109 protein-coding genes, 1 tRNA gene and 2 pseudogenes (1 of these 112 cut by a window edge) are annotated in these 112,042 nt (G+C 64.4%); 52 read left to right on the top strand and 60 right to left on the bottom strand.

All coding sequences use genetic code 11. The features are described 5' to 3' along the window. Positions 1 to 428: 428 nt before the first annotated feature. Positions 429 to 2,408 carry a M23 family metallopeptidase gene (locus FJW07_RS20490; RefSeq protein WP_140858510.1) on the top strand — a complete coding sequence of 660 codons (1,980 nt, stop codon included), beginning with the start codon at positions 429 to 431 and terminating at the stop codon, positions 2,406 to 2,408. On the opposite strand, the pseudogene FJW07_RS20495 reads toward FJW07_RS20490, so the two are convergent. The 5 genes and pseudogenes from FJW07_RS20495 to FJW07_RS20515 form a co-directional block, all read right to left on the bottom strand. Next, positions 2,405 to 2,804: pseudogene (locus tag FJW07_RS20495) on the bottom strand (IS5 family transposase); the annotation flags it as partial. The gene FJW07_RS20490 and the pseudogene FJW07_RS20495 sit on opposite strands and share 4 nt — an antisense overlap. A gap of 4 nt (positions 2,805 to 2,808) precedes the next feature. Beyond that, positions 2,809 to 3,336 (bottom strand): hypothetical protein, encoded by a 528-nt coding sequence (locus FJW07_RS20500; protein WP_140658897.1) that lies wholly within the window; start codon positions 3,334 to 3,336, stop codon positions 2,809 to 2,811. Between the two features lie 70 nt (positions 3,337 to 3,406). Next, positions 3,407 to 3,904: a DUF302 domain-containing protein gene (locus FJW07_RS20505; RefSeq protein WP_140858512.1), complete on the bottom strand. Its 498-nt coding sequence runs from the start codon at positions 3,902 to 3,904 to the stop codon at positions 3,407 to 3,409. A 63-nt stretch (positions 3,905 to 3,967) separates the two neighbouring features. Continuing rightward, a complete protein-coding gene (locus FJW07_RS20510; protein ID WP_140858514.1) occupies positions 3,968 to 4,843 on the bottom strand; it encodes an alpha/beta hydrolase in 876 nt (291 codons plus the stop codon). Positions 4,844 to 5,026: 183 nt separating this feature from the next. Further along, positions 5,027 to 5,794, bottom strand: coding sequence for an alpha/beta hydrolase (locus tag FJW07_RS20515; protein ID WP_140858667.1), 768 nt, complete (start codon positions 5,792 to 5,794; stop codon positions 5,027 to 5,029). 215 nt (positions 5,795 to 6,009) lie between these two features. Between FJW07_RS20515 and FJW07_RS20520 the strand changes: the two genes are divergently transcribed. Beyond that, positions 6,010 to 6,966, top strand: coding sequence for an AraC family transcriptional regulator (locus FJW07_RS20520; protein WP_181166935.1), 957 nt, complete (start codon positions 6,010 to 6,012; stop codon positions 6,964 to 6,966). A 353-nt stretch (positions 6,967 to 7,319) separates the two neighbouring features. Here the strand turns inward: FJW07_RS20520 and FJW07_RS20525 are convergent, their stop codons facing one another. Continuing rightward, positions 7,320 to 8,864, bottom strand: a complete 1,545-nt coding sequence (locus FJW07_RS20525; protein WP_140858517.1) for an MFS transporter — start codon at positions 8,862 to 8,864, stop codon at positions 7,320 to 7,322. Positions 8,865 to 9,033: 169 nt separating this feature from the next. Between FJW07_RS20525 and FJW07_RS20530 the strand changes: the two genes are divergently transcribed. After that, positions 9,034 to 9,666: a TMEM175 family protein gene (locus FJW07_RS20530; RefSeq protein ID WP_140858518.1), complete on the top strand. Its 633-nt coding sequence runs from the start codon at positions 9,034 to 9,036 to the stop codon at positions 9,664 to 9,666. On the opposite strand, the gene FJW07_RS20535 is transcribed toward FJW07_RS20530, so the two are convergent. The 8 genes from FJW07_RS20535 to FJW07_RS20570 all read right to left on the bottom strand — a co-directional run bounded on the left by FJW07_RS20535 (position 9,640) and on the right by FJW07_RS20570 (position 21,908). Continuing rightward, positions 9,640 to 11,151: a L,D-transpeptidase family protein gene (locus tag FJW07_RS20535; RefSeq protein ID WP_140858520.1), complete on the bottom strand. Its 1,512-nt coding sequence runs from the start codon at positions 11,149 to 11,151 to the stop codon at positions 9,640 to 9,642. The two genes, FJW07_RS20530 and FJW07_RS20535, sit on opposite strands and share 27 nt — an antisense overlap. Before the next feature lie 238 nt (positions 11,152 to 11,389). Next, a complete protein-coding gene (locus FJW07_RS20540) occupies positions 11,390 to 11,755 on the bottom strand; it encodes an MmcQ/YjbR family DNA-binding protein (RefSeq protein ID WP_140858522.1) in 366 nt (121 codons plus the stop codon). A 114-nt stretch (positions 11,756 to 11,869) separates the two neighbouring features. Then, on the bottom strand, positions 11,870 to 14,476 hold the full coding sequence (gene clpB / locus FJW07_RS20545; RefSeq protein WP_140858524.1) for an ATP-dependent chaperone ClpB: 2,607 nt from the start codon (positions 14,474 to 14,476) through the stop codon (positions 11,870 to 11,872). 326 nt (positions 14,477 to 14,802) lie between these two features. Next, on the bottom strand, positions 14,803 to 15,810 hold the full coding sequence (locus FJW07_RS20550; protein WP_140858525.1) for a DUF4167 domain-containing protein: 1,008 nt from the start codon (positions 15,808 to 15,810) through the stop codon (positions 14,803 to 14,805). A gap of 340 nt (positions 15,811 to 16,150) precedes the next feature. After that, a complete protein-coding gene (prmC, locus tag FJW07_RS20555) occupies positions 16,151 to 17,020 on the bottom strand; it encodes a peptide chain release factor N(5)-glutamine methyltransferase (RefSeq protein ID WP_140858527.1) in 870 nt (289 codons plus the stop codon). Then, on the bottom strand, positions 17,013 to 18,092 hold the full coding sequence (prfA, locus tag FJW07_RS20560; RefSeq protein WP_140711002.1) for a peptide chain release factor 1: 1,080 nt from the start codon (positions 18,090 to 18,092) through the stop codon (positions 17,013 to 17,015). Before prfA ends, prmC begins: the two co-directional genes overlap by 8 nt. Before the next feature lie 208 nt (positions 18,093 to 18,300). Beyond that, positions 18,301 to 20,571, bottom strand: a complete 2,271-nt coding sequence (gene ptsP / locus FJW07_RS20565) for a phosphoenolpyruvate--protein phosphotransferase (protein ID WP_140645253.1) — start codon at positions 20,569 to 20,571, stop codon at positions 18,301 to 18,303. An 83-nt stretch (positions 20,572 to 20,654) separates the two neighbouring features. Continuing rightward, entirely contained in the window at positions 20,655 to 21,908 is a 1,254-nt protein-coding gene (locus FJW07_RS20570; protein WP_140858529.1) for an aspartate kinase, read from the bottom strand. A gap of 361 nt (positions 21,909 to 22,269) precedes the next feature. Between FJW07_RS20570 and FJW07_RS31785 the strand changes: the two genes are divergently transcribed. Then, a complete protein-coding gene (locus FJW07_RS31785; protein WP_181182688.1) occupies positions 22,270 to 22,419 on the top strand; it encodes a hypothetical protein in 150 nt (49 codons plus the stop codon). Positions 22,420 to 22,520: 101 nt separating this feature from the next. Here the strand turns inward: FJW07_RS31785 and FJW07_RS20575 are convergent, their stop codons facing one another. Beyond that, the gene (locus FJW07_RS20575) at positions 22,521 to 23,102 is read right to left on the bottom strand and encodes a putative glycolipid-binding domain-containing protein (RefSeq protein ID WP_140858531.1); all 582 of its coding nucleotides are present in this window, start codon (positions 23,100 to 23,102) and stop codon (positions 22,521 to 22,523) included. Positions 23,103 to 23,375: 273 nt separating this feature from the next. On the opposite strand from FJW07_RS20575, the gene ubiG reads away from it, so the two are divergent. Further along, a complete protein-coding gene (gene ubiG, locus FJW07_RS20580) occupies positions 23,376 to 24,125 on the top strand; it encodes a bifunctional 2-polyprenyl-6-hydroxyphenol methylase/3-demethylubiquinol 3-O-methyltransferase UbiG (RefSeq protein WP_140645249.1) in 750 nt (249 codons plus the stop codon). Positions 24,126 to 24,136: 11 nt separating this feature from the next. On the opposite strand, the gene FJW07_RS20585 is transcribed toward ubiG, so the two are convergent. Next, complete coding sequence (locus FJW07_RS20585; RefSeq protein WP_140858533.1) at positions 24,137 to 24,658, bottom strand: flavin reductase family protein; 522 nt, start codon at positions 24,656 to 24,658, stop codon at positions 24,137 to 24,139. Positions 24,659 to 24,672: 14 nt separating this feature from the next. Next, positions 24,673 to 25,797 carry an LLM class flavin-dependent oxidoreductase gene (locus tag FJW07_RS20590; protein WP_140858534.1) on the bottom strand — a complete coding sequence of 375 codons (1,125 nt, stop codon included), beginning with the start codon at positions 25,795 to 25,797 and terminating at the stop codon, positions 24,673 to 24,675. 111 nt (positions 25,798 to 25,908) lie between these two features. On the opposite strand from FJW07_RS20590, the gene FJW07_RS20595 reads away from it, so the two are divergent. Beyond that, the gene (locus FJW07_RS20595) at positions 25,909 to 26,490 is read left to right on the top strand and encodes a winged helix DNA-binding protein (RefSeq protein WP_140858536.1); all 582 of its coding nucleotides are present in this window, start codon (positions 25,909 to 25,911) and stop codon (positions 26,488 to 26,490) included. Here FJW07_RS20595 and FJW07_RS20600 read toward each other — a convergent pair. After that, complete coding sequence (locus FJW07_RS20600; protein WP_140858537.1) at positions 26,487 to 27,419, bottom strand: DMT family transporter; 933 nt, start codon at positions 27,417 to 27,419, stop codon at positions 26,487 to 26,489. The genes FJW07_RS20595 and FJW07_RS20600 overlap by 4 nt on opposite strands. Positions 27,420 to 27,518: 99 nt before the next feature. On the opposite strand from FJW07_RS20600, the gene FJW07_RS20605 reads away from it, so the two are divergent. After that, positions 27,519 to 28,004, top strand: a complete 486-nt coding sequence (locus FJW07_RS20605; RefSeq protein WP_140858669.1) for a MarR family transcriptional regulator — start codon at positions 27,519 to 27,521, stop codon at positions 28,002 to 28,004. Positions 28,005 to 28,059: 55 nt separating this feature from the next. Here the strand turns inward: FJW07_RS20605 and FJW07_RS20610 are convergent, their stop codons facing one another. From FJW07_RS20610 to FJW07_RS20630, 5 genes are all read right to left on the bottom strand, one after another. Beyond that, a complete protein-coding gene (locus FJW07_RS20610; RefSeq protein ID WP_181182689.1) occupies positions 28,060 to 28,704 on the bottom strand; it encodes a hypothetical protein in 645 nt (214 codons plus the stop codon). Positions 28,705 to 28,748: 44 nt separating this feature from the next. After that, a complete protein-coding gene (locus FJW07_RS20615; protein ID WP_140858541.1) occupies positions 28,749 to 29,174 on the bottom strand; it encodes a DUF1178 family protein in 426 nt (141 codons plus the stop codon). Then, positions 29,171 to 30,037: a carbon-nitrogen hydrolase family protein gene (locus tag FJW07_RS20620; protein ID WP_140783974.1), complete on the bottom strand. Its 867-nt coding sequence runs from the start codon at positions 30,035 to 30,037 to the stop codon at positions 29,171 to 29,173. Before FJW07_RS20620 ends, FJW07_RS20615 begins: the two co-directional genes overlap by 4 nt. A 2-nt stretch (positions 30,038 to 30,039) precedes the next feature. Beyond that, positions 30,040 to 30,303 (bottom strand): glutaredoxin 3, encoded by a 264-nt coding sequence (gene grxC, locus FJW07_RS20625; protein ID WP_140645242.1) that lies wholly within the window; start codon positions 30,301 to 30,303, stop codon positions 30,040 to 30,042. Between the two features lie 71 nt (positions 30,304 to 30,374). Then, positions 30,375 to 31,175, bottom strand: a complete 801-nt coding sequence (locus tag FJW07_RS20630; protein WP_140858543.1) for a ComF family protein — start codon at positions 31,173 to 31,175, stop codon at positions 30,375 to 30,377. A 63-nt stretch (positions 31,176 to 31,238) separates the two neighbouring features. On the opposite strand from FJW07_RS20630, the gene FJW07_RS20635 reads away from it, so the two are divergent. After that, positions 31,239 to 32,111 (top strand): methyltransferase domain-containing protein, encoded by an 873-nt coding sequence (locus FJW07_RS20635; RefSeq protein ID WP_140858544.1) that lies wholly within the window; start codon positions 31,239 to 31,241, stop codon positions 32,109 to 32,111. 12 nt (positions 32,112 to 32,123) lie between these two features. On the opposite strand, the gene FJW07_RS20640 is transcribed toward FJW07_RS20635, so the two are convergent. The 5 genes from FJW07_RS20640 to argJ all read right to left on the bottom strand — a co-directional run bounded on the left by FJW07_RS20640 (position 32,124) and on the right by argJ (position 35,344). Further along, entirely contained in the window at positions 32,124 to 32,303 is a 180-nt protein-coding gene (locus FJW07_RS20640; protein ID WP_140543577.1) for a Flp family type IVb pilin, read from the bottom strand. A 111-nt stretch (positions 32,304 to 32,414) separates the two neighbouring features. Continuing rightward, positions 32,415 to 32,735 carry a hypothetical protein gene (locus FJW07_RS20645; RefSeq protein WP_140645239.1) on the bottom strand — a complete coding sequence of 107 codons (321 nt, stop codon included), beginning with the start codon at positions 32,733 to 32,735 and terminating at the stop codon, positions 32,415 to 32,417. Between the two features lie 169 nt (positions 32,736 to 32,904). After that, positions 32,905 to 33,327 (bottom strand): (deoxy)nucleoside triphosphate pyrophosphohydrolase, encoded by a 423-nt coding sequence (locus tag FJW07_RS20650; protein WP_140645238.1) that lies wholly within the window; start codon positions 33,325 to 33,327, stop codon positions 32,905 to 32,907. Further along, positions 33,324 to 34,103 (bottom strand): GNAT family N-acetyltransferase, encoded by a 780-nt coding sequence (locus FJW07_RS20655; RefSeq protein WP_181182690.1) that lies wholly within the window; start codon positions 34,101 to 34,103, stop codon positions 33,324 to 33,326. The genes FJW07_RS20650 and FJW07_RS20655 overlap by 4 nt, the downstream gene beginning before the upstream one ends. Further along, a complete protein-coding gene (gene argJ, locus FJW07_RS20660) occupies positions 34,103 to 35,344 on the bottom strand; it encodes a bifunctional glutamate N-acetyltransferase/amino-acid acetyltransferase ArgJ (RefSeq protein ID WP_140858546.1) in 1,242 nt (413 codons plus the stop codon). The genes FJW07_RS20655 and argJ overlap by 1 nt, the downstream gene beginning before the upstream one ends. 188 nt (positions 35,345 to 35,532) lie before the next feature. On the opposite strand from argJ, the gene FJW07_RS20665 reads away from it, so the two are divergent. Both FJW07_RS20665 and FJW07_RS20670 read left to right on the top strand, forming a co-directional pair. Then, positions 35,533 to 36,126, top strand: coding sequence for a TetR/AcrR family transcriptional regulator (locus FJW07_RS20665; protein WP_140710988.1), 594 nt, complete (start codon positions 35,533 to 35,535; stop codon positions 36,124 to 36,126). 87 nt (positions 36,127 to 36,213) lie between these two features. Next, on the top strand, positions 36,214 to 37,584 hold the full coding sequence (locus tag FJW07_RS20670) for an IS1182 family transposase (protein WP_140858548.1): 1,371 nt from the start codon (positions 36,214 to 36,216) through the stop codon (positions 37,582 to 37,584). Positions 37,585 to 37,735: 151 nt separating this feature from the next. Here the strand turns inward: FJW07_RS20670 and FJW07_RS20675 are convergent, their stop codons facing one another. Continuing rightward, positions 37,736 to 38,650 (bottom strand): peptidylprolyl isomerase, encoded by a 915-nt coding sequence (locus tag FJW07_RS20675; protein WP_140645235.1) that lies wholly within the window; start codon positions 38,648 to 38,650, stop codon positions 37,736 to 37,738. Between the two features lie 262 nt (positions 38,651 to 38,912). On the opposite strand from FJW07_RS20675, the gene secA reads away from it, so the two are divergent. After that, on the top strand, positions 38,913 to 41,645 hold the full coding sequence (gene secA, locus FJW07_RS20680) for a preprotein translocase subunit SecA (RefSeq protein ID WP_140858549.1): 2,733 nt from the start codon (positions 38,913 to 38,915) through the stop codon (positions 41,643 to 41,645). 216 nt (positions 41,646 to 41,861) lie between these two features. Here secA and FJW07_RS20685 read toward each other — a convergent pair whose 3' ends face one another. Together FJW07_RS20685 and FJW07_RS20690 are read right to left on the bottom strand one after the other, a co-directional pair. Further along, positions 41,862 to 42,965 (bottom strand): malate/lactate/ureidoglycolate dehydrogenase, encoded by a 1,104-nt coding sequence (locus FJW07_RS20685; protein WP_246680825.1) that lies wholly within the window; start codon positions 42,963 to 42,965, stop codon positions 41,862 to 41,864. A gap of 23 nt (positions 42,966 to 42,988) precedes the next feature. Further along, positions 42,989 to 45,574 carry an AAA family ATPase gene (locus FJW07_RS20690; protein WP_140858553.1) on the bottom strand — a complete coding sequence of 862 codons (2,586 nt, stop codon included), beginning with the start codon at positions 45,572 to 45,574 and terminating at the stop codon, positions 42,989 to 42,991. A 238-nt stretch (positions 45,575 to 45,812) separates the two neighbouring features. On the opposite strand from FJW07_RS20690, the gene FJW07_RS20695 reads away from it, so the two are divergent. The 12 genes and pseudogenes from FJW07_RS20695 to FJW07_RS20750 all read left to right on the top strand — a co-directional run bounded on the left by FJW07_RS20695 (position 45,813) and on the right by FJW07_RS20750 (position 57,201). Continuing rightward, positions 45,813 to 46,085 carry a DUF4242 domain-containing protein gene (locus FJW07_RS20695; protein ID WP_140658868.1) on the top strand — a complete coding sequence of 91 codons (273 nt, stop codon included), beginning with the start codon at positions 45,813 to 45,815 and terminating at the stop codon, positions 46,083 to 46,085. A gap of 457 nt (positions 46,086 to 46,542) precedes the next feature. Further along, complete coding sequence (locus FJW07_RS20700; RefSeq protein WP_226892223.1) at positions 46,543 to 46,992, top strand: hypothetical protein; 450 nt, start codon at positions 46,543 to 46,545, stop codon at positions 46,990 to 46,992. Positions 46,993 to 47,443: 451 nt separating this feature from the next. After that, positions 47,444 to 48,847 carry a lipopolysaccharide biosynthesis protein gene (locus FJW07_RS20705; protein WP_140858555.1) on the top strand — a complete coding sequence of 468 codons (1,404 nt, stop codon included), beginning with the start codon at positions 47,444 to 47,446 and terminating at the stop codon, positions 48,845 to 48,847. Then, on the top strand, positions 48,847 to 50,127 hold the full coding sequence (locus tag FJW07_RS20710) for a GNAT family N-acetyltransferase (RefSeq protein ID WP_140858557.1): 1,281 nt from the start codon (positions 48,847 to 48,849) through the stop codon (positions 50,125 to 50,127). Before FJW07_RS20705 ends, FJW07_RS20710 begins: the two co-directional genes overlap by 1 nt. Before the next feature lie 69 nt (positions 50,128 to 50,196). Continuing rightward, the gene (locus tag FJW07_RS20715; RefSeq protein ID WP_140858559.1) at positions 50,197 to 51,357 is read left to right on the top strand and encodes a YncE family protein; all 1,161 of its coding nucleotides are present in this window, start codon (positions 50,197 to 50,199) and stop codon (positions 51,355 to 51,357) included. A 331-nt stretch (positions 51,358 to 51,688) separates the two neighbouring features. Further along, on the top strand, positions 51,689 to 52,369 hold the full coding sequence (locus tag FJW07_RS20720) for a hypothetical protein (protein WP_140858561.1): 681 nt from the start codon (positions 51,689 to 51,691) through the stop codon (positions 52,367 to 52,369). Positions 52,370 to 52,690: 321 nt separating this feature from the next. Continuing rightward, positions 52,691 to 53,023 carry a helix-turn-helix transcriptional regulator gene (locus FJW07_RS20725; protein ID WP_140645227.1) on the top strand — a complete coding sequence of 111 codons (333 nt, stop codon included), beginning with the start codon at positions 52,691 to 52,693 and terminating at the stop codon, positions 53,021 to 53,023. Between the two features lie 24 nt (positions 53,024 to 53,047). Beyond that, positions 53,048 to 53,737 carry an MIP/aquaporin family protein gene (locus FJW07_RS20730; protein WP_140858563.1) on the top strand — a complete coding sequence of 230 codons (690 nt, stop codon included), beginning with the start codon at positions 53,048 to 53,050 and terminating at the stop codon, positions 53,735 to 53,737. Further along, positions 53,734 to 54,156: an arsenate reductase (glutaredoxin) gene (arsC, locus tag FJW07_RS20735; protein ID WP_140645225.1), complete on the top strand. Its 423-nt coding sequence runs from the start codon at positions 53,734 to 53,736 to the stop codon at positions 54,154 to 54,156. The genes FJW07_RS20730 and arsC overlap by 4 nt, the downstream gene beginning before the upstream one ends. A gap of 65 nt (positions 54,157 to 54,221) precedes the next feature. After that, entirely contained in the window at positions 54,222 to 54,542 is a 321-nt protein-coding gene (locus FJW07_RS20740; protein ID WP_140858565.1) for a metalloregulator ArsR/SmtB family transcription factor, read from the top strand. Positions 54,543 to 54,597: 55 nt separating this feature from the next. After that, positions 54,598 to 55,987: pseudogene (locus FJW07_RS20745) on the top strand (FAD-dependent oxidoreductase). Positions 55,988 to 56,001: 14 nt separating this feature from the next. Continuing rightward, positions 56,002 to 57,201, top strand: coding sequence for an MFS transporter (locus tag FJW07_RS20750; protein ID WP_140858671.1), 1,200 nt, complete (start codon positions 56,002 to 56,004; stop codon positions 57,199 to 57,201). Between the two features lie 244 nt (positions 57,202 to 57,445). Here the strand turns inward: FJW07_RS20750 and FJW07_RS20755 are convergent. Continuing rightward, positions 57,446 to 57,530: transfer RNA gene (locus FJW07_RS20755), tRNA-Leu, on the bottom strand. 272 nt (positions 57,531 to 57,802) lie between these two features. On the opposite strand from FJW07_RS20755, the gene FJW07_RS20760 reads away from it, so the two are divergent. Next, complete coding sequence (locus tag FJW07_RS20760) at positions 57,803 to 58,390, top strand: YqaA family protein (protein WP_140658858.1); 588 nt, start codon at positions 57,803 to 57,805, stop codon at positions 58,388 to 58,390. 24 nt (positions 58,391 to 58,414) lie between these two features. Then, a complete protein-coding gene (locus FJW07_RS20765; protein ID WP_140645221.1) occupies positions 58,415 to 58,933 on the top strand; it encodes a disulfide bond formation protein B in 519 nt (172 codons plus the stop codon). Between the two features lie 385 nt (positions 58,934 to 59,318). Here FJW07_RS20765 and FJW07_RS20775 read toward each other — a convergent pair whose 3' ends face one another. Next, entirely contained in the window at positions 59,319 to 59,876 is a 558-nt protein-coding gene (locus FJW07_RS20775) for an HNH endonuclease (protein ID WP_027167440.1), read from the bottom strand. A gap of 110 nt (positions 59,877 to 59,986) precedes the next feature. After that, positions 59,987 to 60,646, bottom strand: a complete 660-nt coding sequence (locus tag FJW07_RS20780; protein ID WP_140858672.1) for a DNA-3-methyladenine glycosylase — start codon at positions 60,644 to 60,646, stop codon at positions 59,987 to 59,989. A gap of 91 nt (positions 60,647 to 60,737) precedes the next feature. On the opposite strand from FJW07_RS20780, the gene gluQRS reads away from it, so the two are divergent. Then, positions 60,738 to 61,610, top strand: coding sequence for a tRNA glutamyl-Q(34) synthetase GluQRS (gluQRS, locus tag FJW07_RS20785; RefSeq protein ID WP_140858567.1), 873 nt, complete (start codon positions 60,738 to 60,740; stop codon positions 61,608 to 61,610). On the opposite strand, the gene FJW07_RS20790 is transcribed toward gluQRS, so the two are convergent. Further along, positions 61,607 to 61,894, bottom strand: a complete 288-nt coding sequence (locus FJW07_RS20790) for a hypothetical protein (protein ID WP_140658855.1) — start codon at positions 61,892 to 61,894, stop codon at positions 61,607 to 61,609. The two genes, gluQRS and FJW07_RS20790, sit on opposite strands and share 4 nt — an antisense overlap. Before the next feature lie 153 nt (positions 61,895 to 62,047). Between FJW07_RS20790 and FJW07_RS20795 the strand changes: the two genes are divergently transcribed. After that, the gene (locus FJW07_RS20795) at positions 62,048 to 62,935 is read left to right on the top strand and encodes a DMT family transporter (protein WP_140783993.1); all 888 of its coding nucleotides are present in this window, start codon (positions 62,048 to 62,050) and stop codon (positions 62,933 to 62,935) included. 25 nt (positions 62,936 to 62,960) lie between these two features. Here the strand turns inward: FJW07_RS20795 and FJW07_RS20800 are convergent, their stop codons facing one another. Beyond that, entirely contained in the window at positions 62,961 to 63,812 is an 852-nt protein-coding gene (locus tag FJW07_RS20800; RefSeq protein ID WP_140645216.1) for a YihY/virulence factor BrkB family protein, read from the bottom strand. A gap of 58 nt (positions 63,813 to 63,870) precedes the next feature. On the opposite strand from FJW07_RS20800, the gene FJW07_RS20805 reads away from it, so the two are divergent. The 7 genes from FJW07_RS20805 to FJW07_RS20835 all read left to right on the top strand — a co-directional run bounded on the left by FJW07_RS20805 (position 63,871) and on the right by FJW07_RS20835 (position 69,325). Then, entirely contained in the window at positions 63,871 to 64,737 is an 867-nt protein-coding gene (locus FJW07_RS20805; RefSeq protein ID WP_140858569.1) for an SDR family oxidoreductase, read from the top strand. 25 nt (positions 64,738 to 64,762) lie between these two features. Further along, complete coding sequence (locus tag FJW07_RS20810) at positions 64,763 to 64,954, top strand: twin transmembrane helix small protein (protein ID WP_140645214.1); 192 nt, start codon at positions 64,763 to 64,765, stop codon at positions 64,952 to 64,954. A 19-nt stretch (positions 64,955 to 64,973) separates the two neighbouring features. Continuing rightward, complete coding sequence (locus tag FJW07_RS20815; RefSeq protein ID WP_140858571.1) at positions 64,974 to 65,555, top strand: cob(I)yrinic acid a,c-diamide adenosyltransferase; 582 nt, start codon at positions 64,974 to 64,976, stop codon at positions 65,553 to 65,555. 21 nt (positions 65,556 to 65,576) lie between these two features. Beyond that, positions 65,577 to 66,380 carry a rhomboid family intramembrane serine protease gene (locus FJW07_RS20820; protein ID WP_140858572.1) on the top strand — a complete coding sequence of 268 codons (804 nt, stop codon included), beginning with the start codon at positions 65,577 to 65,579 and terminating at the stop codon, positions 66,378 to 66,380. A gap of 162 nt (positions 66,381 to 66,542) precedes the next feature. Beyond that, complete coding sequence (locus tag FJW07_RS20825; RefSeq protein WP_140858574.1) at positions 66,543 to 67,292, top strand: electron transfer flavoprotein subunit beta/FixA family protein; 750 nt, start codon at positions 66,543 to 66,545, stop codon at positions 67,290 to 67,292. A 23-nt stretch (positions 67,293 to 67,315) separates the two neighbouring features. Then, a complete protein-coding gene (locus FJW07_RS20830; protein WP_140658798.1) occupies positions 67,316 to 68,245 on the top strand; it encodes an electron transfer flavoprotein subunit alpha/FixB family protein in 930 nt (309 codons plus the stop codon). A gap of 201 nt (positions 68,246 to 68,446) precedes the next feature. Further along, a complete protein-coding gene (locus FJW07_RS20835) occupies positions 68,447 to 69,325 on the top strand; it encodes a 3-hydroxybutyryl-CoA dehydrogenase (RefSeq protein WP_140658797.1) in 879 nt (292 codons plus the stop codon). A gap of 30 nt (positions 69,326 to 69,355) precedes the next feature. Here the strand turns inward: FJW07_RS20835 and FJW07_RS20840 are convergent, their stop codons facing one another. The 3 genes from FJW07_RS20840 to FJW07_RS20850 all read right to left on the bottom strand — a co-directional run bounded on the left by FJW07_RS20840 (position 69,356) and on the right by FJW07_RS20850 (position 72,677). Next, positions 69,356 to 71,329: a PAS domain S-box protein gene (locus FJW07_RS20840; protein ID WP_246680829.1), complete on the bottom strand. Its 1,974-nt coding sequence runs from the start codon at positions 71,327 to 71,329 to the stop codon at positions 69,356 to 69,358. Positions 71,330 to 71,500: 171 nt separating this feature from the next. Next, positions 71,501 to 72,139 (bottom strand): NrsF family protein, encoded by a 639-nt coding sequence (locus FJW07_RS20845; RefSeq protein ID WP_140704925.1) that lies wholly within the window; start codon positions 72,137 to 72,139, stop codon positions 71,501 to 71,503. Between the two features lies 1 nt (position 72,140). Then, positions 72,141 to 72,677 (bottom strand): sigma-70 family RNA polymerase sigma factor, encoded by a 537-nt coding sequence (locus FJW07_RS20850; protein ID WP_140858576.1) that lies wholly within the window; start codon positions 72,675 to 72,677, stop codon positions 72,141 to 72,143. A gap of 205 nt (positions 72,678 to 72,882) precedes the next feature. Here FJW07_RS20850 and FJW07_RS20855 point away from each other — a divergent pair, with 205 nt between their 5' ends. The 3 genes from FJW07_RS20855 to FJW07_RS20865 all read left to right on the top strand — a co-directional run bounded on the left by FJW07_RS20855 (position 72,883) and on the right by FJW07_RS20865 (position 76,713). Then, on the top strand, positions 72,883 to 73,884 hold the full coding sequence (locus FJW07_RS20855) for an iron ABC transporter substrate-binding protein (protein ID WP_140858578.1): 1,002 nt from the start codon (positions 72,883 to 72,885) through the stop codon (positions 73,882 to 73,884). A gap of 193 nt (positions 73,885 to 74,077) precedes the next feature. Continuing rightward, a complete protein-coding gene (locus tag FJW07_RS20860) occupies positions 74,078 to 75,634 on the top strand; it encodes an iron ABC transporter permease (protein ID WP_246680833.1) in 1,557 nt (518 codons plus the stop codon). Continuing rightward, entirely contained in the window at positions 75,631 to 76,713 is a 1,083-nt protein-coding gene (locus tag FJW07_RS20865) for an ABC transporter ATP-binding protein (RefSeq protein WP_140858580.1), read from the top strand. The genes FJW07_RS20860 and FJW07_RS20865 overlap by 4 nt, the downstream gene beginning before the upstream one ends. A 151-nt stretch (positions 76,714 to 76,864) precedes the next feature. On the opposite strand, the gene FJW07_RS20870 is transcribed toward FJW07_RS20865, so the two are convergent. The 5 genes from FJW07_RS20870 to FJW07_RS20890 form a co-directional block, all read right to left on the bottom strand. Then, complete coding sequence (locus tag FJW07_RS20870) at positions 76,865 to 77,662, bottom strand: phosphodiesterase (protein ID WP_140858582.1); 798 nt, start codon at positions 77,660 to 77,662, stop codon at positions 76,865 to 76,867. 22 nt (positions 77,663 to 77,684) lie between these two features. Then, complete coding sequence (gene ugpC, locus FJW07_RS20875) at positions 77,685 to 78,794, bottom strand: sn-glycerol-3-phosphate ABC transporter ATP-binding protein UgpC (protein WP_140858584.1); 1,110 nt, start codon at positions 78,792 to 78,794, stop codon at positions 77,685 to 77,687. A gap of 10 nt (positions 78,795 to 78,804) precedes the next feature. After that, a complete protein-coding gene (locus tag FJW07_RS20880) occupies positions 78,805 to 79,719 on the bottom strand; it encodes an ABC transporter permease subunit (RefSeq protein ID WP_140858586.1) in 915 nt (304 codons plus the stop codon). Positions 79,720 to 79,726: 7 nt separating this feature from the next. Continuing rightward, complete coding sequence (locus FJW07_RS20885; protein WP_140658787.1) at positions 79,727 to 80,611, bottom strand: ABC transporter permease subunit; 885 nt, start codon at positions 80,609 to 80,611, stop codon at positions 79,727 to 79,729. 166 nt (positions 80,612 to 80,777) lie between these two features. Then, positions 80,778 to 82,130, bottom strand: coding sequence for an extracellular solute-binding protein (locus tag FJW07_RS20890; RefSeq protein ID WP_140858588.1), 1,353 nt, complete (start codon positions 82,128 to 82,130; stop codon positions 80,778 to 80,780). Between the two features lie 254 nt (positions 82,131 to 82,384). On the opposite strand from FJW07_RS20890, the gene FJW07_RS20895 reads away from it, so the two are divergent. Both FJW07_RS20895 and FJW07_RS20900 read left to right on the top strand, forming a co-directional pair. Continuing rightward, positions 82,385 to 83,425, top strand: a complete 1,041-nt coding sequence (locus FJW07_RS20895; RefSeq protein WP_140858590.1) for an endonuclease/exonuclease/phosphatase family protein — start codon at positions 82,385 to 82,387, stop codon at positions 83,423 to 83,425. Positions 83,426 to 83,586: 161 nt separating this feature from the next. Then, the gene (locus FJW07_RS20900) at positions 83,587 to 86,028 is read left to right on the top strand and encodes an EAL domain-containing protein (RefSeq protein WP_140858592.1); all 2,442 of its coding nucleotides are present in this window, start codon (positions 83,587 to 83,589) and stop codon (positions 86,026 to 86,028) included. Positions 86,029 to 86,033: 5 nt separating this feature from the next. Here the strand turns inward: FJW07_RS20900 and FJW07_RS20905 are convergent, their stop codons facing one another. Next, positions 86,034 to 86,717: a TlpA disulfide reductase family protein gene (locus tag FJW07_RS20905; RefSeq protein ID WP_140858593.1), complete on the bottom strand. Its 684-nt coding sequence runs from the start codon at positions 86,715 to 86,717 to the stop codon at positions 86,034 to 86,036. A 33-nt stretch (positions 86,718 to 86,750) separates the two neighbouring features. Between FJW07_RS20905 and argH the strand changes: the two genes are divergently transcribed. From argH to FJW07_RS20930, 5 genes are all read left to right on the top strand, one after another. Further along, positions 86,751 to 88,151 carry an argininosuccinate lyase gene (argH, locus tag FJW07_RS20910; RefSeq protein WP_140858595.1) on the top strand — a complete coding sequence of 467 codons (1,401 nt, stop codon included), beginning with the start codon at positions 86,751 to 86,753 and terminating at the stop codon, positions 88,149 to 88,151. Positions 88,152 to 88,280: 129 nt separating this feature from the next. Beyond that, positions 88,281 to 88,487 (top strand): lipoprotein, encoded by a 207-nt coding sequence (locus FJW07_RS20915; RefSeq protein WP_127253283.1) that lies wholly within the window; start codon positions 88,281 to 88,283, stop codon positions 88,485 to 88,487. Positions 88,488 to 88,542: 55 nt separating this feature from the next. Continuing rightward, positions 88,543 to 89,811, top strand: coding sequence for a diaminopimelate decarboxylase (gene lysA, locus FJW07_RS20920; RefSeq protein WP_140858597.1), 1,269 nt, complete (start codon positions 88,543 to 88,545; stop codon positions 89,809 to 89,811). A gap of 28 nt (positions 89,812 to 89,839) precedes the next feature. After that, a complete protein-coding gene (locus tag FJW07_RS20925) occupies positions 89,840 to 90,781 on the top strand; it encodes a threonine/serine dehydratase (protein ID WP_140858599.1) in 942 nt (313 codons plus the stop codon). 114 nt (positions 90,782 to 90,895) lie between these two features. Further along, entirely contained in the window at positions 90,896 to 93,526 is a 2,631-nt protein-coding gene (locus FJW07_RS20930; RefSeq protein WP_140858600.1) for a TIGR02302 family protein, read from the top strand. A gap of 136 nt (positions 93,527 to 93,662) precedes the next feature. Here FJW07_RS20930 and FJW07_RS20935 read toward each other — a convergent pair whose 3' ends face one another. Then, complete coding sequence (locus tag FJW07_RS20935) at positions 93,663 to 94,541, bottom strand: LysR family transcriptional regulator (RefSeq protein ID WP_140645189.1); 879 nt, start codon at positions 94,539 to 94,541, stop codon at positions 93,663 to 93,665. Positions 94,542 to 94,910: 369 nt separating this feature from the next. On the opposite strand from FJW07_RS20935, the gene FJW07_RS20940 reads away from it, so the two are divergent. After that, entirely contained in the window at positions 94,911 to 95,864 is a 954-nt protein-coding gene (locus FJW07_RS20940) for a DMT family transporter (RefSeq protein WP_140858602.1), read from the top strand. Here the strand turns inward: FJW07_RS20940 and FJW07_RS20945 are convergent. From FJW07_RS20945 to FJW07_RS20955, 3 genes are all read right to left on the bottom strand, one after another. Then, positions 95,847 to 96,218, bottom strand: a complete 372-nt coding sequence (locus FJW07_RS20945; protein ID WP_140704891.1) for a response regulator — start codon at positions 96,216 to 96,218, stop codon at positions 95,847 to 95,849. The two genes, FJW07_RS20940 and FJW07_RS20945, sit on opposite strands and share 18 nt — an antisense overlap. Positions 96,219 to 96,301: 83 nt before the next feature. Next, the gene (gene hpt / locus FJW07_RS20950) at positions 96,302 to 96,844 is read right to left on the bottom strand and encodes a hypoxanthine phosphoribosyltransferase (protein WP_027167478.1); all 543 of its coding nucleotides are present in this window, start codon (positions 96,842 to 96,844) and stop codon (positions 96,302 to 96,304) included. 259 nt (positions 96,845 to 97,103) lie between these two features. Then, positions 97,104 to 97,733, bottom strand: coding sequence for a hypothetical protein (locus tag FJW07_RS20955; RefSeq protein WP_140858604.1), 630 nt, complete (start codon positions 97,731 to 97,733; stop codon positions 97,104 to 97,106). Between the two features lie 180 nt (positions 97,734 to 97,913). On the opposite strand from FJW07_RS20955, the gene ftsE reads away from it, so the two are divergent. The 3 genes from ftsE to FJW07_RS20970 all read left to right on the top strand — a co-directional run bounded on the left by ftsE (position 97,914) and on the right by FJW07_RS20970 (position 100,444). Beyond that, positions 97,914 to 98,573 carry a cell division ATP-binding protein FtsE gene (ftsE, locus tag FJW07_RS20960; protein ID WP_027167480.1) on the top strand — a complete coding sequence of 220 codons (660 nt, stop codon included), beginning with the start codon at positions 97,914 to 97,916 and terminating at the stop codon, positions 98,571 to 98,573. Beyond that, on the top strand, positions 98,566 to 99,558 hold the full coding sequence (locus FJW07_RS20965; RefSeq protein ID WP_140858606.1) for an ABC transporter permease: 993 nt from the start codon (positions 98,566 to 98,568) through the stop codon (positions 99,556 to 99,558). Before ftsE ends, FJW07_RS20965 begins: the two co-directional genes overlap by 8 nt. Positions 99,559 to 99,754: 196 nt before the next feature. After that, positions 99,755 to 100,444 carry a YdcF family protein gene (locus tag FJW07_RS20970; protein ID WP_246680834.1) on the top strand — a complete coding sequence of 230 codons (690 nt, stop codon included), beginning with the start codon at positions 99,755 to 99,757 and terminating at the stop codon, positions 100,442 to 100,444. Here the strand turns inward: FJW07_RS20970 and FJW07_RS20975 are convergent. Further along, positions 100,441 to 101,061: a pyridoxamine 5'-phosphate oxidase family protein gene (locus FJW07_RS20975; protein ID WP_140858610.1), complete on the bottom strand. Its 621-nt coding sequence runs from the start codon at positions 101,059 to 101,061 to the stop codon at positions 100,441 to 100,443. The genes FJW07_RS20970 and FJW07_RS20975 overlap by 4 nt on opposite strands. Positions 101,062 to 101,162: 101 nt before the next feature. Between FJW07_RS20975 and FJW07_RS20980 the strand changes: the two genes are divergently transcribed. Next, positions 101,163 to 102,065: a LysR family transcriptional regulator gene (locus FJW07_RS20980; RefSeq protein WP_140858611.1), complete on the top strand. Its 903-nt coding sequence runs from the start codon at positions 101,163 to 101,165 to the stop codon at positions 102,063 to 102,065. A gap of 81 nt (positions 102,066 to 102,146) precedes the next feature. Next, entirely contained in the window at positions 102,147 to 102,941 is a 795-nt protein-coding gene (locus FJW07_RS20985; protein WP_140784021.1) for a 1-acyl-sn-glycerol-3-phosphate acyltransferase, read from the top strand. A gap of 4 nt (positions 102,942 to 102,945) precedes the next feature. Here the strand turns inward: FJW07_RS20985 and FJW07_RS20990 are convergent, their stop codons facing one another. The 4 genes from FJW07_RS20990 to FJW07_RS21000 form a co-directional block, all read right to left on the bottom strand. After that, positions 102,946 to 103,551 (bottom strand): LysE family translocator, encoded by a 606-nt coding sequence (locus FJW07_RS20990; protein WP_246680830.1) that lies wholly within the window; start codon positions 103,549 to 103,551, stop codon positions 102,946 to 102,948. A gap of 79 nt (positions 103,552 to 103,630) precedes the next feature. Next, positions 103,631 to 104,578, bottom strand: a complete 948-nt coding sequence (locus FJW07_RS20995) for an aldo/keto reductase (protein WP_140858613.1) — start codon at positions 104,576 to 104,578, stop codon at positions 103,631 to 103,633. 79 nt (positions 104,579 to 104,657) lie between these two features. Continuing rightward, positions 104,658 to 104,822, bottom strand: a complete 165-nt coding sequence (locus tag FJW07_RS31790) for a hypothetical protein (protein WP_181182169.1) — start codon at positions 104,820 to 104,822, stop codon at positions 104,658 to 104,660. Then, a complete protein-coding gene (locus tag FJW07_RS21000) occupies positions 104,819 to 105,340 on the bottom strand; it encodes a gamma-glutamylcyclotransferase (RefSeq protein ID WP_140784054.1) in 522 nt (173 codons plus the stop codon). The genes FJW07_RS31790 and FJW07_RS21000 overlap by 4 nt, the downstream gene beginning before the upstream one ends. A gap of 125 nt (positions 105,341 to 105,465) precedes the next feature. Between FJW07_RS21000 and FJW07_RS21005 the strand changes: the two genes are divergently transcribed. Beyond that, a complete protein-coding gene (locus FJW07_RS21005) occupies positions 105,466 to 106,464 on the top strand; it encodes a DUF2125 domain-containing protein (protein WP_140858615.1) in 999 nt (332 codons plus the stop codon). 7 nt (positions 106,465 to 106,471) lie between these two features. Further along, the gene (locus FJW07_RS21010) at positions 106,472 to 107,416 is read left to right on the top strand and encodes a sugar kinase (protein WP_140858617.1); all 945 of its coding nucleotides are present in this window, start codon (positions 106,472 to 106,474) and stop codon (positions 107,414 to 107,416) included. A gap of 120 nt (positions 107,417 to 107,536) precedes the next feature. Here the strand turns inward: FJW07_RS21010 and FJW07_RS21015 are convergent, their stop codons facing one another. From FJW07_RS21015 to FJW07_RS21040, 6 genes are all read right to left on the bottom strand, one after another. After that, on the bottom strand, positions 107,537 to 108,472 hold the full coding sequence (locus FJW07_RS21015) for a prephenate/arogenate dehydrogenase family protein (RefSeq protein WP_181182691.1): 936 nt from the start codon (positions 108,470 to 108,472) through the stop codon (positions 107,537 to 107,539). Positions 108,473 to 108,478: 6 nt separating this feature from the next. Beyond that, positions 108,479 to 109,582 carry a histidinol-phosphate transaminase gene (hisC, locus tag FJW07_RS21020; protein ID WP_140658765.1) on the bottom strand — a complete coding sequence of 368 codons (1,104 nt, stop codon included), beginning with the start codon at positions 109,580 to 109,582 and terminating at the stop codon, positions 108,479 to 108,481. A 140-nt stretch (positions 109,583 to 109,722) separates the two neighbouring features. Beyond that, positions 109,723 to 110,553, bottom strand: coding sequence for a 3-methyl-2-oxobutanoate hydroxymethyltransferase (locus FJW07_RS21025; protein WP_140858621.1), 831 nt, complete (start codon positions 110,551 to 110,553; stop codon positions 109,723 to 109,725). A gap of 2 nt (positions 110,554 to 110,555) precedes the next feature. Further along, on the bottom strand, positions 110,556 to 111,017 hold the full coding sequence (gene rbsD / locus FJW07_RS21030; protein WP_140858623.1) for a D-ribose pyranase: 462 nt from the start codon (positions 111,015 to 111,017) through the stop codon (positions 110,556 to 110,558). Further along, positions 111,014 to 111,964 (bottom strand): ribokinase, encoded by a 951-nt coding sequence (locus FJW07_RS21035; RefSeq protein WP_246680831.1) that lies wholly within the window; start codon positions 111,962 to 111,964, stop codon positions 111,014 to 111,016. The genes rbsD and FJW07_RS21035 overlap by 4 nt, the downstream gene beginning before the upstream one ends. Before the next feature lie 13 nt (positions 111,965 to 111,977). Next, positions 111,978 to 112,042, bottom strand: partial view of a sugar ABC transporter ATP-binding protein gene (locus FJW07_RS21040; RefSeq protein ID WP_140858625.1) — the 3' portion only. It continues 1,453 nt past the right edge of the window; only the last 65 of its 1,518 coding nucleotides appear in the window; its start codon lies beyond the right edge, outside the window — the gene reads right to left on this strand; it ends in the stop codon at positions 111,978 to 111,980.

The raw sequence follows: 112,042 nt of genomic DNA on the forward strand, positions 1-112,042 counted from the left end.
CAAAGAGGGCAGACTTAGAAGCAAACTTCTTCGTCGCCAGCGGCGCACCGCCCTCGTTCGTGGGCCGTATATAGTCGGACCTCCCTCGACGCGTCAACACCGATTTCGAACTTTTTTGAATTTTTTGCGACGAATTTTCCGGCCGCCATTTTCGATAGCCGACTGCCCTTGCGGCAGCCTTGGGTCATCCACAACGAGGCCCTATTGCCGCCGCATTGAGGCGTGAAACCAGCCCATATGAGGAAGGCGCGCGCGTATGTGTGAGGCGCCGCCACGACAGACGACAAGAGCGCCGTGCGCAGAACGCATGATTGGGGATATCGGCCCCGGCATGCCGTTTCGTTGACTTCAACCGCCGTGACAGGCAAATGTCATGGCCGCAACGATAGCGACAAGCCGTTCGCCCGGGGAAGAAGCAGCCTTTCTGGATGCCAGACACGGAAGATGTCATAGCCGAACTCGGCAACGAGCCGCCGCTGATCGCGGACGGCCGCAGCGGTCCGCCGGACCGCCGCGAGGTCTCGGCACGCTGGCTGTCGGGCACGTTCCTTACCGGCGTTACATCGAGCGTTCTGATGGGCGTGGCGTTGTTCGCCGCCCTTGACGGGCGCCAGCAATTGGCGACCCCGCCGGAAATCGCCGAACTCATCGGTCTTGCCAGCGGCGGCGATGATTCCGGCGAGCAGGCAAAGACGGCCAGGCTGGTCGCGCCGCGCCAGATCGCCCGCGCAAAGGACCGGCGGCGCATGGAAGTGTCGATGGTCACCAAGGTCGGTGACCGCGACGTTATCCACACCATGCCCTTCGTGCAGATCAAGATGGCTTTGGCCGCCGGCCACACCACCAACCGCCCCTACCCGCCGTTCGACCCGATGCAGGTGTTCGGCGACGACAGCGACGACAATGCGCAGCCGGCAACGGCCACCGCGGTCGCCGGGCAGATCTACGGCGCCAAGGTCGAAAGCGAGATGAGCCTGAAGACGGTCGATTTCCCGATCGAGACGGCTTCCTTCGACGAAAAGAGCGATCTTTCCGCCGACGAGGTTGAAAAGGTGGTGCGGGACGCCGGCAACGGCTTGAGCGACGGCGCCGTCCAGGTGGCCGCGCTGCACTATATCGATCCGCAGCGATTCGGCGATGCATTCGCCGAATCGATGGCCGGCTCCTATGACGTGAAGATCACGCAGGAAAATGTTTCGGTGGCGCCGCGCGCCACGCCCGACGATCAGACGCCGGCCTTCGCCGAGGAAATCATACCCTTCACCAAGGATACCGATATCGCCGAGGCCTATGCCGATTCGGGCTACACCGGCGACGACGCCATCGGCATGGCGGAGGCGATCGGCAAGCTCTTGAACGCCCCGGCGCTGAAGGCCGGAACGGTGCTGCGCGTTGGCCTCGAGGTGCGCGGCGACATAGCCAAGGTCGTGCGCACCAGCGTCTACGACAAGACGACGCACATCGTCACCATAGCGCTCGACGACCGTGGCCAGTATGTGCCGGCGCAGGAGCCGGAGGCCAATCCCGAGCTTTTGACGGCGTTCGACGATTCGCAGCCCATTGTGGTGCGCGGCAACCTGCCAAATGTCTATGACGGCATCTACCGCGCCGCCTATTCCTACGGCATGTCGAAAGCGATGACGCAGAAGCTGATCAAGCTTCTCGCCTCCGACGTCGACTTCCAGTCGCGGATTTCACCGGCCGACCGCCTCGAGGTCCTGTTCTCGCAGCCTGATGGCGACGACCAGACCTCCGACGATTCCGAGCTTCTTTATGTATCGGCGACCTTCGGCGGCCAGACGCGCAATTTCTACCGCTTCCAGATGCAGGACGGCGGCACCGACTATTTCGACGAAAATGGTTCGAGCGCCGAGCAGTTCCTGCTGCGCAATCCGCTGCCCGCCGGCAAATTCCGTTCCGGCTTCGGCGCGCGCCGGCACCCGATTCTGGGCTATGTGCGCATGCATACCGGCGTCGACTGGGCAGCGCCCATCGGCACGCCGATCATCGCCGCCGGCAACGGCGTCGTCGAAAAGGTCGGTTGGGCCGGCGGCTACGGCAAGCAGATCATCATCCGCCACGCCAATGGCTACGAGACCTCCTACAATCACCAGAGCGCTTTCGCCAAAGGCATCGAGCCGGGAGTGCGCGTGCGCCAGGGCCAGACGATCGGCTATCTCGGCCAGACCGGCCTCGCCACCGGCCCGCATCTTCACTACGAGCTGATCGTCAACGGCACCAAGGTCGACCCGATGCGTGTGCGTCTGCCGGTCGGCAAGGTGCTGAAGGGCGACGATCTCGTTGCCTTCAAGCGCGAGCGCGAGCGCATCGACGATCTCCTGAAGCAGGAAGACGGCAACTCGCTGAAGGTTGCCAGCGCCAAGACTGATTCGCAGCTTCCGAACTAGGGCGTGGACTCATAAGCGCGTCGCCAAATGGCGCGTAGCCAAATCCGAATGGCTGCGAGGCTTGATGAACGCAACGCAGTTGGCCGCGAGTTTGTCATATCGCGTGGCGACCCGCCGACATTGCTTGATCCGGTTGAAGAACCGCTCGACCAGATTGCGTGCCCGGTAAAGATAGGGGCCAAAGCAGATGGGGTTCTTTGCGGTTGCGTTTTGGTGGAATGTTGGCCATGCCCCGCGCTCCCCGGCAAATTCTCTGATCCAATCTGCATCGTCTCCACGATCAGCGAGCAACAGAGCCCCTGATTTCAGATCAGATAGCAGCTCGGTGACGAGCCGGTTATCATGAGCCTCACCGGTCGTCGGTTCGAGGCGAACGGGCAATCCGCTAGTATCGACGCACTTAGCCCTTTGTGGCGGGTACAGGCGGCACCGGCAGAATGATTTCGGAGGCAACCTTCCAGTCCTTCCCGACGCGAAGCCAATTGATGATCATTAGAAACGGTCTGGCTGTTCCGTCCTGCCCCGCATAAGAGACCGCGATGTTCATCGGCACATAGGACTCTGCGACGTCGCGCGTCAGGCCGACAACCTTGAGCTTCGAATAGTCCGGCTCGAGCACGACCGGACCGGAGCTACCGATATCATGCAGCTTTTGATCAACCGCCTCGTTGCCCCAAAAGCCGGCCCAGTTTCCCTCGGACTGGATCGCGCTCTTAGCCACCAATAAAGTCGAGGGCGATTGCCAGAACATCCCATGCAGAGCCTTGAAATCGTGGTTGTTGGCCAATTCCATCAGCCTGCCAAACCTCGATTTTATCGCACTGAGGGTCGCAGCATCCAGCGGCTCTTTCCTGACGGCGGGAGCTGCTGCGACGGCTCCGATAGAAAAAGCTGAGGCAGCGAGGGCGACAAGAAGTGTCTTGTACATGCGGGAATTTCCCTTCCAACGTCTGGCTCGCGTCATGATAACGCCCTTCGCGTTCCGCGATTGATATGACTTACCCGCTCGCGCATTCGCGCAGCAAGGCTATGATTTTCGCATCGAGAGCTCGAGCGACGGCAAGAGCTTCCGAACTGCCATAATGCAGCAGATAACCCTCCATTTTGTCATAAGAGACGTGCACCCCGTCGGTACGCTCATCGATAAGCACCGTGACTGGAGCGTAGGATCCAGCCTCGGGCACGTGCTTGACCATTTCTTTCATGATGAGTGGATTGCCGACCACAAACCGCATGATGTTAGGCGTCTTGGATTCGGTTTCGCGACGCAGAATATCGCCCAGGTCGAATTGCGCGAAGAGCATAAGGTCCGTTCGGCCGAGGCTGCGTTGTACAACGCGCTCCAAATCCGGGAAGGAATTGGTCGCTCTCGTCTCTTTGAAAAATTCGACTATGTCAGGCTGTCCGACCGCGGACTTGAAGGCGGCCACAACAACGTCGAATGGTTTTGAGCTCGTGAGGCTGAAACGTTCCACCTCGACTTTGGCGATTGTCATTTTATCCTCTGTAACAACTCTCATTGATAAGGCTGCGTCTGATGGCGTCTGAACCCGCCTGGATCATGCAGTCGCGGGCTGCGCTTCTAGGAAGGTCCGGACGTGGCTGACGAACATCCCGTGGTGCTGAAACAGGGAGCCGTGCCCTGAATCGGGATAGAGGATTAGCTGAGCGTTGCTGAGTTGCTTGAACATTGCGTAGGCGTTGCTCGCGGGCAGCATGGTGTCGCGGCTGCCGCTGACCACAAGAGTGGGCTGGCGGATGGCGCGCAGAACGGCGTGCCCGGGATCAGGCGTGGCGCACCAGGTGATCAGAGCCTTGGCCTGCGGATCGGTGACCGCGCTGCCGTTATCGGTGTCCCGATCGTCCTGACGCACCTTCGTCCTCTTCAGAAAAGCCAAGCCGGAGGACTGGCTGGCGGGTGAGTTCGTGAAGAACAGCGGCAGACGGGGGTCCGGCGCATCGGTTTGGGAAAACGCGTCCTGCAGAACCGCTAACAGGTGTTCCTCTCCGCCTTTCGGCGCAGTACCGACGAGTATGAGCTTGCGGACCAGTTGTCCGTGCTCGGCGGCGATCTGCTGAGCGACGCAGCCGCCGAGAGAAAAGCCGAGCAGGTCCACTTCGAAGAGACCGAGCAAGTCGATGAAATCGACAGCGTCTCGCGCCATCGCCGCGACGTTGTCGGGCGTTTGACCGGTCGAGCGGCCGACCCCTGCATTGTCAAACGCGATCACGGGGCGATCGGCGGCCAGAGCGTTGACGACGGCGGGATCCCACGCATCGATGTTGCCCGAGAAGTGCTGCAGAAGAATCAGCGGAGTTCCGGTCGCGGGGCCGAGACGGCGATAAGCGAAGCGGATTCCGTTGCCTTCGATGTAACGGGTCGGCGCCGTTTCGAGTGTGGCGGCGTCCTGGCCTGTGATGTCGAGTTGAGTCATGTCATCCTCCGGATGCTTGGCATAAAATGATCGAGTGAGGGATCGTCGTAGCGCAGCGACCGAGGCCTTCTCCAGGATGTCGCCGGCGCTTCGCCGCGTTTGCGCCATCGCGGTCCGAGGCGTTCCAGATTCCTCTGAGCGAGCGTGCACGCTCCCGGCGCGGAAGCGCCGGGAGCGGTATCGTCACTTCGCGAGCGTTGCCTTTGCGATGACCTCGGCGACTTCCTTCGCATGGACGACGAGCGAGGCATGGCTGCCGGCGACTTCCGTCATCTGAGCCTTCATCCTGGCTGCGAACGACTTCTGAGCCTCGGGCGCGATGACCTTGTCCTTCGTCGTGATGACATCGAACGTCGGCTTGTCACGCCAGGCTGCAATGGTCACGGGAGCCTCGAACGCAGCGAGACTCAATGGTATCTGCGCGTTGGCCAGGTGCTCGGCGATCTCGGGCGGAAGATCAGCCGCGACCGCCGATGGAAACACCTTCGGGTCAATGTACAAATTGCCCTTCGCGTCGGGATGGATCGCGTTGCCGCCTTCAGTCGGCGGGCCGGCTTTTGACAGCGATGCCAGGGATTCGCCGACATCGGGCGCGAAGGCGGAGACGTAGACCAGCGCCGAAATCTTGGGATCGTCGCCGGCTTGCGTGATCACCACGCCGCCCCAGGAGTGGCCGACCAGAACGGTCTTGCCGGCCTGCTTCGCGAGCGCCTGTTTGGTGGCATCGACGTCGGCGTTGAGCGAGGTGAGCGGATTTTCGACAAGCGTGACGTTGTAGCCTTTTTTCGTGAGGATATCGGCGACGGGCTGCCAGCTCGTCTGGTCCACGAAAGCACCGTGCACGAGCACGATGTTGTGGGCTGCTCCCTTGGGCAGTTCGGCAGAATTGGCTGAGCCGACCAATGTCGATCCGGCCAGGAGTGCGGCGGCTGAGAAGAGGATATTTCGCATTGAATGGTCCTTTGCGTATCGGACGGAATGAGGTCCGTAGGGGAATGGGCAGGCGTTTCCACAAGGTCGCGGTTCTTCCATCTGCCGTTGGCGAGATGGTTGCCGCACGTGACGTCGGCCCGCCGCGGCATGAAGTAATCTGCAGGCATTCCGGACGGTAGGGATCAATCGTCCGCATGTTGTGTCCGATCGTCCACCGGTCTAATCTGGGCGGCATGGATATCCTCGCCCAGGTGCTCGATCGTGTTCGTCTCGGCGGGACGCTGCTGTATCACTTCGAGCTGGGCCATCCCTGGAATCTGGAGCTGCCGGCGCGCCCTTACGCGTTGTTTCACTATCTCAGCCGGGGCTCGGCGACGCTTGCGCTCGAACAGGGAGAGGAAATCCAGATGACCGAGGGCGATTTCGTCGTCATCACACGCGGCGAGCCCCATGTGTTCTATTCGGATCGCCGGGCCGAGCCTTTGCGGATCGTGGATATCGATCGAGCGTCGTCGCGGTTTGGCGTCATTCGTCACGGCAGCCGCGCAAAGCCGCTCTCGACCATGATCTGCGGTAATTTCACGGTATCCCGGCCGATGTTCGGCAGCGTGCTGGAGCTGCTTCCGCCTGTGCTCCTGCTGAAGCCGACGGCGGACGGTGGCTGGCTCGAAGCCATCCTGCGCCGCATGGTCAGCGAATCCGCGCTCGAGCGTCCCGGCCAACGCGTCGCGCTTTCACGACTGACGGAAGTGCTCTTTGTCGAGGCGCTCCGAAGCTGGATCGCGTCCCTCGGTCCCGGACAAGGCGGCTGGCTCGGGGCTATATCTGATCGGCATATCGGACCGGCGCTCAAACTGATTCACGAAAGCCCGGAGCGGCCCTGGACCCTGAGCGACCTGGGCCGTCGCGTCGGGCTCGGCCGCTCGGCATTTGCGGCGCGTTTTACGAAGCTCGTCGGCCAGTCCATGCAACGTTATGTGATCGAACGCCGGATGGCGGAGGCGGCGTTCCTACTAGAAACCAGCGATGAGTCCATCGCACGGATTGCGAACCGGGTCGGCTACGAGACAGCGGCGGCGTTTTCGAAGCTGTTTCATCGATATAACGAACAGTCTCCAGGCCGTTACCGGGCCGCTCGACGCGCCCACGGAGGCCGCGCGCGGTCGGACGAAGTACAAGTATCCGATTGACCTCGAACAAGCGCCTTCGCCATGTCTGCAACTTGCCGATATTGTTGCAAAAGTCGAAAATTGAACGACCCTGAAAATCTCGCGAAAGTCGATTGTTGGACCTGCCCGCTGCTGCATCGCTTTTCAAGGCTACGACGAAGATCCGTGAGCGATTTTAGGTGAAACGATACGGTCCCCCATATCGTCGCGCCCAAAAGGCATCAGCGGCTCTGGGATTTTTCCTTCGCCACCAAAAAGACTTTTGCAACAATATCTGCCCTTAGCGGCTCTTCGTCTCAGATGCTGTGATGACAGTCGGATAGCGGATATGGGTCAAGCCGCGCTCGCGAGCCTCGATTTTATGAGTACACACCCTAATCCGCTGCCTGCTGGGGCCAGGGCGATGCCTGCCCGGATGCGGTGAACCAGGCGATGACCGACGACAAAAGGCAAAGCAGCGCGGTGACCGCGGCGACCACTGCAAAAGCCCAATCGCTTGCCGCAATCCTCGCCGCATCGACATTGGCAGCGAGCCCGGACGCCGGCGGTTCGCCAAAGCCGGGAATTCCGGAGGCGCCGCCGGTCATCCGCGCATAGACGATTGCAGCCAGCGATCCCATCGCCGCCACCGCGATCAGGCCGCCAACGCGAGAGACGGCATTGTTGATGCCGGACGCCGCACCCGTGTCCTTGTCCTCGACCGATGTCATGACTGCCGTCGACAGCGGCGACACGACCAGCGCCATGCCGAGCCCCATCAGCCCCATCAGCGGAAAGATGCCGGTCCAGAAATTATGGATCCCGGCATAGGTGAGCAGCGCGAGGCCGCCAAAGCCGATGGCCACGACAAGGCTGCCGCCGGCGATCGGCAGGCGCGGCCCGATCCGGTCCGACCATTGCCCGACCGGTCCTGACAGCAACGCGATCAATACCGATAGCGGCAGGAAGATGAAACCGGCCTCGGCCGAACTCAGCCCCCAGCCGGCGATCAGCAGCATCGGCAGGTAGAACAGATTGGCCGACAGCGCGAAATAAAGGAAGAACGTCGCCAGATTGGCGCCGGCGAAAGCCTTGATGCCAAACAGGCTGAGATCGATCATCGGCTCGCGCTGCCAGCGCTCATAAAGGACGAAGACGACAAGCAGGACCGCCCCGGCGACGATCGCCGGGACCGGTATCAGTCCGCCACCCTCGGCGTTCATCGCCGTCAGCCCGTAGGCCAGCGCTCCGAAAGCGAGCGTCGCCAGCCCGGCGCCGCCGAGATCGAGGCTGCGCTTTTCGGTCGGCTGGTCGGCCGGGACCTTGGCCAAAAGCAGATAGATGGAAACCAGCCCGAGCGGCAGGTTGATGGCGAAGATCGCACGCCAGATGCCGTTGCCGAAGGCCGACAGCACAAAGCCGCCCAGCACCGGGCCAAGCGCCGTCGTCAGCGCCGAGGCCGCCGCCCAGATGCCGATCGCCCGGCCGCGCTCCTTTTTCGGATAGGATTTGGCGATGATGGCAAGGCTGCCCGGCACCATGATCGCCGCACCGATGCCCTGGATGGCGCGGAAGGCGATCAGCACGGTGGGATTGGGCGCCAGGGCGCAGGCAAGCGACGCGGCGACGAACAGCGCGATCCCAGTCACGAAGGCACGCCGCAGACCAAACCGGTCGCCGGCGGCGCCTCCCGCCAGAATCAGCGCCGAAAGCGTCAGCGCATAGGCGTTGGAGATCCACTGCGCCTGCGCCAGGCTGGCGCCGAGATCGACGCGTAACGCGGGCATTGCAATCGCCAGGACCGAACCGTCGATGAAGCCGAGCGCCGAAGCCAGGATCGCCGCGATCAGCACATACCGACGCCGAGATTGCGGACAGAACGTGCCGTTCTGAGCGGATCCGGTCAGCGGGATAGCGGCAGCTTCGCCTGGAGATTTCATGACAGTCTGCTTAAACCTCCAATGCTTCCGCAACAACCGGCCAGCACCTTGCAGTGTTTGAACCCAGTTTCGAGCTGGCCGGATGGGCAGGGTGACATCTGCCCGGATGCAAACGGCACATGGCATGTTAACGTTCCGCAGAGAGCCGCCAGGCAAAGGGGACGCCCGCATGAAACGACCGCTTGAACCGTCGGCCGAATCGCGCGGACGCATCGTCGGCATCACCGACGGCGTCTTCGCCATCGCGCTTACGCTCATCGTGCTGGAGATCAGGGTGCCATCGCATGAGGCGGTCCATTCCGAAGGCGAATTGCTTTCGGCAATCCTGGCGCTGGCGCCGCGCTTCCTGACCTACGCGCTGAGCTTTTTGACGCTGACCATCTTCTGGTTCGGCCAGCAGGCGCAGCATGGGCTGATCGCAAAGTCGGACCGGCGGCTGGCGACGCTGAACCTCTGCTTTCTAGCCTTCATCGCGCTATTGCCGTTCTCCACCGACCTTCTGGCCGATTTCCTCGAATTCAGGCTTGCGGTGCTTGTCTACTGGCTGAACCTGCTGATGCTCGGCCTCACCTTGCTTGCCAGCTGGCGTTACGCCGAGAAAAACGGCTTCCTGGCCGAAGGCGTCGATGCGCAAACGACGCGTACTGTCTACCTGCGCATCGTCAAGGCGCAGATCCTATGGGCGATCAGCGCGGCGCTCTGTCTCATCAGCCCGCTGCTCAGCGTCGGCTTCATCCTGGTTGTGCAGCTCGTCTACGCCACCGCGCCACGCAGCTCACTGCTGCGCCACATAGTCGGCTGAAGAGCCGCCGACGAATTCGACGGTCACACCAGGCGACACCAATTTGGCAAGCTCTCGCGCATCCCAATTGGTCAGGCGCACGCAGCCATGGCTCTCGGTCTTGCCGATCTTGGAGGGATCGGGCGTGCCGTGGATGCCGTAGGTCGGCTTGTCGAGCGCGATCCACACCGAGCCGACCGGACCGTTCGGCCCCGGCGGGATCGTGAGAATCTTGTCGTTCTGGCCCTGCTTGAAATTGATGTTCGGGTTGTAGGTGTAGTTCGGATCGAGCGCGACGCGCGAGACGGCGTGAATGCCGGTCGGCGAGGGCGTATCGGCCGAGCCGATGGTCGCCGGATAGGCCGCGACCAGCTTGCCGCCCGCATCATAGGCGTAGACTTCCTTCTTGGTCTTGTCGGCGACAATGCGCGCCACCGGCGTCGACACCAGCTTGCCGAAATTGGCGACCTTGATCATCGTGCCGGGGCGATTGAAGTCGACCCCTTTGTTGATCGACTTCAGATAGGTCTCGTCCATGTGGAAGCGCTCGGCCAGCGCCTCGGTGACCGAGGTGTAGCACATGCAGTCGAGCCTGGCCTTCTGGCTGTAGTCCTCGGGGATCGAGGCGAGATAGTGGCCGGCCGCATCCTCCGGCGTGATCGTGTAGGAGGCAAAGGCGTCGCCGCCGGACTGGGCAAGCGCCGCCTGGATGCCGACTTCATCGGTCGATTTCAAACTGGTGCCGTTGATCTCGTTGTAGGCGGCCAGTGCCTTGTCGACATTCGAGCCGAAGCGCCCGTCGATCACGCCCGGCGAGGCGCCGCCGCGGTCGAGCAGCACCTGCAGCGCGGCGACGTCTTGGCGCACCCCGAGCGACAGCGATGGATCGACGGTGGCCTTGCCGCCGGTGTCCGGCGACGGCTGGGCGTCGGGATTGGTCTGCAGCACTTCGCCCTGGCCCGGCTGCTCCGGGTCGATCGACGCCTCGTTCAGCGGCTGGCGCTTGATGGTGTTGGACTTCGGCGCCTCCGGATAGGTGGTCGCATAGCCTTCATCGTTGTTGGGCGCCGGCGGATAGGCATCGACGGAATTGTCGTCGTTGGGGTCGTACTCATCGACCGGTGGCGGGATGACGCGGCCGTTCTCCTCCAGCTGCCGGCGGCGGAAGCGGGCCATGTCCTCGGGATTGTCGAGATAGTAGCGGTCGTCCTCCTCGGCCGGCGCGCGGCCGAGTTCCTGCATGCGCATCTGCCGGCGAAGCGCTCGGCGATCGAGCCTGCTGCCTGGCGGCTGGATGGCGATGACCTTGCCGGTATCTGCATCGACCAGGACGCGGTTGCCCCTGGCGTCGTAGTAGATGTCGATATTGCCTTCCTGAGCCAGCATCAGCGCGCCGCGCTCGGTCGGGCGCGCGCTCTGCGCGCCATCCACGCTCGGCGTGGCGAACGCACTGGAAGACACCAGCCCGGCCGCGAGTGCCGAAAGGGAAAAGATCAAGCGCAGCATGCGGGTCAAGCTCTCCGGTCGACTGGGCTTCTGGCGGGCGAACCCTTCGCCAGCAAACCAGTTACCCAAGTTAAGGTTCCAACATGAACCGGGCATGAAGATGGCGGTTTTCCGGTGCCTTGAGGAATATCAGCTTATGCGTGTCGCGCAAAAGTGTGCAGCGGTTTTGCGATAACGACATGCATGAAAACAAAGCCTTAAAAGCGCGTCGCCTGAATCCGCTTCAGCGCGACGCGCTTTAGCCTTTGGCAAGCCCCAATTCGTTACGTGCCTGTTTGGTCAGCTTGAGGACGACCAGGCGATGGCTCTCGCGCAGATAGTCCTCGAGCGCCGCATCATCCATGCTTTGGCTTGTCTGACGCTGGATCCATTTCATGCCGCGCGAGGCAAGGTAAGGCGCCGGCCGGCAGCCCGGCTGATCCTTCAGCACGTCATAGGCCATCTCGGAACATTTGAAGGTGACGAAAAGCTGGCCGCCCTCGTTCCAGCCGCCAATGGCAAACACCTTGCCGCCGACCTTCCAGACATGGGCCCCGCCCCACTGGACCACATGCGTCGCAGCGGGCAGCGAGGCGCAGAAGCCGTTATAGTCGTCGAGCTTCATCAAGTTCTTCCCAGCCATTCGAATCGGCAGCCGATTATGCGCGGTCGCCGGGAATAACAAAGCGCGCCGCACCAGTCCGATGCGACGCGCCCTTTCGTTTCAACTTGCCCGGGGTCAGGCGGCGGCTTCCGTCGCCACCACCGTCGGCTTCGAGCGGAAGTTCAACCGGTCGGAACCCGCGGTGACCTTGACGGTCGAACCGTCGAGGATCTCGCCGAGCAGGATCTTCTCCGCCAGCGGGTCCTGCAGCTCCTTCTGCATCACCCGCTTCAGCGGCCTGGCGCCATATGCCGGATCGTAGCCCTTCGAGGCCAGCCACTCGATCGCGTCGTGATCGAGCGACAGCACGATCTTGCGGTCGACGAGCAGGTTCTCCAGCCGCTTGAGCTGGATCTCGACGATGCAGTCCATGTCCTGCCGGCGCAGGCGGTGGAACAGGATCACCTCGTCGACGCGGTTGAGGAACTCCGGCCTGAACGAGGCCTTCACCACGGCCATCACCTCGTCGCGCACGGCATCGACATCCTGGTCGTCGCTGAGATTGACCAGATATTCGGCGCCGAGGTTGGACGTCATGATGATCAGCGTGTTGCGGAAGTCGACCGTGCGGCCCTGGCCATCGGTCAGCCTTCCGTCGTCGAGCACCTGCAGCAGCACGTTGAACACGTCCGGATGCGCCTTCTCGATCTCATCGAACAGCACGACCTGATACGGCCGGCGCCGCACCGCTTCGGTCAGCGCGCCGCCTTCCTCATAGCCGACATAGCCGGGAGGCGCGCCGATCAGCCGGGCGACGGAGTGCTTTTCCATGAACTCCGACATGTCGATGCGCACCAGCGCCGTCTCGTCGTCGAACAGGAAGCTGGCCAGCGCCTTGGTGAGCTCGGTCTTGCCGACACCGGTCGGTCCGAGGAACATGAACGAGCCGATCGGCCGGTTCGGATCCTGCAGCCCGGCGCGGGCGCGGCGCACGGCCTTGGACACCGCCTGCACGGCTTCGCCCTGGCCCACGACGCGCTTGCCGATCTCGTCTTCCATGCGCAAGAGCTTCTCGCGCTGCCCTTCCAGCATCTTGTCGACCGGAATGCCGGTCCAGCGCGACACGACATGCGCGACATGGTCGGGTGTGACCACCTCTTCCACCATGCCGGTCTTGCCGTCCTGCGACTCGGCTTCCTTGAGCTTCTTCTCGAGCTCCGGGATCTTGCCATAGGCAAGCTCGCCGGCGCGCTGGAACTCGCCCTTGCGCTGCGCGATCGCCAGTTCATTGCGCGTCTCGTCGAGCTGCTTCTTCAGGTCGGCGGCAAGGCCAAGCTTCTGCTTCTCGGCCTGCCACTTCGTGGTCAGTTCGCTCGATTCCTCCTCGAGGTCGGCGAGTTCCTTCTCCAGCCGGGCAAGCCGATCCTTCGAAGCCTCGTCCTTCTCGACCTTCAGCGCCTCGCGCTCGATCTTGAGCTGCATGATGCGGCGGTCGATCTCGTCCAGCGCCTCGGGCTTGGAATCGACCTGCATGCGCAGCCTGGACGCCGCCTCGTCGACTAGGTCGATTGCCTTGTCCGGCAGGAAGCGGTCGGCGATGTAGCGGTTGGAAAGCGTCGCCGCCGATACAAGCGCGGAATCGGAGATGCGCACCTTGTGGTGCTGCTCGTACTTCTCCTTCAGGCCGCGCAGGATCGAAACCGTGTCTTCCACCGTCGGCTCATCGACGAAGACGGGCTGGAAACGCCGGGCAAGCGCGGCATCCTTTTCGACATGCTTGCGGTATTCGTCGAGCGTGGTCGCGCCGACGCAGTGCAGTTCGCCGCGCGCCAGCGCGGGCTTCAACAGGTTCGACGCGTCCATCGCGCCATCCGCCTTGCCGGCGCCGACCAGCGTGTGCATCTCGTCGATGAACAGGATGATGTTGCCGTTGGCCGAGGTGACCTCGTTGAGCACGGCCTTCAGCCGCTCCTCGAACTCGCCGCGATATTTGGCGCCGGCAATCAGCGCGCCCATGTCGAGCGCCATCAACTGCTTGTCCTTCAGCGATTCCGGCACGTCGCCATTGACGATGCGCAGCGCCAGGCCCTCGGCGATCGCGGTCTTGCCGACGCCCGGCTCGCCGATCAGTACGGGGTTGTTCTTGGTGCGCCGCGACAGCACCTGGATGGTGCGTCGGATCTCGTCGTCGCGGCCGATGACCGGATCGAGCTTGCCGGCGCGGGCGTCGGCGGTCAGGTCGCGCGCGTATTTCTTCAGCGCGTCATAGCTCTGCTCAGCGCTGGCCGAGTCGGCTGTGCGACCCTTGCGGATATCGTTGATGACCTGGTTAAGCGCCTGCGCGGTGACGCCCGCCTTGGACAGGATGTCGGCGGTCTTGGCCGACTTCTCCATGACCAGCGCTTGCAGCAGCCGCTCGACGGTGACGAAGCTGTCGCCGGCCTTCTTGGCGAGGTCCTCGGCGGTCGAAAACACCTTGGCAAGAGGCTGGGCGAGGTAGAGCTGGCCATTGCCGCCCTCGACCTTGGGCATGGCTTCGAGCGCCGCCTCGACGCCGAGCTTGACGTCGCGGACATTGCCGCCGGCGCGCTCGATCAGGGATGCGGCAAGGCCCTCGTCGTCGTCGACGAGCACCTTGAGCATATGTTCGGGCGTGAATTGCTGATGGTTGCGCGAGAGCGCCATGGTCTGCGCGGACTGGATGAAGCCGCGCACGCGCTCCGAGTATTTCTCAAGATTCATTCTCTGTCTCCTTCCATCACCGGCCCACTTTGCGGCACCGGATCAGATTGCGGTGACGGGCCCGCCCATAAGAGCCGAACCCTGTTTCCTGGCGAGATATGGTGCGCGGGCGGCAGGCTCTCAAGACGTCTGGCTAGCGCAATTCCAGGAAAAGTGTGATGCGGTTTTCCGTTCGGAATTGCGTAAAGCAAAAAGAGAGAGCAGTTCGCCGTTTTCGTGAAACGGCGAAACGCTCTATCGGCACGCCATATTATTCCATCGCCCGCAAAAACAAAAACGGCGGAGAATGCTCTCCGCCGTTTGCAATATCTGAAATGGCCTCTGGATCAGTTGTTCGCGTCGGCGGCAACGGGCTCGCCTGCTTCGCTGGCAACCGGCGCCGGCTCACCGGCGGCAGGCTCGCTCGCCGGCCTTGCCTCTTCGGCCGGCCTGGCGCTGGCCTCATCGCCATTGTTCATGGCGCTATGCGCTTCGGCTGACTTTTCGGCGCTCGAGCTTTCGGGGCTCGCGCCTTCTGGCTGACCGCCCTGCTCGCCACTGCTCGCCTGGTCGGCATAACTGCCGCGCGGGCGGCGCGGGCGCCGCGGCCGGCGACCGCCGCCGATGTCCATGGCGGCTTCGTTGAGCTCGGCCTGGGCGGCAAGGGCTGCCGGCGAAAAGCTGTCGAACTGCGGCGCCTGCTCGGCCTGTGAACCAGCCTCGCCGGCTGCCTCAGGCTGCGCCTCATTGCGGCGGTTCTGGTCGAACTGCTGGCCGCCCTGCTCGCCGCGCTGGCCGTTTTCGCCGCGCTGGCCGTTCTGGCCAAAGCCGCCGTTGCGGCGGTCGCGATTGCGGTCGCGGCCATTGTTGTCGCGCTGCCCCCCATCCCGCTGGCCACTGTCGCGGCGATTGTTGTTGTCGCGGCCGCTTTCCTGGTTGTAGGCGAGTTCCGCCGGCGTGCCTTCGATCACCGGCTGCGGTCCGGAGCCGTTCGCTGCGGCCGGCGCCTCGGCGCCATTGCCGCCGTTATTGTCGAACTCTTCGCGATCCTCGTCGAGATCGTCATCGAAGTCGTCGCGGTTCTGCTGGACATTCTGGATCGGCATCTGCGCCTGCGCGGCGGCAATGATGCGATTGTAGTGCTCGGCGTGCTGGAGATAGTTCTCCGCCATCACCCTGTCGCCGGAGCTTTGCGCGTCACGGGCGAGCGTGGCGTATTTCTCGGCGATCTGCTGAGCCGATCCGCGGATCTTCACGTCCGGGCCGTTGCTCTCGTAAGTGCGGGTCAGGGGATTCGGCCCCTTGCGGTTGTTGTTGTTGTTGCCACCGCCGCCATTGTTGTTGCGACCGCGCATGCGCCTGTTCTGCTGTTGTGGCCTCATTAGACTCTCTTCATAGTGAATTTTCGAAAAACTGTTCACGAACGGAGGCGCTCATGCGGCCAGCCGTTTCGTTTCTTCACCGGCGTTCGCCCGCATCAATTGCGTTGGCGCCACGTGCCATCCTGTTCCGGTTACATCACTTGCCAGATGATTCCCGCACGAAGCTTGGGCGTCGTTTGCGCAAGAAGGCAGCTATTTCCAAGGAAAACCGAATCGCTGGGAGCACTGCCTGCTTCGTCTCATCCGGTTGAGCCGGACCCTAACTGCATTCCCCGGTGTTGCCAAGCGGTTTTTTCGCACTGCATCAGGGCTTTCAACGCTCGAACACCAGAACTCTGTCATTGCCGCCGAGGTCGCGATGTGTGCCGGTTAACACATAGCCGGCTGCCGCGAATATTCCGCTGACCTTGTTTTTCTGCGTGTAGCCGATCTCGACCGCTACCTTGCCTTGCGCTTCCAGAAATGCAGCCGCTTCGGCGGCGATGACCCTGTAAGGGTCCAAACCGTCCGTGCCGCCATCAAGGGCCGGGCGCGGGTCGAAATCGCGGACCTCGTCCTGCAGATTTCCAATGTCTCCGCTGGGTATATAGGGAGGGTTCGAGGCAATTACATGGTAACGGCCCAAAACTTTTTCGAACCAGTTGGAATGCAAGGCTTTGAAGCGCTCGCCGAACCCCAGGTCCCGGGCGTTTCCGGCCGCGGTCGCCAATGCATCGGGCGAAATATCGACGCCTGTCGCAGTCGCGGCCGGAACGGCGCCGAGCAGCGCCAGCGCGATGGCGCCGGTGCCCGTGCCGAGATCGAGAATACGGCATTCCCCGAGCCTTTCGGCCGTTGCCCGGACGAAGGGCAGAACGGCGTCGACCAGCGTCTCGGTGTCCGGCCGGGGCTCCAGCGTCTCCGGCGAAAGCGACAGGCGCAAACCGTAGAATTCCCGGTAGCCGAGGATACGGTGTACCGGCTCGCCTGCGATGCGACGCCTGAGGGCCGCTTCGATGGCCGAAAGCGCCGCGGAACCCACCTTTTGCTCCGCTTCGGCAATGGCCTGGGTGCGGGTCGTGCCGGAGAAATGCTCGACGATCAGCCGGGAATCGAGCGCCGGATCGGCAATGCCGGCGGCGGCCAGGCGCCCGCGCGCCACCCTGAGCAGCGGCCCGAGCGCCGCGGGCAGTTGGTCAGCCATCGAGGCTCATATCGGCAAGCAGCTTCGACTGATGGTCGGCGATCAGCGCGTCGACCACCTCGTCGAGCTCGCCCATCATCACCCGGTCGAGCTTGTAGAGCGTGAGGTTGATGCGGTGGTCGGTGACGCGCCCTTGCGGGAAATTATAGGTGCGGATGCGCTCCGACCGGTCGCCCGAGCCGACCTGCGACTTTCGCGACGACGAGCGTTCCTCGTCGGCCCGGCTGCGCTCCAGGTCGTAGAGCCGCGCGCGCAGGATCTGCATGGCGCGTGCCCGGTTCTGGTGTTGCGACTTTTCCGCCTGCACCACCATGATGCCGGTCGGCAAATGAGTGATGCGAACCGCCGAATCGGTGGTGTTGACGTGCTGGCCGCCCGAACCCGAGGCCCGCATCGTGTCGATGCGGATATCCTCGGCCCGGATCTCGATATCGACCTCCTCGGCCTCCGGCAGCACCGCCACCGTAGCCGCCGAGGTGTGGATGCGTCCGCCGGCCTCGGTTTCCGGGACACGCTGGACGCGGTGCACGCCGGATTCGAACTTCAGATGCGCGAACACGCCCTTGCCCGACACCGAGGCGATGATTTCCTTATAGCCGCCGACCTCGCCGTCGCTCGCCGACACCGTCTCGAAGCGCCAGCCGCGTGAGGCGGCATAACGCTCATACATGCGGAACAGATCGCCGGCGAACAAGGCCGCCTCGTCGCCGCCGGTGCCGGCGCGGATTTCGAGGATGGCGTTCCTCTCGTCGGCCGCATCCTTGGGCAGAAGCAGGATCTGGATGTCCTTCTGCAGCGCTTCGATGCGGCTCTCGACTTCCGGCAGGTCCGCCTCGGCCAGCGCGCGCATGTCGGCATCGGTCGCCTTGTCGGCAAGCATCGACTCGAGGTCCGTCTGCTCCTGCTCGGCGGCGCGCAATGCCCGGATCTTGCCCACCATCTCCTGGATGTCGGCATATTCGGAGGCCATCTTGACGTATTGATCGGCGGCGGGCCCGGCCGACATCTGCGCCTCGAGCATGTCGAAACGCTTGACGACTTGATCCATACGGTCGCGGGGCAGGTTGATCATGGTCTTGGAACTTCAATGAAATTCACGTCAGGGCGAGTCGAAAATAGCGAGTTTCGAGAACCGGAGCGGAATGTACATTTAGGTACATGAGCACCGGCCTGCGCCGGCCATAGCCTTAATTCAACTGCCACGCCACTCATGAATGCTTCGGCCGGCGAAGGCCCGGAAGCGCGGAAAATCGCCATTTGCAGACCGCCCTCGCGTGAATCTAGAGCGGAATCGAACGATCGTCGGCAAAGGCCTGTAGCAGCGCCCGCATCGGCGTCCCTTGGGCGGGCGCCATCAGATTGTCCCTGAAGAAGGCCTGCAGTTCCTGCAGCGGAAGTTCGGTCAGCATCGCTTTGACCGGGCCGATCGAGGCCGGCGACATCGAGATCGAGCGGAAGCCGAGGCCGATCAGCGCCATCGCCGAGATCGGCTTGCCGGCCAGCTCGCCGCAAAGCGTCACCGGCGTGTGATTGCGGGCGCCGGCATCGGCGATCGTCTTCAGCACCCGCAGGAACGGCGCCGAAAGCGTGTCGAAGCGGTCGGCAAGCTGCGTATTGCCGCGGTCGACCGCCATGACGAACTGGAAGAGGTCGTTGGAGCCGACCGAGACGAAATCCACCGCCTTCATCAATTCGTCGAGCTGGAACAGGAGCGAGGGCACTTCCAGCATCGCGCCGAGCTTGAGGCTGGTGGGCAGGTGGTGCGCGAAGCGCGACAAATGCCGGACCTCGCGGTCGATGATCTCGCGCGCCTGCGCGACTTCCGACAGCTCGGTGACCATGGGCAGCATCAGCTTCAGCTCGCGGCCACCGCTGGCTTTGAGCAGCGCCCGGATCTGCGTCCTGAGCAGGCCGGGACGATCGAGCGTCAGCCGGATCGCCCGCCAGCCCAGCGCCGGGTTCTCTTCCTGGATCGCGCCCTTGAAGTAAGGCAGCACCTTGTCGCCGCCGATGTCGATGGTGCGGAAAGTGACGGGTTTGCCGCGCGCGGCGTCGAGCACATCGCGATAGAGCCGCTCCTGAGCCTCGGCGCGCGGGAAGGTCGAGGCAACCATGAACTGCAGCTCGGTGCGGAACAGGCCGATGCCGGCGGCGCCCGATTCGGTGAGCTGCGGCAGGTCGACGGCAAGGCCCGCATTCATCAGGAGATCGACCGGAATCCCATCCCTGGTCAGCGACGGCTTCTTGCGCAGCTCGCGGTAAACTTCCTGCCGTCGGGCCCGGAACCGGACCTTTTCGGCATAGGCGGCTTCCAGGTCGGATTGCGGCCTGAGATGGATGGTGCCTTCCTCGCCGTCGACGATGATGGCGTCGCCGTTTTCCGCCATGGAAACGGCGCCCTTCACCTGTCCGGCGACCGGAATGCCCATGGCGCGCGCGACGATCACGACATGGCTGGTGGCGGCGCCGTCCTCGAGCACCAGGCCGCGCAGCTTGTCGCGCGGATAGTCGAGCAGTTCGGCCGCGCCCATCGAGCGGGCGACGATGATGGCGTCCTTGGGCAGCGCGGCCGCGACATCCTCCGGCCCGCGCCCCATCAGCTGGCGCAACAGCCGGTTGGCGAGATCGTCGAAATCGCTCATCCGCTCGCGCAGATAGGGATCGGTCATGTGCAGCATGCGCGCGCGCATGTCGCTTTGCACCTTTTCGACCGCGGCTTCCGCCGTCAGGCCGTTGCGGATCGCCTCTTCCAGCCGACGCACCCAACCACTGTCATTGGCGAACATGCGGTAGGCTTCGAGCACCTCGCGGTGCTCGCCCTCGAAGGCGACCTCGCGCCGCTCCAGCATGTCGTCGATGGAGAGGCGCAGCGAGCCGAGCGAGGACTGCAGCCGGCGCACCTCCTCCTCGCTGTCCTCGTTGAACAGGTTGGTGACGACGATGCGCGGCTCGTGCAGCACGACATGGCCGAGACCGACGCCATCGTTGAAGGAGACGCCGGTGAAGCTCGCCGGGCGGCGTAGGTCGAGCTCCAGCCCCGGCTTGGTGAGGCGGGCAAGATCGCCGGTGGCGATCATCTCGGCGATCACCATCGCCGTCGTTTCAAGCGCTTCGACCTCGTCGTCGCGATAGTGGCGCATGGTCTTGTTCTGCACCACCAGCACGCCCAGCGTGCGCCCTGCCCTCAGCACCGGCACGCCGAGGAAGGAATTGTAGATCTCTTCGCCCGTCTCCGGCAGGTAGGCGAAGGCCGGATGTTCCTGCGCGTTGGAGAGATTGAGCGGCCGCGCGCTGGCGGCGATCGTGCCGACCAGGCCCTGTCCGAGCCTGAGCTGCGCCAGGTGGACGGCGTTCGGGTTCAGACCTTCGGTGGCGTAGAGTTCGAGCACCGAGTCGGCGCGCAGCACATAGAGCGAGCAGACTTCGGCGACCATGTTGGAAGCGATGTCGCGCACGATGCGGTCGAGCCGCTCCTGCGGCTCCAGCGGCTCTTGCATGAGCTCGCGAAGCCGTTTGAGCAGAACGCGCGGGCCACTGGCCGTATCACGCATCGCGGCTTGTTCTCCAATGGCCATCTCGCCCGCCGCAGTTTCTCCTGCGGCCGGCGTTCACGCAACAACTGACTCAGTTCTTGCTATTGCTTATCCAGACCGTAGACGGAATGCAAAGTGCGAACCGCCAGTTCCGTATAGGGACCGTCGATCAGTATCGAAATTTTGATCTCGGACGTGGTGATGGCGCGGATATTGATCGCCTTGTCGGCCAGCGCCTTGAAGGCGGTGGCGGCGACGCCGGCGTGGCTCCTCATACCGATGCCGATGACCGAAACCTTCGACATGCCGGCTTCCGACTGCACGACGTCGTAGCCGACTTCGGGCTTCAGCTTCTCCAGCACGCCAAGCGCCTTGTCGACGTCGCCGGACGGCACGGTGAAGGTCATGTCGGTGAATTTGCCGTCCTCGGAAATGTTCTGGACGATCATGTCGACATTGATGTTGGCCTCGGCCAGCGGGCCGAAGATGCCGGCGGCGACGCCTGGACGGTCGCCGACGCGGCGCAACGAAATCTGCGCTTCGTCCTTGGCGTAGGCAATTCCGGTGACGACCTGCTGTTCCACGATCTCTTCCTCGTCGCAAATGAGCGTTCCGGGCGGATTGAGCAAATCCCCCATTCCGGGCGCATCGGGATCGTCGAAGGACGACCGCACGAAAGTACGCACCCTGTGTACCATGGCAAGCTCGACCGAGCGCACCTGCAGCACCTTGGCGCCGAGCGAAGCCATTTCGAGCATTTCCTCGAACGAAATCTTGGCGAGACGCCGGGCTTTCGGCTCGATGCGAGGGTCGGTCGTGTAGACGCCGTCGACGTCGGTATAGATGTCGCATCGGTCGGCCTTGACCGCCGCGGCGATCGCCACTGCGCTGGTGTCGGAGCCGCCGCGGCCGAGCGTCGCGATGCGATTGTCCGGGCCAATGCCCTGGAAACCGGCGATGACCGCCACCTGGCCCTCGCCGAAGCGCTTGATCAGGAAGGCGCCGTCGATGTCGAGGATGCGCGCCGCGCCATGGGCATTATCGGTCTTGATCGGGATCTGCCAGCCCTGCCAGGATCGTGCATGAATGTCCATGTTCTGCAACGTGATCGCCAACAGGCCGGCCGTGACCTGCTCGCCCGAAGCGACAACGGCGTCATATTCGCGCGCGTCGTGCATGGGCGAGGCTTCGCGGGTCCAGCCGACCAGCTCGTTGGTCTTGCCGGCCATGGCCGAGACCACCACGGCGACGTCGTGACCGGCATCGACCTCGCGTTTGACATGGCGCGCCACATTGCGGATGCGGGCGATGTCGGCGACCGAGGTTCCGCCGAATTTCATCACGATACGCGCCATGGAAGCGAAATGCCTTTGACTCAAGCCGGCCCAAGGCCGGAACGGGAGGAAACGCCAGGGTGACCAAGCGCGGAAATGCGCGGCCTCCTTAGCCAAAACAGCAAGGCTTCGCAAGCGAGCGCGCTTATAGCCGGCCCGGCACCACTCATGCTGACGGATTCCTGTCGCCGGTCATGCCACAAGACTGCCGAAACGGCCCGTTGGAGATTCTCATGTCCGAGACCCTGGAAATCGTCACCTTCCGCCTAAAGCCCGGCACCGAAGCCGGCTTTGTCTCCAACAATGGGGTCATGACGGATTGGCTTGCCGGCAGCCGGGCTTCCTAAGCCGGCAGCTCGGCAGCTGCGAGGATGGAAGCTGGGTGGACGTCGTGCGCTGGCAGAGCCTGGAACAGGCCCGGGCGGCGGCGGACCGCATCATGGCCGAGATCGGCGGCAGCGAGGCGGTTCTGGCGATCGACCCGGCCAGCGTCGACATCAGGCACGCGGCGGTCGCGCTGTCGAAAATCTAATGCATGTCGCGCAAAAGTGTGCAGCGGTTTTGCGATAACGACATGCATGAAAACAAAGCCTTAAAAGCGCGTCGCCTGAATCCGCTTCAGCGCGACGCGCTTTAGCCGGCCGAGGATGCGCAACGCAGCGCGATGGCCTTCCAAAGGTCTGGATAGTCGACAATGAAGCCGGACGGCGAGACGTCCAGCACCTGGTCGTAGCCGAATTTCGGCGCGGCATAGGCGTAGCGGCTGTCGCCGAGGCGACGGTAGGTCTGGTCCAGACGTTCAAGCCTTAGCTCCGGAAAGGCCAGATAGGCCGCCGGGGCAGGCGCCGCAGCGCCGACGGCAAGGTCGAAGCGGCGGATCGCCAGCAGGTTCGTTGCCGGCGTGAAGCCGAGGTCGACATCGACAAGCCCGGCAACCTCCGCCTGCTCCGCGCCATTCAGCGTCCATCGGCCGTCGGCCAGCCGTTCGACCTCGTAGCGCAAGGTTTGCGTGCCGAGAAAGCCGTCGACACTTGCGAAACGCGTGCGCCAGCCGGCATCGCAATCCGCCGCATAGGCAAGGCTGCAGGGCTGGCCGTCATGGAGGAAGAGGGCATGCCCCTTGAGCCGCCAACCGCTCTGGGTCGCACAAAGCAGGCAGGCATCGTGGCCTTCAAGGTCGAGACGGCGCCAGAGGATCGACGAGTGAGGTCGCATGATCGCGCTCCTTTTCGAACAGTCTATGCCGTCCCATTCGCGCGAAGCCACAATCCCGTTTCACCATCGGTCCGACCAAGCTGCCACGTGCTGACAGCACGAGAGCTTGGCGGCAGCTGAAAAACCTGCCTTGACATTCCCTCCCGCGCCCGACTTCCTAACGTCAGCGCCGCGCGTCCTTTGGGACGCAGGACATTGTAGCACTTTGACTTTGTGCATGATCCTTTCCGAAATCGATTCCAATTTTCGGGGTCATGCGCTGGAGACCCGCCTATGCCAGAGCCCCGCCGATCGACCATCGATGCCGGAGAAGTCGAGCGCTTCTCCGCCCTTGCCGCCGAATGGTGGAATCCGAACGGCAAGTTCCGTCCGCTGCACAAGTTCAACCCGGTGCGGCTTGCCTATATCCGCGACCAGGTGGCGGCGCGTTTCGGCCGCGATCCGCGCGCGGCGCGGCCTTTCGATGGCCTGCGCTTCCTCGATATCGGCTGCGGCGGCGGGCTTTTGTGCGAGCCGATGGCCAGGCTTGGCGCCGAAGTGGTCGGCGCCGATGCTTCCGCGACCAACATCGAAGTGGCGAAGCTGCATGCGGCGGAGGCCGGCGTCAGCGTCGACTACCGCGCCACCACGGCCGAGGCGCTAGCCGATGCCGGCGAGGTCTTCGATGTCATCCTGAACATGGAAGTGGTCGAGCATGTCGCCGATGTCGACCTGTTCGTCGCCAAATGCGGGCAGATGGTCCGCCCCGGCGGCATCATGTTCGTCGCCACCATCAACCGCACGCTGAAAGCGCTTGGCCTTGCCATCATCGGCGCCGAATATGTGTTGCGCTGGCTGCCGCGCGGCACGCATCAGTTCGGCAAGCTGGTGCGGCCGGAGGAACTGGCAAAGGCGCTGGGCGCGGCCGGTCTCACGGTGATCGACCGCACCGGCGTCATCTATCACCCGCTGGCCGACCGCTGGCAGCGCTCGAAGGACATGGACGTCAACTACATGGTGCTGGCCGAGAAAGCCTCGGTCTGATCAATGGGTTCTCAGGCTTCCAACGGCCGATAACCACCGCGCCAATAGATCAGGGCCTGTCCGGCATCCTGCGTCCTCACCGCCTCGACCGAACCGATGACGATCGAATGCGTGCCGCGATCGATCATCTCGTCGAGGCTGCAGTCGAAAGCGGCCACCGCGTCGCACAGCAGCGACGCGCCCGTCTTCAACGTCGTCCATTCGGCGCCCCCGTAACGATCCTTGCCCTTGATGCCGCCGAAGCCGGAGAAGCGCTCGGCAACCTGCTGGTGCTGGGGCCCGAGCGAGTTGACGCCGAAATGCCGGTAGCGCTCGATGATCGGCCAGGTCGATGAGGAGCGGTTGACGCAGGCGATCACCTTCGGCGGCTCGGCCGACAGCGACACCACGGAAATGACCACGAGGCCGGTACGGTCGTCGCCGACGCCGGCGGTGATGACGCTGACATTGCCGACGATGAGTCGCATGGCGGCGCGGAAATCAGCGACGCTGACCGGACCTTCTGGCGTGGACTGACCTTCTGCCGTGGACATTGCCATCTCCTTGTCTAAGCCGCCGACTGCATCGCGGCCGGCGCGACGCGAATGCCTCTTTCTTCGAGAATAGGCAGGACCGTGTCGCGGAAATAGGGGAATTCCTCGACATAATCGACGAAGGACAAGGTCGAGCCGCGGAAGCCGGCATGGTGCAGTTGGGTGATGCCGTCGGCCACCTGCTCGGGCGTGCCGGTCAGCGGAAAACCGCCATGGCCCGCCGCCATGCGGTCGCGGATGAGCGCCAGAAGGTCGTGCGGGAAGGATTGCGCGTGGGCGAATTGCAGCCGCACCAGATTGTCCACCGCCGCCCAATCGGCATTGGCGCGGCCGGAATGCTCGAGATAGTCGTTGGCTTCCTTTTCCGTCGGCCGGCACACGACATGGGCGAAGGTCAGCACATCGACGTCCCTGCCCGCCGCTTTGCCCTGCTCCTTCAGCGCCGCGAGCTCGTCCTTCGAGCGCGAGAGGTCGATCGCCGGCGTGAACAGGAAATCGGCGTTGCGGACGGCAAATTTCCGCCCCTCTTCCGAGCCGGCCGCGTTGAGGATCGGCAACGGCGATGACGGACGCGGATCGCCGAGCACGTTCCTGAGCTTGAACCAGGTTCCGTCCCAGTCGAAGGCCTCCGTGCGGCTCCACAGGGCGCGCACGATGTCGAACCATTCCTGAGCGTAGCCGTAGCGGGTGGTGTGGTCGTCGGGCAGCGTCAGCCCAAGTGCCTCGTATTCCGGCTTGTTCCAGCCGGCGACGATGTTGAGGCCGATGCGGCCGCGGCTGATCTGGTCGATGGTGGCCAGTTGCTTGGCGACGACGACAGGATGGTTCGCCGCCGTATGGGTCGTGGCAAAGACGGTGATGTTGCGGGTGAGCGCCAGCAGCCCCGCTGCCCAGGTGATCGTCTCAAGCACGTTGCCATGAAAATTGGTTTCGCCGCCGTAACCGATCCAGCGCGCGATCGGCAGCATGAAGTCGATGCCGGCTTCATCGAGAAGGCGGGCGAGCTTGAGATTGTTGTCCCAGGAATTGTCCCAGCGCTCGGCGACCTTGGTGACGGTCATGCCGCCGGAACAGTTGGACGCGAAGGTGCCGAGAAAGAAAGGCTGTGTGCCAGGCGCGAACTTGTCGAGCATGCTCATGACGATGTTCTCCTCATATTTTTGATTATAATTTATGATAGAAAGTCTATCATAAATTCATGTGGACGCAATCGCGTGGATCGGCGCATCCTCGCGGCAAGGGAGAGGCTGATGAACGAGCGTCGCAAATCGCTGGAAACACAGGAAGAACTGCTCGACCGCGGCTGGCATCTGGCGCGCACGCCGCTCGAGATCGACGTCACCGAGGTCGAATATGCGCTGATGCGCTCCTACGAGGCGTTCGGCCACTGGCAGGCGGAGTGCCTCGCCACCGTGATCGAGTTTTCGGCCAGCGGGCCGGAAAACGCGCTGCTCCACATCATCAGGATGAACGACCGGCCCAAAAGCGTCCGCGACCTCGCCCAGATGACCAATCGCGACGACATTCCCAACATCCAGTACAGCCTGCGCAAGCTGTTGAAGGGCGGGCTGATCACGCGCACCGGCAGCGGCAGGGCCGGCGTAACCTACGAGGTGACGCCGCTGGGGCATCAGGTGACGGAACGCTATGCCGATATCCGTTCGGTGCTGCTCATCGAAGCGGTGAAGCGCATTCCCGAGATGGCCGAAAAGCTCGGGGACGTCGCGCGCACGCTGGAGTTGATGACGGGCATCTATGAGCAGGCGGCGCGCGCCGCCGCCACCCATCGCCGCCGCCACCCGCAGCCGGAATCCTCCGGCAAGGAGCATTAGCTCCGGGACGACACCGGCTCGACCCGAACCGGCGCTGGCGCGCCGGCTTGGCTTTGTGCCTTGGTCGTGATGAAAACCCCGGCGGTGATGATGGCGGCGCCCAGCCAGGTCAGAAGCTGGTAATGCTCACCGAGGAAGAGCGTGCCGGCGAACAATCCAACGGCCGCCGCCACATAGCCGATCTGGCTGAGATAGACCGGCCCGCCGACCGCCTGCAGGCGGAAGAAGAAGGCAAACATCGCCGAGGCCGACACAACCTGACCGACGACGACGAGGGGCACGGCGCCGAGCGGGGCGAAGGCATGCGTGCCCAGAAGGCCGAGGATGCCAATGAGAAGCAGCGTGGCCGAGGCCAGGTGGCTGCCGACGGCAAGCTCGATCGGGCCGGTGTCTTGCGGCCAGTCGACGGTGCGGTAGATGTTGCCGGCGGCAAGGCTGACCGGGATGAGCAGTCCAATCGCCACCCAGAAATAGTCGGCTGGCTGGCCTGCCTCGCCGCGTGTGAGAGCCACCATCGCCGCGCCAACGAAGCCGACGGCGATGCCGATGACGCCGAGCAGGTTGGGGCGCCTGACACCGAGCAGGATCGAGAACACCAGCGTGATCACCGGCGACAGGGTGAACATGATGCCGGTGTAGCCGGCGCCGAGATGCGGGATGGCCGAGAACATCAAAAGATTGGGGACGGCATAGGAAATCGCCGCGGTGACGAAGAAATAGCGCAGCTTGTGCGGCGTCAGCCGGATGCGCTCGCCGCGCAACAGAAGCGCCAAGAGCAGCACGCCGCCGGCGCCCAGCGAAATGACGAAGGCCCAGACCATGGCCGGTACCTCGGCCGCGGTGGCGAGCTTGCCGAACGGCAGCGTCATGCCGAGCAGGCCGCCCGTCACGACCAGAAGCCAGATCGCTGAATCCCAGAGAAATCTCATCGGTTCGTCCTGTCGCTGCGAGACCGCTTGGCGGCCAGTTCTTGTTGCAGTAAGATAACGCAAAGATTCTTTGTGTCAAGATACTTTACGGTGAGCAATATGGATCGAGCGGGCAGGGCCATGGAACAGTGGCGACGGGAACGACCGGATCTCGATGTGTCGCCGATGGGCGTCATCGGGCGGCTCAACGAGGCCTCGGCGCTCATTGCGCGCGACCGGCTCGCGCCGGTATTCGCCCGCTTCGGGCTGCAGTCCGGCGAATTCGACGTGTTGGCGACGCTGCGCCGTTCCGGCGCGCCCTATGCGCTGACACCGACCGAGCTTTACGAGGCGACGATGGTGACGTCGGGCGCCATGACCGCCCGCCTCGACCGCCTGGAAAAGGCCGGTCTGACCCGGCGCGCGCCGCACCCCAGCGACCGGCGCGGTGTGGTGGTGCAGCTTACCGCAAAGGGCCTTGCGCTGATCGATGAGGCTGTCACCGCGCATGTGGCAAACGAACATAAGGTGCTTTCTGGCCTGACACCGGCCGAACGGGAAACGCTCTCTCTTCTGCTTGAAAAGCTGATCGAAAGTGTAACCTAGTCAATCCGTTCGTCTAGCTGCCGCAAGAGCCGACGCCTTGGCCGGAAAGCAAACTTCAGTTGCGGGGATCGCGTGATCTCGCAGTGTCCTGCCGTTTCAATCTTCGCAAGTGCAGCCAGCGATGAAGAGAAATGACTCGATCGTTGAGCCAACGCGGCCCGCCAAGATAAAGAAGAGCCTTTCGTTTGCCCTCGTAGTAGCGTTCAGCCATCGCTGCATCGGACAAGTTAGAAAGGGTATTTAACTTCACCTCTGCCCTTTGGCCAATATCCGCCCCGCGCGGCAACTTCTTGGCAAAAGCCATTTCCCGACGGATGCAAACCTGCTCCACTCTGGCGCGCAGCTCTTCTTTGTAGCCGATACCGCAACGCCCAAGACGCGCATGCGTCGCTTCATGCACGATGGTTGATGCAATTCGTTCCGGTGTCGTCCCCTCGTTGAGAACAAAGCGCTCGTCCAGTTCGCAAGTCGAGGTGGCTTGCCGATAGCGCGCTACCCAGCCTGCAATGGTTAATACCCAAATTCGATTGAGGTCATGGCGCATCCGTTTATAGCGAACGGGGTCGAAGTCGCTAATAAGCTTAAGTGCCGCAGCAACCTTGTTGATCTTTTCATCGCCGATATAAACGATCAGCAAACCATCGATCGAGCGCTTGTCGTGCAGCTTGAGCGAAAGCCAATTCAAAAAGCGTTCAACCATGTCTGAGCCCCGCAGTGGCTTAGACTTCTCCATCCGGGCGACACTCAGTTCCGGTCGTCCGGAAAGCTCGGGATCGGCATGAACTCGACGCCGTCCTCGGCGAGGCTCTGCGCCTCTTCGGGGGTCGCTTCGCCGTAGATGCCGCGCGGATCGGCCTCGCCGAAATGGATCTTGCGCGCTTCCTCTGCGAATTTGTCGCCGACATAGTCGGCATTCTCGCGCACCTTCTCGGCCAGCGCCTTGAGCTGCGCCAACGCCTGCTTCTGCGCCTCGCCCATGGCCAAGGCCACCTTCTCCTGTTTGCAGGATGTGGAGACGGCGGGCGCCATCAACGCCTTCTCGACCTTGTGCGAGCCGCAGCTCGGGCAATCGACGAAGCCGCGCTTCTTCTGGGTGTCGAAATCGTCATTGCTGCGGAACCACGCTTCGAACTCGTGCTCGTGTTCGCAGATCAGGGAGAAACGGATCAAGAGGCGGCACCCCTGAGACGCGGCGCTTCCCTTGTTCCGGCTTTGACGGCGAAGTCCCGCGCGTTCTTCAGATTGGGGATCTTGCGGCGCGCGGCCAGCGACTGCGCCGGATCGATCTCGGCGACGATCACACCGGGCTCGTTATGCGCGGCCTCGGCGATGATGCGCCCCCACGGATCGACGATCAGCGAATGGCCATAGGTCTCGCGCCCGTCCTCATGCAGGCCGCCCTGCGCGGCAGCGATGACATAGGCGCCGTTCTCGATGGCGCGGGCGCGCAGCAGCACATGCCAGTGCGCTTCGCCGGTCTGGCGCGTGAAGGCGGCCGGCACCGTCAGCACTTCGGCCCCGGCCATCGCCTCGGCGCGGAACAGCTGCGGAAAGCGCAGGTCGTAGCAGACGGCAAAGCCAAGCTTCGTCCCTTCGATGTCGGTCACGGCCGCTTCCGTCCCTGGCTCGTAGGACGCGGATTCGCGCCAGCTCTCGCCATTGTCGAGATCGACGTCGAACATATGGATCTTGTCATAGCCGGCAATCACGGCGCCGTCTGGCGAAAACAGGAAAGCGCGGTTGGCGAGCTTCCCGTCGGCGCGGCGAATGGCCGTCGAGCCGATATGCAGGTGAATGCCGAGCTCCTTCGCCAACCTGCGCGCGGTCGCGACGACGATGTCCTTATCCTCCGCGGTAAAAGCGGCCGCGCCGGCTTCCTTGTCGCGCACCAGCGCCCCGGTCATTTCCGGCGTCTGGACGTAGGTGGCGCCCTGGCCGGCGGCCTGGCGGACCAGGATCTCCATGTCGGCGGCGTTGCGTTCCGGGCTCGTGCCCGAACGCATCTGCACGGCGGCGGCCTTGAAACTACCCATGGTCATCTCCCGTTGGCGAGCATCGCGTCCAGCCGGCCCCGCGACTCCAGATCGTGGAGGTCGTCGCAACCGCCGACATGCGTGTCGCCGATGAAAATCTGCGGAAAGGTGGCTCGCCCATGCGCTTTGGAAATCATTTCCTGGCGCAGCTCCGGCGAGAACGAGGCGTCGTGCTCGGTATAGGCTACCCCCTTGCGGTCGAGCAACCGCTTGGCGGCGTTGCAGTAGCCGCACATCATGCGGGTGTAGATCGTCACATCAGCCATTGGCCGGCAGTCCTCATGCATGCCGTCCAGTGAGGTACGAAAGCGACATGCGGCAAACAACAAATTAAAACCTATATAGTCGCGGACTCATCGGGCCGAAAGTCCCCAGGCAGGACGCGGGCGAAAGTGAGGATGTCGACGGCTCCGGCGCCGCCCCTCTTCAGCGCCTTGGCGACCGCCCGCACCGTTGCGCCGGTGGTGTAAACATCGTCGACCACGAGCACCCGGCGCCCGGCTATCTCGATTTCCCCTTCCGGCGGGACGCGAAAGGCGGCGCGCACATTCTCCTCGCGCTCGTGCCGTTCGAGGCCGACCTGCTGGCGCGTCAGCTTCACGCGCCTGATCGCGGATGGCGAAAAGGGCAGCCCGCCGAGCTTTGCAACGGCCCGTCCGAGCTCCGCCGACTGGTTGAACTGGCGCCGGAAGAAGCGTCGCCAGTGCAACGGCACCGGCACGACCAGGTCGGCCTCCGCGGCCAACTCCGCGCCGGCGCGCATCATCCAGTTCGCCATCCACGGCGCGAGGTCGGTTCGATCCTGATATTTCAGCCCCTGCACCATCTGCCGCGCGACGCCTGAATAGACGACGGCCGCCCGCGCCCGCTCGAAGGGCGGAGGATCGGCGATCGCCTCGGCGGACAGAAACCCCTCGCCCATGTCGTGGGTGAAGGGCGTGCCCATCACCGGGCACCAGGGCTTCTCCAGCAGCCTCAGCTTCGGCCAGCAGGCGCCGCACAGCACGCCAGGCTGCGACACATGGCGACGGCAGCCGGCGCAAACCGGCGGAAACAACAGGCGCGCCGGCCAGGCCAGTGCCTGCCGGGCCATATCCTGGACCGCTATGGTCTTGATCTTGTGCACCGGATCGGCCACGTGATTGGAACCCAGCGCACCTTAACACCAGTCTGGCACGCGCCGACAACAGGAAGCTTTTCGTTGCAGCCCTTGATCGACACCGAGCTCTGGCTCGCGCGCAAGCGCAGGGCTCTCGCCCGCCCCGTCGAAGGCGCCGATTTCCTGATGCGGCGCGCCGCGGAAGACCTTGCCGACCGGCTGGGTGCGGTCGAACGCCGCTTCGGCAAGGCGGCCGCGCTGTTCTGTCAGACGTCGGCGGCGGCGGACGTGCTCGCCGGCAGCGGCAAGGTCGGCGAGGTCGTACGCGTCGAGATGGACGAAGCGCTTCTGGCCGGCGGCCCCGGCCTGGTGGCGCCGCCGGAGACCGTGCCGTTCGAGGAAGGCAGCCTCGACCTCGCCGTCTCCCTGCTCTCGTTGCACGCCGTGAACGACATTCCCGGCGTGCTGGCGCAAATCCGCCGGGCGCTGAGACCGGACGGGCTGTTCCTCGGCGCTCTTACCGGCGCGGGCACATTGGCGGAACTACGCGAAAGCATGCTTGCGGCCGAGACGGAGCTTTACGGCGGCGCGAGCCCGCGCATCCTTCCTTTCACCGACGTGCGCGACGCGGGCGCGCTGCTGCAGCGCGCCGGCCTGGCATTGCCGGTCGCCGATGTCGAAACGGTCGCGGTGCGCTACGATACGCTGTTCGATCTCGCGGCCGATCTCCGCGCCATGGGCGAAACCAACGTGCTCATCGATCGCAGCCGCCGGTCGGCCGGCAGACGCCTGTTTGCCCGCGCGGCCGAAATCTATGCCGAGCGATTCTCGGATCCGGACGGCCGTATCCGCGCAAGTTTTTCGATTGTTTGGATGTCCGGCTGGGCGCCAGACGCCTCGCAACAAAAACCGCTCAGACCTGGGTCGGCCAAGGTCTCGCTAAAGGCTGTCCTGGAGAACCCGCCTAAGACTTGAGCGCACCCGTCGTCAGTGAGCGAAGGCGTTGGCCAGCTTGCTGTTGTTGTCGGTGAACAGCCATACGAGCCCATCGGCCGCCTGTTTGACCCCGGCGATGATGGCGAGCGACAACACCACGACGATCAGGCCATATTCGACGGCCGTGGCGCCCGTTTCATCTTCAATGAATTGCTGCAGCAGGTTTTTCATGATCATCGATCCCTCATGCAGAAACTCTAATGTCTTACCCGTTAAGAAAGGTTAACGGCAAAAGCTTAACAGCGAGTGAAACGCCGCCGTGCCGCGAAATCATTAACCAAGTCAGCACTCGCCGCTGCGGCTGCCGTCATTGCGGATGACACAGATTGAACTGGGCAAAGGCTGCAGCACGCTGCGGCGCAGCGTATATGTATTGGGACGATGACCGATCGATCCGGTCGCCGTCATGTCGAGCCCGCCAGGGAAGCCGTCGCGAGCGCTCTGCGGCCGGGTCTGGCTGTCCAGGAAAGGCGTTGCGATCAGCGCCAGCGCCACCGCGGCCGAGCCGAAGAGAAGCGTGATCCGCAGGATGCCCATGCCGGCGTCCACCGCGCGGAAGCCGCGGTCGGGCCGGATCGAGTCCCAGTCTCTTTCGAGGCTCATGCCGTGTTTCCCAGTCATCGACGATATCGCCGCGCGAAACGGCCTCGTGCAATTTTTCACATCGAGATAAATCTTCCATTAACGCTGGCTAAAGCAGCTCCCGGGAAACGTGCGGAAACATTCACCGTCTCCGGGAAACGGTAAGCTGTCGCAAGGGCGAACCGCGAAACTACAGAAGGTCGATGAGGAACTGGATCAGCGGCGCGTCGGCCGGCGGCATCGGATAGTCGCGCATCTGCCGGGGCCTGACCCATTTGAGTCCCTGCCCTTCTTTGGGCTGCGCGATCCCGCGGAAGCGGCGGCAGACATAAAGCGGCATCAGGAGATGGAAATCGTCATAGGAGTGGCTGGCGAAGGTGAGCGGCGCCAGGCACGGGATCTCCGTCTCGATGCCGAGCTCCTCATGCAATTCGCGCACCAGGCATTCCTCCGGCGTCTCGCCGGGCTCGACCTTGCCGCCTGGAAACTCCCACAGGCCGGCAAGCTGCTTTCCTTCCGGACGCTGCGCCAGGAGCACGCGCCGGTCGGTGTCGACCAGCGCGCAGGCGGCGACCAACAGCAGACGCTTTCCGGTTGGCTTGCTCTCGCTCATGCGCCCGGCGGCCGTCGATAATGGTAGCGATAGACTTCCTCGAAGCCGAGCGACCGGTAGAGCGAGAGCGCCGGCCCGTTGCTGGCCTCGACCTGCAGCCAGGCTTCGCGCGCGCCGCGCAGCCGGGCCCATTTCAGCGCCGACAGGATGAGATTGCGGCCATGGCCCTTCTTGCGCGCCGATTCTTCGGTGGCGACCTCGAACAGACCCGCGAGATCGCCGTCATGCACGCAGATCAGCGTCGCCACCGGCTCGTTGCCCTCCTCGAGCGCGAACAGCCCCGCTTCCGGCTGGATCGCGCCGATGACCTCGGACAGGCCGGGCCGCAGCGAGGCGTCCGAGCCGCTCGTCCTCAGCGACGCGCCGATGAAGCGGCTGATGTCCTTGAGCGGAATCTGGTCCATGGCCGCGCCGAGCCCGACCTCCTTCAGCGGCAGCCGCATGACCAGGGATTCGTCGAACCTGTTCCAGCCGGCCTTGTCGAGATGCGTGGACAGAACCAGTCCCGACAGCGGCGACATGCGAAAGGTCAGCGGCCGGCCATAGGCGTCGAAGCGCCGCGCGGCGCGGCCGATGCGCTCTTCGATGGCGTGCGTGTCGCCCGGATCGAGCGGATTGACCGAGTTCAGGCGCTTGGCGGGGTGTCCTGCCGTGAGCCGTACCACCCAGGTCCCGTCATAATGGACGGCCGCCGCCGGCCAGGCGCGAAAGCCCGCCGCCTCGTAGCGGCGCACGACCGCCAGCACGCTTGCCGGATGCCCGGACACCGGCGCCATCAGCTCCGGTAATCGCCATTGATGGCGACATATTCCTTGGTGAGGTCGCAGGTCCACACCGTCGCCTTGCCGCGGCCGATGCCGAGATCGGCGCGAATGCGGATGTCGTCGCGCTTCATATAGGCCGAGGTCGCTTCCTCCGAATAGCTCGGATCGCGTTCGCCCTCATGCGCGAGCCGATTGTCGCCGAACCAGATCGACAGCCGGTCGCGGTCGGCCGGTTCGCCGGCCTTGCCGACCGCCATGACGACGCGGCCCCAATTGGCGTCCTCGCCGGCGACGGCCGTCTTGACCAGCGGCGAATTGGCGATCGAAAGCGCGATGCGCTTGGCCGAGCGGGCGGACTTCGCGCCGGTGACCGTGACCTCGACCTGCTTGCGCGCGCCCTCGCCGTCGCGCACCACCTGCAGCGCCAGCGACTTCAGCACCTTGCCGAGCGCCCGGCGGAAGGCGCCAAGCCGCGCATCCTTGGGATCGCTGATCGCCGGCGCGCCGCGGGCGGCGGCCTTGCCGGTGGCGAAGATGAGCAGCGTGTCGCTGGTCGAGGTGTCGCTGTCGACGGTCACCGCATTGAAGGTCTTGGCCGTGCCGCGCGAAAGCAGGTCCTGCAGTGCGGGGGCGGCGATCGGCGCGTCGGTGGCGATGAAGGAAAGCATCGTCGCCATGTCGGGCGCGATCATGCCGGCGCCCTTGGCGATGCCGTTGATGGTGACGTCGGCGTCGCCGAGCTTGACCGTCGCAGTCGCCACCTTCGGATAGGTGTCCGTGGTCATGATCGCCTTGGCCGCCTCGGTCCACAGATCCGGCTTGCCGTCCTTGACCAGGCCGGCGAGCAGATGGCTGAATTTGGTGGTGTCGAGCGGCTCGCCGATGACGCCGGTCGAGGCCAGGAAAACCTGGCTCTGCGAGCATCCGGCGGCCTTCGCCGCCGCCTCGCCGGTCAGCGCGGTCGAAGCCTTGCCCTTCTTGCCGGTGAAGGCGTTGGCGTTGCCGGAATTGACCACCAGGACGCGCGCCTTGCCGTCAGGCAGGTTCTGACGGCAGAAGTCGACCGGCGCCGACGGGCATTTCGACCTGGTGAACACGCCGGCGACAGCCGTGCCCGGATCGAAGACCATGGCCAAGAGGTCGGTTCTGTTCTTGTATTTGATGCCGGCTTCGGCGGTCGCGATGCGCACACCCTCGATGACCGGCATCTTCGGATACTTCTTCGGTGCGAGCGGCGAAATCGTAGCGGACATCGGAACCCCGGAGCGGCAAGAACGCGAAAGGAAGGCCGGTTTGCCCGATAGCGCGCGTCGGCGCAAGGGGCGTTCTGGCCGCGCCTTCCCGGCCTGGCCGGCGGCTTGGCAGTTGGAAACGCGTCGTTTCGTTTCGTCGCCGAAGCCAATATGATCGGCGCCAGATTCACCGGCTAAGGAAGACCTCGATGGACGAAGCCGCCGCTCGCGGGCGCAAGTCGATCGGCGCGAAACGCAATCCCGAGAGCGCCGATGCCATCGTCAAGGCCGCCGAGGCGGTGTTGCGCGAAGCGGGCTATGCCGGCTTCTCGATCGAGGCCGTCGCCCGGCGGGCGCGGGCGGGAAAGCCGACCATCTATCGCTGGTGGCCGAGCAAGGCGGCGCTGCTGATCGAGGTCTACCAGCGGCAGAAGCGCGTCGAGACGCCCGACACCGGGAACATCGAGGACGATCTGGCCGGCTTCCTTCAGAACCTGTTCGCGCATTGGCGCGACACCCCGTCGGGCAACATCTTCCGCTCGCTGATCGCGGAGGCGCAGTCGGACGAGACTGCCGCGGCCGCCCTTGCAGAATATTCAAAGGGGCGCCGCAGCCATACCGGTCGGATGATCGAGCGCGCCAAGGCGCGGGGCGAGGTGGCGGCCGATATCGATGCCGGGATCGTCGCCGATCTGATCGCTTCCTTCGCCTGGCGGCATCTTCTGGCCGGACGGCTCGACGAGGACGACGCGCTGATCCGCGCCGCCATACGCTACATCACGCGGGGTATAATGAACGCTTGACCCCCGAAAGCGAAAGGGCGCCCGAAGGCGCCCTCAGACTGCTGACAAACCTCTGGCATTTGCCGGGGGTTTTTGATTCACTGGGTCATGTTGAAGCGACCCGCCCCTGAACAGACCGCGCTCGAGATGGTGACGTTGGATCAGCTGGTTCCGACTGACCACCTGTTGCGCAAGATTGATCGCGCGATCGACTTTTCCTTCATCCACGATCTAACGGCGCCGCTCTACTGCGCCGACAATGGCCGACCGCCGCTGGATCCGACCTTGATGTTCAAGGCGCTGTTCATCGGCTACCTGTTCGGGGTGCGCTCGGAACGGCAGCTGGTGCGCGAGATCGAGGTCAACGTCGCCTACCGCTGGTTCCTGCGGCTGAAGCTGACGGACAAGGTGTTCGACGCCTCGACGCTGTCTCAGAACCGTCGGCGTCGCTACCAGGACGAGACGATCGCGCAAGGCATCTTCGACAGGATCGTCGAGCAGGCGATCCGTGCGGGGCTGGTGGACGGCACGGTGCTCTATAGCGACAGCACGCATTTGAAGGCCAACGCCAACAAGGGCAAATACGACCTTGCCATGGTCGCCAAGTCGCGGGCCGACTACTGGGGCGATCTCGACCGGGCCATCGATGCCGAACGGGCGCTGCATGGCCAGAAGCCGCTGAAGCAGAAGCAGCGCAAGCCGCCGGTGAAAGAGACCAAAGTCTCGCGCGCCGATCCGGAGGCCGGCTACATGGTGCGCGAGGGCAAGCCGAAGGGCTTCTTCTATCTCGATCACCGCACGGTGGATGGCCGTTGCGGCATCATCACCGACACGTTCGCGACGCCAGCCAACGTGCATGACTCGATTGTCTATCTTGGCCGGCTCGACCGCCAGGTGGAGCGCTTCGGCTTCAATGTGGCGGCTGCGGGGCTGGATGCCGGCTACGCCACGCCGGGGATCGCCAAAGGGCTGGAGGACAGGAAGATCAGGGGCGTTGTCGGCTATCGCAACCCGACCCCGCCGAAACCCGGCAAGATGAGGAAGAGCGACTTCGTCTACGAAACACAACTGAACGGCTATCGTTGCCCGCAAGGCCAATTGCTCACCTACGCCACCACCGATCGCGCCGGCTACCGCCAGTACAAGAGCGATCCCACCATCTGCCGCGACTGCCCGCTTCTGGCCTCCTGCACCTCAAACGCCAAGGCCGAGCGCACCATCACCCGCCACGTCTGGCAGGATGCCCGCGAGCGTGTCGATGCCAACCGCTCGACAGCTTGGGGCAAGGCCATCTATCGGCGCCGCAAGGAGACGGTCGAGCGATCGTTCGCCGATGCAAAGCAGCTCTTCGGCCACCGCTACGCCCGCTTCCGAGGGCGAACACGCGTCGCCTGCCAGTGCCTGATGGCAGCCGCCGCCCAGAACATGAAAAAAATCGCAATCAGCCTCTGGCCAACCCTCAAACCAAGCCCCGCATGAGGCTCGGCGCCTCCTGTCAAAATCTCCTGACACGAACTTCTCAAAACTCTTCAATTACATAAAACAAAACCCCGCCGAAAATCGACGGGGTTCGTCAGCAGTCTGAGGGCGCCCGAAGGCGCCCTTTTAGAATTATCCAGCCGCAAGCGGATTACTTGCCGGCTTCCAGCGTGTCGATGTCCTTCTTGAGCTTCTCGTCCGGGATCTCGACCTTGGCGGCCGCGCGCAGCTCCTTGACCATGGCGAAATACTTGTCGCGGATCACCGCCTGCTTGGCCTGGTCCTTGACGTCGTCGAAGGCCGGCGGCTGCTTGGCGCGCTTGTCCTCGACCTTGATGACGTGCCAGCCGAACTGCGACTGCACCGGCTCCTTCGAATATTTGCCGACGTCGAGCGCGAAGGCCGCCTTGTCGAACTCCGGCACCATCTGCCCCGGGCCGAACCAGCCGAGGTCGCCGCCGCTGGTCTTGCCGCTCGGATCGCTGGTGTGTTCGTTGGCGAGCTTCTGGAAGTCGGCGCCGCCGTCGAGCTGCTTGATGATCGCCTCGGCCTCTTCCTTCGTCTTCACGAGGATGTGACGGGCGTGGATTTCGTTGACCGGCGGCGTGTTGGCGATCTCCTGGTCGTAGCGGGCGCGCACTTCGGCGTCCGTCACCTTGTCGACCACTTCCTTCTCGACCACCTCGCCATGCAGGGCGCGAGCCTGCAGGAACGCCATGCGGCGCTGGAAGTCGGCGTCCTTGTCGAGGCCGCTGTCGACCGCCTTCTTGGCCATGACGCGGATTTCGATCGCGGCCGAAAGGGCAGCCGCGCGGCGCTGTTCGGGCGGCATCTGCGCGAACTGTTGCGACAGTTCGCCTTCGGCGAGTTGAAGATCGGCCTCGGTCAGCTTCTCGCCATTGACGGTGGCGACCACGGCATTGGGATCGACCGGAGCCGCCGCCGGCGCTGTGGCGTCCTGGGCGGGCTTGGTCTCCTGCGCCATCAGCGGCGACAGGCTAAGAGCCGAGAGCCCGAAGACCAGACCGAGGCTGGCGAGCGAGGCGCGGCGGAACGACAGGGACATCAAGATAACTCCAATGGGGATTGCCAATAAGGACCGCGTGAGCGGAAGGGTTCCAAATCAGTCGGATTGTGGCGGAATTTGGCGCTGCCCATAGGGCTAACGCGGCGTTGACATCGATTGAGCCCCCTCTTATCTGTCCATCGACTTGGCGTCCAGAACCGTTTTCCGGGCGCTTTTTGCGTTTGTCCGCATTCACGCGGATTTGATGGGCCCGCCAGGCGCCTGTCGCAAACGGCTAAATTGCTATCGAAAGGACCATTGGATGGTCAGTCTCGGCGGTCTCGCCCGTAAGGTTTTCGGTTCTTCCAACGACCGCCGTGTCAAGTCGACCCGGCCCAGGGTCGAAGCCATCAACGCCATGGAAAACGAGATGCGGGCGCTTTCCGACGCCGAGCTCTCGGGCTGCACTGAAAAATTCCGCCAGGATCTCGCCAACGGCGCCGCGCTCGACGACCTGCTGGTTCCAGCCTTCGCCACGGTGCGCGAGGCGGCCCGCCGCGTGCTTGGCATGCGTCCCTTTGACGTACAATTGATCGGCGGCATGGTGCTTCACAATGGCGGCATCGCCGAGATGCGCACCGGCGAGGGCAAGACGCTGGTCGCCACTCTGCCGGTCTATCTCAATGCGCTTGCCGGCCAGGGCGTCCATGTCGTCACCGTCAACGACTATCTCGCCACCCGCGACGCCGAATGGATGGGCCGCGTCTATAAATTCCTCGGCCTGACCGTCGGCATCATCGTCCACGGCCTTTCCGACGACGAGCGCCGCGAGGCTTACGCCTCCGACGTCACCTATGCCACCAACAACGAGCTCGGTTTCGACTATCTGCGCGACAACATGAAGTATGAGCGCTCGCAGATGGTGCAGCGCGGCCATGCCTACGCCATCGTCGACGAAGTCGATTCCATCCTGGTCGACGAAGCGCGCACGCCGCTGATCATTTCCGGTCCGCTCGAGGACCGCTCGGAAATGTACAACACCATCGACGCCTTCATGCTGAAGCTCGGCCCGGCCGACTACGAGGTCGACGAGAAGCAGAAGACGACGATCTTCACCGAGGACGGCACCGAAAAGCTGGAAAACATGCTGCGCGACGCCGGCCTGTTGAAAGGCGAGTCGCTCTACGACGTCGAGAACGTCGCCATCGTCCATCACGTCAACAACGCGCTGAAGGCGCATCTTCTGTTCCAGAAGGACCGCGACTACATCGTGCGCAACGGCGAGATCGTCATCATCGACGAGTTTACCGGCCGCATGATGCCGGGCCGCCGCTACTCGGAAGGCCTGCATCAGGCGCTCGAGGCCAAGGAGCATGTGCAGATCCAGCCGGAGAACCAGACGCTGGCCTCCGTCACCTTCCAGAACTATTTCCGCCTCTACAAGAAGCTTGCCGGCATGACCGGCACGGCGCTGACCGAGGCCGAGGAATTCGGCAACATCTATGGCCTCGAGGTCACCGAGATCCCGACCAACCTGCCGGTCATCCGCAAGGATGAGGACGACGAGGTCTACCGTACAGTCGAAGAGAAATACAAGGCGATCGTCAAGGAAATCCGGGAGGCCAGCGCCAAAGGCCAGCCAACGCTGGTCGGCACCACCTCGATCGAAAAATCCGAGCAGTTGGCCGAACGCCTGCGCAAGGATGGCTTCAAGGACTTCGAAGTCCTGAACGCGCGCCACCACGAGCGCGAGGCGGCTATCGTCGCCCAGGCCGGCAAGCCCGGCGCCATCACCATCGCCACCAACATGGCCGGCCGCGGCACCGACATCAAGCTCGGCGGCAACGCCGAGATGCGCATCGCCGAAGAGCTTGGCGACATGCCGCCCGGACCCGAGCGCGAGGCTCGGGAAAAAGAGATTAACGACGACGTCGAGCGCCTGAAGGAAAAGGCGCTGGCCGCCGGCGGCCTTTACGTTCTGGCCACCGAACGCCACGAATCGCGCCGCATCGACAACCAGCTTAGAGGTCGTTCAGGAAGACAGGGCGATCCCGGCCGGTCAAAATTCTTCCTGTCGCTGCAGGACGACCTGATGCGCATCTTCGGCTCCGAGCGCATGGATGGCATGCTGCAGAAGCTCGGCCTCAAGGAAGACGAGGCGATCATCCATCCCTGGATCAACAAGGCGCTGGAGAAGGCGCAGAAGAAGGTCGAGGCGCGCAACTTCGACATCCGCAAGAACCTGTTGAAATATGACGACGTCTCGAACGACCAGCGCAAGGTGGTGTTCGAGCAGCGTATCGAGCTGATGGACGGCGAAGGCCTGTCGGAGACGATCGCCGAGATGCGCGAGGGCGTCATCGAGGAGATCGTCGCCAAGAACATTCCCGAAAACGCCTATGCCGAGCAGTGGAACGTCGCCGGCCTCAAGGAGGAAGCGGCGCAGTATCTCAACCTCGACCTGCCGATCGAGGAATGGGTCAAGGAAGAGGGCATCGCCGAGGACGACATCCGCGAGCGCATCGCGGCCGCGGCCGACGCCGCCGCCAAGGAGCGCGCCGATCGCTTTGGCCCCGACGTGATGAACTATGTCGAACGTTCGGTGGTGCTGCAGACGCTCGACCATCTGTGGCGCGAGCACATCGTCAATCTCGACCACCTGCGTTCGGTCGTCGGCTTCCGCGGTTACGCCCAGCGCGACCCGCTGCAGGAATACAAGGGCGAGGCCTTCGAGCTGTTCCAGGGCATGCTCGGCAACCTGCGCCAGGCCGTCACCGCGCAGCTGATGCGCGTCGAGCTGGTGCGCCAGGCGGCGGATGCGCCGCCGCCCGAGGCCCCCGAGATGTTCGGCAGCCATATCGACGGCTCCACCGGCGAGGATGATTTCCAGGGCGGCGAGACCGCGCTTCTGATGCGTCAGGATACCAGCGCCGTCGTCGCGCCGGAAAACCGCGACCCGAAGAACCCCGCGAGCTGGGGCAAGGTCGGCCGCAACGAGCTCTGCCCCTGCGGCTCCGGCAAGAAGTACAAGCACTGCCACGGCACGTTCGCCTGAGCAGGTCTTCAGTCCCGGCTTTCGCCGGGACTTTTCAACGGATATGATCCCAGTCCCAGACAACTTTCGCAAGGGGCTGAACAGGTTCAAAGCCGTGCCCGGCGTGCCCGACTACTTCCAACTGCACGACCTTAACTTCAATTCATCCATAAAGCCTGCAGTCATGGCGTCGGATATCGACACGACGCGGCAAACAATTCTATCGAAGATCGCGTCCTACAACGTCGGAGGTTGGACCCCGAGCGACAACGCGGCTGCACAGATCGCATCCCATGTCTGCTTCTGCAGCGGAACGCCGGAGCGCAGGCGCTCCTCGCGGGACCGGGCTTCCGGCTCGCCTGGAACCAGGACCGGAGTACCGGGCGTGGTCGGTCGCGAGGCCTTCACATAGTTGGCGTAAGCGCGCGCTCTCTGCAGGAAATCCGGCTCTCCAAAGCGGGCCGGGTCGAGGTAGATCGACAGCATGCCGTTGCTTATGCGGCCGCGCTTGCCGCCAGGGATAGGACCGGACGTCGCGCCTCCAGCCAGGACGCCCGCCAGGATTTCGCACATGAAGGCAAGGCCGGAGCCCTTGTGCAGACCGAAAGCGACGAGAGCGCCCTCGCCATGCGCTAAGTCCCGAACGCCGCCCGGCACGATCGGTCCGTAAAGTGCTGACGGGTCCGAGGTGAACTTTCCGTCGAGCCCGACCAGTGCTCCCTCCGGCACTGGCTTGCCGCCGTTCGATGCGACCAGTACCTTGCCTTCGGCAACAAGCGACGTCGCGAAATCAAGCAGGAACATAGGTTCCTTGCCGTCCGACGGAACGCCTATGCAGATTGGATTCGTGGAAAACCGTCGATCGATCCCACCGAACGGCGCAACCAGCTCACCGCCGCCCACATTGACGAAATGCAACGAAACCAGACCGGCATCGGCGGCCCGTTCTGCCCAGTCGCCGATCCGGCCGAGATGGCTGGAGTTTCGCAGGCCGATCATCGAAACGCCCGCGGCCCTGGCTTTCTCCACGCCCGTGTCGACGGCCAACGGACCGATTGTCTGGCCGAAGCCCCAATTGCCGTCCACCGTGGCGAAGGAGGGACCCTCCGAGACCACCGTCAGCGTCTGCCCCGGTCGGACATAACCCTGCCGCAGCCAATAGAGATAACGCGGAGTGCGTATCACGCCGTGGCTGTCATGGCCCGCTAGATTGGCCGACAGAAGGTAGTGTCCGATCCGATCCGCTTCGTCCCGCGCGCAGCCGGCGGTCGCGAAAATAGTCGCGACGAACTCTTTCAGCCGCGCGGCAGGAATGACGTAAGTTGGCTGCTCCATCACCATTGGTTTGTGCGGTACAATCAAGTTTAGATCAATCCCGAATCGCGCGCGGCCGCCGTCGCCTCGCCGCGCGAGACGGCCTCCAGCTTGTCCAGCACCGCCGACACGTGATGATCGACCGTCTTTGGCGAGATGGTCAGATGCGCGGCGATCTTCTTGTTGGAAAAGCCGCGTTCGATCAGCTGCAGCACCTCCATCTGGCGCTGCGTGAGGCCGGCATGGTTGGCGCGCGTCGCCTGCCGCGGTCCTCTCGCGATGTGGCTGACGCCGCTTTCCCGCATAAGGCCGCGGACGTGCTGCGCGACCGCCCTCGCGCCAAGGTCCTCAAAAATGGCAAGCGCTTCGCGCTGCGCCGCTTCGTCGCCGCGCAGCAAGGCCATTGCCTGTTCGAAAGGCGCCCCCATTTCGGCCCATAGCGCTGCGGCGGCGCGCCAGTCGCCGGTCAGTTGCAGGCGGTGCGGCTCCGCCATGCCGTCCGTATCGCCGGGATCGGATCCGGGCGACAACAGCTCCCGCCAGGTGGCAAGTTCGCCGAACACGGCCGGCGTCGGCGCGAGGCTTTCGGCAACCGCGATCAGGCGCAAGGCTTCCTGCCTGTCGGCTTGTCCAAGCCAGGCCAACTCGGCCAGCACCTCGGCAAACGCCACCAGGCGCTGCAGCTCCATGCCCTTGTCCAGGAACCGCCTCATCTCTTCGACGATCGGCTCGGCCGACGGGTCGCCGCGGCGGATGCGCAGCCTCGCCAGCGCCACCAGCGACGGATAGCGCACGAGCGGCGTCGTTGCGTCGTCGTCGACAACCTCATGCGCCATTGTCGCGGCGTCGTCCCAAAAGCCGCGCCGAAGCAAAAGCTGCGCCTGCACGCCGCGCATGTAATCGCGCCATGTCGCGAGATCGTTCTCGACACAATAGCCAATGCCGCGATCCAGGAACGACGCCGCCTCCTTGAAGTTGAGGCTATTCATCTCGACGCAGGCGCAGTTCGTGAAGGCGCGCGCCGCATGCTCCTGGAAGTTGCCCGACAGCGCAATCCCAAGGCTGCGGGCGAGATCGCGCCGCCCTTTGGCAAAATCCAGCCATTGTCCGGCGGCGCCGACATTGTTCAGCGCATGACAGACAATGTCCGCCCGGTTGAGCCGCTCCGCCAGTTCGGCCGCCTTGCCGCCGAGCGAAAGCGTGTCCTCGAGCCGCTCGGCCAGCATTGCCAGTTGCGAGAGGTTCGAGTAGGCCATCGCCAGCTCGGCGCTGTCGGGCGCGGTCTCCAGAAGCTCCACGGCCTGCTCGCCGAAACGGTCCGCTGCCTCGCGATCGCCGAGCAGATAGGCAAAACGCGACAGGCACCTGAGGCTGTCGCCTTCCTTGAGCCGATCGCCCAGCGTCTGGCGCAGCTGGCGCGCCCGGTCCTGCGCTTCCATCGCCGCGTCGATGCGGCCGATCAGGTGGCACTCGAAGGCATGGCCTTCATAAAGCTCCGCCCGCTTCTCGATCGGCAGGATATCCGCGTAGCGCAGGGCGACCTCGTAGTAACCCGCCGCATCGCGATGGGCGCCGACGCGGGAAGCCTCGCGCGCGGCGACCGGCGCCAGCTCGCGCACCACGTCCAGGCTTTGCGCCTCCACGGCATGATGCACCAGCCTTGCGGTGGCGACTTGCGGATTTTCCCGCAACGCTGCCAGGGCGCGCTCGTTGTACTCCCGCCTCTTGCTGGGCGTCAGCGCCATCTCGATCGCCGTGCGGGCGATCTCGTGGCGGAAGGCATAGCCGTCGCCGAAATCCTCGAGCAAGCCGTTGGCGACGCATTCGGCAAGCTGGCCGGCGGCGGCAATTCCGCAAAGGCCGCTGAGCGCCCAGGCGTCGGCGCGGCGCGGGAACACCGAGACCGCGTCGAGCATCGAGCGGGCGCCGGAGGAGAGCTGCTCGGCGCGCGCGAGCACCGCGTCGCGCACGCTGACCGGCAGCAGGCCGTCTTTCTCGCCGGCCAGCAACTCCGTCACAAAGAAGGCATTGCCTGCCGTGGCGCGGTAGATGGCGCCGCCGTCGCGGCCGGCGGCCTCGGCGAGCGACAGGACGGCCGTCTCGCTGAGCAAAGGGACCTCGATACGATGGACGTTGCCGGCCGGGATTTCGCCGAGCGCCCGGCGCACCCGCATCTGCCCCTCGCTGCGGTCGGTGCGCGCCGTGATCAGAAGCAGGATGTGGGTGCTCGCGATACGCCGGCCCAGGAAGCGCACGAAATCGAGCGTCGCATCATCCGCCCAGTGCAGATCCTCGATGACCAGGACGCTTGGACCCTTCGTCTCGAAAACGTCGAGCGCGTCGGAAAAGAACGGCAGCCTTTGCCCCTGACGGGCATCGATCGCCTGCGGCAACTCCCATCCCGCCTCGCGCGCAAGATCGTAGAGCGCGCCGAGCGGGTCGGGAATCGAGAGGTCTTCGCAGGCGCCGCGCAACAGCTTCACGCCTGCCGTCATCCGCTCCGTGAACGCCTCGACCAGCGTCGTCTTGCCGGCGCCGGCTTCGCCGGACAGCGCCACGACGCGGCCGTGGCCTCGCACGGTGCCGGCCAGCACGGCCTCCAGTTGGTTCAGTTGCGTCTGTCTTTCCAGAAGCATCGTCACTCTCGCGAATGGGATTGTTGGCGCGGCGGATGCCGCTGGATAGTCGGTACGAAGCTGTGGAAATGTGACCTTCCACACATTCCAGTGCCTGCTTCCACATAGAACGCTCCAAAGATAGGGAATCGTCCCGTCAAATATGGGGAAAGGTGCCGATGCGCGCCTTCCGCGAAGGTGATTTCTGCTGGGTCGCGCTTGAACCGAGCGCAACTCACCAACGAAAGGAACCCCTATCGTGCCTCGTTACCTGATTGAACGTACCTTTCCCGATGGGCTTCATGTGCCGATGAACGACGCCGGCGCGACCGCGATGGGCGGCGTCATCGCCCGCAACGCCGAGAAAGGCGTAACCTGGGTGCAATCCTTCGTCTCGCCGGACAAGTCGAAGAGCTTCTGCATCTATGACGCGCCCTCGCCGGAGGCGATCCGCAGCACCGCGCAGAAGAATGCGCTTCCCGTCGACAAGATCACGGAGGTGCGGGTCCTTGACCCCTACTTTTATCGCTGATCGGGCAGATGAACGACAAAACGATGAGACGATCGTCCTTGTCGATGGCGGACCTGTTGTCATGCCGGACAGCGAGGGAGTATCCGCCGCGGCGGATACTCTCGCACCGCGGCGCGGCTTCATGCGGCGGCTCGTGTCGGCACTGTTTTCGCCTGTGCGAAACAGGCGCCGCCGGCCTCTCCCGCAGGATCACCATCTGAGGCGCGACATCGGCCTCCGTGAGCGGGAATTGCCGCGCGAATACTGGGAATATTGGTGGCATTACTGATGTTCCACACCGGCCCTGGCGGGACCTCGCGGTCTCGCCCTTCGAATGACACGCGCGCCAAGCGTCGCAGGCCCGGCCTTGAAAAAGACCGGCCCTGCCCTTGCGCGCGCGCTTAACGGAATTGGAGAGAGAACAGTGAGCATCCCCAGCCTGACCAGATATTTCATCGGCGCATCGGCCCTGGCCGTCATGGCGGCAAGCGCCACCCACGCCGAAACCGTCAATCCGCTTGCCGAAAAGGTGCGGGCGCTGGACAGCCGCTTCGAGGACGTCGCGGTGGCGAAAGCTGAAGGCTACGCGCCGATCCCCTGCGCCAGCGGCATCACCGGCGGCGCCATGGGCATCCACTACGTCAATGCGACCTACCTCAAGGACGACGCCGTCGACGTCGCCAAGCCGGAGGCGGTCATGTACGAGCCGATGGCCGACGGCACGCTGAAGCTGGTCGCCGTCGAATATATCACTTCGAAGGGTCCGGCCTCGCTCGAAGGCCAGCTGTTCAACTTCAACAGCGCCCCCAACCGCTACGGCCTCGGCCCGTTCTACGAGCTGCATGTCTGGGCTTGGAAGCAGAACCCGACCGGCGCCTTCGCCGACATGAACCCGAACGTATCGTGCGATGCGATGAAGGGGATGTAAGCAGCGCCCTTGCCTTCTCCCCGTTTGACGGGGAGAAGGTGGCCCGAAGGGCCGGATGAGGGGTAGCGCCGGCGATTGTGATTGGCCGCGTTTCGCAGCTAGTGACCTGAAATTAGTGCCAAAACGGCAACAAGGTACGAGACCGCAATCATGGCGTAGGCAATCTGGAGAAAGGTTATTCCGTCACCCTTAATTCGAGAATGACCTCCCAGATATTCCCAAAAATCTTGTCCCGACACGGGAAAATTCAGCGCGAATTCCCGTACGAGATGTCTGCTTATTTGCTATCATGCCCGCGCAGCTTTTTAGCTTTCTACGGCTTGCGCACTTCAGCGCAATTTCCGAAAGCCCGCGCTGCCCTCATACGCCCGCCGGCACCCCACCCACCCTTTCTTAAGGTGTTTCGGATAGACCGAAACCTTGGAAAGAGGCGGAAAACGGAGAGTTCTGGGTGCGCTTTTCCGCGGCGACGACTGCCGGGCGGTTCCTGCCGCAGCGCTGGGCGCTGCGCATGCGTCCGTTGCTTGGCCGCATCGACGCCGTGCTGTTCACCGCCGACGAACGCGGCGAAGCCGGGCGCATGTCGCTGATCGCCTTTTCGATCCGTATCATCAGCGCCTTCATCGCCTTTGTCAGCCAGGTGCTGATGGCGCGCTGGATGGGCTCCTTAGAATACGGCATCTCGGTGCTGGTCTGGGTGACGATGGTCATCGTCGGCAACCTCGCCTGCCTCGGCTTCCACACCTCGGTCATTCGTTTCATTCCCGAATATCGCGAGCGCGGCATGCTGGCCGAACTGCGCGGCATCGTGCTCGCCAGCCGCCTGTTCGTGCTCGTCGCCTCGACGCTGATCGCGGGCCTCGGCGCCCTTGGCGTGTGGCTCGCCTCGGACTGGATCGAGAACTACTACGTCATCCCCTTCATCCTCGGCGTCATTTGCCTGCCGATGATCGCGCTCGGCGACCTCCTGCAGGGGCTGGCGCGCGCCAATTCCTGGGCGCTGCTGGCGCTGTCTCCCACCTATCTGGTGCGGCCGGTGCTGATCCTGGCGTTCATGGCGCTGATGCTTGGCCTGCACTACGTGCCCGACGCCAAGACCGCGATCTTCGCCTCGATCGCCGCCACCTATGTCACGACGCTCGGCCAGTTGATGGCCGTCACCTCGCGCATGGAGAAAAAGATACCGGCCGGGCCGATGGCGGTGCATTTCGGCCAGTGGATCCTCGTTTCGCTGCCGATCTTCCTGGTCGAGAGCTTCTTCTTCCTGCTCACCAATGCCGACGTGCTGATGGTCGGCGCCTATATGAACCCCAACGATGTCGCAGTCTATTTCGCCACGGTGAAGACGCTGGCGCTGGTGCATTTCGTCTATTTCGCGGTCAAGGCCGGCGTTGCCCAGCGCTATGCGCAGTTCACCCATGGCGAACCGGACAAGCTCGCCGCCTTCGCTCGCGAGACCGTGTCCTGGACCTTCTGGCCCTCGTTGCTGATGGCGCTCATGGTGCTGGCGCTGGGCGAGCCGATGCTGATGCTGTTCGGTCCCGAATTCACTGCCGGCTACCCGCTGCTCTTCCTGCTGGTGCTGGGCGTCGTGGCGCGCGCCGCCGTCGGCCCCTGCGAAAGCCTGCTCACCATGAGCGGCAACCAGAACATCTGCGCCGCCGTCTATGCCATGACGCTTGCCCTGAACATCGGCCTCAACGTGCTGTTGATCCCGCTGTTCGGCCTCTGGGGCGCGGCAATCGCCACCAGTCTCGCCATGGTCTTCGAGGCCAGTGCGCTGTCCTTCACCGTCTGGCGCAAGCTCGGCATCGTGATGGCGATCTTCGTGCCCACAAACAAGGAAGTCGCCTGATGGCCGCCGTCCCGTTGCTCGAAGAGACCAGCGGCGGCACCGCCGGCGCCATGGTATCCAACCTTGCCGGCCTGGCGCGCGAGGTCGACCCCGCCCATATCGAGCTCTTCGCCAGCAACCGGCCGGAGCGCAAGCTCGCCATCTACCCGGCCTCGGCCGGCTTCGACCTTGTCGAGGAACTCGACTATCTCAGCGCCCGCACGATCGAGCCGAACGTCTTCTTCAACCCGCGCTTCCTGGCGCCGGCGATGCCCCGGCTGGAAGACCGCGAGGTGCGGCTTGCCGTCATCCGCGACGGCGACGAATACCGCAACCGGCTGCGGCTTCTGGTGCCGTTCTCGGTCGAGCGGCCGGCGATCCCGCTCGGCGTCCCGGTGATGCGCACATGGTCGAGCCCGTTCGGCCCGCTCGGAACGCCGCTGGTCGATCGCGACGATCCGGTCGGCGTCATCGAGGATTTCTTCTCGATGCTGTCGCGGTCGCATCTCAAGCTGCCCAAGGTCTTCGTGCTGCCCGACATCAAGCTCGACGGTCCGGTGGCGAGCCTCATGACCTCGTTTGCCGACAGCCGCGGCCTGACCATGGTGACCACCGGCAAGGTCGAGCGCCCGGTGCTTGAAAGCGATGCCGACGGCGAGGACTACCTCAAGGCCTCGCTGCGCGCGCATCACTATCGCGAATTCCGCCGGCTGAAGCGGCGCCTCGCCGATCAAGGCAAGCTCGAGCACATCGTGGCGCGCGGGCAGGACGAGATACGCCACGCCATCGAAAGCTTCCTGACGCTTGAAGCGGCCGGCTGGAAAGGCCGCGAGCGCACCGCGATGGCGATCGACCGTTACCGCGCCGCCTTCGCCCGCGAAGCCGTGCATAGGCTGGCCGAGCAGGACATGTGCCGCATCCATCTGCTGACGCTCGACGGCCGCACCGTCGCCTGCCTGGTCGTCTTCGTCGAGGCCGGCGTCGCCTACACCTGGAAGACGGCCTATGACGAGGCGCTTTCCGCCTATTCGCCGGGCACGCTGCTGATGATCGAGGTGACCAAGCAGCATCTCGACGATCCCAACATCGTCATGACCGATTCCTGCGCGGTTCCGGACCACCCGGTGATGAGCCGGCTGTGGAGCGAGCGCAAGCCGATGGGCACGCTGGTGGTCGGGCTGACGCCGGATGCCGACCGGCTGGCCCGTCAGGCGGCCTCGCAACTGCACCTCTACCGTGAGACCCGCAACATGGCGCGCATCCTGCGCAACCGCATGCGGAGCCTTTTGAAAAGGCGCTAGATCAACGGCGGGACACAAGTTATGGGGTCCGCGCGGCGAACTCGGGCCGGCCTACACGAAACCATCCAGATGATCAGAAGTCGTTTGCGTCACACCAGTTTCCGTGCGGCCGTGCTGCTGATTGCGCTCATGCCTGCCCGGGCCTGGGCCGATACCTGCCCGGAGGATTGCTCCGATCCGCCACCCGCGTCTGTCAACATCTACAGTCAGACCGCGGCCGGCCATCTGAGCCCCGCCACCGCCGGCGCGCTGCCGCGCGTCTATGTGCCGAACCGCTCCTCCAACAGCGTCTCGGTGATCGACACCGTCACCTTGAAGGAGGTCGGCCGGTTCCCGGTCGGCAGCAAGCCGCAGCACGTCGTGCCGTCCTGGGATCTCAAGACGCTGTGGGTCGCCAACAACGGCACCGGCAGGAACGGCAGCCTGACGCCGATCGACCCGATGACGGCCAAGCCCGGCCAGCAGATCCCGGTCGACGACCCCTATAATCTCTACTTCATGCCGGACGGCAGCGCGGCAATCGTCGTCGACGAGGCGATGAAGCGGCTCGATTTCCGCGACCCGCACACCATGGCGCTGAAATCGAGCCTGCCGACGCCGACCTGCCCCGGCATCAACCATGCCGATTTCTCGGTCGACAGCTCCTACGCGATCTTCACTTGCGAATATGGCGATGGCGGCCTGGCCAAGATCGACCTGAGGAACCAGAAGGTGCTCGGCCACCTCGACCTCTCCAAGATGGGCATGCCGCAGGACATCCGCCTCTCGCCCGACGGCAAGGTTTTCTACGTCGCCGACATGATGAATGATGGCGTGTTCCTGATCGACGGCGACAGTTTTCGCGAAATCGGCTTCATCCCCACCGGCATCGGCACGCATGGCTTCGTCGTCAGCCGCGACGGCAAGCGCCTTTATGTCTCGAACCGCGGCTCGCACAAGATGGAACAGGGCAAGGCCAACGGCCCGGGCAGCGTGACGGTGATCGACTTCGCCACCCGCGCCGTGGTCGCGCAATGGCCGATCCCGGGTGGCGGCAGCCCCGACATGGGCAATGTCAGCGCCGACGGCAAGCAATTATGGCTCTCCGGCCGCTTCGACAGCGACGTCTATATGATCGACACCACCAGCGGCGGCGTGACGAAAATACGCGTCGGCGTCGAGCCGCATGGGCTGACGGTGTGGCCACAGCCGGGGCGCTACTCGCAGGGACACACGGGGAATATGCGGTAGCAGCCAGCTCCAACACAGCAGTTCAGGCCGGGCTGCGCCGATGCCCGATCGGCATGAGATTGCTGGTGAGCCCACCGGGCCGGACGAGCTCCTGCGGGATGCCTGGCCAGGGATGCCGCCGACATGGCGTCGAAATGGCGACTGTTGCGTCCGACCGATCAGGGTGCCCATCGAACTGACCAAGGCTGGCAATCCGGCGATCCCAACTTCGTGATGTCCTTGTGTCTGCACAAATGGCACATCGTCATACAACTGAAATCCGGCGCGCCTAACGGGTTCCTCGCCGCATCGCCGGCACATCTCCCGCTACTTCCTACATCGAGGAAAGACCATGCTTTTTCGTGCCATTATCGCGCCACTGGGCATCTCACTGTCCATGACATCATCCAGCTTCGCCGCCGACCTTGTCGAAGCACCCCCGCCGGCAGCACCGAGCTGGACTCTGGGGATTGAGGGAAGTCCCGAGTTCTACGCCATCGACAATGGCAGCAACAAAGCGCGATCGCTCGCCGACACCTACTTCAAGTTCAGCGTCTCGCACAATTTCGCCGACAATTTCGTCGGCGGGATATTCATCCAGCCGACCTTCAAGACCGGTGGAAAGACACAATATTACGGCGAGGCGAGTCTCGGCTACAAGATCAAGCTGACGGACGCCTTCACCCTCACTCCCAGCGTTGCCCTCGGCTACACTTGGCATGACACCGGCATCGTCAAGGACGCCGACGCAAATGCGCAGATCCCCTACTACGCCTTGTATCTCGCCGGAGATTGGAAACTGTCCAAGCAATGGACGTGGAATGTCTTCAACTTCCGCTACCGCAACGCCTTCAACACCACCTGGGAAACGCCGAAGCTGGCCACAGGCGTGACCTACAACATCGACTCCACCAATGCGGTCTATGCCAACCTCGGCTATTCGTGGAAAAAGGCCGATACGACGTCGGCGCCTTACGACGATCTCGCCGGCGACAAGCTCAACATCGCGATCGGCTACAAGCACTCGCTCTGATCGCTAGAGCAATTCCAGGAAAAGTGTGTAGCGGTTTTTCGTCCGGAATTGCGTGAAAACAACAAAGGCGCAGGCTGGCCGTCGTCGGCCTGCGCCCCACGCCCGCAATGCAGCTCTTGCGGCTCTGAGGCCACCTCCAGAAAGTCCCAAGACCGCGATGCGCTCCTAATAGTCCGGAGACCCGGCAGGGGGAACGTGGCGCGTGCTGATAATCGGATTGGGCGCGCAAATCTTTGGCCAAAATATTCCGACCCCCACCAGCCTGTCATCCAACCGTCATGCTGCGGACCTACACATCCACAAATCCGGATGGATGGATGTATGGACAAGACTACTGCTCTGCTGGCGCTGGCCGCGCTTGGTCAGGACACAAGGTTAGAGACTTTCCGGCTGCTCGTGCAAGCGGGTGCCGAAGGCGTTCCAGCCGGCGAGATCGCATCGCAACTTGGAACGGTGCAGAACACCATGTCTGCGCATCTGAAGGTCCTCGACCGCGCCGGGCTTGTTCGCGCCGAACGAGAGGGGCGGATCATCCGGTATGTCGTCGACATGAACGCCTTTCGCGATCTGCTGGCCTACCTGATGGAAGACTGCTGCAGGGGCGCCCCGGAGCTTTGCCGGCCGGTCATCCAGGCGGTGACCTGTAAGTGCTAACGATCTCAATGGAGGCTCGGCACCGTGTCAGCTGACCTGCCGCGACGGCTCGCTGCCGAAGGACTTGGAACTGCGATGCTGGTCGCCACCGTGGTCGGTTCCGGGATCATGGCCGACCGGCTGACCCATGATGTGGCGCTCGCCTTGCTCTGCAACACCTTGCCGACCGGCGCGCTACTGATCGTGTTGATCACCATCCTCGGCCCGATTTCCGGTGCGCATTTCAACCCAGCGGTCACGCTCGTGTTCAGCCTGAGGCACCAAATGGCCCGCGATGTGGCCCTGACCTACGTGGCAGCCCAGCTCGCGGGAGGCATACTCGGCACACTGACGGCTCATGCTATGTTTGACATGCCGCTCTTCAGTCTCTCGACCGCGGTGCGCTCGGGGTCTGGTCTGTGGATCGCTGAGGCGGTTGCGACCTTCGGCCTCGTCTTCACCATCCTTGCCGGTCTCCGCTTTCGCTCTGATGCCATCCCGTGGCTGGTTGGCCTCTACATCGTGGCCGCCTACTGGTTCACTGCCTCGACATCGTTCGCAAACCCGGCCGTGGCCGTGGCCCGCGCCCTCTCCAATACCTTCGCTGGCATCCGGCCGCTCGATGTCCCAGCCTTCATCGCTGCCCAGCTTGCCGGGGCTCTGGTGGCAATGGCGCTTGCCGGCTGGCTGCTTGCGGAACCCCAAGCCATCACCAATGAGGAACCCGCCGAATGACCATCACGATCTATCACAACCCCCAGTGCGGCACCTCGCGAAACACGCTGGCCATGATCAGGCAGAGCGGCGAAGAGCCCGAGATCATCGAATACCTCAAGACGCCTCCCTCACGTGCAAAGCTGGTTGAGCTGATCGCAGCCATGGGGATCACTACCCGTGCGCTGCTTCGGGAGAAGGGAACGCCCTATGAGGAGCTTGGGCTCGCGGACCCAAAGTGGTCAGACGACGATCTGATCGACGCCATGCTCAAGCATCCGATCCTGATCAACCGCCCAATCGTGGTGACCCCGCTGGGCGCGGTCCTTGCGCGACCTTCTGAGGCGGTCCTCCCGATTTTGCCCAATCCCGACATCGGCCCCTTCACCAAGGAAGACGGCGAGGTCGTTATCGACGCGACCGGTAAACGGGTCGTTTGATCATATTTCGATCTTTGTCGAAATAGGTATTGACCTGTGCCGGCGGCGGGTGCAGTGTTATTTCCATGAAACTCGAACAAGCAGCAAAACAGCTCGAAGCCATCGGCAACCCGACACGGCTCAAGCTCTATCGCACACTGGTCAGAGCCGGCGAAGCAGGCCGGCCCGTGGGGTACTTGCAGGACAGCCTTGGCATCGCGGCCTCGACGCTGTCCCACCATCTGCATCGCCTCATTCTGACCGGCCTCGTGACGCAGGAGCGGCAGGCAACGACCCTGATCTGTCGGGCCAACTACCCTATCATGAGGGAGCTGATCGGCTTCCTGGCTGACGAGTGCTGCGCTGACGCCGCTTGCGGTGCCGTCGAGGGCGAAGCAGCGGCATAGCGCATATTTTTTTGTTTCGTATTTCGATGATCCCGGAAGGACGGAAACAATGCCGATGAATGACCATGACGCCCTCCCTGTTGCCGTCATCGGAGCCGGCCCGGTCGGCTTGGCGGCCGCGGTTCAGCTCGTTCAGCGTGGGCTCCCCGTGAAGGTCTACGAGGCCGGCGCGGAAGTCGCCACCAATCTCCGCGACTGGGGTCATGTTCGAGTGTTCACGCCTTGGCGCTACTGTGTGGATCGGATGGCGGTAAGACTTCTTGAGCGCAGTGGCTGGACGATGCCCGATCCTGAGGCGTTCCCAACCGCTGACGAGCTGATTGCGCACTACCTTGAACCGCTCGCAAGGCTGCCTGAACTCTCAACGTCTATCGAGACCAACGCCAACGTGGTCGGCATCTCCCGCTGGGGTGCGGACAAGGTATTGAGCAAGGATCGACAGGCAAGGCCCTTCATGTTGGTCGTGAAGACCGCCGACGGGATCAGGCGCGACCGCGCGCGCGCCGTCGTTGATGCGTCCGGGACATGGCAGACGCCAAACCCACTTGGGGGCGGTGGTATCACGGCGGAGGGTGAAGCGGAGTTCGCTGACAAGATCGCTTACGGCATCCCCGACATTCTCGGCCGCGACCGCAACCTCTATGCCGGTCGCACGACGCTGGTTGCTGGCTCTGGCCTTTCGGCCGCCAACGCTCTGCTGGAACTCGATAGACTGGCTGCTGACGAGCCGGGCACCGCTTCTCTCTGGGTGACACGCAGTACCGATCTTGTTCGCATCTACGGTGGTGGAGACGCCGACCAACTTCCCGCTCGTGGCGAGCTGGGTGCCGATGCTCGCGAGCTGGTGGAAAGTGGCGGCACAACGATGGTCACCGGCTTCGCAACGCTGGCCATCCGCGGCTCAAATGGCCGCCTGACCGTTGAAGGTCAAACGCGGGACGGCTTACAAGTGCTGGGGCCTGTTGACCGTATCATCGCCGCGACCGGCCAGCGGCCCGATCTCTCGCTCACGCGTGAACTTAGGCTGGACCTTGACCCGTGGCTTGAGAGCGTCAAGGCGCTAGGGCCTCTGATCGACCCCAACGAGCACTCCTGCGGCGACGTTCCCCCGCACGGCCATCGCGAACTGAGCCATCCCGAGCCCGACTTCTACACTGTCGGCGTCAAGAGCTACGGCCGCGCTCCGACCTTCTTGCTGCTGACCGGGTATGAACAGGTACGGTCGGTCGCGGCAGCCCTCGCTGGCGAGATGGCGGCTGCGGATGCCGTGCAACTGGTGCTACCCGAAAACAGGCGTCTGCACCGTCCCTCCCTCAACCATACGCGCGACGGGTGGCGGGTGTTGTGGTGGCCCAGCTCCTTCCGAGGCTGACGCCTGTTGTGTCGCCGACGCTGAAGCGAAAGCCGCTGGCAAGAGCGGCTGCGGTTGCAACGCAGCAGCATAAACGACCAAACCGCGATGGAGCGCAGTCGGCGAACGATCATAACCGTCCTTGGACTGACCCAGATCATGGCTTGGGGGTCCACCTACTACTTGCCGGCGGTCATCGCACCGAAGGTAGCCGCCGACACTGGCTGGCCGCTGACTTGGGTCGTTGGCGGATTGTCGCTCGGCTTGCTCGTCGCCGGCTTGATCTCGCCTCATGTCGGCTCATCCATTGAACGGCACGGCGGCCGAAACGTGCTTGCGTTCAGCGCGTGCTGTATCGGCGTCGGCCAGATCGGGCTTGCGGCCGCCCCGAACCTCGTCGCCTACATCGCGGCATGGGTCGTTGTGGGACTTGGCATGGGGGCAGGCTTGTACGACGCCGCCTTCGGCACCCTCGGGCGGCTCTATGGGCACGGCGCGCGCTCCGCTATCACAACCCTCTCGTTGTTCGGCGGGTTCGCCAGCACCATCTGTTGGCCGATCTCGGCCTTCCTGATTGGCGAGACGGGCTGGCGCGGCACCTGCCTCGTCTATGCCTCGGCGCAGTTGTTGTTCGCCCTCCCCCTCTATCTCGCAATGCTGCCGCGTGGGGTGTCTCCGCCGAGCGTCCCGGACCGGCCGGGAAAGACACAGGCTGCGGTCCCTTCTGCGGCGACCTCAGTTCCGATCATGGTCCTCCTGGCTGCCACGCTGACGTTGGCGGCGGTCATTTCGTCGACGGTGTCAGTTCATCTGCTCACCATCTTGCAGGCCGGCGGCATGGCGCTCGCCGCCGCCGTTGGGCTCGGGGCACTCGTCGGCCCCGCTCAAGTGTCGGCGCGTGCTGTCGAGATGTTTATCGCCCGCTACCATCATCCCATCTGGACCAAGTTCGCGTCCGTGACATTCGTCGCCATCGGCATTGGTGCGCTCTGGGTCGGGGTTCCGGTTGTGGCTGTGGCGCTTGCCTTCTACGGGGCTGGTATCGGCCTTGAAACGATAGCGCGGGGCACGCTGCCGCTGGCTCTGTTTGGCCCTGCGGGATACGCGAGGCTCATGGGACGTCTCGCTATGCCCAGCTTGATCGCTCAGGCAGCAGCGCCGTCTGTGGGAGCGTTGTTGTTGGAGCAAGCCGGCCCTCATGGCACCCTTGCAGCTCTCGCCGCTTTGGCGCTGCTGAACGTCGGGCTCGCCTGCAGCTTGGGCTGGCTGATCTTCCGTCGTCGAACACTGCAGGTTCAGATGCAGTAATGCATAGCGACCGGCCGGGTTGTCACTCCCAGCGTTGCGCTCGGCTACACTTGGCATGACACCGGCATCGTCAAGGACGCCGACGCGAACGACGATCTCGCCGGCGACAAGCTCAACATCGCGATCGGCTACAAGCACTCGCTCTGACCGCCAAGCGCAGGCTGGCCGTCGTCGGCCTGCGCCACAGTCGTCAAAACCCGAAAAGATTGGAGAAGGATGGCCTGCCAACTCGCAGAGCGAAGGATGGTGCCCCTAGCCGGGATCGAACCAGCACTCCTTGCGGAACTCGATTTTGAGTCGAGCGCGTCTACCAATTCCGCCATAGGGGCTCAGGCCGGGCGGCCTGGATGGGCGCGGACTATACGGTTGGACGGGTTTTCGTCAACTGGCCTGTTGCCGATTTACCAGTGGTAGCCGCGCCCGGACCGCGCCTTACGGTTCCGTAAGGGCGCCGCCATTGTGCGGCGCGTAAAATCTTTCTAGAGAAACGAAACTTATCGCGTCTGGCTGGAAACGCCGGCTGCGGCGCTTTGGGTCCTTGTTTCGTGCATGCCGGTGCCCGAAAACCACTCCGCCGTTCGGAACCAAATCAGGAGAGCCGATGCTTCGCGGACTTTACGACTGGACCCTGTCGCTGGCGGCGCGCAAATCCGCCGAATGGTGGCTGGCCTTCATCGCCTTCGTCGAAAGCTCCGTGTTCTTCATACCGGCCGACGTGCTGTTCCTGCCCATGGCGTTGGCGGCGCCCAAACGCGCCTATCGCTACGCGTTGACGGCTACTGTTGCGTCCGTGCTGGGCGGCATAGCCGGCTGGCTGATCGGCTACTATGCCTACGACACGATAGCACGCCCGATCCTGGAGCATTTCGGCGGCCTATCCACGTTCGAGAAATGGCAGTCGTCCGGCGCCGGGCTGATGCTGGTGCTGCTCGTCACATCCGGCGCGGCGCACCTGCCGCCGATCAAGGTGGTCACCATTCTGGCCGGGGCGCTTCACGTCAATCTTTTGGTCTTCATCGTCTCGGCGATCGTGGCGCGCGGCGCCCGTTTCCTGCTGCTTGCCTGGCTGCTGCGCCGCTATGGCGAAGAGATCAGGGAGTTCATCGAAAAGCGTTTGGGATTGATTGTCGGCGCCGGCGCCGCTGCCCTGATTTTGCTCTATATCCTCGTCAGATACGCCCACGGATAGCGACGCAACAACGGATTTCCATCGATGACAGCGACCATGATTGCCGACACTGGACGCCAGCGCACGCGCGCGGCGCTCTTTCTTGCTGTCGCCATGGCGGCGACCGTCGGCTCGGCGCTGGCCTTCCAATATATCGGCGGCTACATCCCCTGCCATCTCTGCCTCGAGCAGCGCACCCCCTACTATATCGGCGTGCCGCTGATGGTGCTGGCGGTGATCGCCTCGATGCTGCGCGCGCCAGCCTGGGTGACGCGCGGCCTGCTCGCGATCGGCGGCCTTTTGATGCTCTACGGCCTTTATCTCGGCGTCTACCATTCGGGCGTCGAATGGGCCTGGTGGCAAGGTCCGGCCGACTGCACCGCCGGCGCCGGCCCGGTCGACACCGGCGGCAAGGGCGTGCTCGACGCGCTCGACAAGTTCGTGCCGCCCTCCTGCGACAAGGCAGCGCTGCGCATCCTCGGCCTGTCGCTCGCCGGCTGGAACGCCATCGCCAGCCTCATTCTCGCCGCCGTCGCCTTCCGCAGCGCGCTCGCGCGGGATTGATTCGAGCAAAAATTCGGCAGGCTGAGTCGAATGGCGCGGCTTTCGACGTCCGAGCCAGGTCGACCCCCCACTCCGTCTCGGCTTCGCCGAGCCACCTCTCCCCCGATCGACGGGGTAGAGGAACGGCGCGAGCCTAGTAGCCAGCGCTCCTTCAAGCAGGCTTTCCTCTCCCTCCGGAGGGACTCCGGAGGGGGAGAGGTGGCGCTGCGAAGCAGCGACGGAGTGGGGGAAGCCCGTCCTTAAACGCGAAGCCATTGACAAGTAGGGATGACCGAGTTGGTCCGATATCAGGGTGTGTCTGATAATCACGGTCTGTCAGGTACGTGAGCACCGGAAGCGCAGAAAGCTGCGGCAGGCGACCAGCATGGCGAATTTCTGCCGAACTCTAAGGTTCGAGTTCGACATCCCAGTAGAGATAATCCATCCAGCTTTCATGCAGATGGTTGGGCGGGAACAGGCGGCCGTTGTTGTGCAGGTCGTGTACCGTCGGCTGATAGGGTTTTTGCAGCGGCCACATCTTGGCCTGGGCCGGCATCATGCCGCCTTTGCGAAGATTGCAAGGCGAGCAGGCGGCGACGACATTCTCCCAGGTCGTCGCCCCGCCGCGATGGCGCGGGATGACATGGTCGAACGTCAAATCCTCCGGCGTGCCGCAATATTGGCACTGGAAGCGGTCGCGCAGGAAGACGTTGAAGCGGGTGAAGGCCGGATGCCGCGACGGCTTCACATAGGCTTTCAGGCTCACCACGCTCGGCAGCTTCATGGAGAAGGTCGGCGAGGAGACGGCGTGCTCGTATTCGGCGACGATGTTGACCCGGTCGAGGAAGACGGCCTTGATGGCGTCCTGCCACGACCAGAGCGACAGGGGGTAATAGCTGAGCGGACGGTAGTCCGCATTCAGCACCAGCGCGGGAAGCCCATCCGGAGATACGGCAACCGTCACGTCCTCGCCTCCTTGCTTCTAGAACCGAACGGCGCGGATACTGTAAGCCCGACATGACAGGGATGTGAAGCGGATTGTCTCTCGCCGAAGCCGCCAAAAACGCATGATTCTCATGCTTTTTTGGCCATTTCGACAGGCGGCGCCGCATCCCTGCCCTTCAATTTCCGGTAATAAGCCCAAAAAAGCCGCGACGCGACACCCCGCCACGGGCTCCATGATTCGGCCAGCCGGATAAGCATTTTCTCCGGCGGACGCGGGTCGATGCCGAGCGCATGGCCAACCGCCGTCTGCAAAGCGACGTCGCGCGCGGGGAACACGTCGGGATGGCCGGCGGCAAACAGCAGGTAGCATTCGGCCGTCCATGGGCCGATGCCGGGCACGGCCGTCATAGCCGCGATCGCCTCGCCGGCGTCCAGCGTGCACAGGTGATCGAGATCGAGCCCGCCGGCCACGGCTTGCGCGACGGCGAGCAGCCCGCGCTGCTTCGGCCGCGACAGCCCGGCCTCGCGAAAAATCCCTTCACCGGCGGCAAGGATCCCCTGCGGCGTCAGCGGATCGACCAATTTCACCAGCCGCCCGAAGATGGCGTCGGCGCTCGCGCGGGAAACTTGCTGTGAAACGATAATGGAAGCGAGGCTCCTGAACCCTGGCTCCGACAGCCGAAGCGGCACTTCGCCCGCTTTGCCGCGTATGGTCTCCAGCCGCGGATCGATCCGGCAGAGCGCGTCGAGCCCTGTCGCAATGTCGTCGAGCGAGGCGATGCGTTGCACGTTGCTGGTTCCCAGGGCGCCCGCGAAGTGGCAATGGAGGGCTAAATACCAATTGGCAAACGCGCCTTTCAACCCGAATGCCGCCTGAAAGATGACGCTCCTGACATTCCGCTTCGCGCCGAGCCCCAATGGCGAACTGCATCTCGGCCACGCCTACTCGGCTCTGCTCAACCAGCGGATGGCGGCGCAAGCGGGGGGACGCCTGCTGCTGCGCATCGAGGATATCGACGTCGCCCGCTGCACGCCGCAATTCGAGGCCGGCATTTTCCGCGACCTCGAATGGCTGGGATTGAACTGGGAGCGGCCGGTGCGCCGCCAGTCCGAGCATTTCGCCGAATACCGGGCGGTGCTCGACCGGCTGATCGCCGAGGAACTCGTCTATCCCGCTTTCATGAGCCGCGGCGAGATCCGCGCCTTCATCACCGAGACCGGCGGCCGCGACTGGCCCCGCGATCCCGACGGCGTGCCGCTCTACCCGCCGCTCGACAAGGCCTTGCCCGCCAGGGAGCGCAAGCGGCGGATTGCCGAGAACATGCCTTTTGCCTGGCGGCTCGACGTCGAAGCGGCGATGGCGCGCTTCGCGGCCGGCCTGTCATGGGCGGAGTTCACCGATGAGACGATGTCGGCGACGCGAACCGTCGCAGCACGACCACAGGATTGGGGCGACATCATCGTCGCCCGCCGCGACATGCCGACCAGCTACCATCTCGCCGTCGTCGTCGACGACGCGCTGCAGGATGTCAGCCACGTCGTGCGCGGCCAGGACCTTTATTCGGCGACCGGGGTGCAGCGCCTGCTGCAGGAACTGCTCGGCCTGCCTCAGCCACGCTATTTCCACCACCGCCTGATCCTTGGCCCGGACGGCCGCAAACTATCCAAGAGCTTCAAGGACACCGGTCTTGCCGCTCTCCGAGACGCGGGCGTGCCGGCACGGGACGTCAGGCGTCTTATCGGACTTGATTAAAGTCGGGCCATCCCAGCCTTGATCAGCGCCAGCACGCTGATGAAGACAAAGGCGCCGCCCAGCCCGCAGGCAACCGCCAGCTTGAGATCGCTCAGGCTGATGCCATGCTTGTTGGCGACCGCCACGGCGACGAAAAAGCCGAAGATGAACAGCAGCGTATTGCCGGTCGGGCCGAAGCCGCTCTCCTTCATGATCGCGTCGAGCGCCGTGCCGAAGAAGAAGCCGAAGCCGGCGATGATCGCGAAGGCGAACAGAAGCCAGGTCGTGTCGAGATGCAAAAACATGCCTCACCATGGCGCGACCACGCGCCATGCCCCTCTTGGCACGGTTTGTTGAATTCGACTTAGCTTATGGATCAACCGTTTCGTTTTGCTTGCGGGATTGAACGGCTTTAGAGCAATTGCCGTCATCAACCGTTCATCCTGGCAGCCTCCCCCATGCAGAGCATCAAGCGGTTCATCCCCGCCTCCTTCGTCGTTCTGTGGGCGACCGGCTTCATCGGCGCGCGCTATGCCATGCCCTGGGCGGAACCCTTTACCTTCCTTGCCATCCGCTTCGTGATAGCGGCGATCCTGTTTGCCGGCCTCGCCGTGCTGCTCGGCTCGCGCAAGGCGACGCGCGAAGAGGCGCTGCACGCAACGGTGGCCGGCGTCCTCATGCATGGCGTCTATCTCGGCGCCGTCTTCTGGGCGATCCACAGGGGCATGCCGGCGGGTCTATCGGCGCTGATCGTCGGCCTGCAGCCGCTGATCACGGCGGTGCTTGCCGGCAAATTCCTCGGCGAGGCGATCCTGCCGCGCCATTGGGCCGGCCTCGCCGTCGGCCTTCTCGGCGTCGTCATCGTGCTCTGGCCGAAGCTCGGCGCACTTGGCGGCGGCGTCACGCCGGCGACGCTGACGGCTTCGCTCGTCTCCGTGCTCGGCATGAGCGCCGGCACCATCTGGCAGAAGCGCTATGCCTCCGGCGGCGATCTGGTGTCGGCGACGATGTGGCAGTATGTCGGCGGTTCCGCGGTGATGATCCTGGGCTCGCTCGCTTTCGAGACGCGCGCCGTCACCGTCAATGGCGAGCTGATCTTCGCCATGGCTTGGCTGGTCCTGGTGCTGTCGGTCGGCGCCATATTCCTGTTGATGGTGATGATCAGGGACGGCGAGATGTCGAAGGTCGCCTCGCTGTTCTACCTCGTGCCGGCCGTAACCGCGGTCATCGCCTGGGTGCTTTTCAACGAGCGGCTCAACCTGCTGCAGATCGCCGGCATGGTGGTCGCCACGCTCGGCGTCGCCCTGGCAACCGCGCGGCCTAAGACAATTCCCGCCAACGCGTGAGACGGCTTTTGGGCGAGGTCGTGCTTCAACCTACTCTGGCGCGCGCCTCCAGATAGCGGCTGATCGCGGCGTTGAGCTCGCCGCCCAGGATGAAGATCGCCGAGATGATGTAGAGGAAGACGACCGCGATCATGATCGAGGCGAGCCCGGCATAGGTCGTCACATAGGACGAGAAATGGTCGAGATAGGTGGCGAAGATCGTCGACCCGACCAGCCAGGCTACCAGCGTGAAGACGATGCCCGGTATGATCGAGACGAAGCGACGCTTGCCGGCCGGCAGCCAGATATGCACCGAGAACAGCCCGATGACGATGACCGTCGAGGCGATCACGTAACGCCAGATGGTGATCGTTCCCATATAGGGCTTGATCCATTCCAGATGCGCTTCCGCCAGCCGCGCGAGCAGCGGCGCGAACACCAGAAGCACGCTGATGGCGAGGAAGCAGGCGGTGGCGATCAGGACGAAGATGATGCTCTGCACCCTGCGATGGACGATGCCGCGCGTCTCGGTGACGCGATAGGCGCGGTTGAGCGAGGTGCGCAGCGCCTCGATGCCGTTCGAGGCGAAATAGGCCGCAAGCAGCACGCCGTAGGTCAGAAGGTCGGTGCGCCGCACGGTGAGCACGTTCTGCACCTCATGCGCGATCGGCTTGGCGATCTGCTCGGGCCAGGTGTCGAAGACCAGATGCACGGCCGTGTCGGCGAAGGCGCGTGCGCCGAGGAAGCTGCCGAGCGTCGTGGCGAAGATCAGGAACGGAAACAGCGCCATCAGCGAGGTGATCGCCAGATGGCTGGCCATCGCCCAGCCGTCATCGGTGTTGAAATGTCCAATTGCATCGTAGAGCACGCGCTTGAGGGCAACGATATTCCGCAGCAAGGACCCGCGCTCCGCTCGATTGTGTCGACGCCGCGAATATGGGAAGGGATTGCGGCAAATGGCAACCCCAGGTCCCACAACGCGCCCCGCCGCCAAGGAGTTGCGCACCGTCATCGTCACCGGCGCCTCCTCCGGCATCGGCGCCTATTGCGCGCGGGCGTTGAAGGCGGAAGGCTGGCGGGTGTTCGCCACGGCGCGCAAGCCGGCCGATATCGCTGCGCTCGAGGCCGACGGCTTGGAGGCCCTCTACCTCGACTATCGAGAACCTCAATCCATCGCCGCCTTGGTCGATGCGGTGCTGGAGCGTACCGGCGGCACGCTTGACGCGCTGTTCAACAACGGCGCCTACGCCCAGCCCGGCGCCGTCGAGGACCTGCCGGTCGCGGCACTTCGCGAACAGTTCGAAGCCAATTTCTTCGGCTGGCATGATCTTACCCGGCGCATCGTGCCGGTCATGCGTCGCCAGGGGCACGGCCGGCTCGTCCACTGCTCCTCGATCCTCGGGCTGGCTCCGGTCCGCTTCCGCGGCGCCTATTCGGCCTCCAAGCACGCCATCGAAGGCCTGATGCTGTGCATGCGCCAGGAACTCGAAGGCAGCGGCATCCACCTTTCCCTCATCGAGCCGGGACCGGTGACGTCGAAGATCGCCAGCAACGGCCTGCCCTGGTTCCTGAAGAACATCGATGTCGAAAATTCCGTCCACCGCGCTGACTATCAGGCGCAGCTCGCCCGGCTTCAGGCGGGCGGCATCGTGTCGAAGCTGAAACCAGGGCCGGAGATCGTGCACAGGGCGTTGCGCCACGCGCTTCTGTCACAGCGCCCGCGCCCGCACTATGTGGTAACGGTGCCGGCCAGGATCGGTGTGGCGCTGAAACGCGTCTTGCCGGCATCCTTGCTTTATCGCGTGCTCGCCAGGCGCGCCTGACCGAACCTGAACCGGAGCCAGCCAGATGCTCATCACCTTGAAGATCCTCGCCGTCATCGCCATGGCCGCCGTGGTGATCGTGCTGGTCCGCGGTCTGATCAACATGATGCGCGGCGGCTCCGGCATCACCTCGAACAAGCTGATGCAGACGCGCGTCATGCTGCAGGCCGTGGCCTTGGCGCTGCTGTTGCTGGTGGTCTATTTCACGCGCAAATAGCGCGGCTGAGGGGGATCGCGTGGTCAAGCTCAACAAGATCTACACCCGCACCGGCGACGACGGCACGACGGGGCTCGGCACCGGCGAGCGGCGGCTGAAATCCGACCTGCGCGTCGATGCCTACGGCACCGTCGACGAGGCCAATGCCTGCATCGGCATGGCCCGCCTTCACACCGGCGCGGCGCATCCCGCGATCGACGCCATGCTGTCGCGCATCCAGAACGATCTGTTCGATCTGGGAGCCGACCTCGCCGTGCCGGACGACGGCAAACCCTTGGAATACGAGCCGCTGCGCATCGCCGCCGCCCAGACCGACCGCGTCGAACAGGACATTGACGCGCTCAACAAAAGCCTGCAGCCGCTGAAATCCTTCGTGCTGAACGGCGGCATGCCGGCGGCCGCCGCGCTCCATCTGGCCCGCACCGTGGCGCGCCGCGCCGAGCGCCTGATGGTGGCGCTGGCGCAGGATCCGGCCGAGCATGTCAACCGCGAGGCGCTCAAATACATCAACCGTGTCTCGGATTTCCTGTTCGTCGCCGCCCGTGCGGTCAATGACAATGGAGAGGCCGACGTGCTATGGGTTCCCGGCAAGAACCGCTGAATCCGCAGGCGGGAGGGTCCGATGTTCATCCCGCTTTACGACACCAACAGGCTGCGTCACATCCGCCTGCAATATGTGACGATCGGCCTGATCGTGGCGAACGTGCTCGTCTATCTGGCGACCACGCTTGGCGGTGAAAATTTCACCAATGCCGCGGTTCTCGGTCTCGGCTTCATCCCGTCGGTGGTTCACGACAAGGTCGAGCTCTCGCCCGAATTCGTCGTCATCCCCGAGAGCCTGAGCTACCTTACCTATTCCTTCCTGCATGCCGACATCTTCCATCTCGGCGGCAACATGCTGTTCCTCTGGGTGTTCGGCGACAATGTCGAGGATGCGCTCGGCCACATACGCTACCTGATCTTCTATCTCGCCTGCGCCGTCGCCGGCGCCTTCTTCCAGGGGTTGGTGGCCTGGGATTCGCAGGTGCCGTTGATCGGCGCCTCGGGCGCCATCGCCGGCGTCGTCGCCGCCTATCTGATTCTCTACCCCCGGGTGAAAGTCTGGGTGTTGGCCTTTGCCCGCATTCCGCTGCGCATCCCGGCCTTCATTCCGCTGATCCTGTGGATCCTGTTCCAGATCGTGATGTTTGCCGCGGGCGGCGAGGACCAGATCTCCTGGGCCTGCCATATCGGCGGCATCATCGTCGGATCGATCCTGGTGCTGGTGCTGCGCAGCCGCGGCGTGCCGCTGCTGGCCGGCGCCGACGGCGAGCCGGATCCGACGCCCAACGTCCAGCAGCCGCCTGTTCCTGTCGAACCGGCCGCTGGCGACCCGGCCCGGCCGGCGTCGCAATGGGGCCGTGGAGCAGCGAGGTCCCGCGACTGAACCGATTTGGGTGCGTCGTGGGATATTGACGCGCCGATTTGCCGCCACTACGGAAACGGCACCGTTGGGCGGATATTCCGCCCGTAATGTCGGCTTTCGACAACTCTGACAGGGCGCACGCTGGTATAGCGCCCCGACTATCTCAGGAGAGGTGACAGGAAAATGAAGATCCTTGTGCCCGTGAAGCGGGTTGTGGACGCCAACGTCAAGGTCCGGGTGAAAGCCGATGGACTGGGCGTTGAGCTTGCCAACGTCAAGATGGCGATGAACCCGTTCGATGAGATCGCGGTCGAGGAAGCCATCCGCATCAAGGAAGCCGGCAAGGCGGAAGAGATCATCGTCGTCTCGGTCGGCCCGCAGCAGGCGCAGGAGACGCTGCGCACCGCGCTCGCCATGGGCGCTGACCGCGCCATCCTCGTCAAGACCGACGAGCAGACCGAGCCGCTGGGAGTCGCCAAGGTGCTGAAGGGCGTGGTCGAGGCCGAGGCGCCCGGCCTTGTCATCCTCGGCAAGCAGGCGATCGACGACGATTCGAACCAGACCGGCCAGATGCTGGCGGCACTGCTTGGTTGGTCGCAGGGTACCTTCGCGTCCAAGATCGTGCTCGAAGTTGATCATGCCAAGGTGACGCGCGAAGTCGATGGCGGCCTGCAGACGGTGGAGCTGAAGATGCCGGCGATCGTCACCGCCGACCTTCGCCTCAACCAGCCGCGCTATGCCTCGCTGCCCAACATCATGAAGGCTAAGAAGAAGCCGCTCGACGAGAAGAGCCCGGCCGACTACGGCGCCGACGTCAAGCCGCGCCTCAAGGTGGTCAAGACCGAGGAACCGAGCGGCCGCAAGGCGGGCGTCAAGGTGAAGTCAGTGGCCGAGCTCGTCGAGAAGCTCAAGAACGAAGCCGGCGTGCTCTGAGCGGTCAGGAAAGGATAAAGAAAATGGCAATTCTCCTCATCGCCGAACACGACAACGCAAGTCTTTCCGACCAGACGGCAAAGGCGCTGTCGGCCGCGCTGCAGATTGGCTCCGATGTCGACGTGCTGGTGGCCGGCAAGGGCGCCAAGGCTGCCGCCGACGCCGCCGCCAAGCTGAAGGGCGTCCGCAAGGTGCTGCTCGCCGAGGCCGACGAGCTTTCGGAACGCCTCGCCGAGCCGACCGCGGCTCTCATCGTCTCGCTGGCTGGCGGCTACGACACGATCGTCGCGCCCGCCACCTCGTCGGGCAAGAACGTCGCGCCGCGCGTGGCGGCGCTGCTCGACGTCGCCCAGGTGTCCGAGATCATCGAGGTCGTCTCGCCCGACACCTTCAAGCGGCCGATCTATGCCGGCAACGCCATCCAGACCGTGCAGTCGACCGACGCCAAGAAGGTTATCACGGTGCGCACCGCATCCTTCTCGGCGGCGCCGGAAGGCGGCTCGGCCTCGGTCGAAACGGCCAACGCCGCCGCCAATCCGGGCCTCTCCTCCTTCGTCGAGAACAAGCTCTCCGAGAACGATCGACCGGAACTGACTTCGGCCAAGATCATCATCTCGGGTGGCCGCGCGCTCGGCTCCTCGGAGAAGTTCCAGGAAGTCATCCTGCCGGTCGCCGACAAGCTCGGCGCCGCGGTCGGCGCCTCGCGCGCCGCGGTCGACGCCGGCTACGCGCCGAACGACTGGCAGGTCGGCCAGACCGGCAAGGTGGTCGCGCCCGACCTCTACATCGCCGTCGGCATTTCCGGCGCCATCCAGCACCTGGCCGGCATGAAGGATTCGAAGGTCATCGTCGCCATCAACAAGGACGAGGAAGCCCCGATCTTCCAGGTTGCCGACTACGGCCTGGTCGGCGATCTCTTCGTCATCCTGCCGGAGCTGCAAAAGGCGCTTTGACGCAGCCGGTTCCGGCATATTAAAATCCGAAGGGTGGGGTAGACGAAGTCGCCCCGCCCTTTTAGTTTGCACTGCACAAAAAGCGGGCCATCAAGGCCTGAAGCCAATCCGGCGGTTTTGCGTCCGGATTGCAGGAAATAAACAAATAGGAGCGTTTCCGCGCTTCAAAGAAGCGGAAATGCTCAGGACGGGATCGGGGTAATGAGCAAGATCGAGACGATCGGCATTGTCGGAGCGGGTCAGATGGGTGGCGGTATCGCCCATGTCTCGGCGCTCGGGGGCTACAAGGTCCTGATCCACGACGTGTCGCCCGACCGGATCGAGAAGGGCATCGCCACCGTCAGCGGCAACATGGCGCGCCAGGTCGGTTCCGGCAAGCTGGAGGAGACGGCGCGCAACGAAGCGATGGCGCGCATCTCCGCCGCCCCGGCCATGGCCGACCTCGCCGCCGCCGATCTTGTGATCGAAGCGGCGACCGAGGACGAGACGGTCAAGCGCAAGATCTACGCGCAGCTCTGCCCGCAGCTCAATCCGGAAGCGATCCTGGCGACCAACACCTCGTCCATCTCGATCACCCGGCTTGCCGCCCAGACCGATCGTCCCGAGCGCTTCATCGGCATACATTTCATGAACCCGGTGCCGGTGATGAAGCTGGTCGAGCTGGTGCGCGGCATCGCCACCGAGGACCAGACCTTCGAGGCCGCCAAGACCTATGTGAAGCACCTCGACAAGACGATCACCGTTTCCGAGGATTTCCCGGCCTTCATCGTCAACCGCATTCTGCTGCCGATGATCAACGAGGCGATCTACACGCTCTACGAAGGCGTCGGCACGGTCGATGCCATCGACACCGCCATGCGGCTCGGCGCCAACCACCCGATGGGACCGCTGCAGCTCGCCGACTTCATCGGCCTCGACACCTGCCTGTCGATCATGCAGGTGCTGCATGAGGGCCTGTCGGATTCGAAATACCGCCCCTGCCCGCTGCTGGTGAAATATGTCGAGGCCGGCTGGCTCGGCCGCAAGACCGGCCGCGGCTTCTACGACTATCGCGGCGACCATCCGGTGCCGACGCGCTGATCTTCCCCGGCTGAACCCTTTCGGCGCGGCTCAGGAGGCCGCCGCAAGCGGCGGAGGCCGCACGACGCCGTTCGAAATATCCTCGGTCGAAACTTCGTCGGGTGCCGCCGAAACGCAGCCGCGTCCTGCCGCCTTGGCGGCATAGCAGGCGGCGTCGGCGCGGGCGATGATCTCGTCCACTTCGCCGCAACCGGCGCGGATCGGCGCGAGCCCGATGCTGGCGCCGATCGAATGCGGGCGCCCGTCCCAGCTGAAATTGAGGTTGCGGATGGCGTCGATGACCGAGCGTGCCGCGATCGGCCCGCGCGCCGCGGCGCCCGATTTGAGGATGACAGCGAACTCGTCGCCGCCGAGCCGCGCGACGATGTCTTCCGGGCCAAGCACATTGCGCAGGGTGTCGGCCACGCGCTTGAGCAGCGCATCGCCCGCGGCATGGCCGCCGGTGTCGTTGACCGCCTTGAAGTGGTCGAGGTCGACGAACATGAACTGATGCTCGCCGCCATTGAGACGGCACTGGTCGACCAGTTCCTCCATAGTGCGGATGAAGCTCGAGCGGTTGGCGAGCCCGGTCAGCGCGTCATGAGCGGCGGCGTAGGCCAGCTGGCGCTGCAGGGCGCGCGCGTCGGTGAAATCCTGGAAGACGATGACGAGGCCGCAGAACTCGTCGCGGTCGTTCATCATCGGCGACACCACTTGGCGGATGCTGCAGCGCGTGTCGTCGCGCCGGACAAGGACAGCCCGCGTGTTCTGGTCGCAATGCGGCCGCTCGCTCGTCGAAGGGCGCGTCAGCCCGATCCTCTGCCCGATTTCCTCGTCGACCGCCCAATAAACATGGCCGAGCATCTTGCCCATAGCCTCGCCAACGTCAACTCCGGTGAGCTTTTCGGCAACCGGGTTCATGAAGGTGACGCGATTGGCGGCATCGGTGCAGATCACCGCATCGCCGATCGACTGCAGCGTCACCCTGAGACGTTCCTTCTCGTCGGCCAGCATCGCCGCCGAGACCATCAGCCGCGCCTCGGCCTCTTTGCGCTCGGTGATATCGGTCAGGCTGCCGATGGCCTGGACCAGCCGGCCCTCGCCGTCACGCTCGATCACCTTGCCGCGGTCGAGGATCCAGACCCAGTGGCCGTCCTTGTGCCGCATACGGAACTCCGCCTCGAAAAAGGCCGTCTCGCCGGCAAGGTGCGCGCGATCCGCCTCGGCGACGCGCTCGCGATCGTCGGGGTGGATCATGGTCAGCCAGCGGTCGGGGTCGCCGTCGAGCTCGCCGTCGGCATAGCCCAGCATCTTCACCCAGGTTTCGGAATAGGTCGTGCCGCCCTTGCGCATATCGAGGCTCCAGATGCCCTGCCCGGCACTGGTGAGCGCGAAATTCCATCGAGTCTCGGCCTCGGCGATGCGCGCCTCGGCCTGCCTGCGGGCGTCGATGTCCTCGATCTGCGACACCAGATAAAGCGGCTTGCCTGTGTCCTCGTCGCAGATGACCGAGCCGGCAAGCTGCGCCCAGACCGGAGTCCCGTCTTTCCTGAGGTAGCGCTTTTCGAAATGGTAGGAGCTGATCCGGCCTTCCCGCACGTTCATCATCGTCTCGCGGCCGATCGAAAGATCGTCCGGATGCGTGATCTGCGGGAAGGTCAGCGCCTCGATCTCCGCGCGGCTGTAGCCGAGCATGGCTGCGAAGGCAGGGTTGGCCTGCTGGATGCGACCGTCGAGGCCGACAATGGCGACGCCGATCGCCGAATCCTCCATGGCGCGGCGGAAGCGCTGCTCGCTCTCGGCTATCTGCCGGCGATCGTCGACGATGCGGTGAATGAACAGCGCCGACAAAAACAGCGTCGCGGCGGTGATGGCGACGGATATCTGCAGGCAGAGCCTCAGCGCGTCGGCGCCCAGTTCAAGACGCGGCAGCAGGATCGACACGGCTGCGGCGACCAGGCCGACCACCAGCAGACCCTGCGCAGCGTGCCTGTCGGCACGGAGAGCCCTTTCCAGTTCAACCACGCCACAATGCGATCCCACCCAACACGCAACTGCACGTTGCCACAACCCTGGCGGATCGGTTTTAAGGAATGGTTGCGTGGACGCTGGCGATCACTCCGCTAACCGGCAAACAATTGCCGGCATGCTTAAGGTACTGTTTCCAAACTGTACCGAAGAATCGGTGTGCGGCGGCTACCAGCGCACGAAGAGCCGGCCGCCGATGGCTCCGAGCAGCGTCAGGAAGGCGATCGCGACCGTATACCAGGTGGCAACGAAGAGCGGTGAATCGTCGAAGCAATGCGCGGCATAGAAGGTTGCCGCGACCCCGCCCGCGAGCAGGCCGGCGACGGCGCCGGCAAGCACCGGCCGCGTCGGCGCGCCATAACGCAGCATGCCGAGGAAGATCGCCAGCGGACCGATGCCGATCAGCGGGATGAAGCTCATGCAGATCATCATGTTCGTGCCGACGAGCCGCTTGCCCCAATCGGCCTCGGGCACGACAAATAGCTCGAGGATCACGGCCAGCACGACCAGAAGCGGCGCGGCAATCATCCAGGCCATTGCCCGCCTGGTCGAAGCACCCGGCATCGAAAGCGCGCGGATCAGCGCGAAGGCGCTGACCGCAAGCACCAGCGTGAACAGGAATTTCGACATGAAGCGCATCGTATGCATGGCCAGCATGATGTCGGGGCGCGGCCCGATGGTCGCAAAGAAAACCACCGCCGCGATCACCACGGCCACGCCGACCGCCAGCCACCAGGCCTTGCCCATCGGCATCGCCTTGTCGCGGGCATCGGCGTCGAGCGCCTTGATGAGATCCTCGGTCCTCATGTCACTGTCGTCCGAATCTTTTTGCGATCGCCGCGAGGCCGCGATGCAGGGACACCCGCACCGCCGTCTCGCTGATGCCGAGCTTGGCCGCCGTCTCGCCGATCGACTGCCCGTCGACCGAGATCGAGGAGACCACCGAGCGTTGCGCGGGCGGCAATCCGTCGAGCGCCCGGTTGATATCGCGCTCGCTCACCGTCTCCGCCTCCGGCTCGGCGAAGGTTTCGGCGATCTCGTCGATCTCGACCTCGATGCGCCGCCCGCGCCTGCGGAACGCGTCGATCAGCTTGAAGCGGGCGATCGCATAGATCCAGGGCAACACCGGCGCATCCGGCCGCCAAGTGTGGCGTTTCACATGAATGGCCAGCAATGTTTCCTGCACGACATCCTCGGGGTCGACCCCGCCCTGAACGATTTTGCGCCGGACAAAGCCGCGAACGAGGGTGGCGACCCGGTGCAGAAAGTCGGCATAAGCCCTTTCGTCTCCACCGATCGCGGCCCTGAGCAGCCGGGAAAGCTCGGCCTCGTCCTTGCCGGTCACAAGAGTTTACCCCCAGATGTTCGCGTCTCGGCCTTGGTTTGTTACGTGGCCGGCGAAATAATGTCCAAGCCAAACTACCGCAAAATCACGAAAGTTTGCGGCACGGCGACCGATTGAAGCAGGGTCACAATGTTGACTACAATAATCAGGTATTGATAGGTGCAGCCGTGTCCGAACCCTGTCTCCAGATTTGAGGATGATGCCCATGAAGATTGCCCTTTCCACGCTCGCCACCGCGCTGGCGCTCGGCCTGATCGCCGCCCCGGCCATGGCCGAGGATCAAGGCATCATTGTCTACAATGCCCAGCATGAGAGCCTCGCCAAGGAATGGGCGGCGGGCTTCACCAAGGAAACCGGCATCAAGGTTACGTTGCGCAACGGCGGCGACAGCGATTTTTCCAACCAGATCGTCGCCGAGGGCGCGGCCTCGCCGGCCGATGTGTTCCTGACCGAGAATTCGCCGGCCATGGCGCTGGTCGAGGCGGCCGGCCTGTTGGCGCCGGTTGACGTCGATACGCTGGCGCAGGTTCCGCAGGAATACCAGCCGTCGAGCGGCAAGTGGGTCGGCGTCGCCGCCCGCAGCACCGTCTTTGCCTACAACAAGGACAAGCTCAAGGAAGACCAGTTGCCCAAGTCGCTGCTCGATCTTGCCGATCCCAGCTGGAAGGGCCGCTGGGCCGCTTCGCCGTCCGGCGCCGACTTCCAGGCCATCGTCAGCGCGCTGCTGCAGATCAAGGGCGAAGCCGCCACCGCCGACTGGCTGAAGGCAATGAAGACGAACTTCACCGCCTACAAGGGCAACTCGACGGTGATGAAGGCGGTCAATGCCGGCGAGATCGATGGCGGCGTGATCTACCACTATTACTATTTCGGCGATCAGGCCAAGACCGGCGAAAACAGCGGGAATGTCGCCCTGCACTATTTCAAGAACCAGGACCCAGGCGCCTTCGTTTCGGTGTCGGGCGGCGGCGTGCTGGCTTCCAGCAAGCATCCGAAGGAAGCCCAAGCCTTCCTGAAGTGGGTGACCGGCAAGGGCGGCCAGGACGTGCTGAAGACCGGCACGTCGTATGAATATGCGGTCGGCAAGGGTGCCGAATCCAACCCGAAGCTGGTGCCGCTCCCCGACCTGCAGGCGCCGAAAGTCGATCCGGCGACGCTGAATTCCAAGAAGGTCATCGACCTGATGACGCAAGCCGGCTTGCTTTAGTTCGCGTTGGTCCTAAAAGGGCAAACGACCGTGCTCCCGCGGCAATTCGCCTTCCGCGGGAGCGTTTTTGTTTGGAGATGGCTTCGTCGATGACGATCGACTGCGCTTCGAGCCGCTCGCGCGGCGTATCAGATCGCTTCCGCCGCCCGGCGGCAGCGGCGCAGCGGCCTGCCTGATGCAGTCGGCGATCGACATGACGCCGGCAAGACTGCCGGCGGCCGGGATGAAGAAGCACCGGTCCATCTCGTGGATCACGCTCGCCGCCGCTCTGATCGCGCTTATCGCGCTGCTGCCGCTCGCCTTCATCGTCTGGGTGGCGATCCAGACCGGCTGGGATACCGTGGCGGCGCTGATCTTCCGCCCGCGCGTCGGCGAATTGCTGGTCAACACCGTGCTCCTCGTCGTTGTCGCCGTGCCGATCGCCATCGTGCTGTCGGTGGCGCTGGCCTGGCTGACCGAGCGCAGCGACCTGCCAGGTAACCGCTGGTGGTCGTGGCTTTCGGTCGCGCCGCTCGCCATTCCCGCTTTCGTGCACAGTTATGCCTGGATCAGCTTCGTTCCGGGCCTGCACGGGCTGTGGGCCGGCGTGCTGGTCTCCGTCATCGCCTATTTCCCTTTCCTCTACTTGCCGATCGCCGCCGCGCTGCGCCGGCTCGATCCGGCGCTGGAGGATGCGGCCGCGGCGCTTGGTCTTGATCCTTGGCGGGTTTTCGCGCGCGTGGTGCTGCCGCAGCTCAGGCTCGCCATCTGCGGCGGCTCGCTGCTGGTCGGCCTGCATCTTCTGGCCGAATACGGCCTCTATGTCTTCATCCGTTTCGATACCTTCACCACCGCGATCGTCGACCAGTTCCAGTCGACCTTCAACGGTCCGGCGGCCAACATGCTGGCCGCCGTGCTGGTGGTCTGCTGCCTTTTCCTGCTCGCTCTCGAGGTGATGATACGCGGCGAGGAGCGCTATGCCCGCGTCGGTTCCGGCGCCGCGCGCCAGCAGCAGCGCGCTCGCCTGGGCCGCGCCACCTTGCCCTGCCTGCTTTTGCCGGCGGGCGTCGCGCTGCTGTCGCTCGGCGTGCCCTTCGTCACGGTCAGCCGCTGGTTGATCGCCGGCGGCACGGAAGTCTGGCGTTGGGACGAGATCGGGCTGGCGCTCGGCCAGACGTTGTTCCTCGCCATCGCCGGCGCGGTGCTTGCAACGCTGGCCGCCATGCCGATGGCCTGGATCTCGATCCGCGCGCCGGGACGGCTGCAGCGTCTGCTCGAGAGCTGCAACTATATCGTCGGCGCGTTGCCGGGCGTGGTCATCGCGCTGGCGCTGGTGACCATCACCGTGCGCGTCGCGCTGCCGCTCTACCAGACGCTGTTCACCATCCTGTTCGGTTACGCGCTGATGTTCCTGCCGCGCGCACTGATAAGCTTGCGCGCCTCGATCGCGCAGGCGCCGGTGGAGCTGGAGCGCGCCGCTTCCAGCCTCGGCCGTCCGCCGGTCAAGGCGCTGTGGTCGACGACCATCCGTCTGTCGGCGCCGGGTGCAGCGGCCGGCATGGCGATGGTGGCGCTCGGCATCACCAACGAGCTCACCGCCACCCAGATGCTGGCGCCCAACGGCACCCGCACGCTGGCGATGGCCTTCTGGTCCTACAGCGGCGAGATCGACTACGCCTCCGCCGCCCCTTATGCGCTGATCATGGTGGCGATGTCGCTGCCGATGACCTGGTGGCTCTACGTCCAATCGAAGCGGATGGCCGGACGATGAGCTTTCTCGAACTCAATGGCGTCGCGAAAAGCTACGGCCCGGTGACGGCACTCGCCGGCGTCGACCTGGCTGTCGAGAGCGGCAGCCGCACCGCGATCGTCGGGCCGTCCGGCTGCGGCAAGACAACCTTGCTCAGGCTGATCGCTGGCTTCGAGGCGCCGGACCGCGGTCGCATCGCGCTCGACGGCAAGGTGCTCGCCAATGGCGGCGCGGCCGTGCCGGCGCATCGGCGCGGCATCGGCGTCGTCGCGCAGGACGGCGCTCTGTTCCCGCATCTCACCATCGCCGACAATATCGGTTTCGGCATCGCGCGGAATGCCGATAGACGAGCCGAGCATATCGTCGAGCTCGCCTACATCGTCGGACTGGACAAGGCGATCCTGAAGCGGCGGCCGCACGAGCTTTCCGGCGGCCAGCAGCAGCGCGTGGCGCTTGCCCGCGCCATGGCCATGAAGCCCAGGCTGATGCTGCTCGACGAGCCGTTCTCGGCGCTCGACACCGGGCTTCGCGCGTCGATGCGCAAGGCGGTGGCCGAGCTTCTGGAAGAGGCCGGCATCACCACCATACTGGTCACGCACGACCAGGCCGAGGCGCTCTCCTTCGCCAGCCAGGTGGCGGTGATGCGCGACGGCCTGTTCTCGCAGGTCGGCACGCCGCGCGAGCTCTATTTCCAGCCCAGGGACAGGATGGTCGCCGAGTTCCTCGGCGACGCCATCATCGTGCCGGCGAGGATCGCGGACGGTTTTGCCGTGTCGCGACTCGGCCGCATCGCAGTCGACACAAAGGAACGGCGCGATGTCGCGCGCATTATGCTGCGGCCCGAGCAGGTCCTGCTCAAGCGGACCTCGCGCGAGGGCATGTCCGGCACGCCGGACATGCTGTTCGGCGAAGTGACGGACTGCGAGTTCGCCGGCTCGGTCTGCACCGTCGCGGTGCGGCTGCTCAACAGCCCGGATCCGCCCGATGCCGCCGCCATCGGCAACACGCCGCTCATCCTGCGCAGGACAGGCATGGACGCGCCGGCTGTAGGCGAGATCGTGCGCCTCACCTTCACCGGCAAGGCGCATGTCTTTGCTTAGGTCGGGGTTGAGGCGTGTCGAGATTCAGGTCAGGCCGAGCCGAAAACGGCGGGTTCCGAGAACCGGAGCGGAGCGTACTTGAAGTACGTGAGCACCGGAAGCGCAGGAAACCGCCGTTTGCAGGCCGGCCTCACCTGAATATCGGCATGCCTCAGCGCACGCGCTGCCCGGTCGCAGGCGACCAAAGCGGCCATTGCTCCAGGAAATCAACGCTGTGAATGACCACACGCTGCCCATCGATCAGGATGATCGAATAGGCGGGCGGCGCCTGCTCGACCACTTCGTCGCCGACCAGGTCAAGCATGAAGCGGGCATGCAGGCCGCGCTGCACCGAGAACGGAATGCCGGCGACGGTGCCGGCGATGTCGCGATGGACATGGCCGAAGAAGATGTAGCGGACATTGCCGTGGCGGGTCAGCACGTCGATGAGCCGCTGCGGCTGTTCGAGGCCGAGCGGGTCGAGCAGAGTGAGGCCAAGCTCGACGGGTGGATGATGCAGGAAAATATAAGCCGCCTTGCCTGCCGCCTCGCCAAGCCGTGCGTCGAGCCATGCAAGCCGGTTGTCGCACAACTCGCCGGTGACGCGGCCCTCCGCCATGCTGTCGAGAAAAACGAGTCGCCCTTCCGGCGTGTCGAGCACCGACTGCACGAAGCCGTTGCCGTCCGTCCCGTTATCCGGAAAGGCGGCGATCAGATTGGCGCGCCGGTCATGGTTTCCAGGCAGCAGCTGGTAAGGCACAGTGAGCCGGCTCAGCGCCGATTTCAAATCGGAATAGCTCTCGGCCTCTCCGTCATCGGTCAGGTCGCCGGTGAAGATGCAGAGCGTCGCATCGCTATGACGTTGATTGATATGATCGATGCATCGATCGAGTCGTTCATTCAGGTTCGCGCCGTAGCGTATCTCGCGCCGACGGCCGAGATGGACGTCGGTGACCTGGATGATTTTCATTGCATGAACCCTCAAATCAAATTCACAACGTCGCCGGAGCCGGTTCCGGCACCGAGGCCTTGAACACGTCGAGCCTGCCACCCGTCTCCGAGGAGAAGAAGTGCAGGTCCGATTCGGCGAACTGCAGGCCGATCGTGCTGCCCGGTTCGGGGTGAACGGTCTCCGACGTCACGATGGAGAAAGGCGCGCCGTCGAGATCGACATAGACGACGCGGCCGGCGCCCAACTCTTCGACGAGATCGACAGTCGCCGCGAGCGCTCCCGGCGTGCCCGGCGCCACCATGCGCACCGCCTCCGGCCGAATCCCGACCGCGACTTTCGCGCCCACGGGAACGCCCGTGCGCGACACATTGAGCTTGCGGCTGCCGCCGAGCAATGACAGCCCGTCGAGCGTGACGGTGCCTTCGAGCATGTTCATCGCCGGCGCGCCGACGAAGGTGGCGACGAAGCGGCTTGCCGGCCGGCTGTAGACTTCCGCCGGCGTGCCGACCTGCTCGACGCGGCCGCCATTCATCACCACCAGCCGGTCGGCCAGCGTCATCGCCTCGACCTGGTCATGCGTGACGAAGACCGAGGTGGCGCTGAGGCGCCGGTGCAGCTTGCGGATCTCGGAGCGCATCTGCACGCGCAGCTTGGCGTCGAGGTTGGAGAGCGGCTCGTCGAAGAGGAACACCTTCGGCTCGCGGATCATGGCGCGGCCCATGGCGACGCGCTGGCGCTGGCCGCCGGAGAGCGCCATCGGCTTGCGGTCGAGCAGGTGCTCCAGCTCCAGGACGCGTGCCACCGCCTGGACGCGCTGGGCGCGCTCGGCCGACGCAACGCCGGCTACCTTCAGCGAATAGCCGATATTCTGTGCCACGCTCATATGCGGATAGAGCGCGTAATTCTGGAACACCATGGCGCAGCCGCGCTCGCGCGGCTCGAGCCTGTTGACCACCGTGCCGTCGATCGCGATCGTGCCGTCGGAAATCTCTTCCAGCCCGGCGATCATCCTGAGCAGCGTGGACTTGCCGCAGCCCGACGGCCCCAGGATGACGACGAATTCGCCCGAAGCGAAGTCGAGGTCGACGCCGTGCACGACCTGCGTCTTGGCGTAGTTCTTCTTGACGCCGCGAATGGTGATGGAGGCCATTTTTGTCTCCCTATTTTTCGGTGGCGATCAGGCCGCGCACGAACCAGCGCTGCATCAAGACCACGACGATCAGCGGCGGCAGCATGACGATCAGCGTGCCGGCCATGGCGATATGCCATTCCGGCGCGCCGCCGACATTGGGTATGAGCTGCTTCAGCTCGGTCACCGCCATCGCATGCGACTGGTCCGTGGTGATGAGCAACGGCCACAGATACTGGTTCCAGGCCCACAGGAACATGATGGTGCCGAGCGCTGCCATGTTGTTGCGCGACAGCGGCAGAAGGATATCGACGAAGAAGCGCAGCGCGCCGGCGCCGTCCATGCGCGCCGCCTCGGTCAACTCGTCCGGCACGGTCAGGAAGAACTGGCGGTAGAGGAACGTGCCGGTGGCGGTGGCGACCAGCGGCAGGATCAGGCCGCTATAGGAGTTGAGCAGTCCCAGACTGAGCGAAACCTGCACGCCCGAGACCTTTTCGATCAGCCAGGAGAGGCCGGTCAGGTCCATGATCGCCTGATAGGGCTCGAGCACGTTGGCAACCACCGCGTAGGTCGGCACGATGCGCACCTCGAGCGGCAGCATCAGCGTGATGAAGATCAGCCAGAACATCAGCATGCGGCCGGGATAGCGGAAATAGACGATCGAGAAGGCGGTCAGCGCCGAGATGATCACTTTGCCGGCAGCCACGCCAAACGCCATGATGAAGGAGTTGAGCAGCTTCGGACCGAGATCGGCGGTCGTCCACGCCGTCTTGATGTTGACCCAGAAATCGCTGCCGGGCAGCAGCGACATCGGCACGTCGTTGACGTCCTTCAGATTGTGCGAGGCGGCGATCGCGACGATAACAAACGGCGCCACGCAGAATACGAAGCCGGCGAACAGGATCAGATGCGTGAAGAAATTGAGGATCGGGGTGCGCTCGACCATGGCCGCCTCACCGGTAATGCACGCGCCGCTCGATGAAGCGGAACTGAACGATGGTAAGGGCGATGATCAGCAGCATCAGGATGATGCTCTGCGCGGCGGCGCCTGAATAATCCAAACCTTTGAAGCCGTCGGAATAGATCTTGTAGACCATCAGATTGGTGGCGTTGGCCGGGCCGCCGGCGGTCATGATGTCGACGATGCCGAAGGAATCCTGGAAGCTCTCGGTGATGTTGATGACCAGCAGGAAGAAGATGGTCGGCGTGATCAGCGGGAACTGGATATCCCAGAAGCGCCTGATGACGCCGGAGCCGTCCATCGCCGCCGCCTCGATCAGCGAGCGCGGAATCGCCTGAAAAGCGGCGAGGAAGAAGATGAAATTATAGCCGACATATTTCCAGGAAAAGGCGATGATGATCGAGGCCATGGCGTCGGCGCCGTCGAGGCCCGGGTCCCAGAAGCCGGGCCAGGCTCGGTTGACGACGGCCATGAAGCCGGCTTCCGGCGCCAGGATGAAGCGAAATGCCAGCGCAAGCGCCGGCGCGGCGATGCCGTAGGGCCAGATCAGCACCACGCGATACAGCCATGAGCCGGCAAGTTGCCGGTCGGTCAAGGCGGCGAGCACCAGCGCGATTGTCATCGCCAGACCCGTGCTGATGCCGGCGAAGATCATGCTGGCGGTGATCGAGTCCCAGTAGCTGGCGTTGGACAGGATCGAGCGGAAATTGTCGAGCCCGACCCAGATATTGCCGCCGCCCCAAGGCTGCTGCAGCGTCAGCGACCAGTACACGGCCTGCCCGGCCGGCCAGTAGAAGAAGGTGAAGATCAGGAAAAGCTGCGGCACGGCGAACAGGATGCCGATCGTCCATTTGCTGAAAGTGACGCGTTTTTCCATCGATCCGCCGATGTCGTTGAACCGCCAACCCGCTCTCGCGGCACAAGACTAAAGCATGTCTCCCGAAAGTGGGAACCGGTTTCGGGACAAAGACATGCGTAAATCAAAACCCATAGGAAATGGCCGCCCGTCGATGCTCGGCGGGCGGCCGTTCCAGTATCCGGGATCAGGGCAGGGTCTTACCCGGATAGGTCTGCTGGAAGCGATCGAGGATCGCGTCGCCATTCTTGACCAGCGCGTCGAGGCCTTCCTGCACGCTGACCTTGTTGGCGAAGATCGCCTGCATCTGGGTGCCGAACTCGGCGCGGATCTGGGTGAAGTTGCCGAGGCGAACGCCGCGGGTGATGTCGGTCGGCTCCGACGCGGTCAGGCTGGCGATAGCCACTTCGCGGCCCTTATAGGGCGCCTTGTCGTAGAAGCCGTTGGACTTCATGAAATCGAAGCCCGACTTCGTCACCGGAATGTAGCCGGTGTTGGTCGACCAGAACAAAGCGGTCTTGGGGTCGTGGATGAAGTTGAGGAACGCGGCCGCGCCCTTGTATTCGCCGTCCGACTTGCCCGACAGCACCCACAGCGAAGCACCGCCGACCAGCGAATTCTTGCGCTCGGTGCCGGCATAGACCGGCAGCTCGGCGACGTCCCAGTTCATGCCTTCCTTCTGCGTGCGGCCGACGGTGCCGTGGTCGCCGATCGAGGTCAGGATGAGCTGGCAGGTGCCGGTGGCGAAAGCCTGAACCATATCCTGGCCGAGATCCTTCGACTTGATCTTGACCAAGCCGGCGTCATACCACTTCTTGAGGTCGGTGACGTACTGGACGAACTTGGTCTTGTTGACTTCGAGGCGGGCGTCGAGGCCGTCATAGCCGTTGTTCTTGGTGGCGACCGGCTGGTTGTGCAGCGCCGAGAACTGCTCCATCAGCTGCCAGCTTTCATTGGCCGAGATGTTGATCGCCATCGGGCAATCATAGCCGGCGTCCTTCAAGGCCTGGAGGTCGGCGGCGACATCTTCCCAGGTCTTCGGCGCCTCGGTCTTGCCGATTTTGGCGAAGGCGTCCTTGTTCCAGTACATCAGCGCGGTCGACGAGTTGAAGGGGAAGGACAGCATCTCGCCCTTCGACGTCGCGTAATAGCGCGCGATGCCTGGGAAATAGTCGCTGTAGTCGATCTTGTAGCCGTTCTCTTCCATCAGCTTGTCGGCGGGCTTGTAGGCGCCCGACAGCATCATGGTGGCGGTGCCGACGTCATAGACCTGGACGACGGTGGGCTGCTTGCCGGCGCGGAAGGCGGCGATCGTGTTCTGCAGCGTGGCGTCGTAATTGCCCTGGCTGGTGCAGACGACCTCGTAGTCCTTCTGGGATTCGTTGAAGTTCTTGCACAGCGTATCGACGACGCGGGCGAGATCGCCCGAAAGACCGAACCAGAAATCGAATTTGACCGGCTCCGCAAAAGCAGGAACCGCGAGCGCGGTGCTGAGCGCGCCGGCGGCAAGGGCGGCAAAGCCCCGCTTGATGATCGTCATGGTTTTTCCCTCTTGATTGGCAGTGTGACAAGGGTTTTTGCGCAAGTCCTTGCCCGCTCTCATAGAGAAGGTATGTGACAGTTCTGTTGTGGCCCCTGGACCGGTAAGCGGTTCCTGTGGACAGCCAGTCTCTCCTCCCCTGGCAGCGGTCGCGCCGGCATGAAAACGTCACATCGGCGCTCTAGGAAGCTAGGGCGCCTCGAAGCGCCGAAAAGGCCTTCCGTGATTAACCGGCTAACTGGATGAGAAGAGACATGCTGGTCCCGCAGCTCACGCACGTGCCTGTGGCCGCCCGCAACGCGATGCGGAACGGACCGCGCGACAGCGCCACCCATCTGCGCCACGCCGCCGCCGTTCCCGCCCTGGGCGAGATCGAGATCGGCGGCCAGGCGTCGCGCGGGAGCGTCGGCGGGAGCCTGACCGTCATGGCCTGGAACGTCGAGCGGCTGCGCCATATCGATGCCATCGCCGCAACGATCGCCGGCCAGGCGCCGGACGTCGTGCTGCTGTCCGAGGTTGACAAAGGCATGGCCCGCTCCGGCAACGGCCATCTGTTGAGCCGGCTTGCCGATCGTCTGGGCCATTCCTACGCCTATGGCGTCGAGTTCCTGGAACTCGGCACCGGCAATGAGACGGAGCAGGCGGCAAATGGCGGCGCCGAGAACACGGAGGGCTTCCATGGCAATGCCGTAACCAGTGCCGTTCCGCTGCTGCGGCCTTTTCTCATTCGCCTGGACGCGGCCGGCGCCTGGTTCCTGCCGGAGCACGGCCAGCCGCGCATTGGCGGCCGCATGGCGCTTGGCGGGCAGGTGATGGTCGGCGACCATCGGGTCACCGTCGTTTCGGTGCATCTCGAAAACCGCACCACGCCTGCCGGCCGCGCCGACCAGACGCGCCATCTCCTCGACGCCATCGACAGGTATGACGCGGAGGCGCCGGTCCTGATCGGCGGCGACTTCAACACGCTGACCGCCACATACCCGGAACGCAATGACGATCCTGCGGCGTGGCTAAAGCGCGTTGCCGCCGAACCGGACCGGCTGATGTATCCGGAGCGCCATGAGCCTTTGTTCGCGGTGTTTGCCGGGCATGGCTACGACTGGAAGACGGCCAATGCTTTCGACAAGCCCACCCAGCGGCGCGCGGTCGGCGACTTGACGCCGGCCGGCCATATCGACTGGTTCTTCACCCGCGGCCTCACGGCAAGCGCGCCGGCGACGCTGCCGGCGGTGTTGCCGGACGGCAGCCCGAGCGCCGATCACGAGGCGCTGGTGGTCACGGTGCGGGTGAAGTAACGGCCTCCCGGATCGACACAATCGATCCTGAGATCGTTCCGGCGCATCAATACAACCTGGAAAGCACGCAGCGGTTGCGGGCAGCATAATCGATTCTTCAGCCGTCCGGCCCTAATCAATCATGTTGCCTTGATTGATGGGGGAAGATCAGGTGAAGCAAGATGCTGACCGTCTATAATTGCATCGTGAACGAGCACGACCTGAGACTGGTGGCACTGGCCGCGCTCATTTGCGGAATCTCCTGTTTCTCCGCCGTCAACCTGCTTCGCCATGTCGACCAATCGACGAGCCGAAACCGTCATATGTGGCTGCTGATTGCAGCCGCGTCGACCGGCTTCGGCATATGGGCGACGCACTTCATCGCCATGATCGCCTTCACGCCGGGAATACCCAACGCCTACAACGCCGAGCTTTCGGTGGCTTCGCTGGCGATGTCCGTCATCCTGACCGCGGCCGGTATGTGGATCGCGACGGTGCGCCGTAGCATCGACCACTACCTCGTCGGGGGCGCCGTGCTCGGCATCGGCATTGCGGCGATGCATTATACCGGCATGGCGGCTTTCGAGGTCGAAGGCCGGATCGTCTGGAACCAGCTGCTGGTCGCCGCGTCGTTGGCCTCGGGCGTAACGCTTGCCGCGCTCTCCATGCTTGTCGTGCTTCGCCGGCCGTCCACACAGGCGACGGTCGCCAGCGCTGTCCTGCTCACGCTGGCGATCTGCACGCTGCATTTCATCGCCATGGCCGCCGTCTCGATCTATCCGGATTCCTCGATCGAGATCTCGAAATTCACGATTGCGCCGATGTCGCAGGCCTTTGCCGCCGCGGCGGCAAGCCTCGTCATCCTGGTGCTGTCGGCCACGGCGCTGTGGATCGACCTGCGCTTCCGCCGCCACAGGACAGAGGCGGAGCGTATGCACGGTCTCGCCAATGCCGCCGTCGAGGGCCTCATCGTCTGCGACGGCAGCCGCATCGTCAGCGCCAATGACAGCATCGCTGCGCTGAGCGGCATCGCCGCCGGCACGCTGAACGCGATGACGCTAGGCGACCTGTTCGGCGAGCGGATTGCTTCCGCCGTCGCCGCCGGCAACGGGCAGGCGCAGGAGGTCGACCTGCGCGGCCAGGACGACAGCCGGATTCCGGTGGAACTGATCGCCAGGAGCATCGATTATTGCGGCAAGCCGCACCTGGTCGTTGCCGTCCGCGATATTCGCGAGCGCAGGAAGGCCGAGCAGGAGATCATGCGCCTCGCGCATTACGACCCGCTCACCGGGCTTGCCAATCGCCGCAGCTTCACCGGCCGCCTGGAAGCCGAGATCGCCGCGTCCGCGGAAGGCGGCAAAGACGGCCAGTTGGCGCTCATGCTTCTCGATCTCGACCGGTTCAAGGAAGTGAACGACCTCTTCGGCCACGCCGCCGGCGACGCCGTGTTGCAAAAGGTGGCTCACTGCGCCTCCGGCGTGCTGCGCCACGGCCAGATGCTGGCCCGGCTCGGCGGCGACGAATTCGCCATCATAGCCCCCAGCCTTCCCGACCCGCAGGCGGCCGGCCGCATTGCCGAAGCGGTGCTTTCGGCGCTGCGTCAGGAAAACCGGCTGTCGCCCGGCGGCATGATTTCGGCCAGCATCGGCATCGCGCTCTACCCGCTCGACGCCGACGAACAGGCGGCGCTGATCAGCCATGCCGACACCGCGCTCTATCGCGCCAAGGCCGAGGGCAAGGATACGTTCCGCTACTTCGAGGCCTCGATGGGCGCCGAGGCGCGAGACCGGCGCATCATGGAGCAGGACCTGCGCCAGGCCGTGGCGCGCGGCGAATTCCGGCTCGTCTACCAGCCGCAGAAGGAAATCAGCAGCGGCAGGATGGTCGGCTTCGAGGCCTTGCTCCGCTGGCAGCATCCCGAACGCGGAGAGGTTCCGCCCTCGGTGTTCATCCCGGTGGCCGAGGATAGCGGTTCGATCGCCCAGATCGGCGAGTGGGTGCTGGCGACGGCCTGCAACGAGGCCGCAACATGGAAGAACCCGTTGACGATCGCGGTTAACGTCTCGGCGGTGCAGCTTCACAACCTCGATTTCAGCCGCCGGGTGCATGAGGTGCTGCTTCGTTCAGGCCTGGCGGCGGGCCGGCTCGAGCTCGAGATCACCGAGACGGCGCTGGTGAAGGACATGCCGCGGGCGCTGGCCACCTTGCGCCAGATCAAGGCGCTCGGCGTGCGGGTGGCGATGGACGATTTCGGCACCGGCTATTCGTCGCTGTCCAACCTGCGCGCCTTCCCGTTCGACAAGATCAAGATCGACGGATCCTTCATCAAGTCTGTCGACCGCAACGACCAGGTGGCGACCATCGTGCGCGCCGTGCTGGGTTTGGGGCGCGGCCTCGGCCTGCCGGTCCTGGCCGAAGGCGTCGAGACGCTGGACGAGCTGCGCTTTCTCGATGCCGAGGATTGCGACATCGGCCAGGGATATTATCTCGGCAGGCCTGGCCCGATCGAGGCGTTCGGCGAGCTGACCGGCGTTCCGGCCGCCGATGACGGCGTCAAGCCTGCCGGCAGGAGCGGCGGCAGCATCCTGATGCTCGAGCCTGCCGCGGCGGCGCGCTCAGCCTGATACGATCAGGGTTCGAGCGCCGCCTCCACCAGCCGCTTGGCATCGGGGCTCGACCACTCGGCCGGGCCGTTCATATGCGCGATCAGGCAGCCATCCGCGTCGATCAGCATGGTGACCGGAAGCCCGAGCGCCAGCCCGCGCGTCTTGACCTCGTTGAACAGCGCGATCGTCGGATCCCGGTAGAAGCCGAGCGTTTGAACGCCGATCTCCTTGAGGAACTTCTTCGGCTTCGTGTCGTCGCCGGTGTCGACATTGACCGCGACCACCTCGAAGGCATTGCCGCCCTTTTCCTTCTGCAGCGCGTCGAGCGCCGGCATCTCGGCGCGGCACGGCGCGCACCATGTCGCCCATAGATTGAGCAGCACCGTCTTGCCGGCATGGTCGGCCAGCGTCATCGGCTTGCCGTCGGGGCCGTTGAAGGCCAGGCTCTTCAGCGACTGCGGCGGGTCGGCCGGCTGCAGCGCGGCCACCTGGCCGACGGCCTTGGCGGCGACCTGCTTGGCGCGTCCGGCCTTGGCCGCGCAGGCGGCGGCGTCCTTGCCGGCGGCAACAGCGACCTTCTCGGGAGCGTTGTTGCCAGAACCGCTCTCGCTGACATATACCGCGACCGCGCCCGCCAGCACGCCCGCCAGCAAGGCGGCCAGGATGAGGCGCGTAGCCGGAAAAAAGAATCTCTTGCCGTCTGCCATTTTCAAAACTGCTCCGGAGCACGGGTTATAGCGATGAGCGACAAGAAGGCCAGCAACCAGATGTGGGGCGGACGTTTTGCCTCGGGTCCGGCCGCGATCATGGAAGCGATCAACGCGTCGATCGGCTTCGACCGCAAGCTCTATGCGCAGGACATAAGCGGATCGATCGCCCATAGCGAGATGTTGGCCGAAACGGGCATTATTTCGGCGGCAGATCAAGAAAAAATCGCTCACGGGCTGAACACGATCCTGAAAGAGATCGAGGCCGGCACGTTCGAATTCTCGACCAAGCTGGAAGACATCCACATGAATGTCGAGGCCCGCCTTGCCGACCTGATCGGCCCGACAGCGGGACGCCTGCACACCGCCCGCTCGCGCAACGACCAGGTGGCGGTCGACCTCAGGCTCTGGGTCAAGCAGGAATGCCAGCGCGTCGCCCGGGCGTTGAAGGACCTGATCGCCGCGTTGCTCGAACGCGCCGAGGAACATGCGGCGACCGTCATGCCCGGCTTCACCCATATGCAGGCGGCGCAGCCGGTGACTTTCGGCCACCACTGCATGGCCTATGTCGAGATGTTCGGCCGCGACCTCGCGCGCGCCCGCGACGCCATCGAGCGCATGGACGAAAGCCCGCTCGGCGCGGCGGCCCTTGCCGGCACAAGTTTCGGCATCGACCGCCACATGACCGCGAAGGCGCTGGGTTTCCGCGAGCCGACGCGCAATTCGCTGGACAGCGTTTCGGATCGCGATTTCGCGCTCGAATTCCTGAGCCTCGCCGCGATCTGCGCGACGCATTTGTCCAGGCTCGCCGAGGAGATCATCATCTGGTCGACGCCGCAATTCGGCTTCGTCCGCCTGTCGGATTCCTTCTCCACCGGCTCCTCGATCATGCCGCAGAAGAAGAACCCGGACGCCGCCGAACTGGTGCGCGGCAAGACCGGCCGCGTCAACGGCCATCTCGTCGGCCTGCTGACCGTGATGAAGGGCATGCCGCTGACCTACGGCAAGGACATGCAGGAAGACAAGGAAGCGGTCTTCGACGCTGCCGAGACGCTCGACCTGATGCTGGCGGCGACCGCCGGCATGGTGCGCGACATGACCGTCAGCGCCGCCGCCATGAAGAAGGCGGCCGGCGCCGGTCACGCCACCGCGACCGACCTTGCCGACTGGCTGGTGCGCAATCTCGGCCTGCCCTTCCGCGAAGCCCATCATGTCACCGGCCGCGCCGTGGCGCTTGCCGAGGAGAAGAAGGTCGGACTGGAAAAACTCTCGCTGGACGACCTGCGCTCGATCCATCCAGGCATCACCGACGACATCTTTTCGGTGCTTGCCGTGCAGAATTCGGTGAAGAGCCGCACAAGCTTCGGCGGCACCGCGCCGTCGGAAGTGCGAAAGCAGATCCGCTATTGGAAAAAGCGGCTCGCCAAGGCTTAATGCATGTCGCCCAGAAGTGTGCAGCGGTTCTGGAACAACGACATGCATCAAAGCAATTGCCGGGATGCAAAGCGCTGAAAACTCGGCTAAAAGCGGCGTCACAAGAAACAGTTTCGAACGGATGGATCGATGACCCGTAGCAGGATTTTGGTGACGCTGGCGCTGCTGGCGGCGGTTGTCACCGTCACGGCCTGCGGCAGGAAGACCGGCCTCGACACGCCCTATGAGGCGGCGGAGCAAGCGCGCAAGGATGCGGAAAAGGCCAAGCAGCCGGTGCCGCCCGAGCCGGAAAAACCGGTCAAGGACAGGAAGTTCATCCTCGATCCCCTGCTCTAGAGCCGATGAGATCGACCCGATCTCATCGAGCTTCAACCCTCCGGAACCGAACCCCGTGAACCATTTCGACTACCGCGACGGCGTGCTCCATGCCGAGGACGTCGCCATCCCCGACATCGCAGCCGAGGTCGGCACGCCCTTCTATTGCTATTCGACGGCGACGCTGACCCGGCATTTCCGCGTCTTCAAGGAGGCCTTTTCCGGCCTCGACGCGCTGGTCTGCTACGCCATGAAGGCGAACTCCAACCAGGCCGTGCTGAGGACGCTGGCCAGGCAGGGCGCGGGCGCCGACGTGGTCTCCGAAGGCGAATTGCGCCGCGCCCTGGCCGCCGGCGTCCCGGCCAGCAAGATCCTGTTTTCCGGCGTCGGCAAGACCGCGCGCGAGATGGACTTCGCGCTTTCCGCCGGCATTCTCTGCTTCAACGTCGAATCCGAGCCGGAGCTGGAATTGCTGTCGGCGCGTGCCGTGGCCCTCGGCAAGGTGGCGCCCATCTCGCTGCGCATCAATCCGGATGTCGATGCCAGGACCCACAAGAAGATCTCGACCGGCAAGGCCGAGAACAAGTTCGGCATTCCGTGGCAGCGCGCGCGGCAGGTCTATGCCCGCGCGGCTGAACTGCCCGGGATCAGGGTGACCGGCATCGACACCCATATCGGCAGCCAGATCACCGAATTGCAGCCGTTCGATGATGCCTTCGCATTGCTGGTCGAACTGGTCGGGGCGCTGCGCGCCGACGGACATTCGATCGAGCATGTCGATCTCGGCGGCGGCCTCGGCATTCCCTACCGCGTCGACAACAGCCCGCCGCCCCTGCCCGACGCCTATGCCGAGATCGTCAGGAAGCACGTCACCAGTCTGGGCCTGAAAGTGATGTTCGAGCCCGGCCGCCTGATCGTCGGCAATGCCGGCATCCTGGTGTCTGAGGTCATCTATGTGAAGGAAGGCGACGCCAAAAACTTCCTCGTCGTCGACGCCGCCATGAACGACCTGATCCGGCCGACGCTCTATGACGCCTTCCACGACATCCGGCCGGTGGTGCAGCCGCCTGCCTCCACCCCGCGCATGAAGGTCGACGTCGTCGGCCCGGTCTGCGAGACCGGCGATTTCATCGGTCTCGACCGCGACCTGCCAAGATTGAAGGCAGGCGATCTGATCGCGGTTTCCACCGCCGGCGCCTATGGCGCGGTGCAGGCCGGCACCTACAACACCAGGCTCCTGGTGCCAGAGGTGCTGGTCGACGGCGACCGTTTTCATGTCGTGCGGCCGCGCCAGACCTATGAGGACCTGATCGGACTGGATTCGGTTCCCGACTGGCTGAAATAACCGAGGCGCGCGCCTTAAGGAGCTGGCCATGCTGGAAAAAAAGACGATCACGCGCGAGCGCATCGCCGCTGTCGAACCGCGCATCCGCCCCTATGTCCGCCATACGCCGGTGATGCGCGTCGACCTGGCGGATTTCGGCCGTCCCGCCTTTCCGGTCGATCTCAAGCTCGAATGCCTGCAGCATTCCGGCTCCTTCAAGGCGCGCGGCGCCTTCACCAACCTGCTCGAGCGCCAGGTGCCCGAGGCCGGCGTGGTCGCCGCGTCCGGCGGCAATCATGGCGCCGCCGTCGCTTATGCCGCCATGAAGCTCGGCCACAAGGCGACCATCTTCGTGCCCGAGGTCAGCCCGCCGGCGAAGCTCGCGCGCATTCGCGGCTACGGCGCCGAGTTGGTGGTCGTCGGCGCGCGTTATGCAGAGGCGCTCGCCGCCAGCGAGGATTTTGCGGCCAGGACCGGCGCCTTGCAGATCCATGCCTTCAACCAGGAGGAAACGCTGCTCGGCCAGGGCACGCTCGGCCTGGAGATCGAAGCCGACCTGCCCGAAATCGACACGCTGCTGGTCGCCGTGGGCGGCGGCGGCCTGATCGGCGGCATCGCCGCCTGGTTCTCGGGACGCATCCGCATCGTCGCCATCGAGCCCGAGGGGGCGCCGACGCTTTACCGCGCCTTGGAGGCCGGCCAGCCGGTCGATGCGCCCGCCGAAGGCATTGCCGCCGATTCGCTGGCGCCGAAGCGCGTCGGCGAAATGATGTTCCCGATCGCCGAGGCCTTCGTCGAACGCTCGATCCTGGTCAGCGACGACGACATCGTCGCGGCGCAGAAAGCGCTGTGGGACCGCGTACGAATCATCGCCGAGCCCGGTGGCGCCGCGGCCTTCGCCGCCATGCTTTCCGGGCGCTATGTGCCGGCGGACGGCGAGCGCGTGGCGATCCTCGTCTGCGGTTCCAACACGAATCCCGCCAATTTCTGATCATAACCCGGCCAAACCGCTTCACGTTTTTGGAACCCGCCTCGCCTTTGCCGTGTTTGCTGGTATCCTTCTGGTGATGACGTCCGGGCTATTGTGCCCGGGCAGGAAGGGCCGATGACCGAACGACCCATTTCCAGCGGCGAACGCGGCCGGGCCGGCGATGGACGCGGCCTGGCCGGGCGCTTGGCGCTCAGCCGGTTGGCGACGCGGGCCTCGATGACCTTCGAGCGCGCCTGGCCGCTCTTGCTGCCGCTGCTGGTCGTCGCCAGCCTGTTTTTCAGCTTTTCGTGGTTCGGCCTTTTCCCGCGCCTGCCGGACTCGGCGCGTATCGGCCTTCTGATCCTGTTCGCGCTGGCGGCGGTCGCGGCGCTCTATCCGCTGCGTTTCTTCCGCATGCCCTCGGCCGCCGAGGTCGACAGGCGCATCGAGGCGGCGAACGAATTGCTGCACAGCCCGGTGCAGGTGCAGACCGACCGGCCAAGCGGCGCCGACAGCATCTTTTCGCAGGCGCTGTGGCGCGAGCACCAGAAGCGCATGGCCGAGCGGCTTTCGAGCCTCGGCGCCGACCGGCCGCGCACCGGCGTGCCGGACTATGACCGCTGGGGCCTGCGCGCTGTGGCGGGGCTGCTGTTCGTCACGGCTTTGGCCTTCTCCTTCGGACCCTTTGGCGGCAGGATCAGCGACGCTTTTGTCGCCCGCGCCGCGCACGACGCCGTGCCGCCGCGCATCGACGCCTGGGTGACGCCGCCCGCCTATACCGGCAAGGCGCCGCTGTTCCTGACCGCCGATGCCAATCAGGCCGTCCAGACCTTTTCCGTTCCGCAAGGCAGCGACGTTTCGCTGCGCGTCACTGGCGGCTCGGGCGAGGAAACGCTGAGCTATGCCGATCAAGGCGGCAATGACCGCGCCATCGAGCCCGCGGCGCCCCCCGGAGCAGCCAAGGGGACTGCGCCCGCCGCCGCCAGCCAGACGGCGCCAAACGTGCGACAGTTCTCCGGCAAGCTGAACACCAACGGCACGCTGACGCTGAAATCCGGCGAGGGCGATCTCGGCCATTGGGCCTTTGCCGTCATTCCCGACAAGCCGCCGACGATCCGCTTCGTCGGCGAGCCGAAGCGCGCGGTCAACGGCGCCATCGAGCTGAACTACCAGATCGACGACGACTACGGCGCCGCCTCCGCCAAGGCCGTTTTCGAGCCGTCGAACCCGCCGGCCGCCAACGCCCATCCGCTCTACGGCGCGCCCGACATGCCGCTGACGCTGCCGCGCCGCGGCGGCAAGGCGAACGCGGCCAAGACGACCAAGGACCTGACCGAGCATGTCTGGGCCGGCACCAACATCAAGCTGACGCTGAGCGTCACCGACGATGCCGGCCACACCGCGACCAGCGAAACCAAGACAATGGTGATGCCGGAGCGGCCTTTCGCCAATCCGCTCGCCCGCGCGGTGATCGAGCAGCGCCGGCTGCTGGCGCTCGACACCAATGCCAAGCCGCGCGTCCTCGACCTGATGGACGCGATCACGCTGCGTCCCGAGGACACGTTCGACAACATGTCGAACTATCTCGCCATCATGAGCGCGAGGAGCCGGCTGAAGCTCTCCGAGAGCGACGACCAGCTGCGCAACGTCGTGTCCTATCTGTGGGAGATCGCGCTCGGCATCGAGGAAGGCAATCTGTCGGCCGCCGAGCGGCGGCTGCGCCAGGCGCAGCAGGCGTTGCAGGATGCCATCAAGAACGGCGCCAGCGATCAGGAGATCGAGAAGGCGATGAAGGAACTGCGCGAGGCGATGAACCAGTTCCTGCAGGAATTCGCCCAGCGCGCGCAACAGAACCCGAACGCGCCGCAGATGCAGCAGAACGGCCGCGAGCTGCGCCAGAGCGATATCGACCGCATGATGGACCAGATCGAGAATCTGGCCAAATCGGGCGATCGCGACAAGGCCCAGCAGCTTCTCTCCGAGCTGCAGGACATGATGAACAACCTGCAGGCCGGCCGCCAGCAGCAGGGCGGCGAGCAGGACAGCGAGCTGCGACAGCAGATGGACAAGCTCGGCGACATCATGCGCCGCCAGCAGGAAATGATGAACGACACCTTCCGGCTGGACCAGATGCAGCGCGGGCAGCGTGGCGAAGGCGGCGAGCAACAGCAGCTTGGCGAGGACGGCGAACAGGGCCAGTTCGACGACCAGCAGCAGCGGCCCGGCCCCGGCCAGGACCGCGATCCGCTCGGACGTCCGAAAATGTCGCCGAAGGATTTGGCCGATGCGCTGAAGCAGTTGCAGGAAGGCCAGGGCCAGCTGCAGAGCGAGCTCGACCAGCTGAAGAAGGGACTCGAGGGCATGGGCATGGAGCCCAATGAGGGCTTCGGCGAGGCCGGCAAATCGATGGGCAATGCCGAACAATCGCTGGGCCAAGGCGACGGCGACCAGGCCGTCGGCCACCAGGGCCGCGCGCTGGAAGCGCTGCGCCGTGGCGCCAAGGACATGATGAAACAGATGCAGGCCATGCAGGGCGATCAGGGCGGCAGCGAACAGGGCGGCCGCCAGCAGGACGCCGACCGCGATCCGCTGGGGCGGCCGCGCGCCACCAACGGCCCCGATGACGGCACCTCGGTCAAGGTTCCCGACGAGATCGACGTGCAGCGCGCGCGCCAGATCCTCGACGCGATCCGCAAGCGGCTTGGCAATGCGCTCAGCCCCGATATCGAGCGCAGCTATCTCGAGCGGCTGCTGGAGCTGAAGTAAGCTCGCTACGCCTTCCGGATTTCCGTCACCTACGCCGAAACTTGGATCCGTCACCCCGATCCTGCGCATGTTCGACATCGCCAAGGCGCGCGAATTCTATCGGCAAACCGCTCCAAACCGGACACAGTTGCAGAATTCAAAGACCGGCCGGTATCTGCCGGGTCAGCATGAAGGCCTCGCGGATCGCATTCTCCATGCCGTCGATCGCCTCGCCGGTCGCCAGCGGATTGCGGTGCAGGACCACGTTGGAGGAATCGATGTCGCCGAAGCCGTCGGCGACCGTCAGCTCGCGGCAATCGTCCGGGATGTTGCTGCGCGAGATCGGCGCGATCGCTAGGCCGGAAGTGACGGCGAGCGTCAGGCCGCCATTGGTGTCGCTCGTATAAGCGACCCGGTAGTCGAGGCCGCGCTGCTGCAGCGACTTGATGGCGAAGTCGCGGCACCAGCCGTTGCGGCTGTAAAGCGCGATCGGCACCGGCCGTTCCTCATGCATGTGGTGCAGCGTCGACGTCACCCACACCGTGGGGTCGTGCATCAGCACCTCGCCGCCGGAAGAGCCCTCCCATTCGAACACCACCGCGAGATCGAGCTCGCCAGCCGCGAGCGCCCTCACCTGCGAATCAGAATGCGCGTAGCGCACCGTGACCTCGACGCGCGGATGGCGCTTGGCGAATTCGCCGAGTGCCCGCGACAGGATCGACCGGCCATATTCGGCCGGGATGCCGATGCGCACCAGCCCGCCGAGCGGCGGCGCCACCAGCGAGGCGGCCGTCTCGTCGAGCAGCGAGACGATCCGCCGAGCGTTCGAGATCAATTCGCTGCCGCGGCGCGTCAACGCCACGCCGCGCGAGCCGCGCTCGAACAGATCGTCGCCGACCATGTCCTCCAGCTTCTTCATCTGCATCGACACGGCCGATTGCGTGCGCCCGGCTTTCTCCGCCGCGCGGGTGAAATTGCCGGTTTCGGCCACCGCCACGAAAGTGCGCAGGAGGTCGCTGTCGAGCACGGGCTTCATCGATTTCCGCCATAAGAAAATTTGATTGCTGGCATCATTCCAATTCGTTTGCAAGATGCCAAACGCCGCAGGATAGTCGCCATACCCATTGGATATGCGACCGCGAAATCGGCCGCGGACCAATCGAAGAGTCCTCACTCGTACCCGCTGCCTGAAAATGGTAGCGGGTTCTTTTTACGAGCATGATGCCGAAAAGTGGGAACCGGTTTTCGGACAAGATCATGCTCAAACGACAACAGTTGGAGCAGGATGACGGTCCAGCGAAGCGTCATCCTGCTCTACGAGCAATTCCAGGAAAAGAGCCCAGCGGTTTTCCGTCCGGAATTGTGTGAATTGAATAACCAACGGCTCGCGGGGGGGCCGACATTGATGCAGAACCGGATGGTGCTAGGCATTCTGAGCCTCTGCCTCGGCGTGCTGGTCTTTTCGCTGCAGGATCCGCTGGTGAAGGCGGTGTCGAGCGGCTATCCGGTGACCGAGGTGATGGCGATCCGCGCCATCGTCGCGCTGCCGATCCTGATCGTGCTCGTCCAGGCCGATGTCGGCCTGAAGGCGGTACTGTCGAAGCGCTTCGGCATGCTGACGCTGCGCGCCTTCATCCAGTTCTCGTCCTACACGGTCTATTATCTGGCGATCGCCGCCTTGCCGCTGGCCGACGCGGTGGCGCTCTATTTCATGGCGCCGCTGTTCATCATGGCGATGGCCGGCCCTTATCTCGGCGAGCGCGTCTCGTGGAAGACGCTGGCGACCGTGCTGATCGGCCTGGTCGGCGTGCTGGTGATGGTGCGTCCAGGCGCCGGCGTGTTCGACTGGGCGGCGCTGCTGTCGCTGGGCTCGGCCTTCCTCTACGGCTTTTCGCAGTTGATGGCGCGCCGCATCGGCGACACCGAATCATCGACAGTGATGGCCTTCTACCAGAATGGCGCCTACCTCAGCGGCGCCGTTGCCGTCGCGGCCGTCTTTCATCTCGCCGGCATCACCCACGCGGCGCATCCGAGCATCGAATTCCTCGTGCGGCCATGGGTGTGGCCGACGATGCCGGATTTCCTGAAGATGGCCGCCTGCGGCTTCGTCGCTTCCGCCGGCATGATCCTGCTGTCGCAGGCCTACCGCATGGCGCCGGCCAACCGCGTCGCCACGTTCGAATACACCGGCATTCTCTGGTCGCCGCTGTGGGGTTTCCTGTTCTTCGCCGAGGTGCCGCGCGAAACGACCGTGCTGGGCGCGGCGCTGATCATCGGCGCCGGCCTGCTTGCGCTCGGCGGCGGGCGTCGGCGAAGGGCCGCGCCGGCGGCCGGCGCGGTCTCAAGCGAAGCAGCTTAATGCCTTGCCGACACGGGCGCGGATCTCGGCAAGCGTGAACGGCTTTTGCACGACATCGAGGATGATGCCGTTGAGTTCCTCGGCGCGCTCGCGCTGATCGGCATAGCCGGTCATCAGCACGATCCTCATCGTCGGGAATTCCCTCGCGGCCGCAGTGGCCATCTCGATGCCGTCCATTTCCGGCATGCGGATGTCGGACACCACCAGATCGTAGCCGCCACGGGCCCGCCGGATCATGTCCAGGCCCTGCGCACCGTCGGTGGCAATGGTGACATTATGGCCGTCGCGCTCCAGGGCGCGGGCGGCGAGGGTGCGGACGGACTCATCGTCCTCGACGATCAGAAGCTTTGCCATGCCGAGATAGATGCCGCCGAAACGTTGACGTTTTCTGAAAATTCTAACGAACGGCGGCTTTTCGGAACGACTCCTGCGCCTCCTCAGGCGTCGCCCTTGACCACCCCGACAAACGGCAGTTCGCGGAAGGCATGGGCGACATCCATGCCGTAGCCGACGACGAAATAGTCCGGGCAGTCGAAGCCGACATAGTCGGCGTTGAGCGAGGTCTGGCGGCGCATGCGCTTGTCGAGCAGCACGGCAATGGCGCAGCTCTTGGCGCCGCGCGAAAGCATCAGGTCGCGGGTGAAGGAAAGCGTCTTGCCGGATTCCAGTATGTCGTCGATCAACAGCACATCGCGGCCGGCGACCTCATTGTCGATGTCGCGCAGCACCCTGACCTCGCCGCTCGTGGTGCCGGCGCCGTAGCTGGAAATGAAGATGAACTCGACTTCCGGCGACAGGCCGACATCATGCATGGCGCGGATGAGATCGGCGGCGAAGACGAACGAGCCCTTGAGGATCGAGATCACCAGCAGGTCGTGATAGTCGCGCCCGGCGATTTCCTTGGCGAGCTCGAGATTGCGGCGCGCGATCGCCGACGCCGAAAACAGGACCTCAATGTCCTTGCCACGCACAACTGGCATAGTTTTTCCTTCAAAAATCGGCGTACGTGAGCACCGGCCTACGCCGGCCGTAGCCTCAATTTAACTGCTACGCCACTCCTAATGCATGTCGCGCAAAAGTGACCTCGGTTTTGCGACAACGACATGCATCAAGCAACGACCTAAAGCGCGTCGCGTGAATCCGTTTCGACACGACGCGCTTTAAGTGCTTCGGCCGGCGAAGGCCGGAAGCGCAGGAAGCCGCTATTTGCAGGCCGGCCTCACCTGAATATCGACCCGTCTAGCCTGCGAAGATGACTGCGACGGTTCTTACGCCGTCTTTAGGCACATCGAAGCGGCTGGAAAAGCCGAATCTTTCGCCGGGCGCCAGCGAGCGGTTGGATGTCCCCAGCCTGTAGCGGATGATGTTGGAATTGTTGTCGGTGACGCGGATTTCGAGCGGCGGCAGCGTTTGCGACCTCGTCCCGTCATTGGCCGCCTCGCCATCCACGAACAGCACCGGCTTCAAGCCCGATTCATCGATGCGCGACGTTACGCCGGAAATGGTGAGCGCGCTCGCCGGCGCCGCGGCCGCCCAAAAGGGGCTCTGCCGGACCAGCGCATGACCGCCCGACACCCAGAAGGAGATCAGCGCTATGCCGACGCCGGCAATCCAGAACATCGGGCCGCCGCGCGAGGATCGCGACGGCGCCGCCTCCGGTTTGCGCAGCATGCCCATGCCTTCGATCGGCGGCGTCGGAGGGATCTGCGGCGGGGGCGCCGACGGCGTCGCGGCAAATCGCGGCAGCACCACATAATCGGCATCGACGATATCGGCTGCATCGAACATGACGCGCTCCGGCGCGGCATTTGTTGCCGTGCCGGTCATGATTTCGCCGGAAACAGGGCGCGCGGTTCTCTCGTCAGCCATTACGGCACCAGTGCAGTCTTCGTTTCTTTTGCGTAAACGGAATTGGTTAACGCTTCCCCACCGGAATGGCTTTGATGCGCGCTGAACGTTGCAAAATTAACCGCCGGTTAACCATGCCGGTCGATGGTCTGTTAAAGTAGATTGTGGCGCGTCGCCGCCGAAAGTTTCAGGTCGCCGAACGTGATCCGCTTCGAAAATGTCGGCCTCCGCTATGGCATGGGTCCGGAGATCCTCCGCGACATCTCCCTGCACATTCCGGAGCGCTCCTTTCAGTTCCTGAGCGGCCCCTCGGGTGCCGGCAAGACGACCTTGCTGCGCCTTTTGTTCATGTCGCTGAAGCCGACGCGCGGCCTGATCACCATCTTCGGCAAGGACCGCTCGCGCATCTCGCGCGGCGAACTGCCGCTGCTGCGCCGCCGCATCGGCGTGGTGTTCCAGGATTTCCGCCTGCTCGACCACATGACCACCTACGAGAATGTCGCGCTGCCGTTGCGCGTGCGCGGGCGCGAGGAAGCGAGCTATCGCACCGACGTGACCGAGCTTCTGAAATGGGTCGGCCTCGGCGACCGCATGCATGTCCTGCCGCCGGTGCTTTCGGGCGGCGAGAAGCAGCGCGCCGCGATTGCCCGGGCCTTGATCGAGCAGCCGGAGATCCTGCTTGCCGACGAGCCTACCGGCAATGTCGATCCGCCGCTGGCGCGCCGGCTGCTCAGGCTGTTCATCGAGCTCAACCGGCTGGGCACAGCCGTGGTCATCGCCACCCACGACCTCGGCCTGATGGAGCAGGTCGATGCGCGCCGCATGATCCTGGCCGGCGGAAGGCTGGACGTCTATGACTGACTTTCCGGCCGATCACCTGCAGGATGAAGCCGACGCCGAGGCGCCGGTGACGGTCCGGCGTGTGCAGCGCAAGACGGCGCCGATCGTGCCGGCGCAGAACATCGCCGGGCGGGCACTGGTGCTGGTCATCGCCATCATGACCTTCCTGTCCTGCCTCACCTTCGGCGCGGTGACGCTGGTGCGCGATACCGCCTCCGTCTGGGAGAACCAGATCTCGCGCGAGGCGACGATCCAGATCAAGCCGGCCGACGGCCTCGACATGGAGGCGGCCCTTGCGCAGGCCTCGCAGATCGCCGGCGAGTTCCCCGGCGTGAAGGGCACCAAGATCATCGACCGCGAGGCGACCGCGCGCCTTCTGGAGCCATGGCTGGGCAGCGGCCTCAACATCGACGAACTGCCGGTCCCGCGCCTTATCATCGTCACCATCGACGAGGCCAGCCCGCCGGACTTTGCCGCCATGCGCGCCGCCATCACACCCAAGATCCCAACCGCCGCGCTCGACGATCACCGCACCTGGGTCGACCGCCTGGTCGCCATGGCGCACACGACGGTGACGATCGGCATCGCCGTGCTGGTGCTGATGCTGTCGGCGACCGTGCTGACGGTGGTGTTCGCCACACGCGGCGCCATGGCCGGCAATGGCCATATCATCGAGGTGCTGCATTTCGTCGGCGCCGAGGCGCGCTTCATCGCGCGCGAATTCCGTTGGCACTTCCTGGTCACCGGCATGAAGGGCGCGGCTGCCGGTGGCGCCCTGGCGATCGCCGTCTTCATCGTCTTTTCCTGGTGGTCGTCGCGCAACATGGCCACGCCCCAGGCCGACCAGGCGACCGCTTTGTTCGGCAATTTCGCCATCGGTTCCGCCGGCTATTTCGGCGTCGGCCTGATGGTGCTGGTGATCGGCGCGCTGACCGCGGCGACCTCGCACGCGACCGTCGTCACCTATCTCAGCGACATCGACGTTCGCCAACCGGATGCGGGCTGACCCATGAGCTCAAACCGAAAACCGGCGCAAAGCGTTGTATACAAACAGGACAACGATCACAGATGAGACACTTGCCGTAACGCAATGTGCGCCGTCTTACCTATCAAAGGCCGCATTTCGGAGTTAACCATGGGATGCTTTCGGGATTAACCTGGGGATGATGGAAGCGCGGGAGTCGATCGGGACAACTGGACGGATGCCGGTGGTGCATGCACGCGCCGCTGCTTCCGCCACGCCCGGCCGTTTGAGGTTTGCCCTGCGTGTCTGCGGTTTCATCGTTCTCGCCGCGCTGGTGCTTTTTGCCGGCGGATTCGGCTGGTTCGCCGACAAGGTCAGCCACATGACCACCCCGCTCAACCCGGCCAGGGCCGACGCCATCATCGTGCTCACCGGCGGTCAGTCGCGGCTCGACGCGGCGATGGATCTGCTGGCCTCCGGCAAGGGCGAACGCCTGCTGATCAGCGGCGTCCATCCATCGGCCACCAAGCGCCAGCTGCAGGCGGCAATGGGCGGCGACAAGCAGCTCTTCTCCTGCTGCGTCGATATCGACCGCGCTGCGCTCGACACTATCGGCAATGCCGAGGAAAGCGCCAAATGGGTGGAGAACCACGCCTATGGCAGCATCATCATCGTGACCAACAATTACCACATGCCGCGCAGCCTGCTCGAAATGGGCCGGCTGCTGCATGGCGCGCGCCTCGAGCCCTACCCGGTGGTCAACACCAATCTCGGCAATGGCGGCTGGCTGACCAAGCCGGAGGCCCTGCGGGTGCTGCTGACCGAATACAGCAAATATGTGCTGTCGCTGGCGCGCGGCTTCCTGCCGCTCCGCGCGGCGCCCGAGGGCGTCACGCTGGCGGAAGCATCGACTGTGGTGAAGAACTAAACCTTAGCCGCCGCATTATCGCGCAGGCGCGCAATCTCCTGCTCCAGGCTTGCGATGCGCTGGTCGCGCTCGGCCAGCGCCGCCGCGACATCCGCCGCCTCGAAGCGCTGCGGGATGTGCTGCGGGCAATTGGCGTCCCAGGCCGTGACCGTGAACAGGATCGCCTGCTCCGGCCGCGCCTTGTAATCCGGCGGCATCAGCCTCGCCGTCAGCTCCGGGTCATTTTCGACGACACCCGCCCTGCCCCAGATCTTGATGCGCTGCCTGAGCATGTAGTCGATCAGGAACAGGAAAGCCTGGTCGTTGTCCTCGAGGTTGCCCTGGGTGATGAACTGCCGGTTGCCGGAAAAGTCGGCAAAGCCGATCCTGTGCTCGTCGAGCACCTTGAGGAAGCCGGCAGGCCCGCCGCGATGCTGGATGTAGGGCTGGCCTTTGGCGTTTGCCGTCGCCAGGAACACGCTGGTCTGCGCTTCGATGAAGGCGGCGAGGTCGGCAGTGATCGTCGCCCGCCAGCCGCCGCGCTGCTCGACGCGCGCATAGGAGTCGCGCGACCCTTTGCGGGACTGGATGGCCTTGACGGTCGGCGTGAAGGCGACGTCGCTGGTGAATTCATTCATGCTGGCGCTCCTCGGACAGGATCGCACATCAATTAGCCACTTTCGAAAATCGGATGTAGAGGGCATATTCGCAATCTATATTTCCAGATTTCGGAAGAATAATGGATCGCCTCGACGCCATGTCCCTGTTCGTCACCACGGTTGAGGCCGGCAGCCTGTCCGCCGCGGCGCGCCGCGCCGGAGTGCCGCTGCCGACCGTCAGCCGCAAGCTCTCCGAACTGGAGAAGCACTTAGGGACGCGCCTGCTCAACCGCTCGACGCGGCGGCTGACGCTGACCGATCCCGGCCAGTCCTATCTCATCGCCTGCCGCCGCATTCTCGACGAGGTGAGCGAGGCCGAGCGCTCTGCTGCCGGCGAATACCTCAATCCAACCGGTGAGTTGGCCATCACCGCGCCGGTCGTCTTCGGCCGCTTGCATGTGCTGCCGGTAATCACTGGCTTTCTAGCCATCTATCCGCAAGTGGACGTCCGCCTGACCTTGTCGGACCGGATCACACAACTGGCCGAGGAGCATATCGATCTGGCGGTGCGCATCAGCGAGCTGCCGGATTCGGCCATGGTTGCAATCCGCATCGGCTCGATCCGCCGCATCGTCTGCGCAAGCCCCACCTATCTCGCCCTACATGGCACGCCGGAGAAACCATCAGAGCTCGCGGGCCACAACTGCGTCACCTTCGAAGGTCTCTCCGCGCCCGCGACCTGGACTTTCGGCACGGGCAAGACGGAGATCGTGGTGCCGGTCCGCTCGCCGCTGCAGGTCAACACCGCGGAAGCAGCCCTCGATGCCGCGATTGCAGGCTTGGGCCTGACTAGGGTTCTGTCCTACCAGGCCGACGCTGCCGTGCGCGCCGGCGCGCTGCGGGTGGTGCTGGAGCCGTTCGAGCCGCCGCCCTGGCCAGTCAGCCTCGTTCATGCCGGCCAGGGCCGGCTGCCGGTGAAGCTGCGCGCCTTCCTCGATTTTGCGGCACCGCGCCTGAAGGAGCGGCTGGCTAGGTCACTCTAGCGGCATTCATTCGACATGGTGGCGTTTCCTTTTTGCCGCCGCTTGGTGTAACCAACGCACACTTCCTCACGGGCCCCTTGCATGCTCATCATCCGCTCGCTGGCGTTCAACCTCGTCTTCTATCTCAACCTGATCGTCCAGATGATCTTCTGGACGCCCTATTATTTCCTGTCGCCGCGCCACCGCGCCTGGTTCGTGCCGAAATTCTGGTCGCGCACCTCGATGTGGCTCTATGACAAGATAGCCGCGACCAAGAGTGAGATCACGGGTGTCGAGAACCTGCCCGAAGGCTCCTTCATCCTGGCGCCGAAGCACCAGTCCTTCTGGGACGCGATCGCCTTCTTCCCCCATCTCGACGACGCCCTCTACATCCTGAAGCGCGAGCTGACCTGGATCCCCTTCTTCGGCTGGTACATCATGAAGATGCGCATGATCCCGGTCGATCGGGGCAGCCGCTCGAAGGCGCTGAAGGCGGTCGTTGCCGCCACCAGGCAGGAAATGGATCGCAATCCGCGCCAGCTCATCATCTACCCCGAAGGCACGCGCCGCCCGCCGGGCGCCGAGCCGTCCTACAAATACGGCATTGTCGAGATCTATTCGCAACTGGGCGTGCCGGTGGTGCCGGTCGCCCATGTCGCCGGCCTCTACTGGCCGCGCCGCAAGTTCCTGCGCTATCCCGGCACCATCAAGGCCCGCTTCTTGCCGCCGATCCCGCCCGGTCTCGGCAAGGACGAATTCATGCAGCGGCTGATCGGCGAGACCGAAGCCGCCTGCGATCAGATGCTCGTCGAGGCGGCGCAGGCGCCGAACCCGCCGCCCATGCCGCCGACGGCGCTGAAGCGGCTGGCGGAGCTCGGCGCGACCGCGAAGACCTGATCGGCTACCGCAACGCCGCCAGCGCAGTCGTCAGCACGAGCGTGGCGGCAAACGCCAGATTGATGATCCGCGAGGCCAGCGGATGGCGCAGGAAGCGCGCGAAAGCCGTTCCGGCAAGCAGCCAGGCCACATGGATCGCGACGATCATCGCGGCAAGCACCATTAGCCTGGTGGAAACGCCGAGCGTATCGGCCCGCGACGCTGCGCCGGCGAACACGGCGCGGATCGCCACATAGGCTTTCGGGTTGGCGATGGCGAGCATGAAGCCGCCGAGAAAATCAGGTTTCGTCGCCATGCTGCCGCGCTCGGCCAATGGCGGCGCGGTCGCGATCTTGAAAGCGAGATAAAGGATGTAGGCCGCCGAGGCGGTCGCCAGCACCGGCGCCAGAACCGGCAGCGAGGTCAGCATGCCGAAAATCCCGGCCGCCACCGCCAGAAGCACGGCGATCGTGCCGAGCGCCACGCCAGAGGTGTAACGCAGGGAAGGACGCAGGCCGAACGCCGCGCCAATGGCGGTGACGCTGATCGTCGCCGGTCCCGGACTGCCCATCACGACCGTCGCGGCCACGATAAGCGCCAGCACTTGCTGCCAGGGCTGCGCTTCGCCCAAGATGCCGTACCTCCTCCTGCCGCAATGCGACAGGATTTACGAGGGATCGTCATGGCCGTCTTGGACGATCGTGCGAATGCTATGAGCTGGCGCGGTCCAGCGCCCCGATATCGTCGGCTGAAAGCTTGAGCGACGCGGCGCGGATCAGGCTGTCCATCTGGGCGGGCGTCGTGGCGCTGGCGATCGGCGCGGTGACGCCCGGTCGCGCGATGATCCAGGCCAGCGCCACTTCCGCCTGCTTGGCCGAATGGCGCTCGGCCACGGCATCGAGGGCGGAAAGGATGCGCATGCCGCGCTCGTTGAGGTAGCCGGCAACGCCCTCGCCGCGCGCGCTTTTCCCGAGATCGGCCTTGTCGCGGTATTTGCCGCTCAAAAATCCTTTGGCCAGGCCGAAATAGGTGATGACGCCGATATCCTCGGCCTTGCAGAGGTCGAGCAGCGGTCCGTCGAGCGACGAGCGGTCGTACAAATTGTATTCAGGCTGCAGCACCTCGTAGCGCGGCAGGCTGCGCAGGCTGGCGACGTCGAGCGCCGCGCGCAACTGCCCGGCATCGAGATTGGAACAGCCGGCATAGCGGATCTTGCCCTTTTCGAGCAGGCGCTGATAGGCGCCGAGCGTTTCCTCGTAAGGCGTCGCCGGATCCGGCCAATGCGACAGATAGAGGTCGATGACATCGACCTGAAGCCGCTTCAGCGAAGCGTCGACCGCCTTTTCGATATAGGCGGCGGAGAGGTCCTTCTTGCCTTGCCCCATGTCGGAGCCGACCTTGGTGATGACGACGACATGATCGCGGTTGCCGCGGCTTTTCATCCAGTTGCCGATGATGGTTTCCGATTCGCCGCCCTTGTTGCCCGGAACCCAGCGCGAATAGGCATCGGCCGTATCGACGGCATTCAGGCCGGCGCCCACGAACCGGTCGAGCAGGTCGAAGGAGGTCTTCTCGTCGGCGGTCCAGCCGAAGACGTTGCCGCCCAGGACCAGCGGCGCGATGGAAAGGTCGGTGCGACCGAGACGGCGTTTCTGCAAGACTGATCTCCGTGATGCTGGAAAGGGCTTGATGCCTGGGGATGGGGTTGCCGCTAAGCTAGGTCGTGCCCGGCGGAGGTCAAAGGCATGGTTTTGCTTTTTGATCGGACCAGGGCAATTCCAGCAAAAGTGCGCAGCGGTTGGGCTCGGCGGTTTTGCCGTAGCCTTGCGCCCGGAATTGCGTAAAAACAAAGAGATAGAGCCCATTGAAGGCGAAATTATTTTCGCCGGAAATGCTCTTCACGAAGGCGCGATCCGGCGGCCCACCTCCTCCAGCCAGTGATCGCGGATGCCGAGCGCCTTGAGATGCTCGAGCGTGCTCAAGACATAGTCCTCGTTCCGGCCGGACTGGCCGACGGCGCCGCGAACGACCTCTGCGGCGTGATCGGCATCGAGCCCGCCGGCATATTGCTCATGCTGCCGGTCGACGGTGTAGGCGACCGCCTCGACCGAACCGCCGCCATCCAGCCGGACATCGAGCATGCGTTCGAGATAGACGCTGGTCACCAGCTCACGTTCGCGCAGGTAGGAAAGCACCTCGTCGCGCAAATTGCCGGGAACACGGTATGCCAGGCCGATGCAGGAGCCGCCCCGGTCGAGGCCGAGCACCAGGCCCGGCCGGGTGCGTGTGCCGCGATGCACGAAGGAATAGACGCAAAGCGAGCGGCGATAGCCGTAAAGCCGGGCGCGGCGCGTCTCGACATGGGCAAATCCGGGCCGCCAGATCAGCGACCCATAGCCAAAAACCCAAAAATCGCCCATATCGCCAAGCCTGATCGTATTCGAGTGAACGACACCGCACCGCCAAGGTGCTTCTTCTGTCCCCCGCTTGTTTGCGTGAGAGTGAATGCCCGCTCGCTGGATGAGGGGTTAACGAGAGCCGCAGCATGACGTCAAGTGACGAGCGATCGCCCAAACCTCGCCGCCGGCTGTTCTGGCTTGCCGCGTTCATCCTCGTGCTGTTCGCCATTTACAGCGGCGGCTGGTTCTATCTCGCCGACAGGCTCAAGGCCGAGGCCGACCAGGCGGTGGCGAGGCTCGGCAGCAATGGGATCGCCGCCGGTTGCGCCAACCTCGCCGTCAGCGGCTATCCGATGAGCTTCACGGTTTCCTGCGACAACCTCGCCTATGAGGACGACGCCCGGAAGGTCGCCGCCTCCACCGGAAGCTTCAATGCCGTCGCCGGGATCACCGGACCCTTGTCGCCGGTCGCCGATCTGCGCGGGCCGCTGCGGACGATGGCGCCCGGCATGCCGCCGCTCTGGATCGACTGGGACCAGTTGCAGGCAAAGGTGAAAGTGTGGTGGCCGCTGCCAAGGAGCGTTTCGCTGCAGGCTGAAGGCCTCAACGGTCAGACCGATCCGCAGGACGACACAGACCCGATGCAGTTGTTCAGCGCCGGCAAAGCGGCCGGCCAGTTGCAGCCGGCCGGCCAGGACATCAACTATGTCGGCAGCTTCGGCGATCTGGAGATCAATGCGGATGCCATCGACGGACGCGTGCTGCCGGCGTTGGACGGCAGTGGCGACGTAATGCTGAAGAACGGCGTGGCGCTGATCGCCGCGCCGCCGAAAAGCCTGCGCGGCCAGTCGATCGACATCGCCAAGCTCGACCTGTCGTCGGGAACCGCGCGCATCACCGTGTCCGGGCCGGTCTCCGTCGACGCGGAAGGCCTGATCGACGCAAGCCTGACGATCAAGCTCAAGGACCCCAAGGCGGTGGCGGCCATCCTTGGCGGTGCCATGCCGGAGCACAAAAGCGAAATCGACCAGGGCTTTGCCGCCATTGCCATGCTTGGCAAGGAACCGTCCTTGCCGCTCAAGATCGTCAAGGGCAAGGCCTCGCTGGGCTTCATCCCGCTTGGCAAGATCAAGCCGTTAGAGTAGCGCAGCGATGGCGCGGCCGGTCAGACTGCTCAGCGTCGGCGCCTTCACCCTCGACACGATCCTTCGCGTCGAGGCGCTGCCCGCGCATCAAGGCAAGTTCATCGCCAGCGACGGTGTCCAGATCGCCTCCGGCATGGCGACGAGCGCCGCCTGCGCAGCGCGGCGCCTCGGCGCCGAGGTCTCGCTATGGGCTAGCGCGGGCGACGATCCGGTCGGCGACCAGTTGATCGCCGACATAGAGGCCGAACACGTCGACTGCAGCCTCATCCGCCGCGTCGCCGGCGCGCGGTCGGCGCTGGCCGCGATCCTGGTGGATGCGCATGGCGAGCGTGTCATCGTGCCCTTCTACGACAAAAAGGCGCAAGCCGATCCGGAGGCGCTGCCGCTCGCCGACCTTTCCGCCTTCGACGCCGTGCTGGTTGATGTCCGCTGGCCGGGCGCCGCGGCGCTTGCTCTGAGCGCGGCCAGATCGATCGGCCGCCCGGCGATCCTGGATGCCGACACCGCGCCCGTCGAGGTGCTGGAGCGGCTGCTGCCCTTGGCCTCGCACATCGTCGCCTCGGAGCCGGCGGCGCGCATCGTCTGCGGCCACGCGCTCGACCCCGAAAGCGCCTGCGCCGACCTTGCCTCGCGCACCGATGCCTTCGTCGCGGTGACCTGCGGCGCGGCAGGCACATGGTGGCATGACCGGGCGACCGGGCGCGTGCGCCATGTCGAGGCGCCGAAGGTCAAGGCTGTCGACACGCTCGCCGCCGGCGACGTCTTCCATGGCGCCTTCGCCGTCGGCCTCGCCGAGGCCATGCCCATGGAAGAGGCCCTGCGCTTCGCCAGCGCCGCCGCCGCGCTCAAATGCCTGCGCTTCGGCGGCCGCCTCGGCGCGCCGGATCGGGCCGAGACGCTGGCCATGATGGCGGCGCACTGGCCGCCAGCCCGAGAAGGCAAAGGGAGCTGAGATTCAGGTCAGGCCGAGTCGAAAATGGTGGGTCCCGAGAACCGAAGCGGAGCGTACTTGAAGTACGTGAGCACCGGAAGCGCAGGGAGCTGCCATTTGCAGGCCGGCCTCACCTGAACATCAGTTCCCTTTGGGATGCTCGACGGCCTGCCGACCGAAGTCCGGCACATCGATGTCTTGTCCGGCCTCGATGATCGAGCGGCGGACGGCGCGGGTGCGGGTGAAGAGATCGAAGAGCTTTTCGCCGTCGCCCCAGCGGATCGCCCGCTGCAGCGACGCCAGATCCTCCGAGAAACGCGCCAGCATCTCCAGAATGGCATCCTTGTTATGCAGGCAAACATCGCGCCACATGGTGGGATCGGAGGCTGCAAGACGCGTGAAGTCGCGAAAGCCGGAGGCGGAATATTTGATGACTTCGCTCTTGGTCACCGCTTCCAAATCGTCCGCCGTGCCGACGATGTTGTAGGCGATGATATGCGGCAGATGCGAAACGATCGCGAGCGTCATGTCGTGGTGCTGCGGGTCCATCGTGTCGATGTTGGAGCCACAGCGCCGCCAGAATTCCGAAAGCTTCTCGAGCGCCGCGGGATCGGTGCCCGGCAGCGGCGTGAAGATGCACCAGCGGTTCTCGAAGAGATCGGCGAAGCCGGCATCGGGTCCGGACTTTTCCGTGCCGGCCAGCGGATGGCCGGGGATGAAGTGCACGCCTTCCGGCACATGCGGCTGCATTTGCGCAATGACCGAGGCCTTGGTCGAGCCGACATCGGTAAGGATGGCGCCTTTCTTCAGCGCCGGCGCGATCTCGGCCGCGACCTCGCCGGACGAGCCGACCGGCACCGAGACGACGACGAGGTCGGCGTCACGCACCGCTTCGCTGGCATCCGTCGTGTAGGAATCGCCAAGACTTAGCTCCTCGGCGCGCTTCAGCGTCGATGCGCTGCGCGTCGCGATGGCGATATGGCGCGCCAGGCCCTCGCGGCGGATGACGCGGGCGAGCGACGAGCCGATCAGGCCGATGCCGACCAGCGCTATTTTCTCGAACATCGGTGATGCCATGGTGTTCTAGCTTTTCAGGAAGGTCTTGAGCGCGTCGATGACGCCGCGATTGGCCTCTTCTGTGCCGATGCTCATGCGCAGCGCATTGGGAAAGCCGTAGCCGGTCACGCGGCGCAGGATGTAACCGCGCGCACTGAGATAATCGTCCGCCGCCGCCGCCGAATGCTTCTTGCCGTCGGGAAAATGGATCAGCACGAAATTGCCGACGCTGGGCGTGACGCGCAGGCCGAGCCCGGTCAGCTCCGCGCTGAGCCAGGCCAGCCATTTCTCGTTATGCGTCGCGCTGCGCTCGATATGGGCGCGGTCGCGGATCGCGGCGATGCCGGCCTCGATCGCGGTGGCATTGACGTTGAACGGGCCGCGGATGCGGTTGATTGCATCGACGATATGCGCCGGGCCGTACATCCAGCCGATGCGCGCGCCGCCAAGACCGAGCTTGGAGAAGGTGCGGGTCATCACCACGTTCTCGGAGCTGCCCGCCAGCTCGATGCCGGCTTCATAGTCGTTGCGCCGCACATATTCGGCATAGGCCGCGTCGAGCACCAGCAGCACATCCTTCGGCAATGCCGCGTGCAGCCGGCGCACTTCCTGGAACGGCACATAGGTGCCGGTCGGATTGTTCGGATTGGCGAGGAACACGATCCGCGTGGCCGGCGTCACCGCGGCCAAAATCGCATCGATGTCGGCGCGCTCGTCGGTTTCCTTGACCGCCACCGGCTTGGCGCCCGCCGCCTGGATGTAGATCTTGTAGACCATGAAGGCGTGCTCGGTGAACACGGCCTCGTCGCCCGGCGCGAGATAGGTCTGCGCCAGGAGCCCGAGGATCTCGTCGGAGCCGTTGGAGCAGATGATGTTTGCCGGGTTCAGCCCATGCACCTCGGCGATCGCCTCGCGCAGCCGGCGGGCGGTGCCATCGGGATAGACGTCGAGCTTCGCCGCCACTTCGCGCGCGGCCTCGATCGCCTTCGGCGAGGGCCCGAGCGGATTTTCGTTCGACGACAGCTTGTAGACTTTCGTCACGCCGGCGGGCGCGGTGCTTTTTCCCGGCACATAGGCCTCGATGTCCATGATGCCCGCGCGGGGCGTCGGACGGGGCTGATCCTGCTTCATGTCGCAAATCCATCGAGAAGGCCTTCAAGGCCGCAGCGGAAATACAGGCCACGGGCTGGAATGTCGAGTGCCGGCGCCTGGTGCATGCGGACCGCCCGCGAGGATCAGGCCTTGAAATCACACCGCGTCTCAGGAGCCAGTCATGACTTCGTCGAATCGACGAGGGCGCGGAACCCCTCCAACTCCTCTTCGGCTATGGCCGCGATCTCGGCCTTGCCGGGGTAGCTGCCGCCGTCGACCTCCTTGCGGAAGGCGCTGAGCGCGTCGATCCGGGCGTCGCGTACCTGCTGGTGCAATGCGGCCAGCTTGCCCCAGGCCCGCGCGTGGCGAGGGAGACGGGTCGACTCACCGCAGATGTCCGACGTGAACAGGAAGATGACGTCCGGCTCGGCGCCCGAGCCGAGCGACACGGTCACCAGCGAAGTGCGGCGGTGGATTTCCGCCATCAACGCCGCCGGTATGATCTCGCACTCGACCGCGAAGGCGCCGGCATCCTCCAGTCGCCGGAACTGGTCCCAGAGCTCGACCGCCTCGGCCGCAGTCTTGCCGACCGCCCGGATGCCGCCGACCCAGGTCGATTTGCGCGGCACGAAACCGAGATGGCCCATGACCGGTATCCGTTCATTGGCCAGCATGCGGACCGTGTCGAAGCCGCGTCCGGTGATGACGGCGTCCGCGCCGGAGGTGATTGCCGAAAAAGCGGTGCGCAGGATCTCGTCGCCGGTCACCGCGTCGGCGAAGCCGAGCGCGGCCGTTACGAAGACGCGGCGCGACCCCTCGCGGACGCGGGCCACATTGGCCGCCCGGCAGACGACCATCTCGATGCCGGCCGCCTCGGCCGCGGCGGCCTCGTCCGCCGTCTCGGCGGTCACCTGGGCGACGCGCCCGCCGGCCTGCCGCAATGCGCGCAGGCCGGCCACCGTGATGCTCCGCTCGACCTCGCGGCCGCCGAAATCGAAGATCTTCGGCACGCTCAGCCCTTGAGTTTCTTGGCGTAGTAGTCGGGCGCGACAACGCCGGGCTTGGAGAACCAGGCCGGAACGTCGACACCGGAATAGAGCAGGATGTTGCCCCAGGGGTCGAAGGCGCCGGTGCGCACGATCACCTTGGCCTTGGCGGCCATCTCGCCGAGAATGGCCTCGTGCTTGACGGTTTCATGGTCGGCGTCCGGGAACAGGCGCTTCACCTTCGCGAGCAGCGGTGCGTTGTGCACGGGCAGCGTGTCGGCATAGGCGACGCGTTCGGCGATCAGGTTGGCCGCGATTGGCGTCAGCACGGTCTCGAGATCGGGAACGTCGGGCGCGATGGCGAGGTCGATGCGCCATGCGCTCGACGGAATGGGAAAACCCGCGTCGCAGACGATCATCAGGTCGCCATGCCCCATGGAGGCGATGGCGTGAGCGAGTTCGGCGTTAAGCAGTCGGTTGCGGTTCACGGTTGTTCCTTCCATACGGTTTTCATGGCTTCGGCATAAAGCGCGTCGGCCTGGGCGCGCTGGGGCAGGCCGGGAATGACGCCGAGCCTGGTGCAGGCGATCGCGCCGCAGGCGACGCCGAAACGCACGGCCTCGACGATGTCGCGGCCTTCGGCAAGCGCCATGGCGAAGCCCGAATTGAAGGCATCGCCCGCGCCGGTCGTGTCGGTGACCTCCACCGGCACCGCCGGCACCATGACGTCGATCTCGTCGGTCAGGATCAACGCGCCGCTGCGGCCGAGTGTGACGACGACGTTGCGCACGCCGCGCCGCCGCAATTCCCGAGCGAGTTCGCGCGAGGACCTTGGGTCGTCGGCGGGCAGGCCGAGCAGGATGCGCAGTTCGCTTTCATTCGGAGTGAGGTAATCGACCCAGGCGAAGATCGTGTCCGGCAGCTGGCGCGCCGGCGCCGGGTTTAGGATCGTCCTTGCGCCATGCTTGCGGCCAAGCTCCATCGCCCGCGTGGCGGCGGCCGTCGGCACCTCCAGTACGGTCATGACGACATCGCTCTCGGCGATGCGTGCCTCGGCCGTGTCGACCGTGGCCGCGTCCATCAACTCGTTGGCGCCCATGTCGAGGATGATGAAGTTCTCGCCCTTGTCGTTGAGGATGATGAAGCCGACGCCGGTCGCCCGCTCCGTCCGCGTGCTCACAAGGCCGGTGTCGACGCCTTCGATTGCATAGAGGTCGGTGGCGATGCTGGCGAGCTTGTCGGTGCCGAGGATGGCGAGCAGCGACGACGACGCGCCCAGACGCGCCGTTGCGACGGCCTGGTTGGACCCCTTGCCGCCCGGACCCATGTCGAAATCGGTGCCGAGCATGGTTTCGCCGAAAATGGGCAGCTTGGGCGCCCGCATGGTCAGCCCGACCGCGAAGCTGCCGACGATGGTTATCTTTGGCTTGGTCATCCGCATTCCCGTCTCACGATGTCATGGCGCATGCGAGGATCGCCGTCTCGGTGATAGCCTGGCCGGTGAGTTCGCCCG

The sequence above is a fragment of the Mesorhizobium sp. B3-1-9 genome (assembly GCF_006439595.1).
GTDB lineage: Bacteria > Pseudomonadota > Alphaproteobacteria > Rhizobiales > Rhizobiaceae > Mesorhizobium.

Bases quoted from the DNA above. Each gene is read 5' to 3' on its own strand.
- FJW07_RS20610 (WP_181182689.1), bottom strand. From the start codon at position 28,704: ATGGTTGAACGCTTTTTGAATTGGCTTTCGCTCAAGCTGCACGACAAG.
- FJW07_RS20885 (WP_140658787.1), bottom strand. From the start codon at position 80,611: ATGGAAAAACGCGTCACTTTCAGCAAATGGACGATCGGCATCCTGTTC.
- FJW07_RS20835 (WP_140658797.1), top strand. From the start codon at position 68,447: ATGAGCAAGATCGAGACGATCGGCATTGTCGGAGCGGGTCAGATGGGT.
- FJW07_RS20525 (WP_140858517.1), bottom strand. From the start codon at position 8,864: ATGAAATCTCCAGGCGAAGCTGCCGCTATCCCGCTGACCGGATCCGCT.
- FJW07_RS20540 (WP_140858522.1), bottom strand. From the start codon at position 11,755: ATGAAGCTCGACGACTATAACGGCTTCTGCGCCTCGCTGCCCGCTGCG.
- FJW07_RS20710 (WP_140858557.1), top strand. From the start codon at position 48,847: ATGGCCGCCGTCCCGTTGCTCGAAGAGACCAGCGGCGGCACCGCCGGC.
- FJW07_RS20575 (WP_140858531.1), bottom strand. From the start codon at position 23,102: ATGCGACCTCACTCGTCGATCCTCTGGCGCCGTCTCGACCTTGAAGGC.
- FJW07_RS20720 (WP_140858561.1), top strand. From the start codon at position 51,689: ATGCTTTTTCGTGCCATTATCGCGCCACTGGGCATCTCACTGTCCATG.
- FJW07_RS20795 (WP_140783993.1), top strand. From the start codon at position 62,048: ATGCAGAGCATCAAGCGGTTCATCCCCGCCTCCTTCGTCGTTCTGTGG.
- FJW07_RS20530 (WP_140858518.1), top strand. From the start codon at position 9,034: ATGAAACGACCGCTTGAACCGTCGGCCGAATCGCGCGGACGCATCGTC.
- FJW07_RS20915 (WP_127253283.1), top strand. From the start codon at position 88,281: ATGACCCGTAGCAGGATTTTGGTGACGCTGGCGCTGCTGGCGGCGGTT.
- FJW07_RS20510 (WP_140858514.1), bottom strand. From the start codon at position 4,843: ATGACTCAACTCGACATCACAGGCCAGGACGCCGCCACACTCGAAACG.
- FJW07_RS20670 (WP_140858548.1), top strand. From the start codon at position 36,214: ATGTTGAAGCGACCCGCCCCTGAACAGACCGCGCTCGAGATGGTGACG.
- FJW07_RS21005 (WP_140858615.1), top strand. From the start codon at position 105,466: ATGACGTCAAGTGACGAGCGATCGCCCAAACCTCGCCGCCGGCTGTTC.
- FJW07_RS20880 (WP_140858586.1), bottom strand. From the start codon at position 79,719: ATGGTCGAGCGCACCCCGATCCTCAATTTCTTCACGCATCTGATCCTG.
- FJW07_RS20805 (WP_140858569.1), top strand. From the start codon at position 63,871: ATGGCAACCCCAGGTCCCACAACGCGCCCCGCCGCCAAGGAGTTGCGC.
- FJW07_RS20600 (WP_140858537.1), bottom strand. From the start codon at position 27,419: ATGAGATTTCTCTGGGATTCAGCGATCTGGCTTCTGGTCGTGACGGGC.
- FJW07_RS20490 (WP_140858510.1), top strand. From the start codon at position 429: ATGCCAGACACGGAAGATGTCATAGCCGAACTCGGCAACGAGCCGCCG.
- argJ (WP_140858546.1), bottom strand. From the start codon at position 35,344: ATGTCCGCTACGATTTCGCCGCTCGCACCGAAGAAGTATCCGAAGATG.
- FJW07_RS20715 (WP_140858559.1), top strand. From the start codon at position 50,197: ATGATCAGAAGTCGTTTGCGTCACACCAGTTTCCGTGCGGCCGTGCTG.
- FJW07_RS20665 (WP_140710988.1), top strand. From the start codon at position 35,533: ATGGACGAAGCCGCCGCTCGCGGGCGCAAGTCGATCGGCGCGAAACGC.
- FJW07_RS20535 (WP_140858520.1), bottom strand. From the start codon at position 11,151: ATGCTGCGCTTGATCTTTTCCCTTTCGGCACTCGCGGCCGGGCTGGTG.
- FJW07_RS20605 (WP_140858669.1), top strand. From the start codon at position 27,519: ATGGATCGAGCGGGCAGGGCCATGGAACAGTGGCGACGGGAACGACCG.
- FJW07_RS20500 (WP_140658897.1), bottom strand. From the start codon at position 3,336: ATGTACAAGACACTTCTTGTCGCCCTCGCTGCCTCAGCTTTTTCTATC.
- FJW07_RS20855 (WP_140858578.1), top strand. From the start codon at position 72,883: ATGAAGATTGCCCTTTCCACGCTCGCCACCGCGCTGGCGCTCGGCCTG.
- FJW07_RS20820 (WP_140858572.1), top strand. From the start codon at position 65,577: ATGTTCATCCCGCTTTACGACACCAACAGGCTGCGTCACATCCGCCTG.
- FJW07_RS21015 (WP_181182691.1), bottom strand. From the start codon at position 108,472: ATGGCATCACCGATGTTCGAGAAAATAGCGCTGGTCGGCATCGGCCTG.
- FJW07_RS20845 (WP_140704925.1), bottom strand. From the start codon at position 72,139: ATGAGGACCGAGGATCTCATCAAGGCGCTCGACGCCGATGCCCGCGAC.
- hpt (WP_027167478.1), bottom strand. From the start codon at position 96,844: ATGCCAGTTGTGCGTGGCAAGGACATTGAGGTCCTGTTTTCGGCGTCG.
- FJW07_RS20595 (WP_140858536.1), top strand. From the start codon at position 25,909: ATGAACGAGCGTCGCAAATCGCTGGAAACACAGGAAGAACTGCTCGAC.
- FJW07_RS20620 (WP_140783974.1), bottom strand. From the start codon at position 30,037: ATGGGTAGTTTCAAGGCCGCCGCCGTGCAGATGCGTTCGGGCACGAGC.
- FJW07_RS20520 (WP_181166935.1), top strand. From the start codon at position 6,010: ATGGATATCCTCGCCCAGGTGCTCGATCGTGTTCGTCTCGGCGGGACG.
- FJW07_RS20930 (WP_140858600.1), top strand. From the start codon at position 90,896: ATGACCGAACGACCCATTTCCAGCGGCGAACGCGGCCGGGCCGGCGAT.
- prfA (WP_140711002.1), bottom strand. From the start codon at position 18,092: ATGATCAACCTGCCCCGCGACCGTATGGATCAAGTCGTCAAGCGTTTC.
- FJW07_RS21010 (WP_140858617.1), top strand. From the start codon at position 106,472: ATGGCGCGGCCGGTCAGACTGCTCAGCGTCGGCGCCTTCACCCTCGAC.
- FJW07_RS20825 (WP_140858574.1), top strand. From the start codon at position 66,543: ATGAAGATCCTTGTGCCCGTGAAGCGGGTTGTGGACGCCAACGTCAAG.
- grxC (WP_140645242.1), bottom strand. From the start codon at position 30,303: ATGGCTGATGTGACGATCTACACCCGCATGATGTGCGGCTACTGCAAC.
- FJW07_RS20985 (WP_140784021.1), top strand. From the start codon at position 102,147: ATGCTCATCATCCGCTCGCTGGCGTTCAACCTCGTCTTCTATCTCAAC.
- FJW07_RS20515 (WP_140858667.1), bottom strand. From the start codon at position 5,794: ATGCGAAATATCCTCTTCTCAGCCGCCGCACTCCTGGCCGGATCGACA.
- FJW07_RS20725 (WP_140645227.1), top strand. From the start codon at position 52,691: ATGGACAAGACTACTGCTCTGCTGGCGCTGGCCGCGCTTGGTCAGGAC.
- FJW07_RS20585 (WP_140858533.1), bottom strand. From the start codon at position 24,658: ATGTCCACGGCAGAAGGTCAGTCCACGCCAGAAGGTCCGGTCAGCGTC.
- FJW07_RS20925 (WP_140858599.1), top strand. From the start codon at position 89,840: ATGCTGGAAAAAAAGACGATCACGCGCGAGCGCATCGCCGCTGTCGAA.
- FJW07_RS20570 (WP_140858529.1), bottom strand. From the start codon at position 21,908: ATGGCGCGTATCGTGATGAAATTCGGCGGAACCTCGGTCGCCGACATC.
- FJW07_RS20675 (WP_140645235.1), bottom strand. From the start codon at position 38,650: ATGTCCCTGTCGTTCCGCCGCGCCTCGCTCGCCAGCCTCGGTCTGGTC.
- FJW07_RS20790 (WP_140658855.1), bottom strand. From the start codon at position 61,894: ATGTTTTTGCATCTCGACACGACCTGGCTTCTGTTCGCCTTCGCGATC.
- FJW07_RS20905 (WP_140858593.1), bottom strand. From the start codon at position 86,717: ATGGCAGACGGCAAGAGATTCTTTTTTCCGGCTACGCGCCTCATCCTG.
- FJW07_RS20890 (WP_140858588.1), bottom strand. From the start codon at position 82,130: ATGACGATCATCAAGCGGGGCTTTGCCGCCCTTGCCGCCGGCGCGCTC.
- arsC (WP_140645225.1), top strand. From the start codon at position 53,734: ATGACCATCACGATCTATCACAACCCCCAGTGCGGCACCTCGCGAAAC.
- ptsP (WP_140645253.1), bottom strand. From the start codon at position 20,571: ATGCGTGATACGGCCAGTGGCCCGCGCGTTCTGCTCAAACGGCTTCGC.
- FJW07_RS20895 (WP_140858590.1), top strand. From the start codon at position 82,385: ATGCTGGTCCCGCAGCTCACGCACGTGCCTGTGGCCGCCCGCAACGCG.
- FJW07_RS20970 (WP_246680834.1), top strand. From the start codon at position 99,755: ATGCCGGTGGTGCATGCACGCGCCGCTGCTTCCGCCACGCCCGGCCGT.
- gluQRS (WP_140858567.1), top strand. From the start codon at position 60,738: ATGACGCTCCTGACATTCCGCTTCGCGCCGAGCCCCAATGGCGAACTG.
- ubiG (WP_140645249.1), top strand. From the start codon at position 23,376: ATGCCAGAGCCCCGCCGATCGACCATCGATGCCGGAGAAGTCGAGCGC.
- FJW07_RS20590 (WP_140858534.1), bottom strand. From the start codon at position 25,797: ATGAGCATGCTCGACAAGTTCGCGCCTGGCACACAGCCTTTCTTTCTC.
- FJW07_RS20645 (WP_140645239.1), bottom strand. From the start codon at position 32,735: ATGAGCCTCGAAAGAGACTGGGACTCGATCCGGCCCGACCGCGGCTTC.
- FJW07_RS20640 (WP_140543577.1), bottom strand. From the start codon at position 32,303: ATGAAAAACCTGCTGCAGCAATTCATTGAAGATGAAACGGGCGCCACG.
- secA (WP_140858549.1), top strand. From the start codon at position 38,913: ATGGTCAGTCTCGGCGGTCTCGCCCGTAAGGTTTTCGGTTCTTCCAAC.
- argH (WP_140858595.1), top strand. From the start codon at position 86,751: ATGAGCGACAAGAAGGCCAGCAACCAGATGTGGGGCGGACGTTTTGCC.
- FJW07_RS20980 (WP_140858611.1), top strand. From the start codon at position 101,163: ATGGATCGCCTCGACGCCATGTCCCTGTTCGTCACCACGGTTGAGGCC.
- FJW07_RS20810 (WP_140645214.1), top strand. From the start codon at position 64,763: ATGCTCATCACCTTGAAGATCCTCGCCGTCATCGCCATGGCCGCCGTG.
- FJW07_RS20740 (WP_140858565.1), top strand. From the start codon at position 54,222: ATGAAACTCGAACAAGCAGCAAAACAGCTCGAAGCCATCGGCAACCCG.
- FJW07_RS20975 (WP_140858610.1), bottom strand. From the start codon at position 101,061: ATGAATGAATTCACCAGCGACGTCGCCTTCACGCCGACCGTCAAGGCC.
- FJW07_RS20650 (WP_140645238.1), bottom strand. From the start codon at position 33,327: ATGAGCGAGAGCAAGCCAACCGGAAAGCGTCTGCTGTTGGTCGCCGCC.
- FJW07_RS20935 (WP_140645189.1), bottom strand. From the start codon at position 94,541: ATGAAGCCCGTGCTCGACAGCGACCTCCTGCGCACTTTCGTGGCGGTG.
- FJW07_RS21035 (WP_246680831.1), bottom strand. From the start codon at position 111,964: ATGACCAAGCCAAAGATAACCATCGTCGGCAGCTTCGCGGTCGGGCTG.
- FJW07_RS20550 (WP_140858525.1), bottom strand. From the start codon at position 15,810: ATGCGCGGTCGCAACAACAATGGCGGCGGTGGCAACAACAACAACAAC.
- FJW07_RS20765 (WP_140645221.1), top strand. From the start codon at position 58,415: ATGACAGCGACCATGATTGCCGACACTGGACGCCAGCGCACGCGCGCG.
- FJW07_RS20965 (WP_140858606.1), top strand. From the start codon at position 98,566: ATGACTGACTTTCCGGCCGATCACCTGCAGGATGAAGCCGACGCCGAG.
- prmC (WP_140858527.1), bottom strand. From the start codon at position 17,020: ATGGCTGACCAACTGCCCGCGGCGCTCGGGCCGCTGCTCAGGGTGGCG.
- FJW07_RS20750 (WP_140858671.1), top strand. From the start codon at position 56,002: ATGGAGCGCAGTCGGCGAACGATCATAACCGTCCTTGGACTGACCCAG.
- FJW07_RS20830 (WP_140658798.1), top strand. From the start codon at position 67,316: ATGGCAATTCTCCTCATCGCCGAACACGACAACGCAAGTCTTTCCGAC.
- ugpC (WP_140858584.1), bottom strand. From the start codon at position 78,794: ATGGCCTCCATCACCATTCGCGGCGTCAAGAAGAACTACGCCAAGACG.
- FJW07_RS20760 (WP_140658858.1), top strand. From the start codon at position 57,803: ATGCTTCGCGGACTTTACGACTGGACCCTGTCGCTGGCGGCGCGCAAA.
- FJW07_RS20860 (WP_246680833.1), top strand. From the start codon at position 74,078: ATGACGCCGGCAAGACTGCCGGCGGCCGGGATGAAGAAGCACCGGTCC.
- FJW07_RS20865 (WP_140858580.1), top strand. From the start codon at position 75,631: ATGAGCTTTCTCGAACTCAATGGCGTCGCGAAAAGCTACGGCCCGGTG.
- FJW07_RS20685 (WP_246680825.1), bottom strand. From the start codon at position 42,965: ATGGTGATGGAGCAGCCAACTTACGTCATTCCTGCCGCGCGGCTGAAA.
- FJW07_RS20900 (WP_140858592.1), top strand. From the start codon at position 83,587: ATGCTGACCGTCTATAATTGCATCGTGAACGAGCACGACCTGAGACTG.
- FJW07_RS20700 (WP_226892223.1), top strand. From the start codon at position 46,543: ATGGCGGCAAGCGCCACCCACGCCGAAACCGTCAATCCGCTTGCCGAA.
- FJW07_RS20690 (WP_140858553.1), bottom strand. From the start codon at position 45,574: ATGCTTCTGGAAAGACAGACGCAACTGAACCAACTGGAGGCCGTGCTG.
- FJW07_RS21000 (WP_140784054.1), bottom strand. From the start codon at position 105,340: ATGGGCGATTTTTGGGTTTTTGGCTATGGGTCGCTGATCTGGCGGCCC.
- FJW07_RS20940 (WP_140858602.1), top strand. From the start codon at position 94,911: ATGCAGAACCGGATGGTGCTAGGCATTCTGAGCCTCTGCCTCGGCGTG.
- clpB (WP_140858524.1), bottom strand. From the start codon at position 14,476: ATGAATCTTGAGAAATACTCGGAGCGCGTGCGCGGCTTCATCCAGTCC.
- hisC (WP_140658765.1), bottom strand. From the start codon at position 109,582: ATGAAGCAGGATCAGCCCCGTCCGACGCCCCGCGCGGGCATCATGGAC.
- FJW07_RS20955 (WP_140858604.1), bottom strand. From the start codon at position 97,733: ATGGCTGACGAGAGAACCGCGCGCCCTGTTTCCGGCGAAATCATGACC.
- FJW07_RS20505 (WP_140858512.1), bottom strand. From the start codon at position 3,904: ATGACAATCGCCAAAGTCGAGGTGGAACGTTTCAGCCTCACGAGCTCA.
- FJW07_RS20870 (WP_140858582.1), bottom strand. From the start codon at position 77,662: ATGAAAATCATCCAGGTCACCGACGTCCATCTCGGCCGTCGGCGCGAG.
- FJW07_RS20655 (WP_181182690.1), bottom strand. From the start codon at position 34,103: ATGGCGCCGGTGTCCGGGCATCCGGCAAGCGTGCTGGCGGTCGTGCGC.
- FJW07_RS20945 (WP_140704891.1), bottom strand. From the start codon at position 96,218: ATGGCAAAGCTTCTGATCGTCGAGGACGATGAGTCCGTCCGCACCCTC.